Annotated in this window: 131 protein-coding genes and 2 pseudogenes (1 of these 133 only partly in view); 105 read left to right on the top strand and 28 right to left on the bottom strand. The window is 39.9% G+C overall.

Translation table 11 applies throughout. The features are described 5' to 3' along the window. The 3 genes from M1F37_RS04210 to M1F37_RS04200 form a co-directional block, all read left to right on the top strand. Positions 1–308: the 3' portion of a bifunctional riboflavin kinase/FAD synthetase gene (locus tag M1F37_RS04210; RefSeq protein ID WP_247934843.1), read on the top strand. It extends 613 nt beyond the left edge of the window; only the last 308 of its 921 coding nucleotides appear in the window; the start codon falls outside the window, past its left edge; its stop codon occupies positions 306–308. 422 nt (positions 309–730) lie between these two features. Further along, positions 731–967 (top strand): AbrB family transcriptional regulator, encoded by a 237-nt coding sequence (locus tag M1F37_RS04205; RefSeq protein WP_247934842.1) that lies wholly within the window; start codon positions 731–733, stop codon positions 965–967. Next, the gene (locus M1F37_RS04200; protein WP_247934841.1) at positions 964–1377 is read left to right on the top strand and encodes a type II toxin-antitoxin system death-on-curing family toxin; all 414 of its coding nucleotides are present in this window, start codon (positions 964–966) and stop codon (positions 1375–1377) included. Before M1F37_RS04205 ends, M1F37_RS04200 begins: the two co-directional genes overlap by 4 nt. Before the next feature lie 94 nt (positions 1378–1471). Here the strand turns inward: M1F37_RS04200 and M1F37_RS04195 are convergent, their stop codons facing one another. From M1F37_RS04195 to M1F37_RS09975, 3 genes are read right to left on the bottom strand one after another with little or no spacing between them, the layout of a single operon-like run. Next, positions 1472–2287, bottom strand: coding sequence for a TIGR03943 family putative permease subunit (locus tag M1F37_RS04195; protein WP_247934840.1), 816 nt, complete (start codon positions 2285–2287; stop codon positions 1472–1474). After that, positions 2284–3189 carry a permease gene (locus tag M1F37_RS04190; protein WP_247934839.1) on the bottom strand — a complete coding sequence of 302 codons (906 nt, stop codon included), beginning with the start codon at positions 3187–3189 and terminating at the stop codon, positions 2284–2286. Before M1F37_RS04190 ends, M1F37_RS04195 begins: the two co-directional genes overlap by 4 nt. After that, positions 3190–3321 (bottom strand): SPJ_0845 family protein, encoded by a 132-nt coding sequence (locus tag M1F37_RS09975; protein WP_004234728.1) that lies wholly within the window; start codon positions 3319–3321, stop codon positions 3190–3192. 286 nt (positions 3322–3607) lie between these two features. On the opposite strand from M1F37_RS09975, the gene M1F37_RS04185 reads away from it, so the two are divergent. From M1F37_RS04185 to M1F37_RS04175, 3 genes are read left to right on the top strand one after another with little or no spacing between them, the layout of a single operon-like run. Further along, complete coding sequence (locus M1F37_RS04185) at positions 3608–5737, top strand: Tex family protein (RefSeq protein ID WP_247934838.1); 2130 nt, start codon at positions 3608–3610, stop codon at positions 5735–5737. Next, a complete protein-coding gene (locus tag M1F37_RS04180; RefSeq protein ID WP_247934837.1) occupies positions 5724–6173 on the top strand; it encodes a SprT family protein in 450 nt (149 codons plus the stop codon). The genes M1F37_RS04185 and M1F37_RS04180 overlap by 14 nt, the downstream gene beginning before the upstream one ends. Positions 6174–6231: 58 nt before the next feature. Beyond that, the gene (locus tag M1F37_RS04175; protein WP_033685104.1) at positions 6232–6504 is read left to right on the top strand and encodes a PspC domain-containing protein; all 273 of its coding nucleotides are present in this window, start codon (positions 6232–6234) and stop codon (positions 6502–6504) included. A gap of 315 nt (positions 6505–6819) precedes the next feature. On the opposite strand, the gene M1F37_RS04170 is transcribed toward M1F37_RS04175, so the two are convergent. Beyond that, positions 6820–7017, bottom strand: coding sequence for a hypothetical protein (locus M1F37_RS04170; RefSeq protein WP_247934836.1), 198 nt, complete (start codon positions 7015–7017; stop codon positions 6820–6822). A 428-nt stretch (positions 7018–7445) separates the two neighbouring features. Between M1F37_RS04170 and M1F37_RS04165 the strand changes: the two genes are divergently transcribed. Together M1F37_RS04165 and M1F37_RS04160 are read left to right on the top strand one after the other, a co-directional pair. Further along, positions 7446–8204: an ABC transporter ATP-binding protein gene (locus M1F37_RS04165; RefSeq protein WP_247934835.1), complete on the top strand. Its 759-nt coding sequence runs from the start codon at positions 7446–7448 to the stop codon at positions 8202–8204. Between the two features lies 1 nt (position 8205). Then, the gene (locus M1F37_RS04160; RefSeq protein ID WP_247934834.1) at positions 8206–10194 is read left to right on the top strand and encodes an ABC transporter permease; all 1989 of its coding nucleotides are present in this window, start codon (positions 8206–8208) and stop codon (positions 10192–10194) included. A 41-nt stretch (positions 10195–10235) separates the two neighbouring features. Here M1F37_RS04160 and M1F37_RS04155 read toward each other — a convergent pair whose 3' ends face one another. Beyond that, positions 10236–10931: a VIT1/CCC1 transporter family protein gene (locus tag M1F37_RS04155; protein ID WP_247934833.1), complete on the bottom strand. Its 696-nt coding sequence runs from the start codon at positions 10929–10931 to the stop codon at positions 10236–10238. 230 nt (positions 10932–11161) lie between these two features. Here M1F37_RS04155 and M1F37_RS04150 point away from each other — a divergent pair, with 230 nt between their 5' ends. The 3 genes from M1F37_RS04150 to ftsY are packed head-to-tail and all read left to right on the top strand — an operon-like array spanning position 11162 to position 14064. Next, positions 11162–11953 carry a Cof-type HAD-IIB family hydrolase gene (locus M1F37_RS04150; RefSeq protein ID WP_124787702.1) on the top strand — a complete coding sequence of 264 codons (792 nt, stop codon included), beginning with the start codon at positions 11162–11164 and terminating at the stop codon, positions 11951–11953. Next, positions 11953–12771 carry a Cof-type HAD-IIB family hydrolase gene (locus M1F37_RS04145; RefSeq protein ID WP_247934832.1) on the top strand — a complete coding sequence of 273 codons (819 nt, stop codon included), beginning with the start codon at positions 11953–11955 and terminating at the stop codon, positions 12769–12771. Before M1F37_RS04150 ends, M1F37_RS04145 begins: the two co-directional genes overlap by 1 nt. A gap of 3 nt (positions 12772–12774) precedes the next feature. Then, positions 12775–14064 carry a signal recognition particle-docking protein FtsY gene (ftsY, locus tag M1F37_RS04140; RefSeq protein WP_247934831.1) on the top strand — a complete coding sequence of 430 codons (1290 nt, stop codon included), beginning with the start codon at positions 12775–12777 and terminating at the stop codon, positions 14062–14064. A 45-nt stretch (positions 14065–14109) separates the two neighbouring features. On the opposite strand, the gene zwf is transcribed toward ftsY, so the two are convergent. From zwf to M1F37_RS04125, 3 genes are all read right to left on the bottom strand, one after another. Further along, the gene (zwf, locus tag M1F37_RS04135; protein WP_247934830.1) at positions 14110–15597 is read right to left on the bottom strand and encodes a glucose-6-phosphate dehydrogenase; all 1488 of its coding nucleotides are present in this window, start codon (positions 15595–15597) and stop codon (positions 14110–14112) included. 151 nt (positions 15598–15748) lie between these two features. After that, complete coding sequence (locus tag M1F37_RS04130) at positions 15749–16489, bottom strand: amino acid ABC transporter ATP-binding protein (RefSeq protein WP_049487244.1); 741 nt, start codon at positions 16487–16489, stop codon at positions 15749–15751. After that, positions 16489–18654 carry an ABC transporter substrate-binding protein/permease gene (locus tag M1F37_RS04125; protein ID WP_247934829.1) on the bottom strand — a complete coding sequence of 722 codons (2166 nt, stop codon included), beginning with the start codon at positions 18652–18654 and terminating at the stop codon, positions 16489–16491. Before M1F37_RS04125 ends, M1F37_RS04130 begins: the two co-directional genes overlap by 1 nt. 173 nt (positions 18655–18827) lie before the next feature. On the opposite strand from M1F37_RS04125, the gene M1F37_RS04120 reads away from it, so the two are divergent. From M1F37_RS04120 to M1F37_RS04110, 3 genes are all read left to right on the top strand, one after another. After that, positions 18828–19781, top strand: coding sequence for a CPBP family intramembrane glutamic endopeptidase (locus M1F37_RS04120; protein ID WP_247934828.1), 954 nt, complete (start codon positions 18828–18830; stop codon positions 19779–19781). Positions 19782–19857: 76 nt separating this feature from the next. Further along, on the top strand, positions 19858–21846 hold the full coding sequence (gene uvrB, locus M1F37_RS04115) for an excinuclease ABC subunit UvrB (RefSeq protein WP_023933623.1): 1989 nt from the start codon (positions 19858–19860) through the stop codon (positions 21844–21846). Positions 21847–21868: 22 nt separating this feature from the next. Further along, positions 21869–22336 carry an 8-oxo-dGTP diphosphatase gene (locus M1F37_RS04110; RefSeq protein WP_247934827.1) on the top strand — a complete coding sequence of 156 codons (468 nt, stop codon included), beginning with the start codon at positions 21869–21871 and terminating at the stop codon, positions 22334–22336. On the opposite strand, the pseudogene M1F37_RS04105 reads toward M1F37_RS04110, so the two are convergent. After that, positions 22333–22410: pseudogene (locus tag M1F37_RS04105) on the bottom strand (DNA-binding transcriptional regulator); the annotation flags it as partial. The gene M1F37_RS04110 and the pseudogene M1F37_RS04105 sit on opposite strands and share 4 nt — an antisense overlap. Positions 22411–22543: 133 nt before the next feature. On the opposite strand from M1F37_RS04105, the gene M1F37_RS04100 reads away from it, so the two are divergent. From M1F37_RS04100 to M1F37_RS04070, 7 genes and pseudogenes are all read left to right on the top strand, one after another. Next, on the top strand, positions 22544–23521 hold the full coding sequence (locus M1F37_RS04100) for a LacI family DNA-binding transcriptional regulator (RefSeq protein ID WP_000207598.1): 978 nt from the start codon (positions 22544–22546) through the stop codon (positions 23519–23521). Continuing rightward, positions 23518–24429 (top strand): ribokinase, encoded by a 912-nt coding sequence (gene rbsK, locus M1F37_RS04095; RefSeq protein ID WP_203212747.1) that lies wholly within the window; start codon positions 23518–23520, stop codon positions 24427–24429. Before M1F37_RS04100 ends, rbsK begins: the two co-directional genes overlap by 4 nt. After that, positions 24404–24802, top strand: coding sequence for a D-ribose pyranase (gene rbsD / locus M1F37_RS04090; protein ID WP_247934826.1), 399 nt, complete (start codon positions 24404–24406; stop codon positions 24800–24802). The genes rbsK and rbsD overlap by 26 nt, the downstream gene beginning before the upstream one ends. Before the next feature lie 13 nt (positions 24803–24815). Beyond that, on the top strand, positions 24816–26294 hold the full coding sequence (locus M1F37_RS04085; protein WP_247934825.1) for a sugar ABC transporter ATP-binding protein: 1479 nt from the start codon (positions 24816–24818) through the stop codon (positions 26292–26294). A 1-nt stretch (position 26295) separates the two neighbouring features. After that, positions 26296–27240: an ABC transporter permease subunit gene (locus tag M1F37_RS04080; protein ID WP_004248623.1), complete on the top strand. Its 945-nt coding sequence runs from the start codon at positions 26296–26298 to the stop codon at positions 27238–27240. 103 nt (positions 27241–27343) lie between these two features. Beyond that, entirely contained in the window at positions 27344–28309 is a 966-nt protein-coding gene (locus tag M1F37_RS04075; RefSeq protein WP_000789622.1) for a substrate-binding domain-containing protein, read from the top strand. A 77-nt stretch (positions 28310–28386) separates the two neighbouring features. After that, positions 28387–28527, top strand: a pseudogene (locus M1F37_RS04070) (NUDIX hydrolase); the annotation flags it as partial. Here M1F37_RS04070 and M1F37_RS04065 read toward each other — a convergent pair. The 5 genes from M1F37_RS04065 to coaB form a co-directional block, all read right to left on the bottom strand. After that, positions 28524–29039: a transcription repressor NadR gene (locus M1F37_RS04065; RefSeq protein ID WP_247934824.1), complete on the bottom strand. Its 516-nt coding sequence runs from the start codon at positions 29037–29039 to the stop codon at positions 28524–28526. The pseudogene M1F37_RS04070 and the gene M1F37_RS04065 sit on opposite strands and share 4 nt — an antisense overlap. Before the next feature lie 11 nt (positions 29040–29050). Beyond that, entirely contained in the window at positions 29051–29578 is a 528-nt protein-coding gene (locus tag M1F37_RS04060) for an ECF transporter S component (RefSeq protein WP_247934823.1), read from the bottom strand. A 176-nt stretch (positions 29579–29754) separates the two neighbouring features. Next, positions 29755–30318 carry an ECF transporter S component gene (locus M1F37_RS04055; RefSeq protein WP_247934822.1) on the bottom strand — a complete coding sequence of 188 codons (564 nt, stop codon included), beginning with the start codon at positions 30316–30318 and terminating at the stop codon, positions 29755–29757. Continuing rightward, positions 30302–30853, bottom strand: coding sequence for a phosphopantothenoylcysteine decarboxylase (coaC, locus tag M1F37_RS04050; RefSeq protein WP_247934821.1), 552 nt, complete (start codon positions 30851–30853; stop codon positions 30302–30304). The genes M1F37_RS04055 and coaC overlap by 17 nt, the downstream gene beginning before the upstream one ends. 11 nt (positions 30854–30864) lie before the next feature. Then, on the bottom strand, positions 30865–31554 hold the full coding sequence (coaB, locus tag M1F37_RS04045; RefSeq protein ID WP_124787693.1) for a phosphopantothenate--cysteine ligase: 690 nt from the start codon (positions 31552–31554) through the stop codon (positions 30865–30867). Between the two features lie 225 nt (positions 31555–31779). On the opposite strand from coaB, the gene M1F37_RS04040 reads away from it, so the two are divergent. The 3 genes from M1F37_RS04040 (at position 31780) to radC (ending at position 36731) form a co-directional block, all read left to right on the top strand. After that, on the top strand, positions 31780–33450 hold the full coding sequence (locus tag M1F37_RS04040; RefSeq protein WP_125411410.1) for a formate--tetrahydrofolate ligase: 1671 nt from the start codon (positions 31780–31782) through the stop codon (positions 33448–33450). A 266-nt stretch (positions 33451–33716) separates the two neighbouring features. Then, the gene (pcrA, locus tag M1F37_RS04035; RefSeq protein WP_247934820.1) at positions 33717–36008 is read left to right on the top strand and encodes a DNA helicase PcrA; all 2292 of its coding nucleotides are present in this window, start codon (positions 33717–33719) and stop codon (positions 36006–36008) included. Between the two features lie 42 nt (positions 36009–36050). After that, on the top strand, positions 36051–36731 hold the full coding sequence (gene radC, locus M1F37_RS04030) for a RadC family protein (protein WP_070482651.1): 681 nt from the start codon (positions 36051–36053) through the stop codon (positions 36729–36731). On the opposite strand, the gene M1F37_RS04025 is transcribed toward radC, so the two are convergent. The 10 genes from M1F37_RS04025 to M1F37_RS03980 all read right to left on the bottom strand — a co-directional run bounded on the left by M1F37_RS04025 (position 36728) and on the right by M1F37_RS03980 (position 44578). Then, entirely contained in the window at positions 36728–37417 is a 690-nt protein-coding gene (locus M1F37_RS04025) for a gamma-glutamyl-gamma-aminobutyrate hydrolase family protein (RefSeq protein ID WP_247934819.1), read from the bottom strand. The two genes, radC and M1F37_RS04025, sit on opposite strands and share 4 nt — an antisense overlap. 17 nt (positions 37418–37434) lie before the next feature. Continuing rightward, on the bottom strand, positions 37435–38076 hold the full coding sequence (locus M1F37_RS04020) for a redox-sensing transcriptional repressor Rex (RefSeq protein WP_000653417.1): 642 nt from the start codon (positions 38074–38076) through the stop codon (positions 37435–37437). Between the two features lie 82 nt (positions 38077–38158). Continuing rightward, the gene (locus tag M1F37_RS04015; RefSeq protein WP_000462491.1) at positions 38159–38374 is read right to left on the bottom strand and encodes a DUF4649 family protein; all 216 of its coding nucleotides are present in this window, start codon (positions 38372–38374) and stop codon (positions 38159–38161) included. A gap of 7 nt (positions 38375–38381) precedes the next feature. Then, on the bottom strand, positions 38382–38729 hold the full coding sequence (locus M1F37_RS04010) for a DUF1831 domain-containing protein (protein WP_247934818.1): 348 nt from the start codon (positions 38727–38729) through the stop codon (positions 38382–38384). Between the two features lie 4 nt (positions 38730–38733). Continuing rightward, entirely contained in the window at positions 38734–39849 is a 1116-nt protein-coding gene (locus tag M1F37_RS04005; RefSeq protein ID WP_247934817.1) for a cysteine desulfurase family protein, read from the bottom strand. A 9-nt stretch (positions 39850–39858) separates the two neighbouring features. Next, entirely contained in the window at positions 39859–40818 is a 960-nt protein-coding gene (locus M1F37_RS04000) for a ribose-phosphate diphosphokinase (protein WP_247934816.1), read from the bottom strand. A 112-nt stretch (positions 40819–40930) separates the two neighbouring features. Further along, positions 40931–41500, bottom strand: coding sequence for a CYTH domain-containing protein (locus M1F37_RS03995; protein WP_247934815.1), 570 nt, complete (start codon positions 41498–41500; stop codon positions 40931–40933). A gap of 132 nt (positions 41501–41632) precedes the next feature. Next, positions 41633–42778 (bottom strand): site-specific integrase, encoded by a 1146-nt coding sequence (locus M1F37_RS03990; RefSeq protein ID WP_247934814.1) that lies wholly within the window; start codon positions 42776–42778, stop codon positions 41633–41635. Between the two features lie 161 nt (positions 42779–42939). Next, on the bottom strand, positions 42940–43830 hold the full coding sequence (locus M1F37_RS03985) for an HIRAN domain-containing protein (protein WP_247934813.1): 891 nt from the start codon (positions 43828–43830) through the stop codon (positions 42940–42942). Between the two features lie 13 nt (positions 43831–43843). Further along, complete coding sequence (locus tag M1F37_RS03980; RefSeq protein WP_001100508.1) at positions 43844–44578, bottom strand: helix-turn-helix domain-containing protein; 735 nt, start codon at positions 44576–44578, stop codon at positions 43844–43846. A 165-nt stretch (positions 44579–44743) separates the two neighbouring features. On the opposite strand from M1F37_RS03980, the gene M1F37_RS03975 reads away from it, so the two are divergent. After that, positions 44744–44959, top strand: a complete 216-nt coding sequence (locus M1F37_RS03975; RefSeq protein ID WP_247934812.1) for a DUF739 family protein — start codon at positions 44744–44746, stop codon at positions 44957–44959. 132 nt (positions 44960–45091) lie between these two features. Here M1F37_RS03975 and M1F37_RS03970 read toward each other — a convergent pair whose 3' ends face one another. After that, a complete protein-coding gene (locus M1F37_RS03970; protein WP_247934811.1) occupies positions 45092–45751 on the bottom strand; it encodes a hypothetical protein in 660 nt (219 codons plus the stop codon). A gap of 53 nt (positions 45752–45804) precedes the next feature. Here M1F37_RS03970 and M1F37_RS03965 point away from each other — a divergent pair, with 53 nt between their 5' ends. The 68 genes from M1F37_RS03965 (at position 45805) to M1F37_RS03630 (ending at position 91936) form a co-directional block, all read left to right on the top strand. Continuing rightward, positions 45805–46515: an ORF6C domain-containing protein gene (locus M1F37_RS03965; RefSeq protein ID WP_247934810.1), complete on the top strand. Its 711-nt coding sequence runs from the start codon at positions 45805–45807 to the stop codon at positions 46513–46515. A gap of 8 nt (positions 46516–46523) precedes the next feature. Next, positions 46524–46667 (top strand): hypothetical protein, encoded by a 144-nt coding sequence (locus M1F37_RS03960; RefSeq protein ID WP_167747524.1) that lies wholly within the window; start codon positions 46524–46526, stop codon positions 46665–46667. 103 nt (positions 46668–46770) lie between these two features. Further along, complete coding sequence (locus M1F37_RS03955) at positions 46771–47061, top strand: hypothetical protein (protein WP_247934809.1); 291 nt, start codon at positions 46771–46773, stop codon at positions 47059–47061. A 10-nt stretch (positions 47062–47071) separates the two neighbouring features. Then, complete coding sequence (locus tag M1F37_RS03950) at positions 47072–47386, top strand: hypothetical protein (protein WP_247934808.1); 315 nt, start codon at positions 47072–47074, stop codon at positions 47384–47386. 12 nt (positions 47387–47398) lie between these two features. Continuing rightward, positions 47399–47695, top strand: a complete 297-nt coding sequence (locus M1F37_RS03945; protein ID WP_419991948.1) for a hypothetical protein — start codon at positions 47399–47401, stop codon at positions 47693–47695. Further along, the gene (locus tag M1F37_RS03940) at positions 47688–48491 is read left to right on the top strand and encodes a phage replisome organizer N-terminal domain-containing protein (protein ID WP_247934807.1); all 804 of its coding nucleotides are present in this window, start codon (positions 47688–47690) and stop codon (positions 48489–48491) included. Before M1F37_RS03945 ends, M1F37_RS03940 begins: the two co-directional genes overlap by 8 nt. After that, positions 48479–48637, top strand: coding sequence for a hypothetical protein (locus tag M1F37_RS03935; protein ID WP_247934806.1), 159 nt, complete (start codon positions 48479–48481; stop codon positions 48635–48637). Before M1F37_RS03940 ends, M1F37_RS03935 begins: the two co-directional genes overlap by 13 nt. Beyond that, complete coding sequence (locus M1F37_RS03930) at positions 48631–49401, top strand: ATP-binding protein (protein WP_247934805.1); 771 nt, start codon at positions 48631–48633, stop codon at positions 49399–49401. Before M1F37_RS03935 ends, M1F37_RS03930 begins: the two co-directional genes overlap by 7 nt. A 14-nt stretch (positions 49402–49415) precedes the next feature. After that, positions 49416–49610, top strand: coding sequence for a hypothetical protein (locus M1F37_RS10070; protein ID WP_261443442.1), 195 nt, complete (start codon positions 49416–49418; stop codon positions 49608–49610). Then, positions 49610–49837, top strand: coding sequence for a hypothetical protein (locus M1F37_RS03925; RefSeq protein WP_050231352.1), 228 nt, complete (start codon positions 49610–49612; stop codon positions 49835–49837). Before M1F37_RS10070 ends, M1F37_RS03925 begins: the two co-directional genes overlap by 1 nt. A gap of 86 nt (positions 49838–49923) precedes the next feature. Continuing rightward, the gene (gene ssb / locus M1F37_RS03920) at positions 49924–50319 is read left to right on the top strand and encodes a single-stranded DNA-binding protein (RefSeq protein WP_247934804.1); all 396 of its coding nucleotides are present in this window, start codon (positions 49924–49926) and stop codon (positions 50317–50319) included. A 24-nt stretch (positions 50320–50343) separates the two neighbouring features. After that, a complete protein-coding gene (locus M1F37_RS03915) occupies positions 50344–50499 on the top strand; it encodes a hypothetical protein (protein WP_247934848.1) in 156 nt (51 codons plus the stop codon). Then, positions 50489–50677, top strand: coding sequence for a hypothetical protein (locus M1F37_RS03910; RefSeq protein WP_247934803.1), 189 nt, complete (start codon positions 50489–50491; stop codon positions 50675–50677). Before M1F37_RS03915 ends, M1F37_RS03910 begins: the two co-directional genes overlap by 11 nt. Then, positions 50670–51395, top strand: coding sequence for a DUF1642 domain-containing protein (locus tag M1F37_RS03905; RefSeq protein ID WP_247934802.1), 726 nt, complete (start codon positions 50670–50672; stop codon positions 51393–51395). The genes M1F37_RS03910 and M1F37_RS03905 overlap by 8 nt, the downstream gene beginning before the upstream one ends. Beyond that, positions 51395–51871, top strand: a complete 477-nt coding sequence (locus tag M1F37_RS03900; RefSeq protein WP_247934801.1) for a class I SAM-dependent methyltransferase — start codon at positions 51395–51397, stop codon at positions 51869–51871. Before M1F37_RS03905 ends, M1F37_RS03900 begins: the two co-directional genes overlap by 1 nt. Continuing rightward, complete coding sequence (locus tag M1F37_RS03895; RefSeq protein ID WP_247934800.1) at positions 51868–52128, top strand: DUF1372 family protein; 261 nt, start codon at positions 51868–51870, stop codon at positions 52126–52128. Before M1F37_RS03900 ends, M1F37_RS03895 begins: the two co-directional genes overlap by 4 nt. Beyond that, positions 52125–53042 (top strand): N-6 DNA methylase, encoded by a 918-nt coding sequence (locus tag M1F37_RS03890; protein WP_247934799.1) that lies wholly within the window; start codon positions 52125–52127, stop codon positions 53040–53042. Before M1F37_RS03895 ends, M1F37_RS03890 begins: the two co-directional genes overlap by 4 nt. After that, positions 53039–53575, top strand: a complete 537-nt coding sequence (locus tag M1F37_RS03885) for a restriction endonuclease subunit S (RefSeq protein WP_247934798.1) — start codon at positions 53039–53041, stop codon at positions 53573–53575. The genes M1F37_RS03890 and M1F37_RS03885 overlap by 4 nt, the downstream gene beginning before the upstream one ends. Positions 53576–53586: 11 nt before the next feature. Next, a complete protein-coding gene (locus M1F37_RS03880) occupies positions 53587–54093 on the top strand; it encodes a MazG-like family protein (protein WP_247934797.1) in 507 nt (168 codons plus the stop codon). Continuing rightward, the gene (locus M1F37_RS03875) at positions 54077–54493 is read left to right on the top strand and encodes a YopX family protein (protein WP_247934796.1); all 417 of its coding nucleotides are present in this window, start codon (positions 54077–54079) and stop codon (positions 54491–54493) included. Before M1F37_RS03880 ends, M1F37_RS03875 begins: the two co-directional genes overlap by 17 nt. Beyond that, positions 54465–55013, top strand: coding sequence for a hypothetical protein (locus M1F37_RS03870; RefSeq protein ID WP_247934795.1), 549 nt, complete (start codon positions 54465–54467; stop codon positions 55011–55013). Before M1F37_RS03875 ends, M1F37_RS03870 begins: the two co-directional genes overlap by 29 nt. Then, positions 55010–55366, top strand: a complete 357-nt coding sequence (locus M1F37_RS03865) for a hypothetical protein (RefSeq protein WP_247934794.1) — start codon at positions 55010–55012, stop codon at positions 55364–55366. The genes M1F37_RS03870 and M1F37_RS03865 overlap by 4 nt, the downstream gene beginning before the upstream one ends. Beyond that, entirely contained in the window at positions 55351–55587 is a 237-nt protein-coding gene (locus M1F37_RS03860) for a DUF3310 domain-containing protein (protein WP_173234105.1), read from the top strand. The genes M1F37_RS03865 and M1F37_RS03860 overlap by 16 nt, the downstream gene beginning before the upstream one ends. Next, positions 55580–55756, top strand: coding sequence for a hypothetical protein (locus tag M1F37_RS03855; RefSeq protein WP_247934793.1), 177 nt, complete (start codon positions 55580–55582; stop codon positions 55754–55756). The genes M1F37_RS03860 and M1F37_RS03855 overlap by 8 nt, the downstream gene beginning before the upstream one ends. Further along, a complete protein-coding gene (locus M1F37_RS03850) occupies positions 55749–56129 on the top strand; it encodes a helix-turn-helix domain-containing protein (RefSeq protein WP_247934792.1) in 381 nt (126 codons plus the stop codon). The genes M1F37_RS03855 and M1F37_RS03850 overlap by 8 nt, the downstream gene beginning before the upstream one ends. Positions 56130–56203: 74 nt before the next feature. After that, entirely contained in the window at positions 56204–56632 is a 429-nt protein-coding gene (locus M1F37_RS03845) for an ArpU family phage packaging/lysis transcriptional regulator (RefSeq protein ID WP_247934791.1), read from the top strand. Positions 56633–56919: 287 nt separating this feature from the next. Next, positions 56920–57486 (top strand): site-specific integrase, encoded by a 567-nt coding sequence (locus M1F37_RS03840; RefSeq protein ID WP_138700361.1) that lies wholly within the window; start codon positions 56920–56922, stop codon positions 57484–57486. A gap of 233 nt (positions 57487–57719) precedes the next feature. After that, positions 57720–58064 carry an HNH endonuclease gene (locus M1F37_RS03835; protein ID WP_247934790.1) on the top strand — a complete coding sequence of 115 codons (345 nt, stop codon included), beginning with the start codon at positions 57720–57722 and terminating at the stop codon, positions 58062–58064. Positions 58065–58198: 134 nt separating this feature from the next. Next, positions 58199–59503, top strand: coding sequence for a hypothetical protein (locus M1F37_RS03830; RefSeq protein ID WP_247934789.1), 1305 nt, complete (start codon positions 58199–58201; stop codon positions 59501–59503). Continuing rightward, complete coding sequence (locus M1F37_RS03825) at positions 59457–60158, top strand: hypothetical protein (RefSeq protein ID WP_247934788.1); 702 nt, start codon at positions 59457–59459, stop codon at positions 60156–60158. Before M1F37_RS03830 ends, M1F37_RS03825 begins: the two co-directional genes overlap by 47 nt. A gap of 55 nt (positions 60159–60213) precedes the next feature. After that, positions 60214–61626: a terminase gene (locus M1F37_RS03820; RefSeq protein WP_247934787.1), complete on the top strand. Its 1413-nt coding sequence runs from the start codon at positions 60214–60216 to the stop codon at positions 61624–61626. 82 nt (positions 61627–61708) lie between these two features. Continuing rightward, a complete protein-coding gene (locus M1F37_RS03815; RefSeq protein ID WP_247934786.1) occupies positions 61709–62173 on the top strand; it encodes a capsid assembly scaffolding protein Gp46 family protein in 465 nt (154 codons plus the stop codon). A 12-nt stretch (positions 62174–62185) separates the two neighbouring features. Continuing rightward, positions 62186–63079, top strand: coding sequence for a phage major capsid protein (locus M1F37_RS03810; protein WP_247934785.1), 894 nt, complete (start codon positions 62186–62188; stop codon positions 63077–63079). A gap of 5 nt (positions 63080–63084) precedes the next feature. Next, on the top strand, positions 63085–63297 hold the full coding sequence (locus tag M1F37_RS03805) for a HeH/LEM domain-containing protein (protein WP_247934784.1): 213 nt from the start codon (positions 63085–63087) through the stop codon (positions 63295–63297). A 3-nt stretch (positions 63298–63300) separates the two neighbouring features. Further along, a complete protein-coding gene (locus M1F37_RS03800; protein ID WP_000536419.1) occupies positions 63301–63741 on the top strand; it encodes a phage Gp19/Gp15/Gp42 family protein in 441 nt (146 codons plus the stop codon). Beyond that, positions 63686–64024, top strand: a complete 339-nt coding sequence (locus M1F37_RS03795; protein WP_247934783.1) for a hypothetical protein — start codon at positions 63686–63688, stop codon at positions 64022–64024. Before M1F37_RS03800 ends, M1F37_RS03795 begins: the two co-directional genes overlap by 56 nt. Then, on the top strand, positions 64017–64253 hold the full coding sequence (locus M1F37_RS03790) for a hypothetical protein (protein WP_247934782.1): 237 nt from the start codon (positions 64017–64019) through the stop codon (positions 64251–64253). The genes M1F37_RS03795 and M1F37_RS03790 overlap by 8 nt, the downstream gene beginning before the upstream one ends. Next, a complete protein-coding gene (locus M1F37_RS03785; RefSeq protein ID WP_247934781.1) occupies positions 64250–64585 on the top strand; it encodes a hypothetical protein in 336 nt (111 codons plus the stop codon). Before M1F37_RS03790 ends, M1F37_RS03785 begins: the two co-directional genes overlap by 4 nt. Positions 64586–64665: 80 nt before the next feature. Beyond that, positions 64666–65223, top strand: a complete 558-nt coding sequence (locus M1F37_RS03780; protein WP_084928678.1) for a phage tail protein — start codon at positions 64666–64668, stop codon at positions 65221–65223. A 5-nt stretch (positions 65224–65228) separates the two neighbouring features. Continuing rightward, positions 65229–65504, top strand: a complete 276-nt coding sequence (locus M1F37_RS03775) for a hypothetical protein (protein WP_050243014.1) — start codon at positions 65229–65231, stop codon at positions 65502–65504. Positions 65505–65515: 11 nt separating this feature from the next. Next, a complete protein-coding gene (locus tag M1F37_RS03770; RefSeq protein ID WP_247934780.1) occupies positions 65516–65902 on the top strand; it encodes a DUF5361 domain-containing protein in 387 nt (128 codons plus the stop codon). Continuing rightward, a complete protein-coding gene (locus M1F37_RS03765) occupies positions 65902–68313 on the top strand; it encodes a phage tail protein (protein WP_247934779.1) in 2412 nt (803 codons plus the stop codon). Before M1F37_RS03770 ends, M1F37_RS03765 begins: the two co-directional genes overlap by 1 nt. Beyond that, on the top strand, positions 68313–69011 hold the full coding sequence (locus tag M1F37_RS03760) for a phage tail protein (RefSeq protein ID WP_247934778.1): 699 nt from the start codon (positions 68313–68315) through the stop codon (positions 69009–69011). The genes M1F37_RS03765 and M1F37_RS03760 overlap by 1 nt, the downstream gene beginning before the upstream one ends. Next, on the top strand, positions 69008–70813 hold the full coding sequence (locus tag M1F37_RS03755; protein WP_247934777.1) for a phage tail spike protein: 1806 nt from the start codon (positions 69008–69010) through the stop codon (positions 70811–70813). The genes M1F37_RS03760 and M1F37_RS03755 overlap by 4 nt, the downstream gene beginning before the upstream one ends. Next, positions 70810–71613 (top strand): collagen-like protein, encoded by an 804-nt coding sequence (locus M1F37_RS09970; RefSeq protein WP_282184467.1) that lies wholly within the window; start codon positions 70810–70812, stop codon positions 71611–71613. The genes M1F37_RS03755 and M1F37_RS09970 overlap by 4 nt, the downstream gene beginning before the upstream one ends. An 8-nt stretch (positions 71614–71621) precedes the next feature. Continuing rightward, positions 71622–72047, top strand: coding sequence for a hypothetical protein (locus tag M1F37_RS03745; RefSeq protein WP_247934776.1), 426 nt, complete (start codon positions 71622–71624; stop codon positions 72045–72047). A gap of 3 nt (positions 72048–72050) precedes the next feature. Continuing rightward, positions 72051–73520 (top strand): gp58-like family protein, encoded by a 1470-nt coding sequence (locus M1F37_RS10115; RefSeq protein WP_419991947.1) that lies wholly within the window; start codon positions 72051–72053, stop codon positions 73518–73520. Continuing rightward, entirely contained in the window at positions 73513–73716 is a 204-nt protein-coding gene (locus M1F37_RS03730) for a hypothetical protein (RefSeq protein WP_247934775.1), read from the top strand. The genes M1F37_RS10115 and M1F37_RS03730 overlap by 8 nt, the downstream gene beginning before the upstream one ends. Beyond that, the gene (locus tag M1F37_RS03725; RefSeq protein ID WP_247934774.1) at positions 73716–74429 is read left to right on the top strand and encodes a hypothetical protein; all 714 of its coding nucleotides are present in this window, start codon (positions 73716–73718) and stop codon (positions 74427–74429) included. The genes M1F37_RS03730 and M1F37_RS03725 overlap by 1 nt, the downstream gene beginning before the upstream one ends. Positions 74430–74440: 11 nt before the next feature. Further along, the gene (locus M1F37_RS03720) at positions 74441–74878 is read left to right on the top strand and encodes a hypothetical protein (RefSeq protein WP_247934773.1); all 438 of its coding nucleotides are present in this window, start codon (positions 74441–74443) and stop codon (positions 74876–74878) included. Between the two features lie 14 nt (positions 74879–74892). Next, on the top strand, positions 74893–75378 hold the full coding sequence (locus tag M1F37_RS03715; protein ID WP_247934772.1) for a hypothetical protein: 486 nt from the start codon (positions 74893–74895) through the stop codon (positions 75376–75378). 6 nt (positions 75379–75384) lie between these two features. Then, positions 75385–75705 (top strand): hypothetical protein, encoded by a 321-nt coding sequence (locus M1F37_RS03710; protein WP_153210343.1) that lies wholly within the window; start codon positions 75385–75387, stop codon positions 75703–75705. Continuing rightward, positions 75705–76427 (top strand): hypothetical protein, encoded by a 723-nt coding sequence (locus tag M1F37_RS03705; protein ID WP_247934771.1) that lies wholly within the window; start codon positions 75705–75707, stop codon positions 76425–76427. The genes M1F37_RS03710 and M1F37_RS03705 overlap by 1 nt, the downstream gene beginning before the upstream one ends. Positions 76428–76443: 16 nt before the next feature. Next, positions 76444–76776, top strand: coding sequence for a phage holin (locus M1F37_RS03700; RefSeq protein WP_247934770.1), 333 nt, complete (start codon positions 76444–76446; stop codon positions 76774–76776). 2 nt (positions 76777–76778) lie between these two features. Then, positions 76779–77765, top strand: coding sequence for an N-acetylmuramoyl-L-alanine amidase (locus M1F37_RS03695; protein WP_247934769.1), 987 nt, complete (start codon positions 76779–76781; stop codon positions 77763–77765). A 489-nt stretch (positions 77766–78254) separates the two neighbouring features. Continuing rightward, entirely contained in the window at positions 78255–78926 is a 672-nt protein-coding gene (locus M1F37_RS03690; RefSeq protein ID WP_247934768.1) for a GTP pyrophosphokinase, read from the top strand. Then, the gene (locus M1F37_RS03685; RefSeq protein ID WP_247934767.1) at positions 78910–79728 is read left to right on the top strand and encodes an NAD kinase; all 819 of its coding nucleotides are present in this window, start codon (positions 78910–78912) and stop codon (positions 79726–79728) included. Before M1F37_RS03690 ends, M1F37_RS03685 begins: the two co-directional genes overlap by 17 nt. Further along, complete coding sequence (locus M1F37_RS03680; RefSeq protein ID WP_247934766.1) at positions 79725–80621, top strand: RluA family pseudouridine synthase; 897 nt, start codon at positions 79725–79727, stop codon at positions 80619–80621. Before M1F37_RS03685 ends, M1F37_RS03680 begins: the two co-directional genes overlap by 4 nt. A 43-nt stretch (positions 80622–80664) precedes the next feature. Beyond that, positions 80665–81639: a phosphate acetyltransferase gene (gene pta / locus M1F37_RS03675; RefSeq protein WP_140834410.1), complete on the top strand. Its 975-nt coding sequence runs from the start codon at positions 80665–80667 to the stop codon at positions 81637–81639. Between the two features lie 42 nt (positions 81640–81681). Then, positions 81682–81975, top strand: coding sequence for a hypothetical protein (locus M1F37_RS03670; RefSeq protein WP_247934765.1), 294 nt, complete (start codon positions 81682–81684; stop codon positions 81973–81975). Positions 81976–82052: 77 nt separating this feature from the next. Then, complete coding sequence (mutY, locus tag M1F37_RS03665; RefSeq protein WP_247934764.1) at positions 82053–83228, top strand: A/G-specific adenine glycosylase; 1176 nt, start codon at positions 82053–82055, stop codon at positions 83226–83228. Between the two features lie 54 nt (positions 83229–83282). Next, a complete protein-coding gene (gene yycF / locus M1F37_RS03660) occupies positions 83283–83990 on the top strand; it encodes a response regulator YycF (RefSeq protein ID WP_033681745.1) in 708 nt (235 codons plus the stop codon). Then, positions 83983–85332: a cell wall metabolism sensor histidine kinase VicK gene (vicK, locus tag M1F37_RS03655; RefSeq protein WP_247934763.1), complete on the top strand. Its 1350-nt coding sequence runs from the start codon at positions 83983–83985 to the stop codon at positions 85330–85332. Before yycF ends, vicK begins: the two co-directional genes overlap by 8 nt. 1 nt (position 85333) lies before the next feature. Further along, positions 85334–86143, top strand: a complete 810-nt coding sequence (locus M1F37_RS03650) for an MBL fold metallo-hydrolase (RefSeq protein WP_000004961.1) — start codon at positions 85334–85336, stop codon at positions 86141–86143. 90 nt (positions 86144–86233) lie between these two features. After that, positions 86234–86476 carry a type II toxin-antitoxin system RelB family antitoxin gene (relB, locus tag M1F37_RS03645; RefSeq protein WP_185776089.1) on the top strand — a complete coding sequence of 81 codons (243 nt, stop codon included), beginning with the start codon at positions 86234–86236 and terminating at the stop codon, positions 86474–86476. Position 86477: 1 nt separating this feature from the next. Then, positions 86478–86732 carry a type II toxin-antitoxin system RelE family toxin gene (locus M1F37_RS03640; RefSeq protein WP_001809704.1) on the top strand — a complete coding sequence of 85 codons (255 nt, stop codon included), beginning with the start codon at positions 86478–86480 and terminating at the stop codon, positions 86730–86732. Positions 86733–86807: 75 nt separating this feature from the next. Then, a complete protein-coding gene (locus M1F37_RS03635) occupies positions 86808–88685 on the top strand; it encodes an Eco57I restriction-modification methylase domain-containing protein (protein WP_247934762.1) in 1878 nt (625 codons plus the stop codon). Then, on the top strand, positions 88682–91936 hold the full coding sequence (locus tag M1F37_RS03630; protein WP_247934761.1) for a DEAD/DEAH box helicase family protein: 3255 nt from the start codon (positions 88682–88684) through the stop codon (positions 91934–91936). The genes M1F37_RS03635 and M1F37_RS03630 overlap by 4 nt, the downstream gene beginning before the upstream one ends. 31 nt (positions 91937–91967) lie before the next feature. Here M1F37_RS03630 and M1F37_RS03625 read toward each other — a convergent pair whose 3' ends face one another. After that, positions 91968–92315, bottom strand: coding sequence for a thioredoxin (locus M1F37_RS03625; RefSeq protein ID WP_247934760.1), 348 nt, complete (start codon positions 92313–92315; stop codon positions 91968–91970). Between the two features lie 110 nt (positions 92316–92425). After that, positions 92426–94144: a phospho-sugar mutase gene (locus M1F37_RS03620; protein WP_247934759.1), complete on the bottom strand. Its 1719-nt coding sequence runs from the start codon at positions 94142–94144 to the stop codon at positions 92426–92428. A gap of 153 nt (positions 94145–94297) precedes the next feature. Here M1F37_RS03620 and M1F37_RS03615 point away from each other — a divergent pair, with 153 nt between their 5' ends. The 11 genes from M1F37_RS03615 (at position 94298) to M1F37_RS03565 (ending at position 110530) form a co-directional block, all read left to right on the top strand. Then, on the top strand, positions 94298–96199 hold the full coding sequence (locus tag M1F37_RS03615) for an ABC-F family ATP-binding cassette domain-containing protein (protein WP_247934758.1): 1902 nt from the start codon (positions 94298–94300) through the stop codon (positions 96197–96199). A 2-nt stretch (positions 96200–96201) separates the two neighbouring features. After that, complete coding sequence (locus M1F37_RS03610; RefSeq protein ID WP_247934846.1) at positions 96202–97065, top strand: MutR family transcriptional regulator; 864 nt, start codon at positions 96202–96204, stop codon at positions 97063–97065. A 79-nt stretch (positions 97066–97144) separates the two neighbouring features. Then, positions 97145–98323 (top strand): MFS transporter, encoded by a 1179-nt coding sequence (locus M1F37_RS03605; protein ID WP_247934757.1) that lies wholly within the window; start codon positions 97145–97147, stop codon positions 98321–98323. A gap of 92 nt (positions 98324–98415) precedes the next feature. Continuing rightward, entirely contained in the window at positions 98416–100374 is a 1959-nt protein-coding gene (ligA, locus tag M1F37_RS03600) for an NAD-dependent DNA ligase LigA (RefSeq protein WP_247934756.1), read from the top strand. A gap of 111 nt (positions 100375–100485) precedes the next feature. After that, entirely contained in the window at positions 100486–102765 is a 2280-nt protein-coding gene (pulA, locus tag M1F37_RS03595) for a type I pullulanase (RefSeq protein ID WP_247934755.1), read from the top strand. Positions 102766–103083: 318 nt separating this feature from the next. After that, positions 103084–105012, top strand: coding sequence for a 1,4-alpha-glucan branching protein GlgB (gene glgB, locus M1F37_RS03590; RefSeq protein WP_247934754.1), 1929 nt, complete (start codon positions 103084–103086; stop codon positions 105010–105012). After that, positions 105002–106144, top strand: coding sequence for a glucose-1-phosphate adenylyltransferase (locus M1F37_RS03585; protein ID WP_247934753.1), 1143 nt, complete (start codon positions 105002–105004; stop codon positions 106142–106144). The genes glgB and M1F37_RS03585 overlap by 11 nt, the downstream gene beginning before the upstream one ends. After that, a complete protein-coding gene (glgD, locus tag M1F37_RS03580) occupies positions 106134–107273 on the top strand; it encodes a glucose-1-phosphate adenylyltransferase subunit GlgD (RefSeq protein ID WP_247934752.1) in 1140 nt (379 codons plus the stop codon). Before M1F37_RS03585 ends, glgD begins: the two co-directional genes overlap by 11 nt. Beyond that, on the top strand, positions 107270–108703 hold the full coding sequence (gene glgA, locus M1F37_RS03575; protein WP_247934751.1) for a glycogen synthase GlgA: 1434 nt from the start codon (positions 107270–107272) through the stop codon (positions 108701–108703). Before glgD ends, glgA begins: the two co-directional genes overlap by 4 nt. 58 nt (positions 108704–108761) lie before the next feature. Next, entirely contained in the window at positions 108762–109406 is a 645-nt protein-coding gene (gene serB, locus M1F37_RS03570) for a phosphoserine phosphatase SerB (protein WP_247934750.1), read from the top strand. A gap of 8 nt (positions 109407–109414) precedes the next feature. Next, positions 109415–110530 (top strand): glycerate kinase, encoded by a 1116-nt coding sequence (locus M1F37_RS03565; RefSeq protein WP_247934749.1) that lies wholly within the window; start codon positions 109415–109417, stop codon positions 110528–110530. Here the strand turns inward: M1F37_RS03565 and M1F37_RS03560 are convergent. After that, a complete protein-coding gene (locus tag M1F37_RS03560) occupies positions 110527–110973 on the bottom strand; it encodes a DUF1694 domain-containing protein (protein WP_247934748.1) in 447 nt (148 codons plus the stop codon). The two genes, M1F37_RS03565 and M1F37_RS03560, sit on opposite strands and share 4 nt — an antisense overlap. Before the next feature lie 163 nt (positions 110974–111136). Here M1F37_RS03560 and eno point away from each other — a divergent pair, with 163 nt between their 5' ends. Then, positions 111137–112441, top strand: a complete 1305-nt coding sequence (gene eno / locus M1F37_RS03555) for a surface-displayed alpha-enolase (protein ID WP_000022813.1) — start codon at positions 111137–111139, stop codon at positions 112439–112441. Positions 112442–112611: the final 170 nt, after the last annotated feature.

Genomic DNA, 112611 nt, shown 5'->3' with positions numbered 1-112611 from the left:
ACCCAACAGCAAACTTAGTTTTAAGAGATCGAACCTATATGCCAGCAGATGGTGTCTACGTAGTCGATGTCGAAGTGCAGCGTAAAAGATATCGTGGAATGGCGAGTGTTGGGAAAAATGTTACTTTCGATGGAGAAGAGCCACGTTTTGAAGTCAATATTTTTGATTTCTCAGATGACATTTATGGTGAAACAGTCATTGTCTACTGGTTAGACCGTGTACGAGAAATGGTCAAATTTAACTCCGTTGAAGAACTGGTAGACCAACTCCAGAAAGATGAAGAAATTGCTCGGAATTGGAAGGATTGAGAGTAGGATGTTTAAAAAGTGAACCATATTTTGTGTTTGCTTTTTTATTTTTGAAAAGAAATTCTTACAGATATAAACCCGATTGAAGCTTTGTTCGAAATCTGTTAAAATAAGGATATTAATAATTTTAAAAACCAAAGAAAAGAGATTATATGATTACAGGTGAATTAAAAAATAAAATTGATTAGTTGTGGGAGATTCTTTGGACTGAAGGTAACGCAAATCCTCTAACAAATATTGAATATATGATAGAAAGAGCAAAATCATAGTTGACAATTCAAAAATCTTTGGAAGAATTAAAAACCTTAAAAAATCACTTATGCAGGAGTATTTTGGATAAGATTTGAAATGAGATAGCAGTTTTACACTATCGTTGTAATTACCGTAATTATTTGTTATAATACTTCAAAGGAGGAAATCAGATGGTCGTAAAAACAAGAAAACAAGGAAATTCAATCACCATTACCATTCCCAGTGAATTCAATATTCCAAGTGGTGTTAAATACGAAGCAAAATTGTTACCAAGTGGTGAAATTATCTTTACTCCTGAAGAATTGGATCATCAGGTTTCTTATGTATCTGATGATGACTTTAACTTGAAATTGGATACAATTTTTGATGAATTCGACGATGTTTTCAAAGCTTTGGTGGAAAAATGACAATCTATCTAACAGAAAAGCAAATTGAAAAAATTAATGCTTTAGCAATTCAACGATATTCTCCAAATGAGAAAATTCAAACAGTTAGTCCTTCGGCTTTAAATATGATTGTCAATTTACCAGAACAATTTGTCTTTGGGAAGCATCTTTATCCAACAATTTTTGATAAGGCAACGATACTATTTGTTCAATTGATAAAGAAACATGTTTTTGCTAATGCAAATAAACGAACAGCCTTTTATGTTTTAGTGAAATTTTTACAATTAAATGGTTATCACTTTTCTGTTTCTGTGGAAGAAGCGGTTGATATGTGTGTGACTATAGCGGTAGAAACTTTAACTGATGAAAAAATGATAAGATATTCTAAATGGGTTTCTGAACATTCTGTCAGAGAAAAGAACAAAAAGTAAGCTAGTTTGTTAAATTGAAATGAGCATAAGAAAAAAATGAAGAGACAATATTAGAATTCTGTAATACAGAAACTCTGATATTGTCTCTTTTTTATTAAAACACACGATACACATAGGGATTTTCTGGTTTATCGACTTTAGTAAAACTATCAATTTCCAAGGTTGGGAGGTTTTGTTTGAGTTCTTTATGGTAGTGATTGACCAGTTTTCCTTTGGCTGTTATCCAGGTGTTATTCTCATACTGACGGGTATTTCCCTTGGTCAGCAATCCATAGACACCCGAATCTGCGATACAGTGGATAATGCCGAAGCGGAACAAAAATTGGCTATTGGCATGGCTGGGGTCATTATAGACAAAGCCTGTAAACTGGACTGTCTTGCCTTCAAATTCATCTGGATAGTCGTAGATGGCTTCCATGACTTCCATATAGTTTTCATTAGTAATTCGAATGCTATCTTGGGACAAGTATTTATCCGCCGCCGTTCGCATTTCCTTGTCATAGGCTGTTTTTGAAAAATAAGAACTGGTATCTGGTTTCAAATATTGGCTTGTCGTCCCTTCACTTGTCTGAATGGCTTGATCCGTCCCTTCCGATAGGGGGAAATGATAGCCTTTAGCCGAAACGGTTTGAGAATCCAAGCTAACAGTTGGGAAAGTTAAGCCAACGATAAGTGGAATGGCCAGAAGAGCAATACTCGTCACCTTCGCCAATCGGTTGTTCAGATGACTGTGAATTTTAACTTGCTTCATCCAGATATATAATTGAACAATTGCTAAGATAAAGGAAAGCACCATGGAAATATAGGCCAGATAGGAATAGTGCATGTTGATGTACTGGTTTAATTTGCCTGACAGATGAAGATACACGGTCAGTTCAAAATATCCAGCTAAAACTAAAAATCGAATCATAGGATGACTCCAATCAAGAGAGAATACACTAAAACGACAAGAGTCACAATAGTTATGAAGTGACTGATAAATCGTGCTTTCAAGTAATTTTTCATCATGAGAATATTTTTGATATCCAGCATTGGGCCAATGACGAGAAAGGCCAGAACTGGTGCCAAGCCGAAACTCGATAGAAGAGAGGCTCCGATAAAGGCATCCGCCTCACTACAGAGCGAAAGAAGAAAGGCTAAAAGCATCAAGAGCAGAATGGCAAAAATAGGGGTCGCACTAATAGAGGTCAGAATCCGAGTCGGAACGTAAACCTGTATAACAGAGGCAAAGAGACAGCCAAATACCAAATAACGCCCCGTATCAAAAAATTCATCAATTGCTTGCACAAAGACCTGAAAAATTTTTTTTGCAGGGCTCAAGTGAGAAAAATCATGTTCATGACAGGCCAAACGATTTTCTTTTTGAATCGGTTCTTTCCAGAAAAAACCTAGAAAAATCCCAAGTATCACAGCTACAAGAATGGAACCCAGAGCTCGTAACAGAGCAACATGGAAGGAGTTGCCAAAGGCAGAATAGGTCGCAAAGAGAACAATGGGATTGATGACAGGTGCTGTCACAAGAAAAGGAACGGCCGTGTAACTGGGAACCTTCTTTTCCAGAAAACGATTGATAATGGGGACAATTCCACATTCACAAGAGGGAAAAAGTATTCCGACAAAGGTGCCAAAAAAGATTCTCCCCCAACGATTTCGAGGGAGAAAATGATAAACCTTTTCAGGTGTGATATAAACCTCAATCAGCCCTGAGACAATACTTCCTATCAGAACGAAGGGTAGGGCTTCAATGATAATGGAGAGAAAAATCGCCCCGGTTTGAAGCACACTAGATGGGAGTTGTTGGAAAGCAGTCATCTAGTTTTTCTTTTCTGCTTTGGCTTTTTTCTCTTTGTCATCAGGGAAAGTAACTTGTTTCAAATCTGGAAGTTTCGCAAACTCTTCAAACATCTTGTCCAAGTCGTCTGTTTTTGTAAATTTTACAGCCATAGGTGTACCTCGATTCTAAATTCTACCTCTATTATACTATTATTTTGAGGAAAAGGGAGTTTTTTAATTTGTTTTCGATAGTTGATACTCTTCGAAAATCTCTTCAAACCATGTCAGCTTCGCCTTGGATTATAGATTATATATGTGACTGACTCCGTCAGTCTTATCTACAACCTCAAAGCAGTGTTTTGAGCAACCTGTGGCTAGCTTCCTAGTTTGCTTTTTGATTTTCATTGAGTATGAAAAGGATTGGAGAAAGCCTTCCACCTTGTGGTATAATAGTTTTATGGATAAAAAATATGAAAAAATCTCCCAGGATTTGGGAGTGACTTTAAAGCAAATTGATACCGTTCTGAGTCTGACAGCTGAAGGGGCGACGATTCCCTTTATCGCGCGTTATCGCAAGGACATGACTGGTAGTCTGGATGAGGTGGCGATTAAGGCCATTATTGACTTGGATAAAAGTCTGACCAACCTCAACGACCGTAAGGAAGCTGTCTTAGCTAAGATTCAAGAACAAGGCAAGTTAACCAAGGAGTTGGAAGAGGCTATCTTAGCTGCCGAAAAACTAGCAGACGTAGAAGAACTTTATCTTCCTTACAAGGAAAAACGTCGGACTAAGGCAACTATTGCCCGTGAAGCCGGACTTTTCCCACTTGCTCGCTTGATTTTGCAGAATGTAGCTGGCTTAGAAAACGAAGCTGAAAAGTTTGTCTGTGAAGGATTTGCGACTGGTAAGGAAGCCTTATCTGGTGCAGTTGATATCTTGGTTGAAGCCTTATCGGAAGATGTGACCTTGCGTTCCATGACCTATCAGGAAGTGCTGAGACACTCTAAACTCACTTCTCAAGTCAAGGATGAAAGTCTTGATGAAAAGCATGTTTTTCAGATTTATTATGATTTTTCAGAGACAGTTGGCAACATGCAGGGTTATCGTACCTTAGCCCTCAATCGTGGGGAGAAGCTCGGTGTCTTGAAGGTCGGTTTTGAACATGCGACAGACCGCATTCTTGCTTTCTTTGCTGCTCGTTTCAAGGTGAAAAACGCTTATATAGATGAAGTAGTTCAACAATCTGTTAAGAAAAAAGTCTTGCCTGCTATCGAGCGACGCATTCGGACAGAATTAACTGAGAAAGCGGAAGAAGGAGCTATCCAGCTCTTTTCTGACAACCTGCGCAATCTCCTCTTGGTTGCTCCTCTAAAAGGGCGCGTGGTTCTAGGATTTGACCCTGCCTTTCGTACAGGTGCCAAGCTAGCTGTCGTTGATGCAACAGGAAAAATGCTGACAACACAGGTCATTTATCCTGTCAAACCAGCATCAGCTCGTCAAATCGAAGAAGCCAAGAAAGATCTGGCAGACTTGATTGGTCAATACGGTGTAGAAATCATTGCTATCGGAAATGGAAGTGCCAGTCGTGAAAGTGAAGCCTTTGTGGCGGAAGTTCTGAAAGATTTTCCTGAAGTCAGCTATGTTATCGTCAATGAAAGTGGTGCTTCGGTATACTCTGCCAGCGAACTTGCTCGTCAGGAGTTCCCAGACTTGACTGTTGAAAAACGCTCTGCTATTTCTATCGCCCGTCGTTTACAAGATCCTCTTGCGGAATTGGTCAAAATTGATCCTAAGTCAATCGGTGTCGGTCAGTACCAACACGATGTCAGTCAAAAGAAACTGTCTGAGAGCCTGGACTTTGTCGTCGATACGGTGGTCAACCAAGTCGGTGTCAATGTTAACACAGCCAGCCCAGCTCTTCTTTCCCACGTAGCTGGACTCAATAAGATCATTTCTGAAAATATCGTCAAATATCGTGAGGAAGAAGGGAAAATCACTTCACGCGCTCAAATCAAGAAGGTTCCTCGTCTGGGAGCCAAGGCCTTTGAACAGGCAGCTGGTTTCCTTCGCATCCCTGAAAGTAGCAATATCCTTGATAATACAGGAGTTCACCCAGAAAATTACACTGCCGTTAAAGAACTCTTCAAACGTTTAGATATTAAAGACATAAACGAAGAAGCCCAAAGTAAACTCAAGTCACTTTCAGTCAAGGAAATGGCGCAAGAGCTAGACCTTGGTCCAGAAACTCTTAAAGATATCATTGCAGACCTTCTCAAACCAGGTCGAGATTTCCGTGACTCTTTTGATGCACCTGTGCTTCGCCAAGATGTTCTAGACATCAAGGATTTAGAGGTTGGACAAAAACTAGAAGGAGTAGTGCGTAATGTCGTTGACTTCGGTGCCTTCGTTGATATCGGGATTCACGAGGACGGCTTGATTCACATTTCTCATATGAGTCGTAAATTTATCAAACATCCTAGCCAGGTGGTGTCTGTCGGAGATTTGGTGACCGTTTGGGTTAAGAAAATTGATACTGAACGCGAAAAAGTCAATCTGTCGCTCCTAGCACCAAATGAAACTGACTGATTACGTCAAGCAGGTTTCACTAGAAGACTTCGGCAGACCTTTTATCCATCATGCACAGTGGAATTCTCGTCTACGTTCGACAGGTGGGCGATTTTTCCCAAAAGATGGGCATCTGGATTTCAACCCCAAGATTTATCAGGAACTGGGTTTGGATGTTTTTAGGAAAATTGTCCGACATGAACTCTGTCATTATCACCTCTATTTTCAAGGGAAGGGTTATCAACACAAGGATCGGGATTTTAAGGAACTTTTGAAAACGGTGGATGGATTACGCTTTGTGCCAACCTTGCCAAATAATCACTATAAACCACTCAAGCTTTATCGTTGTCAATCCTGCCAGCAAACTTATCAGCGCAAACGAAGGATTGATACCAAACGCTATCGCTGTGGGGTTTGTCGAGGTAAATTGCTACTAATAAATCAGCCTGAGGACTGATGAAAGCCGAGCCTACCCGTGATATACTATGTCTAACCTAGCAGAAAGAGGTAATACCATGAACAGTAAATTTTATAAAATGAGACGAAATCGCATGATTTCAGGAGTTCTGGCAGGTCTGTCAGACAAATGGAACTTTGACGTTACCCTTGTTCGTTTTCTGTTTGCCATTTTTACAGTCGCAAACTTTGGACTTGGCGTGATTATTTATATCATCCTAGCTTCTATCATGCCAACCAAGGAAGAAATTGAAGCAGAAATGTACGGAACAGGCCCACGAAAACGCAAAGAAGCTCAAGCCATTGAAGAAAATGATGGATGGTTTTGGTGAGGTACTTAGCTAATAAGGCAATAGTTGCTTACACATTTAAGGAAATAGGATTTTTCTATACATTGCTAATAGCCTTCTACAAAAGATTAGGAATAAGCAAAAAGCTTTAAATCAATAGTCTAAACTGCTTGATTTAAAGCTTTTTTACTTTTAATAATTTTTTTCCAGCTTCATCTACAAACTAATACTCTTCGAAAATCAAATTCAAACCACGTCAGCTTCGCCTTGCCGTACTCAAGTACTGTCTGTGGCTAGCTTCCTAGTTTGCTTTTTGATTTTCATTGAGTATAAAAGCATTCTTTTGAATTCATGTTTCTAATCTATTTTTTGCTGCTGGGAGAAAACTGTTTTTGAAAAATGGTGGATGCTGATAACAACTGATAACCAGCAAATAACATATGCAGTACCTGTAAATTCTGTACCGATAAAGTATGTTTTTTCAACTAAGAGCTGACCGATAAATGGAGAGAGCAGATAGAGAAGTCCGAAGACTATATGTTCTTTGTGTTTCATTAAAGTGCACCTTCTTTCCTTATGGGGATGACGGACTTGTAAGTGTTCAATTTAATGGCGTTTCATCTAGATAAGCTTACTCAAATGATAGTTACGATTTCTCCTCTCCAAAGTAAGCCTTTTCACACTTATATTTTACAACTTTAAAAATAGGAAATCAAATCATTTTCTAAGTAATTTTGCTTACAGTTCTCTAATCTTACAAAAATGTAAGATTAAAGTCTCTTTTGTAAGGTTAGGTTATGGCAAGCCGTCTTTTTTTGATGTAAACTAGACTCATAAAGAAAAAGGAGTAAGAACATGAAAAAATTATTTCAAGAAAAATTTTCAAAAAAACCAAGTCACAAAGATATCGAGCGCGTTCAACTGGGATGCGCTATGATGCAAGCAACATTTCATTTGATGGGATATTAAGAAAGGAGATTCTCATGACACTTTTAGATGTAAAACACGTTCAAAAAATTTATAAAACTCGTTTTCAGGGCAATCAAGTAGAAGCCCTCAAGGATATTCACTTTACGGTCGAAAAGGGTGACTACGTTGCTATCATGGGTGAATCTGGTTCTGGTAAATCAACTCTTCTCAATATCCTAGCTATGCTGGATAAACCAACTCGTGGTCAGGTTTACCTGAATGGAACTGATACAGCAACCATTAAAAATTCACAGGCTTCTAGTTTCCGTCGTGAAAAGCTGGGCTTTGTCTTCCAAGACTTTAACTTGCTAGATACGCTGTCTGTTAAGGACAATATCTTGCTTCCGCTTGTCTTGTCAAGAAGACCCATTACAGAGATGATGAAGAAATTAGTGGTAACAGCTGAGAATTTGGGTATCAACCAATTACAAGAGAAGTACCCTTACGAGATTTCAGGTGGGCAGAAACAGCGTGTAGCAGTAGCCCGCGCCATCATCACAGAGCCTGAAATTCTCCTTGCGGATGAGCCAACAGGAGCGCTTGATTCCAAGTCCTCTGCAGCACTTCTTGATGTGTTTGATGAAATCAATGAACGTGGTCAAACCATTCTCATGGTAACCCACTCAACGGCGGCAGCTAGCAGGGCTAAGCGCGTTCTCTTTATCAAGGACGGCATTCTTTACAACCAAATCTACCGTGGAGAAAAAACAGACCGTCAGATGTTCCAAGAAATTTCTGATACCTTGACTGTCATGGCAAGCGAGGTGAATTAGTATGTTTCGATTAACCAATAAGTTAGCGGTATCGAACTTGATTAAAAACCGTAAACTCTACTATCCTTTTGCGCTGGCTGTTCTCTTGGCAGTCACTGTCACCTATCTCTTTTACTCTCTAACTTTCAATCCCAAGATTGCAGAAATTCGTGGAGGGGAAACCATTCAAGCTACTCTAGGATTTGGTATGTTTGTCGTCACCCTTGCGTCAGCCATTATCGTCCTCTATGCCAATAGTTTTGTCATGAAAAACCGTTCCAAGGAACTGGGGATTTATGGCATGTTGGGATTGGAGAAACGTCACCTGATCAGTATGACCTTTAAGGAGTTAGTGGTATTTGGGATTCTAACTGTTGGAGCAGGTATCGGTATTGGAGCCTTGTTTGACAAGTTGATTTTCGCTTTCCTACTCAAACTGATGAAATTAAAGGTAGAACTAGTCGCTACTTTCCAGATGAAAGTTGTCATTATAGTACTTCTTGTCTTCGGTTTGATTTTCCTAGGTCTCATGTTCCTGAATGCTCTTCGAATCGCCCGTATGAATGCCCTTCAGCTCTCTCGTGAGAAAGCAAGTGGTGAGAAAAAAGGTCGTTTCCTATCTCTCCAAACTATTCTTGGTGCGATTAGTTTAGGTGGTGGATATTATCTTGCGGTTACTGTAAAAGATCCCCTTACAGCTCTAACAACTTTTTTCCTAGCTGTTTTGCTGGTTATTTTTGGGACCTATCTCTTGTTCAATGCAGGGATTACAGTTTTCCTCCAAATCTTAAAGAAAAATAAGAAATACTATTACCAGCCCAATAACCTTATCTCAGTGTCCAACTTGATTTTCCGTATGAAGAAAAATGCGGTTGGACTAGCAACTATCGCGATTTTGTCAACAATGGTTTTGGTAACCATGTCAGCAGCGACTAGTATTTTCAATGCCTCAGAAAGTTTTAAAAAAGTTCTAAATCCTCATGACTTTGGCATTACTGGACAAAATGTTGAAAAAGAAGACTTGGACAAACTCTTGAGCCAGTTTGCAAGTGATAAAGGTTATAAGATTAAAGAGAAAGAAGTTCTTCGTTACGCTTACTTTGGTGTTGCAAACCAAGAAGGTAGCAAGTTAACCATTTTTGAAAAAGGACAAAACCGTGTCCAAGTCAAAACAGTTTTTATGGTATTTGACCAAAAAGATTATGAAACTATGACTGGTCAAAAACTTTCTCTATCAGGCAATGAGGTCGGACTCTTTGCAAAGAATGAGGGAGTTAAAGAACAAAAAGCTCTAACTCTAAATGATCATCAATTTTCTGTAAAAGAAGAATTTACTAAAGATTTCATTGTAAACCATGTTCCAAACCAGTTTAATATTTTGACTTCTGATTACAATTACCTTGTTGTACCTAATTTACAAGCCTTTTTGGACCAATTCCCAGATTCTGATATCTATAATCAGTTTTACGGTGGTATGAATGTAAGTATCAGTGAAGAAGAGCAACTCAAAGTCGCTGAAGAATATGAAAAATACTTACAAAAGTTTAATGCTCAATTAAACACTGAAGGTAACTATGTGTATGGTAGCACTCTAGCAGATGCTGGTGCTCAAATGAGTGTCCTCTTTGGCGGTGTCTTCTTTATTGGTATTTTCCTATCCATTATCTTTATGGTCGGAACCGTTCTGGTCATCTACTACAAACAAATTTCTGAAGGATATGAAGACCGTGAGCGCTTTATTATCTTGCAGAAAGTTGGTTTAGATCAAAAGCAAATCAAGCAAACCATTAACAAACAGGTTTTAACTGTTTTCTTCCTTCCTTTGCTTTTTGCCTTCATACATTTAGCCTTTGCCTACCATATGCTTAGTCTGATTCTAAAAGTGATTGGTGTACTGGATACGACTATGATGTTGATTGTGACCTTGTCTATCTGCGCTATCTTCCTCATCGCCTATGTGCTGATTTTCATGATTACCTCTAGAAGTTATCGTAAAATTGTCCAAATGTAAAAAAGATACCTCGACTTCAAAATCGAGGTATTTCTTGTATTCTAAATGCTGAAAAGTTGTCCTAGCAGAAAGGTAACTCCCATGGTTAAAAGACCAATAGCAAGGTTCCGAGTCATAGCTGTTTTAGTTGGGGCTTTTCCAAGTTTGGCGCTTGTGTAGCCAGTCATCAAGAGTGAAACTCCTACAATCAGAACAGTAGCAGGGATGCGGTATTCACTTGGGAAAATGGTTACTGAGAGCATTGGAGGCAAACTTCCAAGGAAAAAGGCAACGAAGCTAGAAATGGCAGCGTGCCAAGGATTGGTAAATTCTTCATACTCAATTCCATATTTTTCCTCTACCAAAGCCTTGAGTGGATTTTTAAGAAAGGCCTTATTTGTCAAGAGCTGGGCAGAGGTTTCGCATTCTCCATTTTGGATATAGGCAGCATAGAGGGACTTTTTGGCTAGCTCCAAATCTTGGTCTAGCAAGAGTTTTTCTCGCGCAACAGCTGCTTCCTCAGTATCTTTTTGAGTTGAAACGGATACATATTCTCCGCCAGCCATTGAAAAGGCACCTGCTAAGATAGCCGCAAATCCTGATAAAAAGATAATCCAGATATTGCTCGTAGCACTGGCAACCCCGATAACCACACCAGCAATGGAAATAATTCCATCATTAGCACCAAGAACACCCGCACGCAGGATATTTAAACGACCTGCAAAATTTGAATCAATTTCGTGATTTGTTTCTGACATACTAATCTCCTTTTTATCCAGTATAAAGGAAACAGATAATGAAATCAATCTTTTAAAAGTATCTGAAAAAAGTTGCACGATTTTAATTTTACGAGCTTTTTTAAAAGTTAGAAACACGACTAGCTAGTAGAGAAGGATAAAAGAGAAGCAAAGCTGATAGACTAGTCCTTTTTCTAGTTATCTATGGTATAATAGGAGGTAGATTTACTAATCGGAGTAAGAAAGATTTTATGATTAAACTAGTAGCAACGGATATGGACGGAACCTTCCTAGATGGGAATGGACGCTTTGATATGGACCGCCTCAAGTCTCTCTTAGCTTCCTACAAGGAAAAAGGGATTTACTTTGCAGTGGCTTCGGGTCGAGGATTTCTATCCTTAGAAAAATTATTTGCTGATGTTCGTGATGACATTATTTTCATCGCTGAAAATGGCAGTTTAGTAGAGTATCAAGGTCAAGACTTGTATGAAGCGACTATGTCTCGTGAGTTTTATTTGACGACTTTTGAAAAGCTACAAACGTCACCTTATGTAGATGTCAATAAATTACTTTTGACAGGTAAGAAGGGTTCTTATGTACTAGATACGGTTGATGAAACCTATTTGAAAGAGAGTCAGCATTATAATGAAAATATCCAAAAAGTAGCCGGTCTGGAAGATATCACAGATGACATTTTCAAATTTACAACCAACTTCACAGAAGAAACTCTGGAAGCTGGAGAGGCTTGGGTCAATGAACATGTACCTGGTGTTAAGGCTATGACAACTGGTTTTGAATCCATTGATATTGTTCTGGACTATGTCGATAAGGGAGTGGCTATTGTTGAATTAGCTAAAAAACTTGGTATCACAATGGATCAGGTTATGGCTTTTGGAGACAATCTAAATGACTTGCATATGATGCAGGTTGTAGGACATCCTGTAGCTCCTGAAAATGCACGACCTGAAATTTTAGAATTAGCAGAGACAGTGATTGGTCACCATAAGGACCAGTCGGTTATAGCTTATATGGAGGGCTTATAATGGCAGATATAAAATTGATTGCATTGGACTTGGACGGTACCTTGCTGACTACTGATAAAAGGCTGACGGATCGCACCAAGGCAACCTTGAAAGCTGCGCGTGATCGTGGTATCAAGATCGTATTGACAACTGGTCGCCCTTTAAAAGCTATGGATTTCTTTCTCCATGAGCTAGGGACTGACGGCCATGAAGATGAGTATACGATTACCTTTAATGGAGGTTTAGTTCAGAAAAATACAGGTGAAATCCTTGATAAAACAGTCTTTTCATATGATGATGTGGCACGCTTGTATGAAGAAACAGAGAAATTATCACTGCCTCTTGATGCAATCTCAGAAGGAACTGTTTATCAAATCCAATCGGACCAAGAAAGTCTTTATGCCAAATTCAATCCAGCATTGACTTTTGTTCCAGTGGACTTTGAAGACTTATCTAGTCAGATGACCTACAATAAGTGCGTGACTGCCTTTGCTCAAGAACCCTTGGATGCAGCCATTCAGAAGATTTCTCCAGAATTGTTCGACCAATATGAAATCTTTAAATCACGTGAAATGTTGCTAGAGTGGTCTCCAAAGAATGTTCATAAAGCAACAGGTTTGGCAAAACTAATCAGCCATCTAGGAATCGACCAAAGCCAAGTCATGGCATGTGGTGACGAGTCCAATGACCTCTCTATGATTGAGTGGGCAGGGCTCGGTGTTGCCATGCAAAACGCTGTTCCTGAAGTCAAGGCAGTCGCAAATGTAGTGACGCCAATGACCAATGATGAAGAGGCTGTCGCTTGGGCTATCGAAGAATATGTACTAAAGGAGAACTAAGATATGGGATTATTTGACCGTCTATTCGGAAAAAAAGAAGAACCTAAAATCGAAGAAGTTGTAAAAGAAGCTCTAGAAAATCTTGATTTGTCTGAAGATACGGAGCCTTCCTTCACAGAAGTTGAGGAAGTTTCTCAAGAAGAAGCAGTGGTTGAAAGTTCTGAAGAAGCTGTTCTCGAAGAAGAGGAAAATCAAGACACAGTTGAAGAAAATCAGGATTCAGAGTCAGTTGTAGAAGTTTCTCAAGAAGAAATAGAAGAATTTCCAAACTCACAAGAAGTCTCAGAGGAAGAGACTTCTGAGCTCCTAGAGACTGTAGAGGAAAATAGTTCTGAAGTGCTTGAACAAGAAACGCCTCAAGCAGAAGAAACTGTTCAGGAAAAATATGATCGTAGTCTTAAAAAAACTCGCACAGGTTTCGGTGCCCGTTTGAACGCCTTCTTTGCCAACTTCCGCTCTGTTGACGAAGAATTTTTTGAGGAACTGGAAGAACTGCTGATCATGAGCGACGTTGGTGTGCAGGTAGCTTCAAACTTAACGGAGGAACTACGCTATGAAGCCAAGCTCGAAAATGCCAAGAAACCTGATGTACTTCGCCGTGTCATTATTGAGAAATTGGTTGAGCTTTATGAAAAGGATGGCAACTATGATGAAAGTATCCACTTCCAAGATGGCTTGACAGTCATGCTCTTTGTTGGTGTGAATGGTGTTGGGAAAACAACTTCTATCGGGAAACTAGCCCACCGCTACAAACAAGCTGGTAAGAAGGTCATGTTGGTTGCGGCAGATACCTTCCGTGCGGGTGCAGTAGCCCAGCTAGCTGAATGGGGCCGTCGTGTGGACGTTCCTGTTGTGACGGGCCCTGAAAAAGCTGATCCAGCCAGCGTGGTCTTTGATGGTATGGAACGTGCTGTAGCTGAAGGTATCGATATTCTCATGATTGATACTGCTGGTCGTCTGCAAAATAAGGATAATCTCATGGCTGAGCTGGAAAAGATTGGTCGTATCATCAAACGTGTTGTGCCAGAAGCTCCGCATGAAACCTTCTTGGCTCTTGATGCATCAACAGGTCAGAATGCCTTGGTACAGGCCAAAGAATTTTCAAAAATTACCCCTTTGACAGGAATTGTCTTGACTAAGATTGATGGAACTGCCCGAGGTGGTGTTGTTCTTGCAATCCGTGAGGAACTCAATATCCCTGTTAAGCTGATTGGTTTTGGTGAAAAGATTGATGATATTGGAGAATTTAACTCAGAAAACTTTATGAAGGGTCTCTTGGAAGGCTTAATCTAATCAGAAGCAAAAATCCTGCAAGGTACAAACTTGCAGGAAATTTTTTTATTCTAAGCGACCATCTTGACGATAGGCGATATCTGGTTGCCAAGTCCATTTGGCACCGAATTTTTCAAGTAAGTCAAAGCTGGCTTGAGGGCCCATGCTTCCAGCTTTATAGTCATGAAGTGGGGCACCATTTTCAGCCCAGAGTTCTTCGATACGGTCAATCAATTTCCATGACGCACCAACTTCATCCCAGTGGCTAAAGTTAGTTGAGTTGTTGTTTAGGACATCATAAATCAATTTCTCGTATGGTTCTGGAGAAGCACCAGTTGCGGTCGCATCTGTACGGTAATCCAGTGAGTTAGGAGCCAAATTGAATTCTTCTCCTACTTGCTTCCCATTTAGGCTAAGAGAGAAACCTTCTGTTGGTTGGATATAGATAGTCAAAATATTTGGAGCAAGAGGTTCTCCAAATATAGAATCCATTTGTTTAAAGACGATGTTGACATGAGTTCCTTTTTCAGTCAGTCGTTTACCTGTACGGAAGAAGAAAGGAACACCACGGAATCGATCACTGTCTACAAAGAAGGCACCAGATGCAAAGGTTTCGGTTGTAGATTCTGGATTTACATTTGGCTCGCTACGATAAGAGATGTATTTCATGCCATCAATCTTACCAGAGCGGTATTGACCACGGATAAAGTGTTCTTTAAGTTCTTCATCAGTTGGATGATAGAGGTTTTTAAAGACCTTAATCTTTTCAGCGCGAATCTCGTCTTTTGTGAAGCTTGCTGGCTTGTCCATGGCAAGAAGAGAAAGAAGTTGCAAAGTGTGGTTCTGTACCATGTCACGGAGGGCACCAGATTCATCATAGTAGCCACCACGTTCTTCTACACCTAAGCGCTCTGCAAAGGTAATTTGAACATTGTCGATAAAGTCCTTGTTCCAAACGTTTTCAAAAATCAAGTTTGCAAAGCGAACTGCAAAGATGCTTTGGATCATTTCCTTACCAAGATAATGGTCGATACGGAAAATTTGTCCTTCGTCAAATGTTGCTAGGAGCTCGTCATTTAACTTGCTTGCAGTTATGTAATCTGTACCAAATGGTTTTTCAACGATTAAACGCTCAAAACCTTTACCATCTACAATGTTTTCAGACTTGAGGTGTTTGGCAATAGTTCCAAAGAACTGAGGCGCCATAGACAAAAAGAAGAGCTTGTTGTGTTCCGCTTGATACTTGTCATTTAGTTCAGCCTGCAATTGACGTAAAGCAATGTAGTGCTCTGTATCATTAACATCATGACTTTGATAGTAGAAGTGGCTAGCGAACTCTTGAGCCTGTTCGGTACTATCTGCCAAATCAAGGATTGATTCGACTACAACAGATTCAAAATATTCCTTGCTCCAAGGACGACGGGCAGTTCCAATGACTGCAAAGTGCTCGGAAAGATTGCCGGATTTATAAAGTCTAAAAAGGGAAGGGTAGAGCTTGCGTTTAGCCAGGTCTCCACTCGCACCGAAAATTGTAACAATAACCTTAGATGACATCTAGCTACCTAATTTCTATTTTTATTCCTAGTCTTACTAGGTATGAGGAAATCTCATTTCATAAACTTAATTCTAACATAATTTTCCGAAAAATCAAAAAATCCAATACGAGATAGAAAAAAACTGCAAGGAAATCCTTACAGTTTGAGTATTAGACGTTTAAGACCTTGTCCAAGAACTCTTTCAGACGTGGGTGTTGTGGGTTGTCAAAGATTTGGTCAGGTGTTCCATCTTCAAGGAATTCACCATCTGCAGTAAAGATAACGCGGTTAGCAACCTGACGGGCAAATCCCATCTCATGGGTTACGATAATCATGGTCATACCTTGCTCAGCCAGTTCCTTCATAACGTTTAGTACGTCTCCAACCATCTCAGGGTCAAGGGCTGAAGTTGGTTCATCAAAGAGCATGATGTCTGGATTCATTGCTAGTCCACGAGCGATGGCCACACGTTGTTTTTGACCACCTGATAGGCTATCTGGGTTGGCATTAGCTTTATCTGCTAGGCCAACCTTATCAAGCAACTCCATTCCCAATTTCTCAGCTTCTTCCTTAGTCATCAACTTGTGCTCAATAGGAGCAAAGGTAATGTTGTCCAATACAGACATATGAGGGAAGAGGTTGAAGTGTTGGAACACCATCCCGATATTTTCACGGACGTGGTCAACGTTGGTAGTTTTTTCAGTTAAGTCATAGCCGTTCACAGTGATATGTCCGCTAGTAACTTCTTCTAGAAGATTAAGGCTACGGAGGAAGGTCGATTTACCAGAACCTGAAGGACCAATGATACAAACAACATCTCCTTCATAGAATTTAGTCGTGATTCCTTTTAAAACCTCATTTTTTCCATAATACTTATGTAAATCATTTACATCAATTTTTAATTTTGCCATTAACGAATCCTCTTTTCTAAGCGTTTCGCTAGTCTAGTCAAAAGTGTGATAATTACAAGATAGAAGATAGCAAGGATTGCATACATCTTGAAACTTTGGTAGTTACGGGCAATGATGATCTTACCAGTTTGGAAGAGTTCAACCAAACCGATAGCAGATACGATCGTTGTATCTTTCAAAGCAATAACAAATTGGTTGACAAAGTTTGGAAGCATGAGCTTAGTTGCTTGTGGCAAGACAATCTTACGCATGGTTTTTCCATATGAAATACCTAGGCTTCGGCTGGCTTCCATTTGACCAACTGGAACAGCCTGAATACCACCACGAACGATTTCAGCGATATAAGCTGCTGCATTGAGTGAGAGGGCAATAGTCCCAGCTACAAAGTCGTTAATTGGACTTTGTTGACCTGTGATAGATTCGATGAAGTTTGGAATTCCCCAGAAGATGAAGGCTGCAAGAATCATCAATGGAATACCACGGATAATGTCAACGAAAATCTCAGAGATCACACGAAGAGATTTGTAGGGGCTAACGCTAAACATACCGAAGATAATCCCGATAACAATGGCAATAGCAAATGAGATAAGAGCTAGAGCAAGAGTGATACCAAGCCCGCTAAGGAGTTGTTTGTAGTTGTTTTGGAGCAAGCCCCAGATAGTTGTCTCATCAACGGTGCTTGTTGAAGCAGATGAAGATTCGCTAGCTAGGTATTTATCAAGAATCTTTTGGAATTCACCGTTTGCTTTAAGGTTTGCAAGTCCGTTATTGAACATTTCAATCAATTCTGGATTTGCTCCTTTTTTAACGGCAAAGGCTGTTTCACCGATTGGAGTTCCAGCGATTGGAGTTTTCAATTTTTGCCCTTGGCTGATAGAATATTTGAGAACAGGTTCATCATCCATAACGGCATCAATGGCACCAGTATTTAAACTGTCATACATTGAAGAACCATCAGCGAAGGTTTTGATTTTGTAACCGTATTTGCTTTGATTTTCTGTTAGGAAGGTTTGAGAAGCAGTTCCGTTTTTAACACCGACCGTCTTTCCTTTTAAATCTTCATAAGAAGCAATATTGCTTGATTCTTTGACACCAAGGATAGTATTGGCAGTGTAGTAGGATTCTGAGAAGTCAAAAGTTGCCTTACGAGCATCTGTGACAGACATACCAGCAATGATACCATCAGCTTGTCCAGCTTGAACAGCACTGATAGCGGCATCAAAACCAGGGTTGGTGATTTCAATTTCGAAACCTTGGTCTTTAGCGATTGCCTTAATCAATTCCATATCAATACCAGTAAATTGGTTGCTTGAATTTTGGAAAACAAAAGGTGCAAAAGAAGAATCACTGGCAATGATGTATTTAGCTTTAACAGGAATGGCTTTTAATCCTGCTAGAGTAGTTGTAGTTGGCACTGCTGAAGATGATGAAGCAGTCCATTTCTTGATGATTTTATCAAGACTACCATCTTTTTTCATTTCAGCCAAGGCTTGGTTAAATTCAGTAACTAGGTGCTCGTATTTGCTACCTTTTTTCACACCGAAAGCAAAGCTACCTACAGCTTCACCATCCATTTCAATATGAAGGTCTTGCCCTTGGTTAATGGCATACTCGATAACAGGTTTGTCATCCATCATGGCATCGATGGCACCAGCACTCAAGCTGTTGTTCATCAAATCACTAGTGTCAAATGTTTTAATAGTAAAGCCGTATTTATCTTTGATTGTTTCAAGAAAACGTTGAGCAGCAGTTCCGTTTTTAACACCAACAGTTTTACCTTTTAATTGGTCATACTGACTAATCTTGTGTGACTTTGTAGTTGCAATGACAACTTTTGTATCATAGTAAGTATCAGACATAGTGAAAACTTTTTCACGTTCTGTAGTTTTTGTCATTCCAGCCATGATTGCATCAGCTTGACCAGCTTGAACCGCATTTACCGCTGCATCAAATCCAGGATAGGACATCTGAATGTTCCATCCTTTAATCTCAGCGACTTTGTTGATAATGTCAACATCAATTCCTTTATAAGTTTGATCTGAATCTTTAAACTCAAAAGGTGCATAGGCGGTATCAGACACAATCTTAATCGTCTCTGCTTTCGCAATACCTAATGAGAAAATTGGGAATAAAATTAGCAAAAATGCTAGAAATCTTTTCTTCATTTTTAGTCTCCTTTTCCGAATATTTTACCATTATAGCAAAAAAAATAAAAAAAGGCAAATTTTTACAAAAACTATGTAAGAAGATATAACATATATAATTCTGATTTTGTCTTGAATCACACAACAGAAGTGCTATAATAAAGGTATATCATATAGTAAAAGAGGATAAAGTTATGAAAGACAAAAGAATATTTAAAGACTTCCAAGCTTCTCAAATGCAGCTAAACATTTACACAAGCCCCTTGTTAGCCTTTGTTTTTGTCTTTATAGGAGAGTTTGTGGCTTTTACTTTATATGGTATTAGTTTGTTAGCTCTCATCGGACTTGCTAGAAATTTTGGAGAGGCTGGTCAAGATTTTGCTACCTACTTGCAGACCTTGCAGCAGAGCTTGACGGATAAAACAAGTGATTTTCGTTTAATTTTAGAATTGCTGGCCTTTGGGTTCGTTCTCAACACTGTGTTCAGATGGACTAGAAAAGTTGAGAAAAGACCTATAAGAACTTTAGGATTTTATAAAGAAAATTTCCTCAGCAATCTTGTTAAAGGATTTGGCCTAGGCCTGGCACTTTTTTTTCTGACCTTGTTAGGTTTAGTGGCCGTGGGGCAATATCGTTTGGAGTCCATTCACTTGAATCCTTATTCGTTTATCTTTGTCATTTTTACCATTCCATTTTGGATTTTACAGGGGACAACAGAAGAAGTGGTGGCCCGTGCTTGGCTCCTTCCTCAATTGGCTTCAAGAACCAATCTCAAACTTGCTGTTCTTATATCTAGCCTATTCTTTACCCTGCTTCATATGGGCAATTCTGGTCTAACACCACTATCTCTAGTAAATCTCTTCTTATTCGGAGTTGCCATGGCTCTTTACCTTCTAAAAACCGATACAGTTTGGGGTGTTGCAGGTATTCATGGGGCTTGGAATTTTGCTCAGGGAAATCTCTTTGGGATTTTAGTTAGTGGTCAGCAGTCAGGAACGTCTTTGATGACCTTTTTACCACAAGGCGATCAGAGCTGGCTATCAGGTGGCTCTTTTGGGCTCGAAGGATCTATCATGACAAGTTTAGTCTTGTTACTACTGATTGTCTATCTCGTCTATCAATTAAAGAAAGAAAATGAAAGGATGTGACTTCGGTCCGTCCTTTTCTTCGTGAAAATGCTATAAGTATGCTAAAATAGGAATAGCACATCGAGAGAGGATTATTATGATCAATCGCATTACAGATAATCAATTTAAACTAGTATCAAAATATCAACCATCAGGAGATCAACCACAAGCTATCGAGCAGTTGGTTGATAATATCGAGGGTGGAGAAAAAGCTCAGATTCTGATGGGGGCGACTGGAACAGGGAAGACCTATACCATGAGTCAGGTCATTTCCAAAGTTAATAAACCAACACTGGTCATCGCCCACAATAAGACTCTGGCAGGACAGCTCTATGGAGAATTTAAGGAATTTTTCCCTGAAAATGCTGTTGAGTACTTCGTATCTTACTATGATTATTACCAACCTGAGGCCTATGTCCCTTCTAGTGATACCTATATTGAAAAGGATAGCTCTGTCAATGACGAGATTGACAAGCTTCGTCACTCAGCGACTTCGGCTCTTTTGGAGCGTAATGATGTTATTGTCGTGGCCTCAGTCTCTTGTATCTATGGTTTGGGTTCGCCCAAGGAATACGCTGATAGTGTCGTTAGTCTCCGTCCTGGTCTAGAGATTTCTCGTGATAAACTCTTGAATGACTTGGTCGATATTCAGTTTGAACGTAATGATATTGATTTCCAACGGGGAAGATTTCGCGTTCGTGGGGATGTGGTAGAGATTTTCCCAGCTTCCCGTGATGAACACGCTTTTCGAGTAGAATTTTTTGGAGACGAAATTGACCGTATTCGTGAGGTTGAGGCCCTGACTGGTCAGGTATTGGGAGAAGTGGATCATTTAGCGATTTTCCCTGCGACTCACTTTGTGACCAATGATGACCACATGGAAGTTGCCATTGCCAAGATTCAGGCCGAGTTGGAGGAGCAGTTAGCTATCTTTGAGAAGGAAGGCAAACTGCTTGAAGCTCAACGTTTGAAACAGAGGACAGAGTATGATATCGAAATGCTCCGTGAGATGGGCTATACCAATGGGGTTGAGAACTATTCACGTCACATGGATGGACGGAGTGAGGGTGAGCCTCCTTACACGCTTCTCGATTTCTTCCCAGATGATTTCTTGATTATGATTGACGAGAGTCACATGACTATGGGACAAATAAAAGGTATGTATAATGGAGACCGTTCGCGTAAAGAAATGCTGGTTAATTATGGTTTCCGTTTGCCGTCAGCCTTGGACAATCGTCCTCTCCGTCGTGAGGAGTTTGAAAGTCATGTACATCAGATTGTTTACGTTTCAGCGACACCTGGTGACTATGAAAATGAACAGACTGAGACAGTGATTGAGCAAATCATTCGTCCAACAGGACTATTGGATCCAGAGGTAGAAGTCCGTCCGACTATGGGACAGATTGATGATCTCTTAGGTGAAATCAATGCCCGTGTTGAAAAGAACGAGCGAACCTTTATCACTACCTTGACCAAGAAAATGGCAGAAGACTTGACCGACTACTTCAAGGAAATGGGCATCAAGGTCAAGTACATGCACTCGGATATCAAGACCTTGGAGAGGACGGAGATCATTCGTGACCTACGCTTGGGTGTCTTTGACGTCTTGGTTGGAATCAACCTCCTTCGTGAAGGGATTGACGTTCCTGAAGTGAGCCTTGTAGCTATTCTCGATGCTGACAAGGAAGGTTTCCTTCGTAACGAACGTGGACTTATCCAGACCATTGGACGTGCCGCCCGTAATAGCGAAGGCCATGTCATCATGTATGCGGACACGGTTACCCAGTCTATGCAACGTGCCATCGATGAAACTGCTCGCCGTCGGAAAATCCAGATGGCCTATAATGAAGAACATGGTATCGTTCCACAAACCATCAAGAAAGAAATCCGTGACCTGATTGCTGTGACCAAGGCAGTTGCTAAGGAAGAAGACAAGGAAGTTGACATCAATAGCCTCAACAAACAAGAGCGCAAAGAACTAGTCAAGAAACTCGAAAAACAAATGCAAGAAGCCGTTGAAGTGCTTGATTTTGAACTTGCAGCCCAGATTCGGGATATGATGTTGGAAGTCAAGGCGTTGGATTAGAATAGTACTTAAAGGAGAAAATATGTCCCGTTCCCAATTAACGATTTTAACAAATATTTGTTTGATTGAAGATCTCGAAACCCAGCGCGTGGTTATGCAGTATCGCTCTCCTGAAACCAATCGCTGGTCTGGTTATGCCTTTCCAGGAGGCCATGTAGAAAATGGCGAATCTTTCGCAGAGTCTGTCATTCGTGAAATCTATGAAGAAACAGGGTTGACTATCCAAAATCCTCAACTTGTCGGCATTAAAAATTGGCCACTAGATACAGGTGGGCGCTATATTGTCTTTTGTTATAAGGCAACTGAGTTCTCTGGTACCCTTCGCTCTTCAGATGAAGGAGAAGTTTCTTGGATTCAAAAAGACCAGATTCCAAACTTGGATCTGGCCTATGATATGTTACCATTGATGGAGATGATGGAAGCTCCTGACAAATCTGAATTTTTCTACCGCCACCGTACAGAAGATGGCTGGGCGAAGAAAATCTTCTAGTCTTTTACTAAATAACCTAGCTGATCTAAGGCCTCCTCGATATAGTGGAGGTCTTGTTGTGTTTCGTATCTAATAGTAATAGGAGATTAGTAAAAACATGTGTACTCTGAAATAAATTTAAAATATTTCTAAAAAAGTATTGACAAAACAAAAGAAAACGCTTACTATATAAATAAGGGAACGGTTCCACAATAAAAAGGAGGAGTGATGACTACAATAAAACAGGTTGCTGAAGAAGCTGGAGTATCAAAGTCAACAGTTTCAAGATATATTTCGAAAAAAGGCTATGTCGGAGATGATGCGAGAGAAAAGATAAAAAATGCTATCAAGAAATTAAATTACACACCAAATGTATTAGCACAATCTTTAAAAACTAAAAAAAATCAAATGGTAGGACTCTTATTGCCAGATATTTCTAATCCGTTCTTCCCAAGATTGGTTCGAGGAGCCGAATCATATTTGAAAGATAAAGGTTATAGGATTATGGTTGGTACTATTTCAGATCATGATTCGTTAGAAGAATATATAAACCTTTTGTTAAAAACAAATGCAGCTGGTATTATAACAACCCTTGACTTTACAAAGGAATTTCCAAATCTAACATTACCTGTTGTTGTGGTTGACCGGATTAGTAAAGATACAGGCTATGGTGTTTTTTCTGATAATCAGTTGGGTGGACGTTTGGCTGCTAAAGCAATTTGGAATGCTGGCGCTGAGCAGGTTATGATCATCAAAGTTTTAGATGATAAAGCTGAGAATATTGTGGAACGATTTGAAGCAAGTTTAAACTATTTGAGGAATAAAAATTTAGAAATTTGTATTGAAGAAAGTGAAACTTTTGACTTTGAAAAAATTCAAAAAGAAGCTAAAGAGAATCTAAAAAGAAATCCAAATATTGATAGTATTATAGCACCTTCTGATATTCATGCGATAGCTTATATTCATGAAATTTTAGCAATTGGGAAAAAAATTCCAGATGATATTCAAATCATTGGTTATGATGATATTGTACTTAGTCAATTTATTTATCCTTCTTTATCAACTATCCACCAATCATCATATAAAATGGGAGAACAGGCTGCAAAGCTAATCTATAATATGGCAAATAAGTTCTCTATAGATGAAGCTAAAATTAAACTCCCTGTTAGGTACATAGAAAGAAATACATTAAGGAGAAAGAAATGAGTAAAATTGTTGTTGTTGGAAGCATTTCAATGGACTTAGTTATGAGAACAAAAAGGATTCCAGAAGGAGGTGAAACGATTTTTGGCGATTCATTTAATATAGTTCCAGGTGGAAAAGGTGCAAATCAAGCTGTAGCTATTGGTAGATTATCCAGTGTTGAAGATAATATTTACATATTTGGGAACGTAGGAGAAGATATTTTTTCAGCTGATTTATTAAGTAATCTGCAAAATAATGATATTTCTACAGCATATGTGGGAACGGTACCACAGTCTTCAGGAGTTGCACAAATTACTTTATATGGAGGTGATAATAGGATTATTTATTATCCCGGAGCTAATAATTTAGTTAAAACAAATGATTGGAAAAATGAGTGGAAATTACTTAGTGATGCAAGTATTGTTGTATTACAGAATGAAATACCACATGAAGCCAACTTATCTATAGCTAAATTTTGCCAAGAAAATCAAGTTAAGGTTCTTTACAATCCTGCACCAGCTAGAGAAACAGACAAAGAGATGATTCCTTTTTGTGATTTTATTACTCCTAACGAGCACGAATGTTCAGAGCTTTTTCCAGATAAGAAATTAGAAGAAATTATTAAAATTTATCCTAATAAAATGATTGTGACATTAGGAGTTGAAGGTTCTATTTATTATGATGGGACAGCAGTTAAGAAAATTCCTGCTATAAAAGCAGAAGTAGTTGATACTACAGGAGCAGGAGATACGTTTAATGGTGCTTTTGCTTATGCTATCTCAAAAGGAAAAGAGATGGATGTTGCATTGTCCTTTGCAACGATTGCTTCACATCTTTCTGTTCAAAGATTTGGAGCGCAAGGAGGTATGCCGAGTTTGAAAGAAATAAAGGAGCATTCAGGATATGAAGAAATATGGGATTTTAAATAGTAATATAGCGAAACTAGCTGATGATTTAGGTCATATGGATTTGGTTTGTATCGGAGATTTAGGATTGCCAGTTCCAAATGGTGTTGATAAAATTGATTTAGCATTAAGAAAAGGTAGTCCAAGTTTTTTAGAAGTTTTAAAAGAATATTCAGATCATGTACTTATCGAAAAAATTTTCTTAGCAGAAGAAATTAAGGAAAAAAACAAAGAACAGTGGCAAGCAGTTCTAGATCTTTTAGGATCGAATATAATTATTGAATATATTAGTCATGAAGAATTGAAAGCTATGAATACTAAAGTTAAGGCAGTTATTCGCACTGGGGAAGATACACCATATTCGAATATAATCTTGCAATCAGGAGTTATTATTTAGAAGGGGGTTGCCTATGAAAATTGAAATGAAGAACATTTCAAAATCTTTTGGGAATAATCGTGTTTTAGAAAGTATTGATTTGGTTCTTAATTCAGGAGAAGTTCATGCTTTAATGGGGGAGAATGGCGCAGGCAAATCAACCTTAATGAATATTTTAACTGGACTTTTTCCAGCTACTTCAGGAACTATTTTTATTGATGGAAAAGAAAAAACATTTTCTAATCCTCAAGAGGCAGAACGGTTTGGAGTGAGTTTTATCCATCAAGAAATGAATACTTGGCCAGATATGACTGTACTTGATAATCTTTTTTTAGGAAGAGAAATTAAAAATTCGATTGGCTTTCTAGATAAAGCTAGTATGGAAAAGAAAGCTAAAGAAGCATTTAAACGTCTTAATATCTCTATTCCTCTCGATGCGATTATTGGTCAATTATCAGTCGGACAACAACAAATGATAGAAATAGCAAAATGTTTATTATCAGAAGTTTCGTTGTTAATTATGGATGAACCTACAGCAGCTTTAACTGACCGTGAAACTGAAACACTTTTCAAAGTGATAGAAGGATTAAAATCTGATGGTGTAGGTATTGTGTATATTTCACATCGCATGGAAGAAATCTTTAAGATCACAGATCTTATAACTGTTATGAGAGATGGGTTTGTAATTGATACCAAGAAAACGAAGTTAACTAATGCAGATGAATTAGTTCAAAAGATGGTAGGTCGTGAATTAGAAGATTATTATCCAGAAAAAAAGGCTGAGATTGGGAATATTGTTTTTCAAGCTAAGAATCTTTCTGGTGACTCTTTTACGGATGTTTCTTTCTATGTACGTCAAGGGGAAATTCTTGGTTTTTCAGGTTTGATGGGTGCTGGTCGTACTGAAATAATGCGAGCAATTTTTGGAATTGATTCTTTAAAATCTGGTCAAATTATAATAAACGGAGAACAACTGATAATTAAAAATCCTTTTGAAGCAATTAAGCATGGAATTGGTTTCTTAACAGAAGATCGTAAAGATGAGGGATTGATTTTAGATTTTTCTATTAAAGATAATATGACTTTACCTAGTACTCGTGATTTTGTTAAAAATGGCATTTTCGATAATAAAACAAGTGGTATATTTGTACAACGCTTAATTGATAGGTTACAAATTAAATCAGGTTATCCAGATAAGGAAGTTGGGACACTTTCTGGTGGTAATCAACAGAAAGTAGTTTTAGCAAAATGGATAGGTATTGCACCAAAAGTACTGATTTTAGATGAGCCAACTCGTGGGGTAGATGTTGGAGCTAAGCGTGAAATTTACCAATTAATGAATGAATTAGCTGAACGAGGTGTACCGATTATTATGGTCTCTTCAGATTTACCAGAAGTGATTGGAGTCAGTGATCGCATTATGGTCATGCATGAAGGTAGAATTAGTGGGGAATTAACACGTCGAGAAGCTACACAAGAAAAAGTTATGCAACTAGCTACAGGAGGACAATAGTGTGAAAAATACTATGAAGTACATGTCAGAATTGACAACGGTAATAGCATTGATAATTTTAATGGCTGTCATCACTATTATCAATTCAAATTTTTTAACAGCAAATAATCTGTTAAATTTACTATTGCAAGTAACATCAAATGCACTGATTGCTTTTGGAATGACTTTTGTTATTCTAACAGGTGGAATCGATTTATCAGTAGGATCAATTTTAGCCTTATCCAGTGCGCTAACAGCAGGTTTATTAGGATCTGGAATGCCTGTTACGTTAGCAATTCTCATCTCTTTAATTTTGGGTTGCATTTTAGGTATGATGAATGGGTTATTGATTTCCTACGGGAAATTAGCTCCATTTATCGTCACTTTAGCGACTATGACTATTTTTAGGGGAGCAACACTTGTTTATACAAATGGGAATCCTATTACAAAAGGATTAAGTGATACATTCTTATTTCAATTTTTGGGGCAAGGTTACATAGTAGGAATTCCATTTCCTGTAATTATTATGTTTATTGTATTTATTGTTTTATATGTTTTACTTCATAAAACAGCATTTGGTAAATCTGTATATGCTATAGGGGGGAATGAAAAAGCAGCATATATATCAGGTGTGAAATTAAATAAAGTGAAAATTATCATTTATTCAATATCAGGTATTATGGCTTCAATTTCTGGATTAATTATAACATCACGCTTAAGTTCTGCTCAACCAACAGCAGGTGCTAGTTATGAAATGGATGCTATTGCAGCTGTTGTTCTTGGAGGAACCTCTTTATCTGGAGGTAAAGGTCGTATACTTGGGACTCTAATAGGTGCTTTAATTATTGGAGTTTTGAATAATGGACTTAATATTATTGGTGTTTCAGCATTTTGGCAACAAGTAGTAAAAGGAGTTGTAATCTTAATTGCTGTTCTGATTGATCGTTTTAAAGTTGTAAAACAGTAGAATAATTTTCAATTTTTTTGGAAATAGTAACAATTTATTAGATGACGTACAATAATCGGGATTGAAACTATCCCTATAGATATATATTACGAGGAGTAATAACATGAAAAATATTAAAAAAATTAGCATTTTTGCTTTGTTTGTAACATTTATTTTTGCTTTAGTAGCTTGTGGAAAAACTGGTTTAGGAAATTCATCAAATGATAATAAATCTACGACTCAAAAGTCGGCAAAAGAATTAAAATTAGGAGTTTCTATTTCTACTACTAACAATCCTTATTTTGTGGCTATGAAAGATGGCCTTGAAAAAGCTGCAGGGGAAAAAGAAGTAACTTTGAAGATAGCAGATGCACAAGATGATGCTGCTAGACAAGCAGATGATATTCAAAATTTTATTAGTCAAAATGTAGATGCTTTACTAATTAATCCAGTTGATTCTGATGCAATTGTTACATCTATTAAAGCTGCTAATAATGCAAACATTCCGGTAATCTTAATTGACCGCGGTAGTAATGGTGGTGAAGTCTTGACAACTGTTGCTTCTGATAACGTAGAAGCAGGTAAAATGGCTGCAGAATTTATTACCAAGCAATTGGGAGAAAAAGCAAAAACTTTTGAATTATCAGGAGTCCCTGGCGCTTCTGCAACTGTAGATAGAGGTAAAGGATTTGAACAAATTTCAAAGACAAATTTAGATGTTCTTTCTAGTCAATCCGCTAATTTTGATCGCGCAAAAGCTTTGAATACAGCGCAAAATATGATTCAAGGAAACAAAGAAGTACAAGCAATCTTTGCACAGAATGATGAGATGGCGTTAGGAGCTGCACAAGCAGTAAAAGCAGCTGGTCTTAGCAATGTATTAATTGTTGGTATTGATGGTCAACCAGATGCACATGATGCTATTGCAAAAGGTGATATTACTGCCACTATTGCTCAGCAACCAGCTAAGATGGGTGAAATTGCTATTCAATCAGCAATAGATCATTATCAAGGGAAAAAACTGGAAAAAGAAACAGTTTCTCCAATTTATCTTGTGACTAAGGATAATGTTGATCAACATAACTGGTGATATATTTTTAGTAAGCAAGTAGTTGTTAATTTTCATTCAATGTGGTTTTTAAATATCATTGTTACTATTTGAGCTATTGGATTCAAAAAGACCAGATTCCGAACTTGGATCTGGCCTATGATATGTTACCATTGATGGAGATGATGGAAGCTCCTGACAAATCTGAATTTTTCTACCCTCGCTGTACAGAAGACGATTGGGAAAAGAAAATTTTCTAGTCTTTTACTAAATAACCGAGCTGATCCAAGGCCTCCTCGATATAGTGGAGGTCTTGTTGTGTTTCGGCTTCGACTAGGTGATAATGGATGCCATCTGTCAATTCAGATAAAGGTTTAAAATCAGAATGCTCGACTTGTTCTAGAAAATGTTGCACATCTCTGCGACAAGACAGTTTCAGCAAGGTTTCAATTTCTCCATAGACGGGATGGTCAATCAAGGTATTTTGAACACGTCCACCATTATCAACGATAGCAAGGAGTTCTTGACCGATTTCTTCAACTTCATGTTTCACTTTGAAAAGTTTGTGAACATAAGGATTGGTTTCAATTTGTTTATAGATGTAGCCACGATTGGTGGATAGGATAGGAGCGCCATCGGCTCTCAAAATTGCAATGTCCTGTACAATGACCTGGCGTGTAACATGAAAATGTTCAGCTAAACTTTGGCCATTGAGGGCTTTAGGAGCTTCTTTCAAGAGTTGGAGCAGAGCTTGTTTGCGATCTTTTGTCATAGCTTTTCCTTTTAACGGCGTTTTCGAAGCACTTTATAGACAGCTAGTGCTAATGTATAGTCTACCATACTATGGATAATTGTGCCAAATCCAACTAGTACAAATAGAACATAAAACATATTTTCTACATTGGTACCAGAAGTTGCGTAAAAAACGACACAGGCCAATACTTCAGCAAGGGCATGGATAAGCGCTAAAACAAAGTTGAAAATCCAGGAAGATTTTGGTTTATCTAGGGTATCGGGGAACTTTTGTAGGTAAAGAGCTCCCAAAGTCCCAAAAAAGATATGGGAAAAAGCTCTAAAAACGATCACCATGGGATAGCCAGCCATCAAGAATCCAAAACTAGAGGCTAGGATGACAAAAACTGCCATCAAGGGCGACAAGAACATGGCAATAAAAATAGCGATGTGACTTCCCAAAGTGTAAGAAGCAGGGGGAATGACAATCTTAAAAGGCATCACAATCGGAATCAAAATTGCAATAGCTGTTAAGAGGGCTGTCATTGTCATAAATTGTGTCTTTTGCCGTGTATTCATAAGAATCTCCTTTTTAACTGTATATACACTAGTATAGTACAATAAAACGAACAATAAAGCAAGGATTTACTTGGGTTTATAGGTCGTTTTTTAGTTAAAAGTTGGTAAAGATTTCACTAAAAAGAAACTACTTCAAACAAAATCTCCACCTTCAGGATTGAAAGCGGAGTTTGTTTTTATTTCTTCAAAGTTTGTAATCTTGGAACAATGGCTAGGGTTAAAACTGCGGAAATGACTAATTCGGCAATCGAATTTGTTGAGATAACGGTGGCTAGGAGTTTTTGGATATTCCCATCAAAAACATTTCCAAAAAGGTAGAAAATTCCACCAAGTACAAAGACTGTGTTAGTAAGTGAACCAAGAGCACCAGCTAGAATCAGACCAGTCTTGTTTTTCATTAGTTTATAGACTAGGTACGGAGTTAAACCAATCAAAATACGTGGAACGATGGCAATGATAGCTGAGTAAATGTTTCCGTTTGGTACGAATGGTGAGAAGAGGTAGCTTGTCGGTAGAATTGTAATCGTGTTAACTGTCAAGCTAAGTAGCCCCATCAAAAATCCAAGTGTAACTCCAACTCGTGGACCGTAAATAATGCTAGCAATAATGACGGGAATATGAACGATGGTCGGTTTGATTGGAAATGGAAAAAGGTTAAAGAGAAGCGAGCTCAGAAAGTGTATCACGAGCATGGTTGCAAAAAAGATAGCAATGGGCGCAATATTAGATCGTTTTTTCATCGAGAGTTTCCTTTATTCTTTCTAAAATAATTGTGAGATCGGCTAAGGCTCCTCGTCCGTTGTCTCCACAAGCTAGTAGGGATTCTTTTGGAGCAATCAGCTGATAGCCGTAGCTTTCTAATGTTTTCAGATTAGCCTGAGTTGCTGGATGGTCATACATTTTTGTATTCATTGCTGGTGCAATGAGTTTGGGAACATGACTTGGCAGGGCTAGAGCCGTACTGGTCACCATGTTGTCCGCAAAGCCGTGGGCTAGTTTTGCAATAGTGTTAGCAGTTGCAGGGGCCACGATGAATAAATCTGCTTTTTTTCCAAGTTCGATATGATTGACCTGATCAGGATAGGGTTCCTTCATGACATCCAAGTGGACAGGATTCTGTGATAAGATCTGTAGAGTCAAAGGTTGGATAAACTCTGTAGCAGCCTGAGTCATTAAGACAGTGACTTGATGGCCTTGTTTTTTTAGAGAACTGACTAAATCTGCCGACTTGTAAGAGGCAATTGACCCCGTTACAGCCAAGAGAATGTTTGCCATAGCTTTCCTTTCTATGAATGATAGGCTTGAATTTTTTCAAGGAGGAGTTTTGCAATTTCTTCTTTAGTCTGGACTGTTTGAAGCTGATCTTTCTCAACAAAGATAGCACGATGCTGGTTCGCTGAGATTTGAGTGAGGTCATTTGCAATGATTAAGTCTGCTTGGTTCTTGATAAGACTTTTTCGGGCAATCTCGATGAGATAATCCTCAGAGACATCAACCAGCAGTTTGAAACCAATCAGATGAATAGCAGGATTCCATTCCTTGACTAGAGAGATGATTTTGGGTGTCTTTTTAAGGAACAAAACCTGAACCTCATCAGTTGAAGAAATCTTAGCCTGATGATTCTGCTTGCTTAAAAATTCTTCTAGATTGGAACTAGCTTGGACTTCCTCCAGCCCTGTCATATAGACAGGAGTGTAATCAGATACGGCCATTGAGTGAATCAAAACCTGATAGTCCTTAACACGTTCTTGCATTTCAAGAAGAAGGTCGTTTGTATTGTTAACTTCTCGAATAGTTAGGTTGGGATGGGATTCTGGCTTCACAGCTCGTTTTGTCGTCATTAAACAAACTTCATGCCCTGCAGCAAGCAAGGTTTCAGTGATGATTTTGCCCAAGCGACCTGTAGAATGGTTAGTGATAGAGCGGACGCTATCGATAGCTTCACTGGTACCGCCCGATGTAACTAAAATTTTCATAGCACTATTGTACACAAAAATAAACGGTAAGTAAAATGAAAGTGATAAAATTTTGGTAAAAGGAAAGAATATAGTTTCAAACTATAAAGCCATATAAAATTTAAGAAAGGACTCTAAGAACCTTAAAAACAGGGATATTTACGAACGTTTAGAGAGTTTTAGGATGTTAAAAATCTTGTTTTGTGTTATAATGAATTATCATATAAGAGGTTAGAGGAGTTTTGAATGAAAACAGATATTGAAATTGCACAGAGTATTGAGTTGGAACCAATCGTTGATGTTGTAGAGAAACTTGGAATTTCTTACGACGATTTGGAGTTGTATGGAAAGTACAAGGCTAAGCTCAGCTTTGATAAAATTCGTGCAGTTGAGAGCAATCCAGTTGGGAAATTGATTTTGGTTACTGCTATCAATCCAACACCTGCAGGTGAAGGAAAATCAACCATTACCATTGGTCTTGCGGATGCCTTAAACAAAATCGGTAAGAAAACCATGATTGCTATTCGCGAACCATCTCTTGGTCCAGTAATGGGTATTAAGGGTGGTGCGGCTGGTGGTGGTTATGCCCAAGTTCTACCAATGGAAGACATCAACCTTCACTTTACTGGAGACATGCATGCCATTACAACTGCCAACAATGCGCTTTCTGCCTTGATTGACAACCACTTGCACCAAGGGAATGAGCTGGGAATTGACCAACGTCGTATCCTCTGGAAACGTGTTGTGGACTTGAATGACCGTGCTCTTCGCCATGTGACCGTTGGACTTGGTGGTCCTCTAAATGGTATTCCACGTGAGGATGGCTTTGACATTACCGTCGCTTCCGAAATCATGGCAATTCTTTGCTTGGCAACAGACATCGAGGACTTGAAACGCCGTCTGGCTAATATCGTTATCGGTTATCGCTATGACCGTACACCTGTTTCTGTTGGTGATTTGCAGGTTGAAGGTGCCTTGGCTTTGATTTTGAAGGATGCTATTAAGCCGAACCTAGTTCAGACAATTTACGGTACACCTGCCTTTGTACATGGTGGTCCATTTGCCAATATCGCTCATGGATGTAACTCTGTCTTGGCAACGACAACAGCCCTTCACTTGGCTGATTACACAGTTACTGAAGCTGGTTTTGGTGCGGATCTTGGTGCTGAGAAATTCCTTGATATTAAGACACCAAACTTGCCAACATTTCCAGATGCAGTAGTTATTGTTGCAACCCTTCGTGCTCTTAAGATGAATGGCGGTGTGGCTAAAGACGCTTTGACAGAAGAAAATGTAGAAGCAGTGCGTACCGGTTTTGCTAACTTGAAACGCCACGTTGAAAATATCCGTAAATTTGGAGTACCTGCAGTCGTAGCTATTAACGAATTTGTATCTGATACAGAAGCCGAAATTGCAGCCTTGAAAGAACTTTGTGACTCAATCGATGTACCAGTTGAATTGGCTAGTGTCTGGGCTGATGGTGCAGAAGGTGGAGTAGCACTTGCCGAAACAGTTGTCAAAACCATCGCTGAAACCCCAGCTAACTATAAACGTTTGTATGACAATGACCTTTCTGTCCAAGAAAAGATTGAAAAGATTGTCACTGAAATCTACCGTGGTAGCAAAGTGAACTTTGAGAAGAAAGCTCAAACACAAATCGCTCAAATCGTTCAAAACGGTTGGGACAAATTGCCAATCTGTATGGCTAAAACTCAATACAGTTTCTCAGATAATCCAAATGCACTTGGAGCACCTGAAAACTTTGAAATTACCATTCGTGAATTGGTACCAAAATTAGGTGCAGGCTTTATCGTTGCCTTAACTGGCGATGTCATGACCATGCCAGGCCTACCAAAACGTCCAGCAGCTCTCAACATGGATGTTGAAAGTGATGGAACTGTCCTAGGTTTGTTCTAGTATATTGTAATTGACTTTATACTCTTCGAAAATCTCTTCAAACCACGTCAGCTTCACCTTGCCGTACTCAAGTACAGCCTGCGGCTAGCTTCCTAGTTTGCACTTCGATTTTCATTGAGTAAAAAATGAGTTTGGAAATAATATCCAAGCTCATTTTTTATCTAGATATAAGGAGTCGTCTTCTACACGCAACCAGTCTAGGTAAAGATATTTTCCCTGAATTCTGATATAATAGAAATATTGACTTCAAGAGTAAGGAAGAGAAGATGAACGCATTATTAAATGGAATGAACGACCGTCAGGCTGAGGCGGTGCAAACGACAGAAGGTCCCTTGTTGATCATGGCGGGGGCTGGTTCTGGAAAGACCCGAGTTTTGACCCACCGTATCGCTTATTTGATTGATGAAAAGCTAGTCAATCCTTGGAATATCTTGGCCATTACCTTTACCAACAAGGCTGCGCGTGAGATGAAGGAGCGTGCTTATAGCCTCAATCCAGCGACTCAGGACTGTCTGATTGCGACCTTCCACTCCATGTGTGTTCGTATTTTGCGTCGCGATGCGGACCATATTGGCTACAATCGTAATTTTACAATTGTCGATCCAGGAGAGCAGCGAACGCTCATGAAACGCATTCTCAAGCAGTTGAACTTGGATCCGAAAAAATGGAATGAACGAAGCATCTTAGGGACTATTTCCAATGCCAAGAATGACTTGATTGATGATGTGGCCTATGCAGCTCAAGCAGGTGATATGTACACTCAAATCGTGGCTCAGTGTTACACTGCTTACCAAAAAGAATTGCGTCAGTCTGAGTCGGTTGACTTTGATGATTTGATTATGTTGACCCTGCGTCTCTTTGATCAAAATCCTGATGTTTTGACCTACTATCAACAGAAATTCCAGTACATTCACGTGGATGAATATCAAGATACCAACCATGCCCAGTACCAATTGGTCAAACTTTTGACTTCCCGCTTTAAAAATATTTGTGTGGTTGGGGATGCGGACCAGTCTATCTACGGTTGGCGTGGTGCTGATATGCAGAATATTTTGGATTTTGAGAAAGATTATCCCCAAGCTAAGGTTGTTTTGTTGGAGGAGAATTACCGTTCCACTAAAACCATTCTCCAAGCGGCCAACGAGGTCATTAAAAACAATAAAAACCGCCGTCCTAAGAATCTCTGGACTCAAAATGCTGATGGAGAGCAAATCGTTTACTATCGTGCCAACGATGAACTGGACGAGGCTGTATTTGTAGCCAAAACCATCGATGAACTTGGTCGCAGTCAAAACTTCCTTCACAAGGATTTTGCAGTTCTCTATCGGACTAATGCGCAATCTCGTACTATTGAGGAAGCCTTGCTCAAGTCCAATATTCCTTACACTATGGTTGGTGGGACTAAGTTCTACAGCCGTAAGGAAATTCGGGATATTATTGCTTACCTCAACCTCATTGCTAATTTGAGTGACAATATCAGTTTTGAGCGTATTATCAACGAACCGAAACGTGGAATTGGGCCAGGCACCGTTGAGAAAATTCGTGATTTTGCGAATATGCAGGACATGTCCATGCTAGATGCTTCAGCCAATATCATGTTGTCTGGTATCAAGGGTAAAGCAGCCCAATCTATCTGGGATTTTGCCAATATGATTCTGGATTTGCGGGAGCAACTGGACCAGTTAAGCATTACTGAGTTGGTTGAGTCCATCCTAGAAAAAACAGGTTACGTCGATATTCTTAATGCCCAAGCGACTCTAGAAAGTAAGGCTCGGGTTGAAAATATCGAAGAGTTCCTCTCTGTGACGAAAAACTTTGACGACACCTCTGATATGTCAGAAGAAGAAACTGGTCTGGATAAATTGAGTCGTTTCTTAAATGACTTGGCCTTGATTGCCGATACAGATTCAGGTAGTCAGGAGACATCAGAAGTGACCCTGATGACCCTGCATGCTGCCAAAGGTCTCGAGTTTCCAGTTGTCTTTTTGATTGGGATGGAAGAAAATGTCTTCCCGCTTAGTCGTGCGGCTGAAGATCCAGATGAATTAGAAGAAGAACGCCGTCTGGCCTATGTGGGAATTACGCGTGCAGAGAAAATTCTCTATCTGACCAATGCCAACTCACGCCTGCTTTTTGGTCGTACCAACTACAACCGTCCGACTCGCTTTATTAACGAAATCAGTTCAGACTTACTTGAGTATCAAGGTCTGGCCCGTCCAGCAAATACAAGCTTTAAGGCATCTTATAGCAGTGGAGGCCTTGCCTTCGGTCAAGGAATGAGTTTGGCTCAGGCTCTTCAAGACCGTAAACGCAGTGCTGCCCCAAAAACTATTCAGTCAAGCGGTCTTCCATTTGGTCAATTTACAGCTGGCGCAAAATCAGCGTCTAGTGAGACAAATTGGTCCATTGGTGATATTGCCATCCACAAAAAATGGGGAGAGGGTACAGTTCTTGAAGTTTCAGGTAACGGAGCTACGCAGGAATTGAAAATCAATTTCCCAGAAGTAGGCCTGAAAAAACTTTTAGCCAGTGTGGCTCCAATTGAGAAAAAAATCTAATTTTTTATCCTTCTCACGAATAATAGAGTGAGGAGGATTTTTATGTACAGTATTTCATTTCAAGAAGATTCACTATTACCAAGAGAAAGACTGGCCAAGGAAGGAGTTGAAGCACTCAGTAATCAAGAGTTGCTAGCTATTTTACTCAGGACAGGAACACGTCAAGCTAGCGTTTTTGAAATTGCCCAGAAAGTCTTGAGCAATCTTTCAAGCCTAACGGATTTGAAAAAAATGACCCTGCAGGAATTGCAGAGTCTGTCTGGTATCGGGCGTGTTAAGGCCATAGAATTACAAGCCATGATTGAACTGGGGCATCGTATCCACAAACACGAGACCCTTGAGATGGAAAGTATTCTCAGCAGTCAAAAGTTAGCCAAGAAGATGCAGCAGGAATTGGGACATAAAAAACAAGAGCACCTAGTGGCGCTCTATCTCAATACCCAAAATCAAATCATCCATCAACAGACCATTTTTATCGGTTCTGCTACTCGTAGTATCGCTGAACCGCGAGAGATTCTTCACTATGCCATCAAGCATATGGCGACCTCTCTCATCTTAGTTCACAATCATCCTTCAGGAGCGGTAGCCCCTAGCCGAAATGATGATCATGTCACTAAACTTGTTAAAGAAGCCTGTGACTTGATGGGCATTGTTCTCTTAGACCATTTGATTGTCTCTCATTCTAGTTACTTTAGTTACCGTGAAAAAACAGATTTAATCTAAAGTTCATTTACGACATAGTCAAAGAGGTTTTTATCTTTGGGACGATTTTCAAATAGAAATTCTGGGTGCCATTGGACACCGAGAAAGGCAATATCATCCGTACTCATGACAGCCTCAATGATACTGTCTTTAGGATCATGAGCCACAACTTTTAAATTTGGAGCTAAATCCTTGATGCTCTGGTGGTGGAAGGAGTTGATATGGGAAATTTCTCCATAGATTTCTCGGAGAACAGTATCTGGTTCTGTCAGCAAGCGTTGAGTTGTGTACTCAGCAGAACAATCCTGCCAGTGGTCTTCGATATCTTGGTACAAAGTTCCACCCATGGCAACGTTAAAGAGTTGAGTACCACGACAGACGGAGAAAATAGGCTTTTTCTGGTTAATAGCTTCCTTGATAAGGGCCAGTTCGAAGATATCTCTTTGAAGGTGGTAGTCATCGCTATCAATGATTTTCGGTTCACCATAGAATTTTGGATCGACATTTTGCCCACCTGTCAAGATGAGCTTGTCAACCAAACTGATATAGTGGCTAGCCATTTCTTGATCACCAATCGGCAGGATGATGGGAATTCCTCCAGCGTCTTTAACTCCTTCAACAAAGCCTTTTGCTGAGTAGCTCATAATGATGTCATCATCTGGATGAGTTTTTTCGTTTCCTGTAATCCCAATAACTGGTTTTTTCATAAAATGATTTTCGCTTTCTAATCCTCTTTTCGCATGAAGTAGAGGAGAGTTTGGAGTTCACTTGTCAAATCGACATATTGAACAACCACGTCTTTTGGTAAATGCAGATGGACTGGTGAAAAACTGAGAATTCCTTTCACGCCAGCATCCACCAAGAGATTGGCAACCTCTTGTGACTTAACGCTGGGAACGGTCAGGATAGCAGTCTTCACATCAGCATCCTTGATTTTATCCTTGATTTGAGAAATTCCGTAAATGGGAATTCCATCAGGAGTTTGGGTACCAACTTCGGGATGGTCATCTAGATCAAAGGCCATGATAATCTTCATCTTGTTACGTTCGTGGAAGCGGTAGTGGAGAAGAGCATGGCCCATATTTCCAATACCTACCAGCATGACATTGGTAATGGAGTTATCATTGAGTAAATCGGCAAAAAACGTCATCAGTTTTTTGACATCATAGCCAAAACCACGACGACCTAGTTCACCAAAATAGGAAAAATCACGACGTACGGTTGCTGAATCAATACCGATAGCCTCTGCAATTTGCTTAGAGTTGGCACGTTCAATCTTTTCTGCATGAAATCTCTTAAAAATTCGATAGTAGAGAGAGAGTCTTTTTGCTGTAGCTTTTGGAATAGCGGACTGTTTATCTTTCACAAAATCACAACCTTTCTATTCTTCTATTTTATAGAAACATTGTGAAAAAATCAACAAAAATAAGGAAAAACTAAGAAAAATCTTAGTTTTGATGTAAAAAATCTGCATGTGATAGAAAACGGTAGAGGTCTCCGACCAGTCCTTGGTAAACTTCCTGCCCCTTAAAAGTCAGAGAGGTTACATAAAGTGTATCTGGTAGGGTTACACATCCTGACAGAGCCAGCATGAGAGCTTCATAATCCTCATACTTGAGAGTCCGCTCTACATGATAGCTGTCCTTATAGGTTAGTTCAAACATTTTGGTTCTATCTTTCCGTTTTTGTAAAGACACCACGTTCTACCAAGCTATCCATGAGGAAATAGAATTTTTCCTGATGAATGTGGTGGTCTTCTGATTTGAAAATATCAACCAGACGAAGCCCAAACTTGTCAGTGATATTGATTTTAGCCCCTGTAAGTTCCTTGTTAATGATGATTTTGAGTTGGAAGCCTTCACCACTATTTGGCACTTTTTCCAAAAGGCGAGTCAGTTCATAGTTACCAACATTTGTCTCAAAAAAAGTATTGTCCTTTAGAGTGAATTTTTTAACAGAAGGGCTAAGAGTGTAGTCGTAACGACAATTTTTTAACTGAATGGTTTTTTCAAATGCCATATGGCTAACCTCCGATAATTTCTTTTAAGGTTTTTGCGAGGGTCTGTAGGTCTTCAATAGTATTTTGTGGCGAGAGACTGATGCGAACGGATTCCTTCAGTCGTTCTGAATTTGCCCCGTACATGGCTTCAAGAACATGGCTGGATTGGACAATACCTGCCGTACAGGCTGAGCCAGTAGAGATAGAAATTCCAGCTAAATCTAGACGAAGGAGTAAGAGGTCATTTTTCTGGCCAGGAAATCCAATATTGAGAACATAAGGGAGATGATGTTGTCCCCTATTCAAGTAATATTGAATGCCCTCTAGCTCTGTCAGAAAGGCAGTTTCTAGATTTTGTATATGTTGAAAATTGTCTTCGTGCTTTTCTAGGTCTTCTTTTAGGGCTGCAACCATGCCTACGATTGCAGCTAAATTTTCAGTCCCTGCACGTTTTTTCTGTTCTTGGTCTCCGCCATGTAGATAGGAGTCAAAGTCCATGCTAGAAGCGTAGAGGAAACCGATTCCCTTAGGACCATGGAATTTATGGGCAGAAGCAGTGAGAAAATCGATACCCAATTCTTCTGGATGAATTGGGATTTTACCAATAGCTTGAACTGCATCGACATGATAGGCAGCAGGGTGTTGCTTGAGTATTTGGCCAATTTCAGCAATGGGCAGTAGGTTACCTGTCTCATTATTGGCAAACATGGTAGAAACCAAGATTGTATCGTCACGTAAGGCCTTTTGAATTTGCTGGGCTGTGATTTCCTGATTCTCTGGTTGAATAATGGTTGCTTCAAAACCATAGTGTTGAACCAAGTAATCAATGGTTTCAAGGACAGCATGGTGCTCAATAGCAGTTGTGATGATATGTTTTCCTTGTTCTTGGTGACGAAGGCAGTAGCCAATGATGGCAGTATTGTTGCCTTCTGTCCCACCAGAAGTGAAAAAGATATGTTGAGGTTTTGTCCCCAGTAACTGAGCTAGTTCCTGACGGGCTTCTCGCAAGAGCTTGCCAGCTTGACGACCATGCCCATGAATACTAGAAGGATTTCCATAGGTTTCTTGCATAACCTTGGTCATAGCTGAAATTGAAACTGCTGACATGGGAGTCGTTGCAGCATTGTCCAAATAAATCAAAGAATCACCTTATTTCTTTTTGTTGTAGGCAAAGAGTGGGCTGACTGGTTTTCTTTCGTGGATACGGACGATGGCATCACCAATTAACTCACTAGCAGTGATGTAGCATACGTTTTTAGGAGTTTTTTCTTTTGTTGCTACTGAATCAGTCACAAGAATTTCTTTAATCTTAGTATTGTCAAGAAGTTCGGCTGCACCTTCAACGAAGAGACCGTGACTAGAAACAGCATAAATTTCTGTAGCTCCTTCACGTTCAACGATTTTAGCAGCTTCAGAGAAGGTACGTCCTGTATTTAAAATATCGTCAATCAAGATGGCTTTCTTACCTTCAACATCACCGATGATATAGCCTTCGTTGCGAGTTGCATCGTCTTGAGGGTAGTCGATAATGGCGATAGGAGCATCAAGATATTCAGCCAGGCTACGAGCACGTTTCACCCCTGAATTTTTAGGGCTAACGACAACAACATCTGAACCGAGTAGGCCCTTATCGCAGTAATGTTTTGCAAATAGGGGTACTGTGTAGAGGTTGTCAACAGGGATATCAAAGAAGCCTTGAACCTGAACAGCATGCAAATCAAGCGTAAGGATACGGTCAACACCTGCCTTAACCAGCATATTAGCGACTAGTTTAGCTGTAAGTGGCTCACGAGGTGAAGCAATGCGGTCTTGACGTGCATAGCCAAAATACGGAAGGACAACGTTGATACTGTGGGCACTTGCACGAACACAAGCATCAACCATGATTAGCAATTCCATTAGGTGGTTGTTAACAGGGAAACTTGTTGATTGGATGATGTACACATCATAACCACGGACACTTTCTTCGATATTTACTTGGATTTCTCCGTCTGAAAATTGACGTGATGATAGTTTGCCAAGTGGGACACCAACAGCTTGGGCAATTTTCTGTGCAATCTCTTGGTTAGAGTTGAGTGCGAAAAGCTTCATATTTTTTCTATCTGACATTATAGACCGTCCTCTGTAAACTTTATAAATCCTAGTTATATTTGCCTTACATATATGAACTGGAATTTGTGTATTTTTATCTTTTCTATTTTACCAAAAAATGGAGATTATTTCAGCTATTTTTCATGCTTTTGACAAATCGAACCAATTTTGAAGGAGCTTTTTGATAAGAAATTTGATTATCCTCTAAAAATTGCTGGAAATCTTGTTTGCCTTGCTCATGATTTTCCACTTCAAGCTCTAATTCGTAATCTGTTATATCAAAGTACTGACTCTCATCAAGTGCCATAAGGCCAATAGCTGTTTGCATTTCATAGCGAAGCGTTGTTAGACAACCAAGAACCTGCCAGTTCTTGCTTTGGATGCCATGTTTGGCTAATTCATTTAGCACCAGTCCCTGAGGAAGTTTTTGCTTAGCCAGATAGTTTTCAACATCTTTTAGTTGCAATTTTTGATTGTATTCCATGTTTCCAACACTTTGTGGGACTTTGAGTGTTAATTCTGCCCAGTCTTCAAAGGTTCGAATGCGCATAGCAACTTTTTTTTCTCGAAGTTCAAAATCAGGCGTGTCCATGTAGTAATTTTTTTGAAGAACAGGTGTGACACCTGTGAACTGGTCTTTTAGACGATTGTATTCATCTTTTTTCAATAGTGTTTTCAATTCAATTTCTAAATGTTTCATTTTTCTTACCTTTTCTTTATCGTTGAAAGCGGATTTATGGTATAAACTGCTCACGGTTTCCTAGTCCCTTGAAATCATTGGTTTTATAGTATATATCTAAAAGTGAATACGAGATTGAATACGACTTTACTTTTAGCTTGAACGGATAAAAGTCATGAGCTGATCCACGATTTCAACACGTTGATTGTCGTTGATGTGGGTATACATATCAAGAGTGGTTTGGACATTGTTGTGACCTAATCTGTCCGAAATGATTTTGGCTGTAACACCAGCTTCAAAGAGGAGAGAAGCGTGTGTGTGCCTGAAACCGTGAGGCGTAATTTTTTTGATATCATTGTGTTCACAAAAGAATCTTCTAAGTCTCTCTTTTACAGCTGAAGGAGAAATCCAACCTCCGAAACTATTCGTAAAGATATAATTTGAATCATGTTTGTAAGGCACGCTAGCCCGAAAATACTCTTTTATTTGCTGTCGTTTCCAGAGTTTCAAAACATTCAGAGTTTCATCATCTAAGGTGATAACCCTCTTACTCCTTTTGGTTTTAGGATCCTGGACAGTTTGTTTTTTGCCAATCACGACAGCCGTGCGAGAAATGCTTAACCGTTTATTTTCAAAGTCAACATCTGACCACATGAGACCGATAGCTTCTCCAGTTCTCAATCCAGAAAAAGCGAGTAAGTGAAAAAAGGTATAGTCTACAGGCTTACAATTTGCTTTGTAAACTTTAAGGAATTCGGTTAGTTCCTGCTTTGTATAGTAGTTTTCTTTGCCCTTTAAGGGTTTATTTTTAGGCTTGATAATCTTGTCTAAGGGATTTGACTTAATAATGTCAATAGAAGTGTCATACTTGAAAATACGGCTGATGACAGAGTAGTAATTGGCATAGAGGATATAGAGATTACTTAACTTGATAGCAACCTTTTGACAATAAGCTACACTGATCTGCTGGATTTTCATATCTGTAAAATACAAGTCAATCATAACGTCAAGTTTTTTCTTAACGTTATGATATGTTGTTGGTTTTACAGTGTTTTTATAGCTATCTAGCCATAACTCAGCAACTTCAGCGAATGTAGGGTTCTGGAAATCTTCATTGTTTGAAAAACCATTCTCTTCAACATCTAAGAGAAGATCACGTTCGGCAGCCTTTGCCTCTCTTATGGTTTTGAAACCACGGCGTGTTGTACGTTTTTCTTTTCCAGTAGCAGGGTCTATGCCCAGGTATGTTTGAAAGAGATATCTAGTCTCTCCTTTTTTAGTAACGTATTTTTTTATCATAAAAAGTCCTTTCTTTTCGATTGCTTGCCCGCATAGTTGAAAAGGTGTAGAACTTATGATAAACTATAGTTGTATTTTTTTATCATATTTTCCATTGCTTGCTATATGGAAGGTTGAAACCTCACACTCAAAGATTGCCTTCGGAGAGTGTGGGGCTTTTTTTATTTTTCAGCTAGATGCCATACTGTTAAATCTAAGTAATAAGTTAGGTCACTTTCTCGAGAAATGACTCGCTCAGTTTCAATATTAAGTGTTTTATAAGGTCCACCTCTACCTGTAAGAATTGCATCATATCTGTAGTTCGGATTAGCTATGTAAGTTGAAATTTGTGCCGCAATTGAAGCTGGTATATATCCAACAAAAATATTATTTACTAAAACTTGAATAGCGTTTTGGTCGTGAGGATTTGATGGTTCGGGCAATAGATGAACATCTACTGTTTTTAATTTATTGTATTTGTAAACTGGTTTATATGTTTCAAGCATATAAGATTTCAAACTCTTGTTATCTTTTCCGAAATAATGAACACCTTCAGAAAGAAAATCAGCAGCAATCTCAGCTTCTTCTTTATGATAATTTGTTCCCATCAACAAGAAATCTTCATGGAAAATAATTTTATCTACAGATGGATTGCTAGAAGTGACTTTTCGTTTCTTACTTGAAAAATATTTAATTATAAAAACGAAAAAGTTAACAAGTAGAAGAAGCACACCCAAAGGAGGAACTATGAACAGTAAAATTAAAGAGACAATTAGAAAAATAAGTGAACCTCGATTATTCTTATTAGATGTGTGTTGTCTTGAAGAATCATATTGTAAAGGTTGTTTGTTATTTTTCGCCCTTTTTTTAGATGGTTTAAACAAATCCGATAGTCCAAATGTTGTCTTGTGGTAGACTTTGTTATACATAGCTTTCTTTGGATTTTTAACCCATCCCATCCCTTTCTTACCATAGCCAGGAATAATAGCTTTTTTAGCCTGTCTTTTCCATTTACTAGTAGTTCTAGCTTTTAAACTTCTGGTCAGACTTGGTTTTCTCATTCCTATTTTCATAAATTTTCTCCTTTTAATTTTCAATTGGCATGAAGTTTCCGACTATTTTTCCAATGATTCTTGGATCTTCTTCAAATGGTGCGAATTTATCTTTATATTTGTTATTGATGGAGACGAGTCTAAGACCGTCTTTTTCTTTATAGACTTTCTTGATATAAGTTTGACCGTCCCAATCAACTGCATAAATGGCACCATCGTAGTCAAAACCTGTTTCTTTGATGAGAACGACCTCTCCATTCATGTACTTAGGCTCCATGGAATCTCCAAAAACCCAAGAAGCAAAATCGTGGTCTAGGTCTTTGTCGTAAAAAACAGTGTCATAGTTCCCATCGTTGAAGTATGAGAATCCAGTACCAGCTGAAAGTTTTTCAAAAACACGGTATTCAAAAAGCTTTTCCTCAATTGTGATTACTTTATTATTTTGCTCTTTCAATTGTTCGTTAGCGTAGTTAAGAACCTTTTGTTTTCTCGGAGTTGATAGCTTGACAACCTTTTCAGTAATTTTGTGAACCAACGGGGAGGTTGGGATTTTCAATTCTTGTTGATTGTCTTCCCATCCCATCAAATCTCCAGGTGATACATTTAATTTGTCAGCGATTTTTTTTAATACTTCAGGTCCAACCTTCTCAATATCTCCTTTTTCGTACCTAAAAATAGTAGAGCGAGAGACACCTACACTTTCTGCAAGCTCGTCCGCAGACATTTTCAACGCTTTTCGACGTTGTTTTATTCTTTCTCCGACATTCATTTTTTTACCCCTTATTATATATTACACAATAATTTTACAACATTAGTCGCAAAAATGCAATATAAAAAGTTTCAAAAACGCGATTTTCTTGTTGACATTTCCTTTTTTATCAGTTATACTTAAAACAACAAGTCGCACAAATGCGACAAACAGAAAGGAGCAGATATGGTAAATGTATCGAAATTAAAAGGAAAAATTATCGAACGCAATACTACTCAAGAGGCTTTAGCAAAAGATATTGGGATTGATAAGAGTACGTTCTATAGAAAAATGAAACAAAATGGTAGTTTCTCTATACAAGAAGTAAACTTGATTGTTTCTTCCCTCAATCTTTCAAAAGACGAAGCTTTATCTATTTTTTTTAGCGAAACAGTCGCATAAGTGCGACAATCGAAGAAAGGAACACTATGAACGAACTAGAAAGAAAAGCCCTCAATGAAGTGTTGAGGACCGTTAGACTTATAAATGAAAAACTCGCTGAGATTGGGGAACTGCAAAGTCAACAAGAGCTAGCTATTTCTTATCTTCGGGGAATAATGGATTCCTCTGAAATTGGTTAGTTTTACCTTGGATTTGCTGAATAATTGACTGATAGTCAATTTTTGATGGTTTAAAATCAAAATCATGCGTGTGTACGAGAGAAGAATAAGACTGTTGGTTTTCTAACAGATTTAGTATCTTGTTTAGCTTTTTAGTTAGCTTGTCATCAAGCTCTTCTAATGTAACGCTTTTATCAATGCGACTTTCAGGCATTTCAAAGTTTTCAAAGCTTTTCATTTTAGCTTTTAAATCCTTTTTGGATTGCTCGATTTTTCCAACAGAAAGGTTATAAAAAACAGTTCTTTGGGATATAACATCAAAAGGAAGTCTATTACCTGCTTGTATGATAGGAACTAAGGGGAGTTCTAATGCTTGTCGAAATCCTAGTTCATAAAATGCATTCGGATTGTGGCCTGTCATATCCGCTACAACCATTGGAGCGGTCTTGAGATAGTTAATGATAGTTTCATTGATATTATCAACTGCATCTACTTGGTCAACTCGTACTGGTTTATATCCTAATTCTTCACAGACTGGGGATATCAGGTAAGAAAAAACCTCATCTGCTCTATCTCTAGTTTCTGTTCCAGATTCGCCAATAGCAGTTACAATAAAACAAATTTTTTCAGTCATATTTTCTCTCCAATCGTTTTTATTTCATTATACCAAATTTAGAAAGGAACTTTATGAACGAAATTTTTAATTTTCACGGGCAGGAAGTCCGTACTTTGACAATTGATGACGAGCCGTGGTTCGTTGGGAAAGATGTTGCAGATATCTTAGGATATAGCAAGGCTAGAAATGCGATTGCTCTTCACGTTGATGAAGAGGACGCCCTAAAACAGGGCATCCCTACTAGTGGTGGAATACAGGATATGTTGATTATCAACGAATCTGGTCTCTACTCTCTTATCTTATCCAGTAAATTACCTCAAGCGAAAGAGTTCAAGCGCTGGGTGACATCAGAGGTCTTGCCAGCTATTCGCAAGCAGGGCGGTTTCATTCGCGAGGATTTGGACGAGGATGCCTTCATTGCTCTGTTTACTGGCCAGAAGAAATTGCGTGAGCAACAGGCGACCATGCTAGAAGACATCGACTACCTCAAGAGCGAGCAACCGATTCATCCAAGCTATGCTCAGTCGCTACTGAAGAAGAGAAAGGCTAGGGTTGTGGCATGTCTGGGTGGTATTGATAGCCCAGCTTATGCGGATAAGATTTTTGCTCAGTCGGTATTTAGACAAGCTGAGATTGATTTCAAGGATCATTTTAATATTAGTCGCTATGACCTGCTACCGAAAAAGTTTGCAGAAGCCGCATTGGCCTACTGGATGACGTGGGAGCCAAGCACCAATACTAAGATGAAAATCATGGAACTGAACGCTTTTAGCCAAGCGTAGGGGTAGGCATGGAAGATAAAATCATTGAACTTGCTGATTACTTCATCAGCGAATCTACAACGTACAGAGAAGCTAAAATAGCGTGTGAGAAGCTATTTAGACAAGTCAGCCATGAGATAGAACTCAGGGCTATGGAAAGTAAAACAGTTTGACAACAACACAAAAAAGCACCTAACGAAGTCAGGCGCACACTTAAATTATTAAAACCATTATATCACAAAAATGCTTGCCCGCATAGTTGAGAGGATGTAAAAAATGGAAGGTATAACGCTACAATTACGATTGGACGGCGAAAGTGCTGAATTGTTCACGAAACAATTGTTAGCCTTTGCTGAGAAGCAAGTCAGGGAGCAGTTAGAGAATGATCGCATGCCAATCAATCAACAGGCTTTGATGAAGAAGTTTGGCTTTAATCATGCCTATGTTAAGAAGTTAGAACGTAAAGGCTTAAGATTTCGTAAGCAAGGGAAAGATATTATGTACGATATCAATGATGTTTATGAGATTTTAGAGTTAGAAAAAGAAGTACGAAAATTAAGAGCATAAGGAGAGAATAATGTACGAACCACCATTAATTAACCAACTTTTAGGAACTGGCGCAGTGATTTTAGGTTTTATCAGCGCAGGGATTCTAGTTCATCAGTTAGAAAAACAAAAAGAGGAAGAAAGACGATTGCAAGAAGAACGGGACACGCAAGTGATTAGAGATTGCAATGAAATCCTTGAGATGGGGCGTGAGATTGAGCGCCAAGAAATTCGTAAGAATATCCGTCGGGAGTTCAAAGGATTTACGTTTGACAATGAACGTCCTGAAGGCTTACGTCCTGAACCTCTAGCTTTGCCAGAACCTAAAATGCACATCTTGAATTGAGGAGGTCAGGAAATGGAAGAATTGATTGAATGGCTGTTGTGGCATGAGAGAGTGAATATTGAAATGATGTCGTCTGATGAAGAGAAGTCTGATTTTGAAATATATTTAGAGGACGAGAATAGGAAAATATCACTTATCAAAGAATATCTGGCTGACTATGAAAAACTAGCTAAGGACTATCGTGATGTGGTCTCTGAAAATAAGCTGTTAAAGGTTGAGAAGATGGCGCTAGAGGGTATGCACATCTATGAAGATATGCGGATGAAGTACCGTGCGAACCGTAGGAAGTGGGGTGCTAGGTATGTCTGAAATCAAGTGGATAAAAATCACAACAGATATTTTTGACGATGAAAAGATTTGTCTGATTGATGCCTTGCCTGATCCTGACGCCATTCTAGTGATATGGTTCAAAATTTTGACACTTGCTGGGAAACATAACAGTAGTGGATTGTTGATGATGACTGATAAGGTTCATTATACAGATGAAATGTTAGCTACTATTTTTCGTAGACCATTGAATACTGTCAGAATGGCTTTGGGAGTATTTGAACAGTTCGGGATGATTGAGATTATTGACGGTGTCATCACTTTGCCTAATTGGGAAAAGCATCAAAATATTGACGGAATGGAGAAAATCAAGGAACAGACACGTAACCGTGTAGCAAAATACCGTAAAAAACAGAAAAATCTTGCTCTTGGTAACGTTACAGGTAACGCTACAGTAACGGACGGTAACGCACTAGAAGAAGATAAGAATAAGAATAGATTAGATAAAGATAAGAGTAAGAAAAGAATAACTACTACTAATAGTAGTGGTAGTGAAGAAAATATCTTAGAACTTTTTCAATCTGAATTTCGCAGACTCTTATCTGGATTTGAGATTGAAGAAATCAACCATCTACTAAATGAGAATGATGTGGATTTGGTAAAGGAAGCACTGAAGACTGCAATCAACTCAGGAAAACCTAATATCAAATACATAGGTGGTATTTTAAGAAATTGGCAGATGAACAATGTCACGACTGTGGAGCAGGTTCGCCAATCCGAAAAGAAAAACAAGGATAAGAAAGAAGAACAGGAGGCCAAGGACGAATGGGGGTATTAGAACTGATTGAGCAATTCGAGATAGACTACTATCCATTGAGCTACGAGAAGAAGACTCTTTTAGCGAACCAGCCAATTCATCAAGTGGTTGCCTGCTTGTCCGAAATGGCCAGCTGGCAGGAATGCGGAGGTCGGCTAGTATGGTAGAAAATGTATTTGAGGAAATCGCCTTATCTTATCGCAGGAATACAGAACAACAGGAAGAGCTTTGCGAAAAGCACAACATTCCTTTGATAAAGATATTGAGAACTGAGAGTGTTGTGTGTCGTATGTGTGAATCTGAGCGGATCCATGAAGAGAATCAGGCAAGGGTTAATGAACTGGCCAACGCTGAGAATGAGCGAGAGAGGAAATACTATCTTGAGAAGTTCTCTCTTTACGATGAGGTTTTAAAAAATGCGACTTTGGACAATTTTGAGACCCCAACCGAAAAAGAAGCGGAGAAGCTAGCTTTTGCAAAGAGAATTTGTCGTGAATGGTCCGAGGGAGCTAGAAACAACATTGTACTTCAGGGAGAAGCTGGAACTGGCAAGAGCCATTTGGCCTTTGCTATGGTTAAGGCTCTATCTGAGTACACGAAAGAGATTGCTATTTTTATCAACGTGACTGACCTGCTGATGAAGATTAAAGCTGATTTTAGTCAGGAAGAGTTCCTGGTCAACAAAATTGCTAGCGCTAAGTTTTTGGTTTTGGATGATTTGGGTATGGAGAAGGATAGTGAGTGGTCGTTTACTATTCTCTACAATATCCTGAATAAGCGTTCAAATACAATCATTACCACGAATTTGATTTCTGCTGATATTCAAAAAAGATATGGCAGACCCTTTATGTCCAGACTGATGAAGGGGGTAGATAAAGATCATTTGATGGTTTTTAATGATTTGACAAACAAGCGGAAGCAATATTTTTAGAACAGAGGTGATTGATGTTTATTTTAAAACATGGGACAAGAGAGGATAAGCCATTCTTGAGGTCCGCAATTATCGGTGTGACTGGCTTGGACATTTCATGTTCAGAAGAGAAGAAAGCCTTGCGGTTTGTTTCTCGGGCGGCAGCCTTACAGGTTGGCAAGGCATTGAGGGGTTCCTTTGGGAACTTCTACCCGGTCGAGGTGGAGTGATGTTAGAGCTCTACTTCGTCTACAACGGGCACTGCAAGTTTTACCTTGGGACGTTTGACAATGTCGATGATCTCATTGAGCAGATGGAAGACCATCAATGGGCTTTCTCGGCTATCACTCATCCAAGGTTTCAGAAGCACATTGGTCAGCGGACGACACGGTTTGACTACGGTGCTAAGGATTGTTACTATTTAGCAACTTTTTCAGGAGGAGAAGAAAATGATTGAACTTTTTAAAGAATTTGGAATGGCTATTCTGTGGCTATTTCTCGGCTATTTAGTCGGGGAACGTGCAGCAAGAAAGGACAAGAAAGATGATCAATAATGTTACGTTAGTAGGTCGCTTGACGAAAGACCCTGAATTGAAATATACGCCGTCGAATGTGGCGGTTGCAACCTTTACTCTGGCGGTCAATCGGAACTTCAAGGGAGCCAATGGCGAGCGAGAGGCGGACTTCATCAACTGTATGATGTGGCGCAAGCAGGCGGAGCTGTTTGCGGAATGGTGCAAGAAGGGCAATCTGGTCGGTGTGACTGGTCGCATCCAGACAAGGAACTACGAGAATCAGGAAGGGCGCAGGGTCTATCTGACTGAGGTTATCGCAGAGAATTTCGAGCGACTTGAAAAGCGTGATGATACAGCTAACCGTTCGAACATTGAGGAACAAATGCCAGGATATGCCCTTGAAGAAGATGATTTACCGTTTTAGTGAGAGGTAAGAAATATGTTTGGAATGTCCTATCAAGAAATTCATCTCTTTGTTGAATTTTTGAAAGAGCAGTACGGGCAAGGTCGCCCAGACTATATTGAAGCACTGAACGACTTAGACGGTCTGGTGGAAGTCTCCTATAGAGAAGCTATTGAAAGATTTTTAGAAGATGAAGTATGATAAACAAACAGTCATTGACGGATTGAAACGGACAATAGAACAAAACGAAGAGAAGATAATCGAGTATTCGAAACCGTGCGATTCACGCAAGAGACGGAGTAGAGCTCTGGAGCGCGATTTGTTGAAGAAAAAGAACAAAGAATTGAGGAAGAAAATAAAGGAGTTGGAAGATGAATAAGCAGGAATTAAGAACGAATAAACAAGAATTAATTTCGAAATATGAGTTGCTTAAAAATAGCTATAATTTTAAAGTTGTAGCAACAGACGGTATAATAAGCGATTTGAAGCGTTTAGACGAACCAGAAACAGGTCATGCAGACGAAGCTCCACGCTATCTCAAGAACATATTAGCACGATTACGAGAACTGCCAGACCATGATCGTGAAGTTTGGCTAAAGGCTATCATGAGTGAATTTAAACAGGATTTTAGTCATGCAAAATGGCGTGAAGGTTATGAGCAAGGCAAACTTGAAGGTATGGTTGAACGTGAAAAAGTCAAAGTTAAGAAGTTTGTGGCGGATTGGTATGAGGAACACAAAGACGAATTTGAGTACAATGTGTGGGATTGGTTATCTTCAAAAAGCGAGTCGGGAAAGATTGATAGTAAGTTCGCTTTTTGGTTAAACGACGTAGATAATAAACCTATTCAAACCCTTGTCAACATGCACCAATTCGGCTACGAGGTCGAGGAAGAGAAAAAGTATTATGTAAGGTTTAAATGGATTGAAGACTCATATAGTTACTTAACCTTGATTAAGCACCTTCACGCTTGGACGTTAAAAAATATAACACTAGATAAAAAATTTCGTTCAGAACACACTCGCAAACAACTAGAAGACGCAGACTTCGGCTGGGTGTTCGATTGCCCAGGCGTGGAAGTCGAGGAGGTGGAGTGATGGGAGATATACGAATACTAGATGCGTGCTGTGGGTCTAGGATGTTCTGGTTTGATAAACAAGAGCCACACACAACATACATGGATAGACGTGAAGAAGAATTTGAAATTCACAAAAAGAAAATCAATGTTAAGCCAGACATTGTTGCAGATTTTCGAGATATGCCATTTGATGATGAAACATTTAACCTTGTTGTATTTGATCCGCCACACCTTTTATGGGCTGGCCAGAAATCGTTTATGCGTGCGCAATATGGTCAGCTAGACTTGTTGACTTGGAGATTAGACTTGCAACAAGGTTTTGAAGAATGTTTTAGGGTCTTGAAAATAGGTGGAACACTTATTTTTAAATGGTCCGATGCCCAGGTAAACGTTAAGGAAATTTTGGAATTAGTTCCGCATCAACCACTTTTCGGCCAACAACGTGGGACGACGCATTGGATGACGTTTATGAAATTTGAGGAGGTCACAGAATGAAACGATTCATAGCTATCTGGATTCTTGTCTCTGCTGGATTGAACATCTGGCAGATGGACAGGATTCGAGATTTGGAAGAGAAGAAGCCAATGGTCGTCTACAAGGCGGATAACGCAGGTGCTGAGATATTTGGTAGAGTCCTTGAGAAAGGACGGCATGGGAAGCTGTATACAGTGACTATCAGAGATTACGGGGTGTTCGTAGTTACTAGAGAGCAATTTGAGAAAATCAGAGTAGGGGATGAGGTAATGTTATGACGTTTGTTGAACACAATAACCGTGAGAAAGCCAATAAATTTGCCGAGTATGTGACGGGTAAGCCTTTACGTCAATACTTAGCTCAAAAAGTCAAACAATATTGTGGTGAGAATGTATCTGTTTTTGATGGTGCAGCAGGATCTGGACAGCTAGAGCAGTTTATCAGTATGACTGATTTTCATGCGGTAGAAATTCAGGAGGAAAGTTGTGAAGCGTTGAAAAGCAATTTTCCTCATGCAGTCGTGAGTAATCAGAGTTTTTTCACTTATCAATCAGATATACAAGTGGATGCAATTGCAATGAATCCACCTTATTCTCTGAAATTGAAAGATTTACCAGAAGAAGACCAACAGGCTATTAAAGAATTGTTCCCGTGGAAAAAGTCAGGTGTTGTTGATGATATTTTTCTGTTGAAGTCGATGACCTACACGAAACGATACGGATTCTATATCATGTTTCCTGGTATTGCTTACCGTCAATCTGAAAGGAAATTGAGAGAGCTGGTAGGGAATAACCTTGTTGAATTGAATGAGATTCAAAATGGATTTGAAGACACATCTATCAACGTGATTTTCTTAGTCATTGACAAAGAAAAAAATAGTCCTGAGATTTCAAAAGAGATATATGACTGTAAGACCCAAAAGATTGAATACCAAGAATCTGATACATTGGATTCGGATTTTAGATGGGTTGCGCCAAGCAAGCCTGTAGAGAAGGAAGAAATAGACATTGACCAAGTAAATGCGGAACTAGACCAAATGGCAATCGACCACCTTGAAAAACATTTAGCTAGTCAATTGATGTTGATTCAGTTTTTTAATGCAGATATTGATTTAAAAGCTTTCATAACGAAATGCCACAAGGTCTTAGATGATTATTTATTGGCTTATAATTTTGCAGTAGGATTAGAATGAAACCAGACAATATAAAAAAGTATGGATTACTAGACGTTTGTGGCTTAATTCCAGGTAAGCGTGGTAAAGTTAGCGAAGGTGCATATTATATTTATGGCGCTGGTATGAAAGCAAAGGGAACTACAGATAAATTCAATTGTGAGAGCGACACAATCCGCTTGACTCGCAAGGGTACGGTTGGTGCTGTTTATTTTCATCGAGATCCATTTTGGATGGACGATGATAGCTTCAGAATTGAGCCAAAAGAAATGATAGATAAGCGATATTTATTTCACTGGCTGTTGATGAAACGGGAAGAGATAGAACGTTGTGCAGACGGCGACAATCAACCAGGGTTGTCACTAGCTAGATTGTCAAAGATAAAGATTGACGTCCCTGATATGGGATATCAGTTGAAAGTTGTTAAGTTGTTGGATGAAATGAGTGCAGATTTGGAATTTTTTATAGACAACATCACACAAACAAAGATGAACCAAAGCAAGGTTTTGAGTTACTATAACGAGAAAATCGGAATGGCTTTAGAAAGAGAATAAGAGGTATTACTATGAACACACTAGAAAATGTAAAACAATGGTTTATTGACCGTGATTTAGAAAACGGTGGACGGCTAGACAAGCAGTCTTTGAAATTAAGCGAGGAGTTCGGTGAGTTATGCGCAGGCTATCTCAAGAAGAATGAGCAGTTAACCAAGGACAGTATCGGAGATTGTGCAGTCGTAATTGTCGGGCTGGCCTTGTTGAGCAAAATAGATGTGCAGGAGATTTTTGATGCTTCTAAAGTATCTTTTGAAATAGATGTGCTTAGTTACTTCAAATTTTTAAACTCAGACATCAGTAACTTTCAACTGAGTTGTAACTGGGAAAACAAACTGATATGCAAGGATTTTCTATCATCTTCTATCAATTGGTTAAAATTAATCAGTACATCGCTAGGTTATAGTTTCGAAGAATGCTTTAAATTAGCTTACCAAGAAATCAAAGACCGCAAGGGTCGTTGGATTGACGGTACGTTTGTCAAAGAGGAGGATTTGCCGAATGAAACCAAGATTTAGAGCGTGGGATGTGTTAGCAGAAAAAATGATTGATGAAATACTGATGATTTCATTTGTCAGAAAGGAAATCATAGGGAAGTTTAGCGATGGCTCTACATCGGTTCCGTTAAAATTTGAAGATAAGCGAAATGGAGAAGATGTTGTCCTCATGCAATCAACAGGGCTCAAAGATAAGAACGGTAAGGAGGTCTTTGTCGGAGATATTATCAAATGTACAAGAGGATGCCTGCACGAAGTCTATATAGAAAAAGAATATGGCGGTACGTATTGGGGAGGAATGCCAGCTGTATACCTAAAAGACTTAAGAGAAGGATATGCGTGGACTGAGCATGAAGAAATCATCGGCAATATTTGGGAGGATGGTGATTTAATTGACGGTAAAAAGACAAGCGAAAATTGATTTTAGCAATGAGTGTGAATGTCTTGTTGATTATTCTGAATTAGAGAAGGCAATCTTGTGGTATCAGCAAAAACCTACTTTGGGAAGAAAAAAGATATATTTACACGGTCTCTATCCTGCTGTTTCAATTCATAACGAAAAGATTCATATACACAGACTTTTAATGCAATACTGGTTGAAAACAAGAATTCCATTTGAGTATAGTGTGCATCATTTGAATGAGAACAAGTTAGACTCAAGAAAAGAAAACCTTTCTCTTATTCTAAATAAAGCTCATAACAGTAAACATAATAAGGGGAGGGTTTTTTCAGAAGCTCATAGACAAAAAATTGGCAAGGCTAATCATAACAGGAAAGGTATGAAGATGAAAAAACGAGTCCTCATACCAAAAGAGGAATTAAAGGTGTTTGTTAAAGAAGGTAAGTCAATAAATTGGATCGCATCATATTATGGGTGTGATTGGTCTACTGTTAGAGCGAGAATCTACGAAAACCCAGAGCTTTTGGAGGATAAGGAATGAGACCAAAAAGATACCCGTTCAGTGGTGCTAAAAAAGAGAGTGAAGCTAAGAAGATATCGTTAATGCTTAAGAAAGTCGATGAATCAGACTTGAAAGGAAGTGTTTGGGCGGAGCCTCTACCTCTCTATAGAAAAACAAGAGTCCATGTAGAGATAGAGGGTTATGGAAAGAAAATCATAACCGAATTTAAAACAGATGACATGAATTTTTTCAGAAAAACTTTATTCTTTAAGAGGGCATTATTCAAAAGAGCTGAAATGATGTCTCAGTTTGATTTTAGAGAAACAACAATCGAAGAATGGAACCGAATAATCTTAGAACTTTTGGAGGCTATCAAATGGACCCAGAAATAATTGACAGCATAAACAAACCAAATCATTACATCGGGACTCATGGTCTCGAAGTAAAGGATGTTACAGCTAATTTCATCAAAGGCAAGACTGAAATGGAAGCGCACCGCTGGTGCAGTGCAGTTGAGTATTTACTTCGCTACAAAGAGAAGAACGGTCTTGAAGACCTGAAGAAAGCCCGTAAGAACCTTGACTGGTTGATTGAGGAGATGGAACATGAGTGAATACGCTTTGTATCAAGGTGATACGTTCATTACCATGGGGACTCTCGCTGAAATCAGCAAAGAAACAGGTATTGCTGAAAGGATGTTGAAGTATTATACTTTTGCATCCACGCAAAGAAGAAATCCAAATGGTAGAGCTGTCGTAAAGATTGAGGTGGATGATGAGTGATAATAAATTTAGCAATCAAATTAGATTGTGGCGAAAAGCCAAAGGTCTAAAGAAAGTTGAAGCTGCTAAAATCTTTGGGGTTACCCCAGAAACTATTTGTCATTGGGAAAGCGGAAAAGCACAACCGCAAGATGGGGATATGTTTGTTATTTGCGAAAAATTGAATCTTGACCCTCGTATATTTTTGAGAAAAAAGACAAATCCTTTTGCCGAAATGCTAAAAAGAAAGCGATGCGAGTTGGGATTGACTCAAAGTGAATTGGCTATTAAATTAGGGTATTGCAGAGATACGATAGCCAAGTGGGAAGCAGGCCGTAGCATTTCTAAATGCGCATTGGAAGATATCTGTACTTTCTTTGGAATTGAGATATAAAAAAAGAACCAGCACACGGCTGACCCTCAAACAACAAAATCATTAAGACTATTATATCATGAGGAGGAGTTCGTGTGCAAATAGAATTATTGGATATCATCGATGAAAAGAAAACCAGAAAGGAAGCTATCAAAGTCCTTAAAAAATACAGTCGTCTGAGACGGATTGCTGGAGAAGAATACGCTCCAACAATAACAATATCCTACTCGCTTGAACCAAGATCATCAAGTGGCAAGACAAGCAAGCAGGTAGAAAGTATGGTTGTGCGTAGAGTGTCAGCTCAGCAGGATTTAGAGTTAATTGCCAAGGCAATTAATAATCTTTCAGATTTGGAATATACACGTATTCTTGTTGAACGATACTGCAGGAATAAAAAGAGGGAAGACTATAGCATTTATTCAGAACTAGGCTACTCATCTAGTGAGTATTATCGGATATTGAACAAAGCTCTGTTAGAGTTTGCGGAGTCCTATCAAGCAAGCAACCTTCTAGTTTACAAGTGATTTCTGGGAAAATCTTGGGAAAAATCTGGGAAAATCTTGGGAGAATTGGAACAGAAAAAGGTGCTAAAATAGTATTATCCAATGATTGGCAACGAACAGTCATGAGGACTCCTAAAAATACAGAGGCTTCGGCCTCTTAGACAGTAAGGACAGGTTAGCAGGTTGTTTGGGTCTCCTTGAAACTTTTACCAAGCGTACGTTTTACTGCTAGACCAGCTGGTTCAATTCCAGCTACTGTCATATTCAATGCCACGACCAGTGGCTTTTTATGTAGGAAGGAGAGGTACATGAAGAAAGTAGAACCAATTCGTGATCTAGATGATATCGAACGAATGAAAAATTATTTAAAATCAAAAAGTGAACGAAACTATATTCTCTTTTTATTTGGAATATACTCAGGTTTACGAGTAAGCGATATTGTTCCTCTTCAAGTAAAACATGTTACCCAAGACAGAATAGAGATCAAAGAGAAAAAGACAGGGAAAGTAAGAAGGTTCGCAGTTAACCCAGAGTTAAGAAAAGCCTTGAACCGCTACATAAAAGAAAACAATCTTGAAAGTTACGACTACCTCTTTCCGAGCAGGAAGAAAGTGAGGGGTGATGGACTTAGAATCAAGCATATAGGAAGAGTAGCTGTGTATCAATTTCTAAATGATGCAGCAAATCATTCTGGACTTGAACACATTGGTACTCACTCGATGAGAAAAACATTTGGGTACCATCACTATAAACAGAATGGTAATATAGCTATCTTAATGCAGATACTTAATCACTCTGCACCAGATATAACATTGGACTATATAGGCTATAATCAAGATGAAATAGATGAAAGTATGCTTACTTTTACGTATTAAAAGCATGTCTATTTATCATATTGAGAAACGGTAAATTCAATAAATCAGAAATGTAGTTGAAGCATTGCCTAGACTGGGTTAAAGCAGGTTCTCTCGAAAGTCACAAAATATAAGATATGTTAAATACAAGAGGGGGTGGGTGCACTAAAAACACCCCTGCTTTGAAAGATACCGAGGGGGTACATTTGAGAATACCAACCCCCTCCCTTAAAAAGAAAGGACCCCCTCCCCAGATGAATACCAACCCCCTCCGAGCGGACCGTAGTGGACCACATAGAGTGGCCTTTGAGAAGAACAAGAAGATTATCTTAAAGACAAGAAATACTTGTGGGATATGTGGTCAGCCTGTAGATAAAGACCTGAGATATCCTCATCCATTAAGTCCAGTCATTGACCACATCGTTCCAGTAAATAAGAACGGACATCCATCTGACATTGCTAATTTGCAGTTGGCGCATTGGCAATGTAATAGACAGAAGTCTGACAAGTTGTACGCTGATGAAAAAACAAATGGAACTAAAATAATTGGCAATAGGAACTTGCCACAGAGTACAGATTGGTTTAAGTATAAGGGTTAAAAACAAAACGTGATTAAAAAAGGACGAGCGGTCCTGCCAAGGTGGGGGGATGCCCCCCTCCCCCTCAGTGCTTCAGGACTTCACACCGTCACTGTACATTTTTTCTCGCGGGAAATGAAAGGTAGTTGTATAAAATGACATTGAAAGGTATGGGCTATCTCAGGAAGAAGCTAGCCAATTACAAAATGGGTGTAGATACTAGATATAATCAGTATGCTATGCAACACAACGATATAGATGTTGGTATTACGATACCCCCTCAAATCAGGCAACAATATCGGGCAGTCTTAGGTTGGGCTGCTAAGGGTGTTGATAGCCTAGCAGACCGTTTGGTCTTTCGTGAGTTTGCTAACGACGAATTTGAGGCAAATGAAATCTTTGCTCAGAACAATCCAGATGTATTCTTTGATAGCGCGATCCTTTCAGCTTTGATTGGGTCGTGTTGTTTTGTCTACATCTCGCAAGGAGATGACGATGATGCTCCTAGGTTGCAGGTTATCGAAGCAAGCAATGCGACTGGTGTTTTAGATCCTATCACTGGCTTGCTGACTGAGGGATATGCAGTCTTGAAGCGAGACGACAATGGTTATGCCGTGCTTGAGGCTTACTTCACTGGTGATGTGACTTGGTTCTATCCGAAAGATGGTAAGCCGTTTGCAATCGGAAATCCAACGGGTGTTCCTTTGCTGGTGCCAGTCATTCATAGACCTGATGCGGTTCGGCCGTTTGGTCGGTCACGAATTACTCGGGCTGGGATGTACTATCAGAGATATGCTAAACGAACGCTTGAGCGGTCAGATGTGACTGCTGAGTTCTATTCATTCCCTCAGAAGTATGTGTTGGGATTGAGTCAAGATGCTGAGGCGATTGATACGTGGAAAGCAACTGTATCTAGCTTGCTGACCTTTACCAAAGATGATGAAGGGGACAAGCCGAATGTGGGACAATTCACCACATCCAGCATGTCTCCTTTTACTGAGCAGTTACGGACTGCAGCTGCTGGCTTTGCTGGGGAGATGGGTTTGACCTTGGATGACCTTGGATTTGTTTCGGATAATCCGTCATCTGTTGAAGCTATCAAGGCTAGTCATGAGAACTTGCGGTTAGCTGGTCGGAAGGCTCAGCGCTCTCTGGGCTCTGGTTTGCTGAATGTGGCTTATGTGGCTACTTGTTTACGAGATGAGTTTCCGTATTTGAGGAAACAGTTCAATAAAACGGTCGTGAAGTGGGAGCCTTTGTTTGAGGCGGACGCTAACATGCTGACTTTGATTGGTGATGGTGTTATCAAACTGAATCAAGCGGTGCCTGGTTATATGGATGCTGAAACCATCCGTGACTTGACTGGAATTAAAGGTTCAGACAAGCCTACTCCAGTAGTGAAGGAGGGTGCAGATGGTGGAGGATATCGTTCCGAGCCTGCTCAAGAAAATCAAGTCTGAGTTTGAAGGTGCTAGGCTAGACAGCGAGGTATTGAAAGACTTGCTGTCTAAACTGCATCATAGCAAAGCAAGTTATTTGGACGCTAATCAATATGCTATTGAAATTGGGGAGATACTTTCTAAGGCTCTGGGAGCTTCTCTGACGAACGAAACGCTACCAGACGGTAAAATGTATTACAATATTGCTCAACGCTTGTTAGAAGACGTTTTGGGACGAAATTACGACATTGTAAGTGATTATACCAGCAAGGTTCAAAAGGATTTGAACAAGAAAGCAAAAATAGGGATTGCAGTTCAAACTCCAAATTTCAATAAGGATAAAATGAACGGTTTTGTTAACCGTTTAGCAAGCGAAGGAGATTTTGAGGATATCAATTGGATTTTGAAAGAGCCTATTGTGAATTTCACTCAAAGTATTGTCGATGATTTTATCCAAAAAAACGCTGAAGCACATCATAAAGCAGGGTTGAAGCCCGAAATTACTCGTCGTGCTGTAAGTGATTGTTGTGATTGGTGTCAAAGTTTAGAAGGAACCTACATTTATCCAAAAGTTCCAAAAGCAATTTATGCTAGGCACAATCGTTGTAGATGTACGGTTGATTATGACCCTAAATCCGGAAAAAAACAAAATGTTTGGAATAAAACGTGGAGGTGATCTGATATCTCCCAGCGATAGGGTTATCATGCGGTACGATTGAAAGGAGCAGTGGATGGCTAGAAAGAAACTTGGCAATCAGAATCCTACTCAATCGGTAATTTTAAAGTACGTCAAGAAAAATTCTAAGGCAAAAGAAGCGGTAGAAATCTACGAACGGACGGGCCTTTCTTGTTACGCTTGGCAAGTCAACTTGTTGACATCCATCATGGCTGTCGATAAGGATGGTTTGTGGGTTCATCAAAAATTTGGCTACTCTATCCCTCGTCGTAATGGAAAGTCTGAACTCTTATACCTTTTTGAACTTTGGGGCCTGCATAATGGACTAAACATCCTACACACGGCTCATAGAATATCCACCTCTCATTCCTCTTTTGAAAAGGTAAAACGTTATCTTGAAAAAATGGGGTATGTGGACGGTGAGCACTTTAGCTCTATACGAGCCAAGGGACAAGAGCGGATTGAACTATTTGACGGCGGTGGGATTGTACAATTCCGTACCAGAACCTCAAACGGTGGTTTAGGGGAAGGTTTTGACCTTCTTGTAATCGATGAGGCTCAGGAATATACGACTGAGCAGGAATCGGCCTTGAAATATACGGTAACGGATAGTAGCAATCCAATCACAATCATGTGTGGGACACCTCCTACACCTGTTTCAAATGGGACGGTATTCACAAATTACCGTAAGACTTGCCTTTTCGGGAAAGGAAAATACTCTGGTTGGGCGGAGTGGTCGGTTTCTGAAGAAAAAGAAATCGATGATGTCGATGCCTGGTATAACTCCAATCCCTCAATGGGTTACCATTTGAACGAGCGGAAGATAGAAGCAGAGCTTGGTGATGATAAGCTAGACCATAATGTTCAGCGTTTGGGTTATTGGCCTGAATACAACCAGAAATCTGCTATTTCGGAAACGGAATGGAATGAGTTATGTGTTGACTCTATGCCTGATTTGTCAGGTAAGTTGTTTGTCGGAGTCAAATATGGTCAAGATGGCGCAAACGTGGCATTAAGCATTGCTGTTCGTACTGTAGATGAGCGGATTTTCGTTGAGACGATTGATTGTCAGTCAGTTCGTAATGGAAATGACTGGATTTTGGATTTTGTCAAGCGTGCCGATGTGGCTACTATCGTAGTCGATGGGGCAAGCGGTCAAAAAATCCTTGATGAAGAGTTGAAAAAGGAACGCATGAAGAGCGTGATATTGCCTACGGTTAAGGAAATCATCGTGGCTAACTCTATGTGGGAGCAGGGGATTTATCAAAAGACCTTGTGCCATGCTGGTCAACCGTCTTTAAAGAAAATCACAACCAACTGTGAGAAGCGGAACATCGGTTCAAACGGTGGGTTTGGCTATCGCTCGCATTTTGCGGATATGGATATTTCTTTGATGGATAGCGCCTTGCTTGCGCATTGGGCTTGTGTGACAACTAAGCCTAAGAAAAAGCAAAAAATCAGTTATTAAGAAGAGCAGTTGAGAGCCTGCTTTTTTTGATGCCTAAAAAATTACCGAACTGCCGGGGAAGCAGGAGAAAGGAGACATGAAGATGTCTGAATTTAAAACGATTGAAACACAGGAAGAGCTAGATAACATCGTGAAGGAACGTATCAGACGTGAGCGTGAAAAATTCGGTGATTATGATGATCTTAAAAAACGTGTTTCAGAACTGGAATCTGAAAACAGTGCTTTGAAGTCTACTGTTGAAGATGACAAGCAAACCAGAGCGGGATTAGACGCTCAAATCACTGAATTGCAGGGGCAAGTGAGCAATTATGAAACTGCTAGCTTGCGAACTCGTATCGCTTTACAAAATGGCTTGCCTTATGACTTAGCTGACCGTCTTCAAGGTGCTGACGAAGAGGCATTGAGGGCTGATGCTGAGCGTCTAGCTGGTTTTATGCGTCCAGCACCAGTACCTCAAGCACCGTTGAAAGACATTGAGCCAGAGGTAGGCAGTGGAAAAGAGCTAGAAATGCGACAAATGTTAAAAGAAATGAATTTTCATAAGTAGAGGAGAAGTAAAATGACAGACAATTCATTAAAAACAGCAACACTTTTTAAACCAGAACTTGTTAAAGAAATGATCAGCAAGGTTCAAGGACGTTCCGTACTTGCTAAACTTTCAAATCAAACGCCTATCCCATTCAATGGTGTAGAGCAATTCATCTTCAACCTTGAAGGAAATGCACAAATCGTTGGAGAAGGCGAACAAAAACAAGCAGGGAAAGCAACAATCACTTCAAAAATTATTAAACCATTGAAGTTTGTTTACCAAGCACGTATCACAGAAGAATTCAAGTATATGTCTGAAGCTAAACAGCTTGAATACTTGTCACAATTCGCAGACGGATTTTCTAAGAAAATTGCAGAAGCTTTTGACATTGCAGCACTTCACGGGCTTGAGCCAAAAGGTATGACGCCAGCTTCATTTAAAGATACTAACTCTTTTGACGGAGTGGTAACAGGTACTACAGTAACTTATGATGAAGCTAAAGTTGATGAAAATATCGACACAGCAGTTCAAGCTATCGTAGCAAAAGGTGGAGAAGTAACAGGTATCGCCATTTCACCAGCGGCAGGACAAGCGCTTGCTAAAGTGAAGGTAAATGGCGTTGTTCAATATCCAGAGTTCCGCTTTGGTCAAAATCCAGACTCATTCTTCGGCATGAAGTCTGATGTAAACAAAAACCTTACAATCTCAGGAAGCGCAGACCAAGACCATGCAATCGTGGGAGACTTTGAGAACCGCTTCAAATGGGGTTACTCAGAAAATATCCCTCTTGAAATCATCGAATACGGTGACCCAGACGGAGCAGGTCGTGACCTTAAAGCCTACAATGAAATCTGTTTGCGTGCAGAAGCCTTTATCGGTTGGGGCATTCTTGACGCAGACGCTTTTGCTCGTGTTAAGGCTTAAGACCTATGGCTTTATACCGTGATACAAAAACGGGCGCTGTAATCTCTTCCGATTCTCTAATCGGGGGAGATTGGGTGCCTGTGGAAGATACGGCACCAAGCGGAGGAGATATGACCGTAGCGGAATTGAAGTCTAGTTTGGATGAATTAGGCATTGATTACGATAAGAGTTCAAAAAAATCCGATTTGGTAGCCTTGTACGAGGAAAACAAGGGTTAAGCTATGGGAACTTTTGCAAAGATTGAAGACTTGGAATTGTTATGGCGCTCGTTGAAATTTGATGAGCGTGCAAGGGCTGAGGCTTTGTTGGAAGTTGTATCTAATTCTTTGCGAGTGGAAGCTGAAAAAGTCGGTAAAGACCTTGACGATATGGTGGCAGAAAGCGTGTCATTCGCTAGTGTTGCCAAGTCTGTCACGGTCGATATCGTGGCACGAACCCTCATGACCTCAACAGACCATGAGCCAATGACTCAAGTTTCTGAAAGTGCCTTGGGTTATTCTTTTAGTGGTTCTTACCTTGTCCCTGGAGGCGGTCTCTTTATTAAAGACACCGAACTCAAAAGGCTTGGTTTGAAGAAAAAACAACGATATGGAGCGATTGAAATTTATGACCTACCTAAAAGGAATCCCTGTCATTTTAATAGACAAGGTGGAAATTGGTAACGACGATTTCGGTCATCCAATCCATCGTGATGTTGAGATTGAGGTTAAAAACGTATTGGTTGTCCCAACTTCATCAGAGGACGTCATCAATCAAATGAATCTGACTGGGAAAAAGGCGGAGTATACACTTGGTATTCCTAAAGGAGACACTAACAAGTGGGAGAACCGTGAGGTCAAGTTTTTTGGTCGTAAATGGCGGACGATTGGCATCCCTCAAGAGGGGATTGAGTCAATGATTCCATTATCTTGGAATAGAAAGGTTATGGTTGAAGTGTATGAGTGATATGAAATTTCAATTGAACTCAGCTGGTGTGTCTGCCTTGCTACGTTCTTCCGAAATGCAGGGCATTTTGAGGGAGAAAGGGCAAGGAATTGCAAACCGAGCTGGTGAGGGATTTGAATTGACCGTATCGTCAGGGCAAAAGCGTGCCAATGCAAAGATTAGTACGACTGATATCAAGAGCATGGCTAGAAATAAAAAACATAATATTTTACTGAAGGCTATGAGATGATCGAATTAGTTATAAAGAAATTTTTGGACGGACAGTTAGATGTTCCGTCTTTTTTTGAGCATAAGCCAAATATGCCTGAAAGTTATGTAATTTTAGAAAAGACTGGAAGCGGTGGAAGCGACTACGTTCATTCCGCTACATTCGCTTTTCAAAGTTATGCACCATCACTTCAAAAGGCTGCTGAGTTAAATGAGAAAGTCAAGAGAGTAGTTGAGGATCTCATCACGGTCAACGAAGTCAGCGGTGTGCATCACAATAGTGACTACAACTTTACAGACACGGAAACGAAGCAATATCGCTATCAAGCGGTATATGACATCAATTATTTTTAAAAGGAGGTGTGGTTTTGGCGCCAGAATTAGAAGCGACAGAAGTAAGAACACCAAATGCAGAATCAATAGGAGGAAAGAATATGACGACTGCATCAGCATCAAATGTAACGGCTGCTAAGCCTAAAATTGGAGGAGCAGTATCTACTGCACCAACTGGAACAAATCTACCACTAAATGCCAAAACAGTATTGGATGCTGCATTTAAAACGCTAGGTTACATTTCAGAAGATGGGGTGACCAATGAGAACTCGCCAGAAAGCGAAGTAGTTAAAGCGTGGGGCGGACAAACAGTCTTGTCTTCCCAAACTGAAAAAAAAGACACCTTCAAATACAAATTAATTGAAGGTCTGAACGTTGAAGTCTTGAAAGAAGTGTATGGGCCAGATAACGTTTCAGGAACGCTTGAAACAGGTATCACTGTCAAAGCTAACGGTAAAGAATTGCCAGAACATAGCTTGGTTATTGATACATTGTTGAAAAACGGCTATGCAAAACGTGTTGTGATTCCTCGTGGTAAGGTGAGTGAAATTGGCGAAATCAGCTATAAAGACGGCGAACCTATCGGCTATGAATTGACGATCACTGCATTACCAGACAATAGTGAGAACACTCACTACGAATACATTCAAGGAGCGTAAAATAGATGAGTAAAACATTCAAAGGGGAAACGAAGTCAGGTTTTAAATTCGAAATTTCTGAGCGTCGTTTAAATAACTATGAATTGTTAGAATTGATTGGTGAAGTTGACGAAGGACAAGGCCAAGTCTTTCCTAAAGTTGTAAAACTTTTATTTGGAGATGAGCAAGCCAAGGCTTTTAAAGACCATCTAAGAGAAGAAGATGGCATCGTGCCAAATGATAAAATGGCAGATGAAATCAAGAGTGTTTTTGAATCCGTTAACGGCTTAAAAAAATCCTAGTCCTTGCTCAGATGATCAATTTGGACGAAGATGCCCTTGTCTGTGACTTGGCGGAAACCTACCAGATATACGACTACAAACAGCTACCTTTAAATCAGGTGGCTGTTTTTGCGTATGGGTTGCGTGATGATTCGCGGATAAAGCAGATGATATCTGACCAAATCGTCCCTCTTGAAACGACGTTACTTGCAAATATCGTAGACAGACTGTCTCTTTCTTTGTGGTTGCAAACCAAGGATGGCCAAAAGGGTGTTAATCGCCCAACATCAATCGCTGAATTGCTTAAAAAAAATCACAAAGAAGAGAGTGACGAAAGGGATTATCTCGTTTTTGAATCTGGTGAGGACTTTGAAAATTATCGCAAGGCTTTACTTGCGAAAACAGGAGGTGAGGAATAGTGGCGACCGAATTAGGAAAAGCCTATGTACAAATCATTCCATCCGCTAAAGGCATTAGTGGCATGATTCAAAAGGAAATGGGTGGTGAAGTTGCCTCTGCTGGCGTTAGCGCAGGCGAATCCCTCGGATCCAAAATGATGGGCGCTGTTTCAAAGGTTATTACTGCTGCAGGAATTGGTAAAGCAATCGGAGCATCCATAACTGAAGGGGCAGCACTCCAACAATCGCTTGGTGGTATCGAAACCCTATTTAAAGATTCAGCTGATAAGGTCAAAGGTTTTGCAAACGAGGCCTATAAGACAACAGGTCTGTCAGCCAATGCCTATATGGAAAATGTTACAGGTTTCTCAGCAAGCTTATTGCAATCTCTTGGTGGAGATACAGATAAAGCAGCAGAAACAGCTAACATGGCCATGATTGATATGTCGGATAATGCGAATAAGATGGGGACATCTATGGAAAGCATTCAACTGGCGTATCAAGGTTTCGCCAAACAAAACTACACCATGCTCGACAACTTAAAATTGGGTTATGGTGGTACCAAACAAGAAATGCAACGGCTTTTGTCCGATGCAGAAAAGTTGACAGGCGTTAAGTATGACATGAATAACTTGTCAGATGTTTATAGCGCGATTCACGCTATCCAAGAGAATTTGGACATCACTGGCACAACAGCAAGAGAAGCAGCAACAACTTTCACCGGATCATTTGAGTCGATGAAAGCAGCTGCTCAGAACGTTCTTGGAAAGTTGTCTTTGGGTGAAGATATTCAACCCGCACTACAGGCTTTGATGGAAACGACATCCACATTTCTTTTCGGAAACCTAATTCCGATGATTGGAAATATTTTGAAGCAAATTCCTAACCTTATTTTGGGAGGAATCAAGGGTGTTTTCAGTGGAATTTTCGGTGAAGGTCTAGGAAGTATCATGGGTGGTATCGTTACCGCTCTTGGTTCTGCATTTTTAGCTTTTAAAGCATTTTCGGCAGTCTCGGGATTGTTATCTGGAATACCTGCTGTCTTAACGACAATTAAAACAGCAGTCACGGGTCTATTTACTGCTATGAGCGCCAATCCTATTGGAATTGCCATCGCAGCGATTGCTGCATTAACTGCAGGCTTGGTTTATTTCTTCACTCAAACTGAGATGGGGAGACAAATCTGGCAAGGCTTCATGGATTGGTTCTCTGGTGTGTGGCAGTCTGTCGCACCAGTCTTGACCGAAGTTTGGAATGGTATTGTTGAAACAGCAACAACCGTCTGGAACAATATGATGGCTGTTGTTGCTCCGATTATCCAAGCAGTTGTTGATTTTATTAGGTCTGTTTGGGACGGTATTTCCCTATGGTGGACTGAAAATCAAGGTTTGATTCAACAAACGTTCACAACGGTTTGGAACGCCATCCAGACAGTTATTCAGACGGTTATGCCGATTATTCAATCTATTATTGAAACCGCAATGAATATCCTTGCTCCTTTCATTGAAGCTACGTGGAACAATATCTGCACGGTAGTAACAACAGTTTGGGAATTGATTAAGATTGCTATTCAGACGGCTATGGATGTTATAAGTGGCATTATAAAAGCAGTCATGGCTATCATCAATGGTGACTGGGGCACCGCTTGGAATGCTATAAAGGGTGTTGGTGAGGCCATCTGGAAAGGGTTGTCTGCTGCAGGTAAGGCTATTTTTGATGGTTTTGCTCAAATATTATCTAACATCTGGAACACGATCAAATCTGTCGCAAGCAGTGCTTGGGAAGGATTGAAATCAACCGTCTTAGGCTTGATTGATGGACTTGTACAAGGCGCTCAAAATGCTTGGAATAGCATGAAGCAAGCGGTAAGCGACCTTGTAAGTAATGTTACAAGCATATTTGATGGAATCAAAAACATCAACCTTTGGGAGGCTGGTAAAGCTATCCTAGATGGATTCCTTGGCGGTTTGAAGTCTGCTTGGAGTGCAGTTACTGATTTTGTTGGTGGTATTGCTGGTTGGATTGCTGATCACAAAGGTCCGATTGAGTACGACCGCAAGCTCTTGATACCAGCTGGTAATGCGATTATGCAAGGTTTGGATAGAGGATTGCAAGACCGTTTCAAAGGTGTTAAAAAATCTGTCAGCGGAATGGCTGGCGAAATCTCAAACGCATTTTCAAACGATGATTTTGGATTGAGTGGAACACCTACCATTGCCAAGAATATTGAAGCAAGTTTGGCTATGCCAAGCGCTCAAATTGAGGCAAAAGACAGTCAAACCGTGTCTGAGATAGAGATTCTGAGAGCAAGTATGGAGAAGATCCTTACTGCTATCCTTGAAAAGCCGTCAGATACTTATCTGGACGCTGATAAAATTTCAATGAGTGTCTACCACCGTCAAGGTGCAATTTATGCTAGGGAGGGAATTTAATGGAATACATGATTATCAATGGTTTCGATACTTCAACCATTCCTAAATGTGTTGTGACTGATTTTGGCGAGGTAGAGGCTGCTAAACCGAAAGTTTCAGAAACAGCTACCCTTTTTGGGGTCAACGGGAATTACCGTGTCTTGGACGGTGCTTACGAAAGTTACGAAAGGACTTTTGTCTTTTACCTTCCAAGGACAGTAGACCCGTCTAAAATCGTTGAGAAATTCCAACCAAATGATAATACGCTAGAGTTTAGCTACCAACTAGGCTCTATTTTTTATGCTGACTTCGTCAGTGCCAAATACAAACCTCAAGGTATGCACGGCTGGAAGCTTGAAATTAAGTTGAGTATGCAACCGTTCCGCTATCAGAAAAATGTTGCTCCTCTTATCTTTACCGCAAGCGGTAATGTCAACAATCCAGGCTCTGTCTATAGTGAACCTGTAATTGAGATTGAAGGAGACGGTGATATTTCTTTGACTATCGGACGGACAACTATGCACTTGACTATTAGACGAAAAGTGACCATTGATTGTAGACATAAGAAACAGAATATCTACAACGCAGATGGTGCGGTTCAAAATACGCTACGTAAACGTGGAGGCTTCTTTGAGTTAGCAGTCGGTAATAACGGTCTAGTCTTTACTGGTGCGGTTCGTAAGGTCACGGTTCGGCCGAATTGGAGGTATATCTTATGATTTATCTTACTGAAGGCAATACGCCTTTAAATGAGGCCTACAATGACGAAATTGTCCAGGAGCGGAACAATACCTATCAGCTGACCTTTCGCTTTCCTACGTCAGATCCCAAGTGGGAATTGCTGAAAGAGGAAACCTTTTTGACAGCTGATGACCTGCATGGTGAGCAGGATTTTTATATTTTTGAGGTTGAAAAACAACAAGGATATATCCAAGTCTATGCCAATCAGGTTATCAGTCTGTTAAATAACTACATCGTCAGCTCTATCGATGTGGATCGTGTCAGTGGGACGAGGGTATTGAGTGCTTTTGCTGGTAGTATTACCAGAACCAATCCCTTTTCTTTCTTTTCGGACATTGATGATAGACATACGCTCAACATCAAGGATAAGAATGCTATGGAGGTCTTGGCCAAAGACAAGCACTCTATCCTTGGTCAATGGGGCGGAGATATGGTGCGAAATGGCTATAACTTACGTTTGTTGAAAAATGGCGGTTCAGAGAATGAATCGCTTTTTATGTACAAGAAAAACCTGTCTAGCTACCAGCATAAGACCTCAACGAAATCGCTGAAAACTCGGATAACCTTTAAAACGACAGTTAAAGGTGAGGGAGAGAAGGCGCCTGACGTTGATTACGTAGTGGTGATTGATAGTCCCTTGCTTGGGAAATATAGCCAAATCTATGAAGCAGTTGTTGAGGTCAATGATCAGAATGTCAAAGACCAAGCTAGTTTGATTGAATACGGTAAGCAGTATTTTCGGACAAGTATGTGCGACATGCTGGAAGATAACCTTGAAATCTCGGTTGTCGGCCAGAGTGATGTTGCAGTTCGGATGTTCGATGTGGTCAGTATCTACCACGAGTGGTATGGTCTTGATGTTCGTAAGAAGATTACGAAATACACCTATTCACCAATGGCGAAACGTCTAAAATCAATTGGTTTTGGGACGTTCCAGTCAAGTCTTGCGAATGCAATCGGTGGGATTGTAAATGATGCCGTTTTGAATGAAAGTCGAAATCTACATAAGATTTTTGAAGAACGTTTGAAAAAGGAAATCGCAAACGCTGATCGTGCATTTGATGCTGAATTTGCCAAGCGTGAGAAAGCTATCACGGATGCCATCGAGCAGTACAAGGCTAAGGCCGAAGAATTTGGCGCTAAAATCCACGAAGAAATGGAAAAAGAGCGTCCTGAGTTCGTGAAGCGTATCCGTGATGAACTGATGAGTGGTGCGGACTCAATCGCTGAATTAAGCAAGAAACTTGAGCAAGTCAGCGAGACTGCAAGGGTCAATGCTAGTTTGATTGGCGGTGACGGGAATACTCAATACAATAAGAACCGCTTGAATGGTGGCACGGCTAAAAAAATCAGTTATGGAACGGATTTCGTAGAAGTCGGTCACAATGGAGAGGGTTTTGAAATTGGTAAGAAATACGTTATAAGCTGGTCAGCTACCTGTACACCTTACGGCAAAACAGATGTGACTGTGGTAGTGAATAAGCCTACATTTTATGGTGGCCACGTTCATCTTGCGCCTGCTAATTCGGTCATGCCAGCGATTGACAAAGACCTTGTCCAAAAAGAGGAGCAGGTCTTAGCAGTCTACTACGGTGCCTATCGTCTTACCTTCTCAGGGGACTGGTATCAGAACGTAGAGCAGTCTGTGATGATTGACAATCAGACAAGACGGATTGAACTAGCGCCAGTCTACAAGACGGTAGCTGACGGACAAAATTCAAGATATGACGGAAGTTGGAACGAGAATCCAACTTTTATTTTTGACGGAGGAAAAACATGACGGAAACAATCCCAGTAAGGGTACAGCACAAGCGCATGTCAGCACGAGACTGGGCAAGTAGCACTCTGGTCTTACTTGATGGGGAGTTAGGCGTTGAGAGCGACACAGGCAAGGTCAAGGTCGGAAATGGCCGTGACCGATTCTCAGCTCTTCAATATCTGACTGGTCCCAAAGGAGACCGTGGAGAGACGGGGCCAGCAGGACCAAGAGGTGCTGATGGTGTTGTGCGTTTTGAAGGTTCAGCCGCAGAGCGTGCTTTGGCGGAATACGCCAAGAAGTCTGAAACGCCAGTTTATCGCATTGCTAAAGGAGATATCTATGGTGCAAATATCGGCTCAGTAGCAACAATAAAAACAACCGATATCATGAACCCTGACGGTATCAAGGTAGGGGATATTGTTGAAGACCTTTGGACGGATAGCAGTACTGTAGATTACGAATTTTGGAAGGTGACGACTGTCAACGGCACTAATATTAATGTTCAAAAAATTGGTAAGAGAACGTTCGTAATTTCTTATAACGATACAGAATTAAAACGCAGGGTTACAGCCCTTGAAAATCGGCCAACTTTTGACAGCTTGACTCAGACACAACGAAATAGCTTGCGAGGACCAGAAGGTGCTAGAGGTCCAGCAGGTCCCAGAGGTGCGGACGGAGCTAGAGGTGCCGATGGTGTGCCTGGCCAAAATATCATCAACCAGAATGGTGGACAACCAATGAAATATTGGGCTGGAACGAGGTCCCAATATGACGCAATTTCTAACAAAGATGCTAATACCATCTACGATATCTACAGGTAGGAGTAACTATGGCTAGAGAAGGAATTTACGTGGGGTCCAGGGAAATTGTTCAGCGCTATGTTGGGACAAGGCTGGTTTGGGAGAAAGTCATAATCCAGTTTGACGAAGTGCTAAGATTCACTTCAAACCGCTACGGTTCATTTTGGCGCTTTGGCTCTACAGAACGAGCCTTTATTGATTTAGGTATATCCGAACGTCGTCCGTATGGTTTGGATGGAATAGAGGATTGTAATGTGTTGAAACTTCAAAATTCTAACAAGACATTTGAAGTCAGGGTAGTAGTAGGCCAGCAAGATACTGGTTATTCAGCTGGCTACCGAAGACATTACAATTACCAACTATTCGTTATTTTCAAAAATACGGATGAAGTGGAGGATTTCCTATCCAACAAATACAACGAAACCTATATTTTTGGTAGAAAAAGAGGAGGGTAACACATGGACATTACCATTCAAAACGTTCGTTCGCCTGCTCTTGAACATAACGGACGGTATTACAAGGTATTCCAGCCACGGACACGAGACGAACTGCTGAAATTGCACCACATGGGATGTGTGGGTGACACGGTGCTGACGGACATCCAGCTGGAGCAAGGAGATTTCCCTACTAGCTTCGTGGAACCAACTGTTACCCAACGTACTCTGTCGGGTCTTTTCAAGGATATGCGTTCTATCGAACTGGAATTAAGAGACCCAAATAGCACTCTCTGGGGTAAAATCCAGCAGAATAATCAAGGGGCGCTGACCCAGTTCTTTGATACGAATGTCAAGAGTGCCATCGCTCAGACTGCTAGAGAAATCAGGCAGGAAGTGCGAGACGCTGCAAATAGTGCAAGAGTACAAGTGACACCTGAAGGTGTTACTATTGGCTCTACTACTTTGACGGGCGAGCAGTTAGCCTCTACCATTTCGACCAGTCCGAAAGGCGTGGACATTATCGCTCCACGGGTTCGAGTGAAATCCGATATGATCGTTGACGGTGCGGTGACTGCTGGTAAGTTAGCGGCTGGCTCTGTCACTGCTGAACATATCCAAGCTGGTGCGATTACTGGCGATAAAATCAACGTAGACGATGCACTTATTCGGAACCTGACTGCTAGAGATGCCTTGATTGATAAGTTGACATCTAAGGAAGTCTTTGCGACTAAGATTGAATCTGTCGTGTCTAGTTCAACCTTCCTTGAAGCTTATCAAGGCAAAATTGGCGGATTCACACTTGGACAATTTGACCAAGGTGGCGGACGTTGGATTTCTGGCGTAAACCATTTCGCAGTTGGAATGGGAAATGGAGAAGGCCGAGGAACTAGAACCGCATTTTGGGCGAACTGGGGCGATAGCTGGAACACAATTGGAGATAGAGCTTGGTATGTGAATACCGACGGCAAAATGTACTGTAAGAATGATTCAATCTTCTATAGACAAGTCACATTTGACACTAATTGTTCTGTTGATTGCTACGGAACCCAAACGTTCTATAAATCGCCTATCTTTATCCACGGGATCGAAATGGGCGAGGCAGATATTTACGGTAATGGCTCAAATCCCAAAGGTGGAAAGAATACGGTCGTTTGGTGGAACCAGGTCGGAAGCGGAAGTGTTAAATACTGGGGCGATAAGTCCTCAGATAGACGTTTGAAAGAAAACATCACAGATACAGCCGTGAAAGCCTTGGACAAAATCAACCAACTAAATTTGGTCGCATTTGATTTCATTGAGAGCAAGAAACACGAAGAAATCGGTTTGATTGCTCAAGAGGCTGAGACCATCATTCCAGAAGTTATCTCACGAGATCCTGAGAATCCAGATGGCTATCTGCACATCGACTATACCGTTTTCGTACCCTACTTGCTGAAGGCTGTCCAAGAATTAGACCAGAAAATCAAAGAAATGGAGAAACTACATGGATAATCACATAATCGACAAGCTAGTCACTGAGTCGCTCGCCGACCGTTTGGCTGAGATCGAATTGAATTATGCGCATTTAGAAGCACGCTATACGCTGGCTTTAGCTGAATTGCAGGCCTTTAAGGCGGTACTGGAATATGACCCAGCGCTTAAAGAACTGTTCGAAGAAACACAAGCAAAGATGAAAGGAAATAACTAATGAATTACGAAGTAGCAATTAAACCATATCTTAAAGGTGCAGAAAATGTGACAGTTGTCGCAATCAAGATGGAAAACAACGGACGCTATTCTTACGAGCAAGTAGAATTGCACGGTGACCATACGCAAGACAATGAAGCAACCTTGGTTCAAGCAGTGCTGGACCATATCCGCACAGAACTTGACCCAACAAATGCGATTGTGCTTGCTCAAGCGAAATTGCAAGAAGCTGAACAAAAATTGGCTCAAACTGAAGCCAAACAGACTGCTACGGACCAAGCAGTTAAGCACAATCAAGCAGAAACAGACCGTTATGGAAAGATTATCCATGCGGTCGTTTTAAATGCTGTAGCAGGCAAGACAATCGCTTATGGAACCAACTACAAGGAATTGGTAGAGTTGATTCCACTTGCTGAAGTTGGTAAACATTACATGGCACATGACTTGATTACAATCGAAGACCCAACGCACGTTGAGGTCGATGGCGAAGGTAAGCGTATCTTGGTTCAGTTTAATAAGGAATTTACTTACAACGGTGAACCAGTCAGCGACTTTGCTCGTAACGGTCGTCTTGAAATGGACGGAACAGGCGCAGCATGGAAGTACGAACCTCAAGAAACAACTATTGCACCAGCAGCCGCAGTTTCTACAACAGCTACCGTGACTCCTGCAGTTTCAGAATCTTCTGCTACAACAGTTGCGCCTAACCAATAACGGGGGTAACTATGGACGTCTTACAACAGATAGAACATTTCTTCATGAACGTGCTACCATCGGCTTCACCGATTATCATCGCTTGGCTTAGCTACAAATTGCCGAAAAAAGCCAAAGAAGAGACGGATAAAATTGTCTCGGAACTAACCGATGTCAAGAAACAAATCAAAGATGTCCAGACTACCGCTAAAGATAGCAATTCAAAAATTGACGAAGTGCAAGAAAAATTAAAAATTCACGATAAGGCGCATCTGAACACTATGAAGTTGCGCCTAGACCGTGATATGCGACGGGCTATTAACAGAGGATATACCTCCCGAGATGAATTCTCCCTAGTGGAAAGTATGCATAAAATCTACAAAACTCTAGGAGGCAATGGATACATAGACCGTTTATTCAGCGATTTTGAGAAATTGGATATCAAAGAAGGCATCTTAATAGATGATTAGAAAAGGGGCGCAGAATGGGTTGTAACAAACATAGAGTTAATACAACCAATTTGGCTCGGATTGATGGTGGCGACCTTGTTAAACAAGGGGATTTGTCTTCTACTTTTGGGTTTGAGTTGTTAGACGAGAATTACCGTGTCATGACCTCGTTTGAAGGTCAAGATGCGGTTGTCACTCTGACAAAGGGACAACGAAGGTGGAAGACAACTGCTCCCGTCACTAGCCATTCTGTCAATTTTAATTTAGATAGTATTCTACCAAGCGGAAAATACCGAGTAGAAATCTCGGTTGGAGGGTATATCTTCCCAAGCGATAGAGATACTTATATTGAAATTGAAGACTCAGATAAGGAATTGGTTACGGAAGATATCTATAAATTAAAGGAATTAGATATCGCAAAGGAAATTGAGAAACAACTTGCGGAAAAAACAGTAACAGATGGTGGAGTATGTCAGGAGATCCCTGACTTACTCATGTACTATAATCTTGGAAAGGTATAGAAAATTATGGATACAAGTAAATTGATTGCATTTGCTCAAGCATTAGGAGCGGATAACAAGACAATGAAGCAGTTGGTCGATACGAAGATTGACAATGCTACTTTAATGCAAGCTATCGAACAAGCTAAAACAGCAGTTAAGAATGATCTCCTAGGTGATGGGGTACCTGAAAACCTCAACACGCTTAAAGAGCTCGCTGAGGAAATCGCTAAATTGAGCGGTAGCACTGAAGGCGCAGTTGTACAAAAACTGGCTGACCTAGGCCGTCGTATTGACGAGTTTGCAAATCTTGACCTGGTAGCAACATATAATGCAGCGAAAGCGTGATGGCTATGAGCAATTTTGAAGAATTTGCTCAAGTAGTTGGCCGTGATGTTAAAACCCTGAATCAAAAACCAAGTCCACAATTAACTCTAACTGGAAATACCCTCGGCATTGTCGGGGGGAATAATGTCACTCTACCGCTACCAGATAATGTAAGTCATGAAATCCGTGGTATAGGCTCACCAGAAGGGCGAATAACTGCCGAAGTCGGAACAACTTATGTAGATGTCAATGCCACTAACGGTGCTCTTGTTTGGATAAAAAAGCAAGGTAATGGAAGTACCGGCTGGCAGGTGTTCTGGGGAGATACAGGCTGGATAACACTTAACTCACTTTCCAAATTAGGGGGTTCATTCGTAAAAATAAGACGCGTTAATAATCTAGTAACTTATCAATTCGGAGGTCTGAGGTGGGGATGGTTTGGAGTGATTAGACGTGGTGGCGCTGGGTATTCAATTCAACCGTCTGACCGTGAACGTAATTGCTTTATATTGCCTCAAGGGGGAATACCGCTAGGATTTAGGTCAGAGTTTAGCTTGATTGGTAGTATCTACAATGATAAGGGTACTCCATACGGGACTTGGTATCTTAGCGGACCAAGCGACGGTAACATGCTACGCTTCCAATTTACTGATCCAGTCCCTACAGATAACGATATTGGAGATATTCGAGTGAGTTCTATCTCATATTTAACAAGTGAGCCTTGGCCAACTACATTGCCATAATAGAAAGGAAAAACATATGACACAATTTAATGAATTTATCATCGCTTTTGCGACAGGCTTTTTAGCAGTAGCCACAGGCAGTATTGTAAAAGCAGTAAAAGACTACCTTTTGCGAAAAGGAGGAGAAAAAGCGGTAAAAATCGCTGAAATCTTAGCTAAGAACGCAGTCAATGCTGTTGAGCAGGTTGCAGCTGCAACAGGCTACAAAGGTGATGAAAAGCTAGAGCAAGCTCGCACTAAAGTCCGCTCTGAGCTGACAAAATACAACATTAGCATGACTGACAAAGATCTAGACACTTTTGTAGAGTCAGCTGTCAAGCAGATGAATGATGCCTGGAGAGGGGAATAGCAATGGTCGAAATCATTAATAATACAATTTTCAACGGAATTGCAGGTTCTCGTCCAACTGAGCGACCAAAATATTATGTTTTACATAATGATGCCGGTTCAAAAAGTGCAAAGTCCTATATCGAATGGCTTCAAGAACGATATGATAATGGCCGGTCTGAACTTGGTTTTGCTCATTACTACATCACTCGTGATGCAATCGCTCGTGTAGAAGATACATATAATGGCGCTTGGTCTGCTGCTGACTATGATGCGAATATGAACTCTATCAGTTATGAAGTCTGTCAGCAACTCAGCGCATCAGATGCCGAATTCATTGAAAATGAAAACATGGTATTACGCCAAATGGCCGAAGATATGACTTATTATGGTGATACTCCAAATTATAGCAATATCAAGTTTCACAATGAATTTTCAAGCACATCATGTCCTGCCCGCTCCCTCGAATTGCACGGTGGATATAATGACAGCTTGCGTGACTATGTGATTGCTAAAATTAAGCATTATCAATCCCTCGGCTCGACTGTCCAAGAGATGCTTGATAATGAGGGTAATCAGGAAGGTTGGAAGAGAAATTCAACTGGCTGGTGGTATGTCAATGCAGATGGAAACTACCCAACGAATAAATGGCATAAGATCAACAATGTTTGGTATTACTTTGATAGCAACGGCTATATGAAAGCTAACACATGGCACAAGCATTCAGATGGGTACTGGTATTACTTGCTGCCAAATGGCGCAATGGCTACAGGATGGGTGCTTATCAGTAACAAGTGGTACTACTTCAAAGAAGATGGCAAGATGGCCACTGGTTGGGTCAAGTACAAGGAACATTGGTACTATCTAGATGCAAAGGATGGAGATATGAAATCCAAACAGTTTGTCAAGTCAGCCGATAAAAAAGGCTGGTACTACATCAAACCAGACGGAACGATGGCAGACAAGCCAGAGTTCACAGTAGAGCCAGAAGGCTTGATTACGACTAAATAATTTTAAAAAATAAAACGAAAGGAAACTTTCTAAAATGTTCTTTCACCGCAGGCTTAGGCTTGCGGTTTTTTTGTTTGCTCTGAAAAAGGTTGGATTTAAAATCCAAGAAATGTAAATCGAATAAACGCATTTCAAATGCGTAAAATCATCTGCTTGGGGGAGTAGTGGTTTTGTCAAAAATAAAAACAGTGAAATTATTCACTGATTCTTTTGTAAACTATTAGAAATAAACTGACACTTTCTCAACTATACGGGCAAATATGTGTATGAAAATGAATACGATGATGAATACGATTTAAAAAAATGATAGCAATTAACGAAAATGATTTTAATGGAAAATAAGTAAAAACTCAACTATTGAAAATCGATGATAACTATTTGTAAACGCTTTTCACTTATGGTATAATAAGCATTGTATTTATTGTATATGAATCTGGAGAAAAAATCAAAGATATTTTTGAAGGATAATATGAGAACAAGGGAGAATATATGACCATAGAATGGGAAGAATTTCTAGATCCTTACATTCAAGCTGTTGGTGAGTTAAAGATTAAACTTCGTGGTATTCGTAAGCAATATCGTAAGCAAAATAAGCATTCTCCGATTGAGTTTGTGACTGGTCGAGTCAAGCCGATTGAGAGTATCAAGGAAAAAATGACTCGGCGTGGCATTACTTATGCGACCTTGGAACACGATTTGCAGGATATTGCTGGTTTGCGTGTGATGGTCCAGTTTGTAGATGACGTCAAAGAAGTTGTGGCTATTCTGCGCAAACGTCAGGATATGCGGATTATACAGGAGCGAGATTACATCACTCATCGAAAGGCTTCAGGCTATCGTTCCTATCACGTGGTAGTAGAATATACTGTTGATACTATCAATGGTGCTAAGACTATCTTAGCGGAAATTCAAATTCGTACCTTGGCCATGAATTTCTGGGCAACGATAGAACATTCTCTCAACTACAAGTACCAAGGGGATTTCCCAGAGGAGATTAAGGAGCGACTGGAAATCACGGCCAAAATTGCCCATCAGTTGGATGAAGAAATGGGCAAAATTCGAGATGATATCCAAGAAGCTCAGGCACTTTTTGATCCTTTGAGTAGAAAATTAAATGATGGTGTAGGAAACAGTGACGATACAGATGAAGAATACAGGTAAACGAATTGACCTGATAGCTAATAGAAAACCACAGAGTCAAAGGGTTTTGTATGAATTGCGAGATCGTTTGAAGAGAAATCAGTTTATACTCAATGATACTAATCCAGATATCGTTATTTCCATTGGTGGGGATGGCATGCTCTTGTCGGCCTTTCATAAGTACGAAAACCAGCTTGACAAGGTACGCTTTATCGGTGTTCATACGGGACACTTGGGCTTCTATACGGACTATCGTGATTTTGAGTTGGACAAGCTAGTAACTAATTTGCAGCTAGATACCGGAGCAAGGGTCTCTTACCCTGTTCTAAATGTGAAGGTCTTTCTTGAAAATGGTGAAGTTAAGATTTTCAGAGCTCTCAACGAAGCTAGCATCCGCAGGTCTGATCGAACCATGGTGGCGGATGTTGTGATCAACGGTGTCCCCTTTGAACGTTTTCGTGGAGACGGACTAACAGTTTCAACTCCGACTGGTAGTACAGCTTATAACAAATCTCTTGGTGGAGCTGTTTTACACCCTACCATTGAAGCTCTGCAGTTGACAGAAATTGCCAGCCTTAACAATCGTGTTTATCGAACTCTGGGTTCATCTATTATTGTGCCTAAGAAGGATAAGATTGAACTCATTCCAACGAGAAACGATTACCATACTATTTCGGTTGACAATAGCGTTTATTCTTTCCGTAATATTGAGCGTATTGAGTATCAAATCGACCATCATAAGATTCACTTTGTCGCTACACCGAGTCACACCAGTTTCTGGAATCGTGTTAAGGATGCTTTTATTGGCGAGGTGGATGAATGAGGTTTGAATTTATCGCAGATGAGCATGTCAAGATTAAGACCTTCTTAAAAAAGCACGAGGTTTCTAAGGGACTGCTGGCCAAGATTAAGTTTCGAGGTGGAGCTATACTGGTCAATGACCAACCGCAAAATGCAACGTATCTATTGGATATTGGAGACCGAGTTATCATCGATATTCCCGCTGAGGAAGGCTTTGAAACTCTAGAAGCTATCGAGCGCCCACTGGATATTCTCTATGAGGATGACCATTTTCTAGTCTTGAACAAACCCTATGGAGTGGCTTCTATTCCTAGTGTTAATCACTCTAATACCATTGCCAATTTTATCAAGGGTTACTACGTCAAGCAAAATTATGAAAATCAGCAGGTTCACATTGTGACTAGGCTTGACCGAGATACTTCTGGCTTGATGCTCTTTGCAAAACACGGCTATGCCCATGCACGATTAGACAAGCAGTTGCAGAAAAAGTCTATCGAGAAACGCTATTTTGCTTTGGTTAAAGGTGATGGATACTTGGAGCCAGAGGGGGAAATTATTGCTCCGATTGCGCGTGATGAAGACTCCATTATCACCAGACGGGTGGCTAAAGGTGGAAAGTATGCCCATACATCATATAAGATTGTAGCTTCTTATGGGAATATTCACTTGGTAGATATTCGCCTGCATACTGGACGTACTCACCAAATCAGAGTCCATTTTTCTCATATTGGTTTTCCTTTGTTGGGAGACGATTTGTATGGCGGTAGTCTGGAAGATGGTATTCAACGTCAGGCTCTTCATTGCCATTACCTATCCTTTTATCATCCATTTTTAGAGCAAGACTTGCAGTTAGAAAGTCCCTTGCCGGATGATTTCAGCAACCTTATTACCCAGTTATCAACTAATACTCTATAAAAACTGTTTCAGAGTATAATTATTATCTTAAAGGAGAAAACTCATGGAAGTTTTTGAAAGTCTCAAAGCCAACCTAGTTGGTAAAAATGCTCGTATCGTTCTCCCTGAAGGGGAAGAGCCTCGTATCCTTCAAGCGACTAAACGCTTGGTAAAAGAAACAGAAGTAATTCCTGTTTTGCTGGGAAATCCTGAAAAAATTAAAATTTATCTTGAAATTGAAGGGATCATGGATGGTTATGAAGTCATTGACCCTCAACATTATCCTCAATTTGAAGAAATGGTTGCTGCCTTGGTAGAGCGTCGTAAAGGCAAAATGTCTGAAGAAGATGCACGCAAGATTTTGGTTGAAGATGTCAATTACTTTGGTGTTATGTTGGTTTACTTGGGCTTGGTTGATGGAATGGTATCTGGAGCTATTCACTCAACAGCTTCAACAGTTCGCCCAGCCCTACAAATCATCAAAACTCGCCCAAATGTAACTCGTACTTCAGGAGCCTTCCTCATGGTTCGTGGTACGGAACGTTACCTCTTTGGTGACTGTGCCATCAACATCAATCCAGATGCAGAAGCCTTGGCTGAAATTGCGATTAACTCAGCAATCACAGCTAAAATGTTTGGTATCGAGCCTAAAATTGCTATGCTAAGCTACTCTACTAAAGGTTCAGGTTTTGGTGAAAGTGTTGATAAGGTCGTAGAAGCAACGAAAATTGCTCACGACTTACGTCCTGACCTTGAAATTGATGGTGAGTTGCAATTTGATGCGGCCTTTGTTCCAGAAACTGCAGCACTGAAAGCTCCTGGAAGTACGGTAGCTGGTCAAGCAAATGTCTTCATCTTCCCAGGTATCGAGGCAGGAAATATCGGCTACAAGATGGCTGAACGTCTTGGTGGTTTTGCGGCTGTTGGACCTGTTCTACAAGGTTTGAACAAGCCAGTTAACGACCTTTCTCGTGGATGTAATGCTGATGATGTGTACAAGTTGACTCTTATCACAGCAGCTCAAGCAGTTCATCAATAAGATTTAGTCCTCTTTCCCTTGGGAAGAGGCTTTTTATATTCAATGAAAATCAAAGAGCAAACTAGGAAGCTAGTAGCAGGTTGCTCAAAGCACTGCTTTGAGGTTGCAGATAGAACTGACGAAGTCAGCTCAAAAAACTGTTTTGAGGTTGTAGATAAGACTAACGAAGTCAGCTCAAAGCACTGCTTTGAGGTTGTAGATAAGACTGACGAAGTCAGCTCAAAACACTGTTTTGAGGTTGCAGATAAGACTGACGAAGTCAGCTCAAAACACTGCTTTGAGGTTGTAGATAAGACTGACGAAGTCAGTCACATATATAATCCAAGGCGAAGCTGACGTGGTTTGAAGAGATTTTAGAAGAGTATTAATACTAGGAAAAGGACAGTTAGATTCTTCTGTGTTATACTAGAGATATGTTAGATTTGAAAGAATACGGTATCGTCATGTGGCCAGAGAAAAAGATCGTTTCTTTCCGTGAGAAACTTCTCAACTGGTATGATGAAAATAAACGAGATTTACCGTGGCGTAGAAGTAAAAATCCTTATCATATTTGGGTGTCTGAAATCATGCTTCAGCAGACCAGGGTGGATACGGTTATTCCTTACTACGAACGATTCTTGGATTTGTTTCCAACAGTGGAAAGTTTGGCAACTGCCCCTGAAGAAGGTTTGTTGAAGGCTTGGGAAGGTTTGGGTTATTATTCTCGAGTTCGTAATATGCAGGTTGCGGCTCAGCAGATTATGGCTGACTTTGGTGGTCAATTTCCAAACACCTATGAAGGAATTTCCATCTTGAAAGGGATTGGACCTTACACAGCAGGAGCCATTTCCAGTATTGCTTTTAACTTGCCTGAGCCAGCTGTAGATGGTAATGTCACGCGTGTTCTAGCTCGTCTGTTTGAAGTCAACCACGATATTGGCATTCCAAGTAATCGCAAAATTTTTCAGGCAATGATGGAAATCCTGATTGACCCAGAACGGCCTGGTGACTTTAATCAAGCCTTGATGGACTTGGGTTCGGATATTGAGGCGCCTGTAAATCCCAGACCAGAAGAAAGCCCAGTTAAGGACTTTAGTGCGGCATATCAGAATGGCACAATGGAACGTTATCCAATTAAAGCTCCTAAGAAAAAGCCAGTTCCTATTTATCTTAAAGCCTTGGTGGTTAAAAATACTCAGGGACAATTTTTACTTGAAAAGAATGAAAGTGAAAAGCTATTGGCAGGTTTTTGGCATTTCCCCTTGATAGAAGTTGATGACTTTTCGCAAGAAGAGCAGTTTGACCTCTTTCATCAGGTCGCGGAAGAAAGTGTGAACTTTGGTCCTAGTCCAGAAGAGAGTTTCCAGCAGGACTATGACTTAGAAGTTGATTGGGTTAATCTGAATTTTGAGACTGTCAAGCATGTCTTTAGCCATCGCAAGTGGCATGTACAGATTCTAGCAGGTCAGGTGACTGATTTCCATGATTTTTCAGATAGGGAAGTTCGCTGGCTTTCACCAGAAGAGTTCAAGGATGTTCCACTTGCTAAACCCCAACAAAAAATCTGGAAGGCTTATGCACAAGCCAACTTAGACAGTAGCAAAGACTAGCTATTGTGTCTTCTTTTTATTTTTTTGGTATAATAGTAGAGAAAAGGTGAACAAATGAAAAAAATATTAATTGTAGATGATGAAAAACCAATCTCGGATATTATCAAGTTTAATATGACCAAGGAAGGTTACGAAGTTGTAACTGCTTTTAATGGTCGTGAAGCGCTAGAACAATTTGAAGCAGAGCAACCAGATATTATTATTCTGGATTTGATGCTTCCAGAAATTGATGGTTTAGAAGTTGCGAAGACTATTCGCAAGACCAGTAGTGTGCCTATTATCATGCTGTCGGCTAAAGATAGCGAATTTGATAAGGTTATCGGTTTAGAGCTTGGAGCGGATGACTATGTGACAAAACCCTTCTCAAATCGTGAGTTGCAGGCGCGTGTCAAAGCTCTTCTTCGTCGCACGGACTTGGCTTCTGTAGATAATCAAGAATCTGATGAAAAGAAAACTCAGCCCTTGCAAATTGGGGACTTGGAGATTGTGCCAGATGCCTATGTTGCTAAGAAATACGGTGAAGAACTAGACTTAACCCACCGTGAATTTGAGCTCTTGTACCACTTGGCTTCTCATATTGGTCAAGTGATTACACGTGAACACTTGCTTGAAACGGTCTGGGGTTATGATTATTTCGGAGATGTTCGGACTGTTGACGTAACTATTAGACGTTTGCGTGAGAAGATTGAAGATACACCGAGTCGTCCTGAGTATATCCTAACACGTCGCGGTGTTGGTTATTATATGAGAAATAATGATTGAATTAATTAAAGACACAGTTTTAACCAGTGATTTTATCTTTATCCTCATTCTACTTGGTTTTATTTTAGTAGTGACCTTGCTCTTGTTAGAAAATCGTCGGGATAATATTCGGCTGAAGCAAATTAATCAAAAGGTTAAAGACCTAATTGCAGGAGATTATTCTCAGGTATTGGATATGCAGGGAAGCTCTGAAATTACTAATGTTACCAATAATCTCAATGATTTATCAGAAGTAATCCGTTTAACCCAAGAAAATCTGGAACAAGAGAGTAAACGGTTGAATAGTATCCTATCTTACATGACGGATGGAGTCCTTGCGACCAATCGTCGTGGTAAGATTACTATGATTAATGACACGGCTAAGAAACAGTTAGGTGTTCAGAAAGAAGATGTTCTCAATAAAAGCATCCTTGAATTGCTTAAGATTGAAGATGAGTATGAACTTCGTGATTTGATTACCCAAATTCCTGAGCTCATGATTGATTCTCAGGATTCCAATGGCGAGTATCTGAGCCTTCGTGTACGCTTTGCCTTGGTGCGTCGTGAGTCTGGCTTTATCTCAGGTTTGGTTGCAGTTTTGCATGATACGACGGAGCAGGAGAAGGAGGAGCGCGAACGGAGACTCTTTGTTTCCAACGTTAGTCATGAGCTACGGACGCCTCTGACTAGTGTAAAATCCTATCTTGAAGCCTTGGATGAGGGTGCCTTGTCAGAACCTGTCGCGCCAGACTTTATCAAGGTGTCTCTAGACGAAACCAACCGTATGATGCGGATGGTGACAGATCTTCTCCATCTTTCACGTATTGATAATGCAACTACTCATCTAGATGTGGAACTGATTAACTTTACTGCTTTTATTACCTTTATCCTCAACCGTTTTGATCAGATAAGAGGGCAGGATGAAGAGAAGAAATATGAACTGGTGAGAGATTACCCCATTACCTCAGTCTGGATTGAAATTGATACAGACAAGATGACACAGGTGATTGATAACATTCTCAACAATGCCATCAAGTATTCTCCAGACGGTGGGAAAATCACAGTGACCATGAAGACAACTGATGATCAGATGATTTTATCCATTTCAGACCAAGGATTGGGGATACCAAAGCAAGATTTACCACGAATCTTTGACCGTTTTTATCGTGTGGATCGCGCTAGAAGTCGTGCCCAAGGTGGAACAGGTCTGGGACTGTCTATTGCCAAAGAAATTATCAAACAACATAAGGGCTTTATTTGGGCCAAGAGTGAATACGGTAAGGGATCAACTTTCACAATTGTGCTCCCTTATGATAAGGATGCAGTGAAAGAAGAAGTTTGGGAGGATGAAGTAGAAGACTAGAATGAGTGAAACAGGCTTTAAATACAGTATTTTAGCGTCGGGTTCCAGTGGAAATTCCTTTTATCTGGAAACTCCAAAAAAGAAGCTTTTAGTGGATGCAGGTTTGTCTGGCAAGAAAATCACCAGTCTGCTAGCTGAAATTAACCGCAAACCAGAAGACTTGGATGCCATCTTGATTACCCATGAGCATTCAGATCATATCCATGGAGTAGGCGTTTTGGCTCGCAAGTATGGTATGGATTTGTATGCCAATGAAAAGACCTGGCAGGCTATGGAAAATAGCAAGTATCTCGGCAAGGTGGATTCTTCGCAAAAGCATATCTTTGAGATGGGCAAAACCAAAACCTTTGGAGATATTGACATCGAGAGTTTTGGTGTAAGCCATGATGCAGTCGCACCGCAGTTCTATCGTTTTATGAAGGATGATAAGAGTTTTGTCTTGCTGACTGATACAGGTTATGTTAGTGACCGTATGGCAGGAATTGTCGAAAATGCGGATGGCTATCTTATCGAGTCCAATCATGATGTAGAGATTTTACGAGCAGGTTCTTACGCTTGGCGACTCAAACAACGAATCCTATCGGATCTGGGTCACCTTTCTAACGAGGACGGTGCCGAAGCCATGATTCGGACGCTAGGAAATCGTACTAAGAAAATCTATCTTGGTCACTTGTCTAAGGAAAACAATATCAAGGAGCTGGCTCACATGACCATGGTCAACCAGCTAGCACAAGCTGATCTGGGAGTTGGAGTAGACTTTAAGGTTTATGATACCTCACCAGATACCGCAACACCATTGACAGATATATAGAAAGAACGCTGAGAAGGTGTTCTTTTTATATTGACGGAACACCTAAAAAGTAATACAATGGTGTTACCATTAAAAAAGGGAGTGCAAAAGATGACTACTATTACATTAAAAGTTTCTGAAGCTGATAAAACATTTATGAAAGCAATGGCTAAGTTTGAAGGAGTTTCCCTGTCGGAACTTATCCGCACCAAAACTCTTGAAGCTCTAGAAGACGAATACGACGCACGTGTGGCAGATTTAGCCTATCAAGAGTATTTAGACGACTTGGAAAAAGGAGTTGCCCCCATTACTTGGGAAGAAATGATGCATGATTTAGGCTTGGAGGATGAATAATTTGTATAAATTAGTTCCAACAAGACGTTTCATCAAGCAATTGAAAAAATTGGATCGTTATACGCAGAAGCTAATTACAAACTATTTACAAACCAATGTTTTGGAAGACCCAAGACGACACGGAAAGGCTTTGGTTGGTAATCGCGTTGGTCAATGGCGCTATAGAATTGGTAATTATCGAGTTATCGTACAAATTGTAGATGATGAATTAGTCGTTGCTACTCTAGAAGTTGGTCATCGGAGAGATATTTATTGAATTACTTTTTTCCAAGTAAATTTTCATTCTTTAAAATATGATATAATAGGGCTTACAATATAAGAGAGGTTGCTTATGACAATAGATATTAGTGAAGAAAGTTTATCTAAAGAATCGGCTGACTTATTAAAAATTCTTTTAAAAGATCGAACGACAAAGAAATCAATTGTTTGGGCGACGCATTCTTATGAATTGTTAGGGAAGGGATTTGCTCCAAGTGATCGTATCAATCCAAGTAAGGTGACGGGAACCTATGCAAACTTGATTCAACCCAGATCAGAAAAGTCTAAGTATGAGCAAAAAGACCGAACCAAGATTAGAGCCGAAGTTTTTACGCCAACTTGGTTAGTTGAAAAGCAAAATGGCTACGTGGAAGCTGAACTTGAAGCTATGGATCTTGAAGATTATATCCAAGTGCGCTGGCTAGAAATTACCTGTGGTGAAGCACCTTATATGGTTACTCGCTATGATACAGTGACTGGTGAGGAAATTCCATTATCTGAGCGAGTTGGTTTTGTTGATAGAAAATTGCAGCGCATTAGTCGTGAGGTCTCAGATGAAGTCACCTTTTATGAACTTGTAAAAAAAGCTTATCGAGCTTCTTATGGTTATGAGTATCAAGGAGATTCTCTCCTTTTGGCGCGTGAAAATCTTTTAGCGACCTTCGAGGATTACTATCTTGCAAAGACTGGAAATCAACCGACCTTAGAGCAAAAGAAAGAAATTGCGACTATTATATCCTACAATGTCTTTCAGATGGATGGATTGAAAAAAAACAGTCCCTACTCAGCTACACAAGGACAATCTCAACAGTTAAGCTTGTTTTCCGATGAGCTGGAAGTAGAACAAGCAGAAGAATCTAAAACCCAAATCAAAGACTGGAAAAAGAATAAAATGATAGGTTTTGAGCGCCTATCTAGTGAGGAAAGTGAAATGAAATTTGATGTAGTGATAGGAAATCCGCCTTACCAAGAGGAGGCGCAGGGAACAAGTACAAAGGATATGCCTATATATCATAAATTTATTTCAGAATCATACAAAATTTCTAAAAAAGCATCTTTAATAACTCCTGCTAGATTTTTATCAAATGCTGGAGGGACTCCAAAAACTTGGAATCAACAAATGTTGAATAATCAACATGTAAAGGTATCTTTTTTTGAACAAAAAAGTGGCAATGTTTTTCCTGGAACTGATATTAAAGGTGGGGTAGCAGTTACTTATTATGATACTGAACAAGAATTTGAACCAATTGAAGTTTTTGTTCCCTTTATAGAAATGAATTCAATTAGAAAAAAAGTTATTAAGAAAAATTTTGAATCTATTGATCAATTTGTTACTAATAGAGGATCATATCGCTATTCTGATTTGATTTATACAGATTTTCCTAATCTTATGAAGAGAGTTTCAGATAGGAGAGTTGCTTCTAATGCTTTTGAAAAATTGCCTGAATTATTTTTTGATGTTAAACCTGAAGATGGAAATGAGTATATTAAAATATATGGGCGTTTTAATAATGAACGTGTATATAAATGGTTTAGAAAAGATTATGTAACATGTCCATCAAATTTTGAAAAGTATAAAATAATTCTTCCAAAAGCAAATGGAAGTGGGGCGATTGGCGAAGTCCTATCGACCCCCGTCATCGGGTACCCCGTCATCGGGTATACAGAAACGTTTATTTCTGTTGGTGAATTTAATTCTTTAGAAGAAGCAGAGGCTTGTTTAAAATACATTAAATCTAAGTTTTTGCGCACAATGCTTGGAGTTTTGAAAATTACTCAAGATAATACGAAAGCAGTATGGCATTATATCCCACTCCAAGACTTTACGGTCAATTCGGACATTGATTGGACACAATCAGTGGCTGATATTGACCGCCAGCTATATAAAAAATATGACCTGTCTCCTGAAGAAATTGCCTTTATTGAGACTCATGTACGGGAGATGGATTGATGGTAGAAATTAAAACATCAAAAGAGATTCATCCTAAAATCTATGCCTACACCACACCGACGGTAACTAGCAATGAGGGATGGATTAAGATTGGTTATACAGAACGGGATGTCACGCAACGAATTAAAGAACAAACGCATACTGCTCATATAGATACAGATGTCTTATGGACTGGGGATGCCGCCTATACGGAAGAACCTGATAAGGGAAAGACTTTTAAGGACCATGATTTCCACCATTTCCTTTCTTTCCATGATGTGGAACGTCGTCCTAAGACGGAATGGTTCTATTTTAATGGAACTCCTGAAAAATCTAAAAATCTCTTCGATAAGTTTGTTCAGCATGATTTGTCTGGTTATCAGCCTGGAAAAGGACAGGACTATACTCTGCGCCAAGAGCAAGAAGAAGCAGTTGCTAAGACCTTAGCTTATTTCCAAGAACACGCTGGAGGCAAATTTCTTTGGAATGCCAAGCCACGCTTTGGTAAAACCTTGTCTACCTATGACCTAGCTCGTCGAATGGAAGCTGTTAATGTCCTAATTGTAACCAACAGGCCCGCCATTGCTAATTCATGGTATGATGATTTTGAAACATTCATAGCAGGTCAAACGACTTATAAGTTTGTTTCTGAATCAGATAGCCTTAAGAGTCGTCCAACCTTGTCACGTAAAGAATTTGTTGGTATTTTAGATGACGATGTAAGACAACTTGCTTTTATCAGTCTTCAAGACTTGAAAGGCTCTGCTTATCTAGGTGGAGAGCATAACAAACTTAAATGGGTTACAGATCTCCACTGGGATTTATTGGTTATCGATGAGGCTCACGAAGGAGTTGATACCTTTAAGACAGACCAAGCTTTTAATAAGATCCGTCGAAACTTTACATTACACCTTTCTGGAACTCCATTTAAAGCATTGGCAAAGGGAGAGTTTACCGAGGAGCAGATCTACAACTGGTCTTATGCTGATGAGCAGGCAGCTAAAACTACTTGGTCGCCTGAGCAAGAAGAGGAAAATCCATATGAAACCTTACCTCAGTTAAATCTCTTTACCTATCAAATGTCTCAGATGATTGGTGAAGAGTTAGAAAAAGGCGCTCAACTTGATGGTGAAAATATTGACTATGCTTTTGACTTAAGTGAATTTTTCGCTACAAATGATAAAGGGAAATTTATCCATGAACAAGATGTCAGAAATTGGTTAGATACTCTGTCAAGCAATGAAAAGTATCCATTTTCAACCAAAGAACTTCGGAACGAACTCAAGCATACTTTTTGGTTGTTGGAGCGTGTAGCCTCAGCTAAGGCTCTAAAAGCACTACTAGAAGAACACCCCATCTATGAAAACTATGAGATTGTTCTAGCTGCTGGTGACGGACGTATGTCCGAAGAAGACGATAAAGTCAAACTCAAATCCTTAGACTTGGTTAGAAAAGCGATAGCAGAGAATGACAAAACTATCACTCTATCCGTCGGTCAATTGACGACAGGTGTCACTATCCCTGAGTGGACAGGTGTATTGATGTTATCGAACATGAAATCACCTGCACTTTATATGCAGGCTGCTTTCCGTGCTCAAAATCCATACTCATGGAGTGATAAGAAAGGAAATCACTTCCGCAAAGAAAGAGCCTATGTATTTGACTTTGCTCCAGAAAGGACCTTAATTCTCTTTGATGAGTTTGCCAACAACTTATCACTAGCAACTGCAGGAGGTGGTGGAACTTCTGCAACTCGTGAAGAAAATATCAGAGAATTACTAAATTTCTTCCCTGTCATAGCTGAAGATCGTGCTGGTAAGATGGTTGAAATTGATGCCAAGTCAGTTCTGACTATACCGCGTCAGATAAAAGCTAGGGAAGTCCTCAAACGTGGCTTCATGTCCAATCTCTTATTTGATAATATCAGCGGTATTTTCCAAGCTAGTCAAACAGTTCTAGACATTTTAAATGAACTCCCAGTTGAAAAGGAAGGGAAGTTACAAACATCTTCTGAACTATTAGACTTTTCAGATGTTACAGTAGATGATGAGGGGAATGCAGTAGTAGACCATGAAATCGTAGTTAATCAGCAGATGCGACTTTTTGGTGAAAAAGTCTATGGACTTAGTCAATCCGTTTCAGATTTGTTCACTAAGGATGATGACAAAACTCAAAAACAATTGGCCAATGATTTGATTAAAACAGTTTCTTCAGTGATTGTAGAAGATTTAAAAGCTGAATACAACCTTAAAACTCGGGAAACAGACCAAATCAAGAAGCAAATTACAGCAACATTTGAGAATGAAATTCGAAAAAATGACATTGAAAGAAAAATTTCTGAAGCTAATATCAAGCAAGAATTGCAACAACAAATCAAGGAAGCAGATGATAAGGAGCAAAAGGATAAGATTCAAGAAGATTTGGATAAACGTTTAGAAGAAAATAAGCTCATTCACAAAGAAAAACTAGAACAAACACTCAAAAAAGAAGTGGAAAAAATGCCTGAGAAGTTTATCGAACAGGTTGAGATAAAACGTGTTGAACAGTTGAAACAATCAGCTCAAGATGAAATTCGGGACCATCTTCGAGGATTTGCAAGAACCATCCCAAGTTTTATTATGGCCTATGGTGATCAAACTTTAACACTTGATAATTTTGACACCTTTGTTCCTGAACATGTTTTTTATGAAGTAACGGGGATAACGATTGATAAATTTTGTTATTTGAGAGATGGTGGACAAGATTTTGCAGGACATCTCTTTGATCGAGCAACATTCGATGAAGCAATCCAAGAATTTCTTCGTAAGAAAGAGGAATTGGCAGATTATTTTAAAGATCAGAAAGAAGATATTTTTGATTATATTCCACCGCAGAAAACTAACCAGATTTTCACTCCTAAACGAGTGGTGAAGAGAATGGTGGATGACCTTGAAAAAGAAAATCCAGGTATCTTTGATGATCCATCTAAGACATTTATTGATTTGTACATGAAATCAGGCCTCTATATCGCTGAACTTGTTAAGCGTCTATATAATAGCGAAGGTTTGAAAGATGCTTTTCCAAATTCTGAGGAACGCTTAAAACATATCTTGGAAAATCAAGTTTATGGATTTGCACCTTCAGAGATTATCTATAATATCTCGACTAATTTTATCTTTGGAAATCTCTCTCAAGATATCAGTAGAAAGAACTTTGTTCTAGAAGATACTATTCCTGCGGCTAAAGAAGGTAGGATTCAGGAGTTGGTTGATTCCTATTTTGAAAATAATTAAAAAGAAGGCGAATGCCTTCTTTTTACATTTTTTACAATCCTGCAAATTCTTTGATTTCTTGTGCTGACATTGAAGAGTCGCAACGGACATTGATTTGTCCATCCGCAATGTGAACAAATCCTGGTACAGTTGGGATTCCGTAGCGTGAGCGGAATGCTTGCAACTCATTGAGTTGGCTTGGTTCTTCACTGTTGATGAAGTAGATGTGAGCTTTAGTTTCAGCTACGACACCTGCCAAGGTACCAGCAAATTTACGGCAGTAAGGGCAAGTTTTACGACCAATAAAGAAGGTTGCAGTTTCTTTATTATCAAGAGCTTCTTGCGCACGCGTAACTGTAGTGACTTCAAGGTCTTTAATGTTATCTAAAAATTGTTCCATGAGATTACCTCGCTTTCGTTGATAAGTCTAGTATGCCATAAAGTTTCTAAAATTGCTTAGATTTGATACGAAAAAAGATGAGATTGGTTTGTCTCATCTTTTATAGGACTTTATTTTACAAAAGCATTGATTTCTGCTTCGATATTAGCAATCTTAGCTTGTGATTCATCGTTGGTTTCCCCTACAACTGCAATGTAGAACTTGATTTTTGGTTCTGTCCCTGAAGGGCGAACGGCAATCCATGAACCGTCAGCAAGTGTGTATTTCAACACATCACTTGGAGGAGTTATCAAGTTTGTAACAGTACCGTCAGCAGCAGTAGAAGTTTGTGCCTTGAAGTCTTCTACGACAGTGATAGCTGTTGCATTCCATTCTTTTGGAGCATTGTTACGGAATTTAGCCATAATCTCTTTGATTTGTTCAGCACCATCAACACCAGAAAGAGTAACAGAGATAGTCTTTTCAGCGTAATAGCCGTACTCTTTGTAGATTTCTTCGATACCGTCTGCAAGTGTCAAACCACGTGAACGATAGTAGGCAGCAAGTTCAGCAACGACTAGAACAGCTTGGATAGCGTCTTTATCACGTACGAATGGTTTAATCAAGTAACCGAAGCTTTCTTCAAATCCCATCATGTAAGTGTGATTATGTTTTTCTTCGAATTCTTGGATTTTTTCAGCGATAAATTTGAAACCTGTCAAGACGTTAAACATTGTTGCGCCGTAGCTTTCAGCAATCTTTGTTACCAAGTCGGTTGATACGATAGATTTGCAAAGGGCTGCATTTTCAGGAAGAGTTCCAGCATTTTTGTGGGCTTCTAAGATGTATTTAGCCATGATAGCACCGATTTGGTTACCTGAAAGGTTGAGGTAGCTACCATCTTTTTGAAGAACTTCCACACCAACACGGTCAGCGTCTGGGTCAGTTGCCACAAGAACATCTGCACCAACTTGACGACCAAGTTCTTCAGCAAGTGCAAAGGCTGCTTGGCTTTCTGGGTTTGGAGATTTTACAGTTGAAAAGTCTGGGTCAGCAGTTGCTTGCGCTTCAACGACTTGAACAGAGTCAAATCCTGCTTGGGCAAGAGCACGACGGGCCAACATTTCACCAGTACCATGAAGTGGTGTGTAGACAATCTTCATGTCTTTACCGAATTCTTCAATCAAAGCTGGGTTGATGTTAACGTCCTTAACTTCTTTGAGGTATTCCACATCGACAGCTTCACCGATAACTTCAATCAAGCCAGAAGCTTTTTCAGCTTCCACATCAGCAACTTCAACAGCAAATGGGTTTTCGATTGCACGGATATAAGTAGTCAAAGCGTCCGCGTCGTGTGGAGGCATTTGTCCACCGTCTTCACCATAAACCTTGTAACCGTTAAATGGAGCAGGGTTATGGCTAGCAGTAATCATGATACCTGCAAAACAGTTGAGGTGACGAACTGCAAATGACAGTTCTGGAGTTGGACGAAGGCTTTCAAATACGTAAGATTTTATACCGTGTTTAGCAAGAACTGCCGCAGATTCAAAGGCAAATTCTGGAGAGAAGTGACGGCTATCATAAGCGATGGCCACACCGCGTTCTTTTTCATTTCCACCTTTTGACTCAATCAAACGAGCCAAACCTTCAGTTGCTTGACGAACAACGTAGATATTAATGCGGTTAGTACCAGCACCAATCAGTCCACGCATACCTGCAGTACCAAACTCAAGATTGGTATAGAAGGCATCTTCCTTTGTTTTTTCGTCCATATTTTCTAAATCTTGACGAAGGTAGTCAGGAAGCTCCGCAAAATCAACCCATTTCTGGTAATTTTCTTGGTAAGACATTGAAATTCTCCTTTTTGTAAATTGTTTTAACCGTTCACATTATAGCACTTTTTAGCACTTTAGTAAAACGGTAGCATAATTTTCAGAAAAGTAGTGATATATGCCTCTTTATCAAGTCTTGAATGCCTTAGGGAAACATGCTATACTACTTGTATGATTATTTTACAAGCTAATAAAATTGAACGTTCTTTTGCAGGAGAGGTTCTTTTTGATAATATCAATCTGCAGGTTGATGAACGAGACAGGATAGCCCTTGTTGGGAAAAATGGTGCAGGTAAGTCTACTCTTTTAAAGATCTTGGTTGGAGAAGAGGAGCCAACTAGTGGAGAAATCAATAAGAAAAAAGATATTTCTCTGTCTTACCTAGCCCAAGATAGCCGTTTTGAATCTGAAAATACCATCTACGATGAGATGCTTCATGTCTTTGATGACTTACGTCGGACTGAGAAACAACTTCGTCAGATGGAGCTAGAGATGGGAGAAAAGTCAGGTGAGGATTTGGATAAGCTGATGTCAGATTACGACCGCATATCTGAGAATTTTCGCCAAGCAGGTGGCTTTACCTATGAAGCTGATATTCGAGCGATTTTGAATGGTTTCAAGTTTGATGAGTCTATGTGGCAGATGAAAATTGTCGAGCTTTCTGGTGGTCAAAATACTCGTTTGGCACTTGCCAAAATGCTACTTGAAAAGCCCAATCTCTTGGTCTTGGACGAGCCAACCAACCACTTGGATATTGAAACTATTGCCTGGCTAGAGAATTACTTGGTAAACTATAGCGGTGCCCTCATTATTGTCAGCCATGACCGTTATTTCTTGGACAAGGTTGCAACGATTACGCTGGATTTGACCAAGCATTCCTTGGATCGCTATGTGGGCAATTATTCTCGTTTTGTAGAGTTGAAGGAGCAAAAACTAGCTACTGAGGCAAAAAACTATGAAAAGCAACAGAAGGAAATCGCAGCTCTGGAAGACTTTGTCAATCGCAATCTAGTCCGAGCTTCAACGACCAAACGTGCCCAATCTCGTCGCAAACAACTGGAAAAAATGGAGCGTTTAGACAAGCCTGAAGCTGGGAAAAAGTCAGCTAATATGACCTTTCATTCTGATAAAGTATCTGGAAATGTCGTTTTGACGGTGGAGAATGCTGCTATTGGCTATGATGGTGAAATCTTATCAGAACCAATCAACCTTGATCTTCGTAAGATGAACGCTATTGCCATCGTTGGTCCAAATGGTATTGGCAAGTCAACCTTTATCAAGTCTATTGTGGACCAGATTCCTTTTATCAAGGGAGAAAAGCGCTTTGGCGCCAATGTTGAGGTTGGTTACTATGACCAAACCCAAAGTAAGCTGACACCAAGTAATACGGTGCTGGATGAACTCTGGAATGATTTTAAACTGACACCAGAAGTTGAAATTCGTAACCGTCTAGGTGCCTTCCTTTTCTCAGGAGATGATGTTAAAAAATCAGTCGGCATGCTGTCTGGTGGTGAGAAAGCACGTTTACTTCTTGCTAAATTGTCTATGGAAAACAACAACTTCTTGATTCTGGATGAGCCGACCAACCACCTGGATATTGATAGCAAGGAAGTGCTAGAAAATGCCTTGATTGACTTTGATGGCACCCTTCTATTCGTCAGCCATGACCGTTACTTTATCAATCGTGTAGCAACTCATGTACTGGAATTGTCTGAGAATGGTTCGACTCTTTACTTGGGAGATTACGACTACTATGTTGATAAAAAGTCTGAAATGGAAATTAATCAGACTGAGGAAGCTTCAACTAGCAATCAAGTAAAAGAAGCAAGCCCAGTCAATGATTATCAAGCTCAGAAAGAGAGTCAAAAAGAAGTCCGCAAACTCATGCGACAAATCGAAAGTCTAGAAGCTGAAATCGAAGAGCTAGAAAGTCAAAGTCAAGTCATTTCTGAACAAATGTTGGAAACCAACGATGCAGGTAAACTCATGGAATTACAGGCTGAACTGGACAAAATCAGCCATCGTCAGGAAGAAGCTATGCTTGAATGGGAAGAATTATCAGAGCAGGTGTAAATATGGAACATCTTGGAAAAGTATTTCGTGAATTTCGGACAAGTGGAAATTATTCTTTAAAGGAGGCGGCAGGCGAGTCCTGTTCAACCTCCCAGTTATCTCGCTTTGAGCTTGGGGAGTCTGACCTAGCAGTTTCTCGTTTCTTTGAGATTTTGGATAATATTCATGTCACAATCGAAAATTTCATGGATAAGGCTAGGGATTTCCATAATCATGAACATGTTGCCATGATGGGACAAATTGTGCCCCTTTACTATTCAAATGATATTGCAGGTTTTCAAAAGCTTCAAAGAGAACAACTTGAAAAGGGTGAGAGTTCGACAAATCCTCTCTATTTTGAACTGAACTGGATTTTGTTACAAGGTCTGATTTGTCAAAGAGATTCGAGTTATGAGATGAAGCAGGATGATTTGGATAAGGTAGCAGATTATCTCTTTAAAACAGAAGAATGGACTATGTATGAGTTGATTCTTTTCGGGAACCTCTATAGTTTCTACAATGTGGATTATGTCACTCGAATTGGTAGAGAAGTTATGGAGAGGGAGGAATTTTATCAAGAGATTGGTCGCCATAAGAGATTAGTCTTGATTTTGGCCCTCAATTGTTACCAGCATTGTTTAGAGCATCTTTCTTTTGACAATGCAAGCTATTTTGAGACTTATACAGAGAAGATTATTGGTAAAAACATTAGTCTTTATGAACGAAATATTTTACATTACCTCAAAGGTTTTGCCTTATATCAAAAAGGAAAGTGTAAAGAAGGTTGTAGCCAGATGCAAGAGGCCATGCATATTTTTGACCTGCTAGGTCTTCCAGAGCAAGTAGCCTATTATCAGGAACACTACGAAAAATTTGTCAAAGATTGATTTTCCCAAATAAGGGAAAAAATAAAAAGCTCCTTTCAGTTTTGATACAATAGTTTCAAAATTTGAGAGGAGTTTTTATATGAATCGCTATGCAGTGCAGTTAATTAGTCGTGGTGCTATAAACAAGATAGGGAATATGCTCTATGATTATGGAAACAGTGTTTGGTTGGCATCAATGGGAACTATCGGACAGACAGTTTTAGGAATGTATCAGATTTCTGAACTCGTCACATCCATTCTAGTTAATCCTTTTGGTGGTGTTATTTCAGATCGTTTTTCACGTCGCAAGATTTTGATGACAACAGATTTGGTTTGTGGGATTCTTTGTCTGGCTATTTCTTTCATAAGGAATAACAGCTGGATGATTGCCGCCTTGATTTTTGCCAATATTGTTCAGGCGGTTGCCTTTGCATTTTCTCGTACAGCCAATAAAGCTATTATAACGGAGGTTGTAGAGAAAGACGAGATAGTGACCTACAATGCTCGCTTAGAGTTAATCTTGCAGGTTGTAGCTGTAAGTTCTCCTGTACTTTCCTTTCTTGTTTTACAATTTGCAAGTCTCCATACGACGCTCTTGCTAGATGCTTTGACTTTTTTTATAGCATTTGTTCTAGTGGCCTTACTACCAAAAGAAGAAGCAAAGGCTCAAGAGAAGAAACCTTTTACTGCAAAAGATATTTTTGCAGATATCAAAGATGGCTTGCACTATATTTTGCATCAAAAAGAGATTTTCTTTCTCTTGTTCGTAGCTTCCAGCGTTAATTTCTTTTTTGCAGCTTTTGAATTTCTCCTCCCCTTTTCAAATAGGCTTTACGGAGTAGAAGGAGCTTACGCAAGCATTTTAACTATGGGAGCAATTGGTTCCATTGTGGGAGCTATTCTAGCTAGCAAAGTAAAGGCAAGTGTTTATAACCTTTTGATTTTACTGGCTTTGACTGGAGTAGGAGTTTTCATGATGGGATTACCACTGCCAACTTTCCTTTCTTTTGCTGGAAATTTAATTTGTGAATTGTTTATGACAATTTTTAATATTCACTTTTTCACTCAGGTACAGACCAAGGTTGACGGAGAATATCTGGGAAGGGTATTGAGTACCATTTTTACACTGGCCATTCTCTTTATGCCGATTGCGAAAGGCTTTATGACAGTGCTATCAAGTGTACATCTCTCTTCTTTCTTGATAATTGGAAGCGGGGTTATCATCCTGTCTTGTCTATCCCTCGTGTATGTTCGAACTTATTTTGAAAAAGAGACATAAGTTTGCTTGGACTTCAAAAATAATTACAATCTAAGTGTTTTTTCCGCCCTTCTCGTTTGTGAGGAGGGCTTACTTTATGGTAAAATGGTTTTATGAATAAAAGAATGAATGAGTTAGTCGCCTTGCTCAATCGCTATGCGACTGAATATTATACCAGCGATAATCCGTCGGTTTCAGACAGTGAGTATGATCGCCTTTACCGAGAGTTGGTTGAGTTAGAAACTGCCTATCCAGATCAAGTGTTAGCAGACAGTCCGACCCATCGTGTTGGTGGCAAGGTTTTAGATGGTTTTGAAAAATATAGTCATCAGTATCCTCTTTATAGTTTGCAGGATGCTTTTTCACGTGAGGAGCTTGAAGCTTTTGATGCGCGTGTTCGTAAGGAAGTAGCTCATCCAACCTATATTTGTGAACTGAAAATCGATGGCTTATCTATCTCGCTGACGTATGAAAAGGGGATTTTAGTTGCTGGAGCAACGCGTGGAGATGGTTCTATTGGAGAAAATATCACAGAAAATCTCAAGCGTGTCAAGGACATTCCCTTAACTTTGCCAGAAGAACTAGATATCACAGTTCGTGGGGAATGTTATATGCCACGCGCTTCTTTTGACCAGGTCAACCAAGCTCGCCAAGAAAATGGAGAGCCTGAATTTGCCAATCCTCGTAATGCGGCGGCAGGAACTCTGCGACAGTTGGATACAGCAGTAGTAGCCAAGCGCAATCTTGCAACGTTTCTCTATCAAGAAGCCAGTCCTTCAACCCGTGATAGCCAAGAAAAGGTTTTGAAGCACCTTGAACAACTTGGTTTTGTAGTTAATCCAAAGCGAATCTTGGCTGAGAATATAGATGAAATATGGGATTTTATCCAAGAAGTAGGACAAGAACGGGAATATCTGCCTTATGATATTGATGGGGTGGTAATCAAGGTCAACGACTTAGCAAGCCAAGGAGAACTTGGATTTACTGTTAAGGCTCCAAAGTGGGCAGTAGCCTACAAGTTCCCTGCTGAAGAAAAAGAAGCCCAACTTTTATCAGTTGACTGGACAGTTGGCCGTACCGGTGTTGTGACTCCGACTGCAAATCTGACTCCAGTACAACTAGCGGGAACAACTGTTAGCCGTGCGACTCTACATAATGTGGATTATATTGCTGAAAAAGATATCCGCAAAGACGATACGGTCATTGTCTATAAGGCTGGGGACATCATCCCTGCCGTTTTATGTGTGGTAGAGTCCAAACGGATTTCTGAAGAGAAACTAGATATTCCTACAAACTGCCCAAGTTGTGACTCTGACTTATTGCATTTTGAAGATGAGGTGGCCCTGCGTTGTATCAATCCGCGTTGCCCTGCCCAAATTATGGAAGGGTTGATTCACTTTGCTTCTCGAGATGCCATGAATATTACAGGCCTTGGTCCATCTATTGTTGAGAAGCTTTTCGCTGCTAATTTAGTCAAGGATGTGGCGGATATTTACCGTTTGAAAGAAGAAGATTTCCTCCTTTTAGAGGGGGTCAAGGAAAAGTCCGCTACTAAACTGTATCAGGCCATCCAAGCTTCTAAGGAAAATTCTGCCGAGAAGCTCTTGTTTGGTTTGGGAATTCGTCATGTCGGAAGCAAGGCCAGTCAGCTCTTACTCCAACATTTCCACTCGATTGAAAATCTGGCTCAGGCAGCTCCAGAGGAAGTGGCTAGTATTGAAAGTCTAGGTGGTGTGATTGCCAAGAGTCTTCAGACTTATTTTGCGACAGAAGGCTCTGAAATTCTCCTCAGAGAATTGAAAGAAGCTGGGGTCAATCTGGACTATAAAGGACAGATGGTAGTGGCAGATGCGGCCTTGTCAGGCTTGACCGTTGTATTGACTGGAAAATTGGAACGGCTCAAGCGCTCAGAAGCTAAAAGTAAACTCGAAAGTCTGGGTGCTAAGGTGACAGGCAGTGTTTCTAAAAAGACCGACCTCGTCGTGGCAGGTGCAGATGCTGGAAGTAAACTTCAAAAGGCACAAGAACTTGGTATTGAGGTTCGAGACGAAGCTTGGCTCGAAAGTCTGTAATGATCGTTTAAAAGCAGAGTTTAGACAGTATGACAATACTTGTTAATTGGAACAAAACCTGTTAAGCATTTATTAGTGAAATAGAAACAAATTAAGAAGGAAGAATAAAAAATGTTTAATTACCCTATGCGTATTCATTACCATCGCAAGAATGGAGAATATGACACTTGCTCTTTTGTAAAAAGTCAGGACCAGCGAATTGATTTACTGACCTACAAAGAAGATTATTTTGGTGCTTCATTTAGTTTTGAACATCCAAGTGCCCACGCTTTGGAAAGCTTGAATTTTGTGGTTCATACAGGTCAAAACAGTAAAGAATATGCTATCCGTTTTAATCACTATCCTCTTTTGACAGAGGTATGGATTTTGGAAGGGGATGATAGAATTTATTATTCTGAAAATCCTGCTATTGCCAGTCCTTTCTATAAAAATCAAAATCCTTTTGCCTTTGATAAGGCTATTAACAGTGCTAGTTTTGACCATCATTGGGGTTACCAAGGGGAATTGGGTTGCCGTGTAGAGGACAATCAGGCTCATTTTGCCCTTTGGGCTCCAACAGCGACAGAAGTGCAGGTTGTGGTTTATGAATCAGCTGCTAACGATGCTCCAGTTTGGAAAATATTTGATATGGAGAGAGGAAATAGCTACTCTTATAACCATAAAGACAATACAATCGGTGTCTGGAGTTTGGATGTTGAGGAAGATTTGACTGGTAAGGCTTATCAGTATCAAGTCCAATTCCCCCATCACCAAACACTGACACGCGACCCTTACACCATCGCAACCAGTCCTGATGGCAAACGTTCAGCTATCCTGAATCATGCAGAAAAGCAAGTTGCAAACTTCGAGGTCAAGCATGGATCTGAGGCTACTTGGCGTTTGACTAATCCATGTAAGGCAGTTATTTGTGAAATGCACATTCGTGATTTGACCAAATCACCGACCTCAGGTGTAGACGAACATCTTCGAGGAACTTTCTTGGGTGCTGCTCAGTCTGGAACAGTTAACCAGTACGGTCAGTCAACTGCTTTTGATTACATCAAGAATATAGGCTACAATTATGTTCAGTTGCAACCAATTGCAGACCGTCATAAAGAATATGATGCGGATGGGAATGTAACCTACAACTGGGGTTATGATCCACAAAACTATAACGCACCAGAAACCAGCCTTTCAACTAATCCAGATGATCCAGCTCAGGTTATTCGTGATTTGAAAACGATGGTTCAAGCCTATCACGATGCGGGCATTGGTGTTATTATGGATGTAGTCTATAACCACACCTTCTCAGTTGTTGATGCGCCATTCCAAACAACTGTTCCTGATTACTATTATCGTATGAATCCAGACGGGACCTTCCAGAATGGAACGGGTGTTGGAAATGAAACAGCCAGTGAACACGAAATGTTCCGCAAGTATATGATTGATTCTCTTCTGTACTGGGTACAGGAATACAATATTGACGGCTTCCGTTTTGACTTGATGGGAATTCATGATGTCAAGACTATGCAGATGATTCGTCAGAGCTTGGATGAAATAGATCCTAACATTATCCTTTATGGAGAAGGATGGGATATGGGAACAGGTCTTGCGCCTTATGATAAGGCCAAGAAGGACAATGCCTACCAGATGCCAAACATTGGTTTCTTTAATGACAATCAGCGTGATGCTGTCAAAGGTGGAGAAGTCTACGGTGCTATCAAGTCAGGTTTTGTTAGTGGTGCTGCGACAGAGCCTATTCTAGCCAAAGCAATTCTAGGCAGTCGTGAATTAGGAACCTATACACATCCAAATCAAGTGCTTAACTATGTGGAAGCCCATGACAATTACAATCTTCATGATTTGTTGGCAACCCTACATCCAGACCAAAGTTCAGAGCAAATTATGCGCAAGGTCGAAACTGCCACAGCCATGAATCTACTCATGCAGGGGATGGCCTTTATGGAAATTGGTCAAGAATTTGGTCGTACCAAACTAGTTGCGACTGGCGAAAATGGTGAGTTGACCCATGATGATAGAGAGCGTGCTATGAATAGCTATAATGCTCCAGACAGTGTGAATCAAGTCAACTGGGACTTGCTTAATGAGCGTCAAGACAGCATTGACTTTATCCGTCAGATGATTCGATTGAAGACAGAAACCAGTGCCTTTTCTTACCCTACTTATGATGACATTTACCATCATGTCTTTGTTCATTCAGCCCACGAACATAGCGGTTGGATTATCTATGAGATTCATGGTGAAGAACATCTATTGGTTGTCTTTAATGCTAAAGGGCAAGATTTCCAGTTTGAAAATGCAGGAAATCTCGAACTCTTGGTGACGAATAGCCATTTAGCTGATAAAGACATGGTTGGTGGTGTTAGTGCCAGCGTCTTTAAAGTCTTGTAGAGTAGATTTACAATTTAAATTCATTTGCAGTACCGTTTCTCTTAAAACAATAAAATCAGGAAATTCGTTTCCTGGTTTATTTTTTTACTTAAAATCACATTTTTGTTAGGAAAATAACGAACTTTATGATAGTATTATAAAAAAACAATTCGTTTTCAAAGCGTTTCTGAAAATTTCTTGATTTACAAGTGAACACATCAGTGAATTTGTTGAAGACTTTCAAAAGATTTTTTTGTAAATTCCGTAATTTACTTGAATCTTCCCTAAAAAGGTAGTATAATAAATCTATAGAAAACGCTTACAGAATTAGGAGGGTGTATGGATAAGAAACAAGCTTTAGAAACCTTTGTGACAGGTGAAAATTTTCACCTCCAGCACTATCTGGGAGCTCATAGGGAAGAAAAAAATGGAGAGTATGGCTATACTTTTCGTGTGTGGGCGCCTAATGCTCAGGCTGTTCACTTGGTAGGGGATTTCACCAATTGGGTTGAAAATCAAATTCCGATGGAACGGAATGAATTTGGAGTCTGGGAAGTCTTTACTAGTCTTGCTCAAGAAGGCCAAATTTATAAGTACCATATCACGCGTGCAAATGGTCATCAGCTGATGAAGATTGACCCTTTGGCTGTTCGATATGAGGCACGACCTGGTACTGGGGCTATTTTAACAGATATTCCAGAAAAGAAATGGAAGGATGGCCTCTGGCTAGCCCGTAGAAAACGCTTGAGCTTTGAAGAGCGTCCTGTCAATATTTATGAGGCTCATGCTGGCTCTTGGAAGAGAAATCCGGATGGCAGCCCCTATAGTTTTGCTCAATTGAAAGATGAACTCATTCCTTACTTGGTTGAGATGAATTATACTCACATTGAGTTTATGCCCCTGATGTCTCACCCACTAGGTTTGAGTTGGGGCTATCAGCTTATGGGTTACTTTGCTCTTGAGCATGCCTATGGTCGTCCTGAAGAGTTTCAAGATTTTGTTGAAGAATGTCACTTAAATAACATTGGCGTTATTGTAGATTGGGTACCTGGTCACTTTACTATCAATGATGATGCCTTGGCCTATTATGATGGAACACCGACTTTTGAATACCAAGACCATAATAAGGCTCATAACTACGGTTGGGGAGCACTTAATTTTGATCTTGGAAAGAATGAAGTCCAGTCTTTCTTGATCTCTAGTATTAAGTTCTGGATTGATTTTTATCATTTAGATGGTATTCGCGTGGATGCGGTTAGCAACATGCTTTATCTTGACTACGATGATGCTCCATGGACTCCTAATAAAGATGGTGGCAATCTCAACTATGAGGGTTATTATTTCCTTCAACGCTTGAATGATGTGATTAAACTAGTTCATCCAGACGTTATGATGATAGCTGAGGAAAGTTCATCTGCTACTCAGATTACTGACACTAAGGATTCAGATGGTCTTGGGTTTGACTATAAATGGAATATGGGTTGGATGAATGACATTCTCCGTTTCTATGAAGAAGATCCGATTTATCGTAAATATGACTTTAACCTGGTGACTTTCAGCTTTATGTATGTCTTCAAGGAGAATTATCTCCTACCATTCTCGCACGATGAAGTGGTTCATGGCAAAAAGAGTATGATGCACAAGATGTGGGGAGATCGCTACAATCAATTCGCAGGCTTGCGCAATCTCTACACTTACCAAATTTGTCACCCAGGTAAAAAATTGCTCTTCATGGGTAGTGAATATGGGCAATTTCTAGAATGGAAATCTGAAGAACAGTTGGAATGGTCTAACCTAGAAGATCCAATGAATGCTAAGATGAAGTATTTCACTTCTCAGCTAAATCAGTTTTACAAAGACCACCGCTGTCTGTGGGAAATTGATACCAGCTATGATGGTATTGAAATCATCGATGCGGATAATCGAGACCAGAGTGTTCTTTCCTTCATCCGTAAGGGTAAGAAGGATGATATGTTAGTCTGTGTCTTTAATATGGCACCTGTTGAACGAAAAGATTTTACAATCGGACTACCTGTTGCAGGGATCTACGAAGAAGTCTGGAATACTGAATTAGAAGAGTGGGGCGGTGTCTGGAAAGAACATAACCAAACTGTTCAAACGCAAGAAGGACTATGGAAAGATTATGAGCAAACCTTGACCTTTACCCTACCGGCTATGGGAGCAAGTATATGGAAAATCAAGCGTCGCTTGAAACCTACTAAAACTGTCACAAGTAAAAACCAAAAAGGAGTAGAAAATGAAGAATGAAATGTTAGCTTTGATTCTTGCTGGTGGGCAAGGAACTCGTCTCGGTAAACTCACTCAAAGCATCGCAAAACCAGCTGTGCAATTTGGTGGGCGCTACCGTATCATTGACTTTGCTCTTTCAAACTGTGCCAACTCAGGCATCAACAATGTTGGAGTCATTACACAGTACCAACCACTTGCTCTCAATAACCATATTGGGAACGGTTCAAGCTGGGGACTAGACGGTATCAATTCTGGTGTCTCTATTCTTCAACCTTATTCTGCAAGTGAAGGAAATCGTTGGTTTGAGGGGACTAGCCACGCAATCTACCAAAATATCGACTATATCGACAGTGTTAATCCTGAGTATGTTTTGATTCTATCTGGGGACCACATCTACAAAATGGATTATGATGATATGCTTCAGTCTCATAAGGATAATAATGCCAGCTTGACAGTAGCAGTTCTTGATGTTCCTCTTAAAGAAGCAAGTCGTTTTGGTATCATGAATACAGATGCAAACAATCGCATTGTTGAATTTGAAGAAAAACCAGCTCAACCTAAATCTACCAAAGCTTCTATGGGGATTTATATCTTTGATTGGCAACGTCTTCGCAATATGCTTGTTGCTGCTGAAAAGAGCAATGTCGATATGTCAGACTTCGGTAAAAATGTCATTCCAAATTACCTTGAGTCAGGTGAAAGTGTCTATGCTTATGAATTTAGTGGTTACTGGAAAGATGTTGGTACTATTGAGTCGCTTTGGGAAGCCAACATGGAGTACATTTCTCCAGAAAATGCCTTGGACAGTCGTAACCGTCAATGGAAGATTTACTCAAGAAACTTAATTTCACCACCCAACTTCCTTGGGGCAAATGCTCATGTGGAAGATTCTTTGGTTGTTGATGGCTGTTTCGTAGATGGAACTGTTAAACATTCTATCCTTTCAACAGGAGCGCAAGTTCGCGAAGGGGCAGAAGTAGTAGATTCAGTTATCATGAGTGGAGCGATTGTTGGTCAGGGAGCTAAAATCAAACGTGCTATTATTGGTGAAGGTGCAGTTATTTCCGATGGTGTCGAAATTGATGGAACAGAAGAAGTACAAGTTGTAGGATATGATGAAGTAGTGGGGGTAGCAACAGATGAAGATTGATAAATATTCTGCCATTTTAGGAAACACAGTTGGTTTTCATGATATGTCAACATTGACAGATCACCGTCCAGTAGCTAGTTTGCCATTTGGTGGGAAATATCGCTTGATTGACTTCCCGCTTTCAAGTCTTGCTAATGCTGGTGTCCGTAGTATCTTTGGTATTTTCCAACAAGACAATATCAGTTCAGTCTTTGACCATATCCGTTCTGGGCGTGAGTGGGGCTTATCAACTCTTCTTAGCCACTACTATCTAGGTATTTACAATACCCGTGTGGAAAGTAGCACAGTTGGAAAAGAATACTACCAACAGCTTCTTACTTATTTGAAACGTTCTGGGTCAAACCAAACGGTTGCCCTAAACTGCGATGTTCTGATTAATATTGATTTGAATCAAGTATTCCACCTACATAATGCAGCAAAAGGGCCTATCACTGTAGTTTATAAAAAACTAGCTAAAAAAGATATTTCAGAAGTAAATGCAATCTTAGAAGTGGATGAAACAGACCATGTCCGTTCTCATAAACTTTTTGATAGCAAGTCAACAGATGAAGTTTACAACATGTCTACAGATATCTTCGTAGTTGATACACCGTGGTTGATTGAACGCTTGGAAGAAGAAGCTAAGAAAGAACATCCAGAGAAATTGCGCTATGTATTACGTGATTTAGCTGCTAAAGAAGGAGCTTTTGCCTACGAGTACACAGGTTATCTGGCAAATATTCATTCTGTAGAGTCTTATTACCAAGCTAACAAAGATATGCTTGAATCTCAAAAATTCTACTCACTCTTCTCACCAAACCAAAAGATTTATACAAAGGTTAAGAATGAAGAACCAACTTACTACGCTAACACATCTAAGGTAAGCACTTCTCAGTTTGCTTCTGGTAGTATCATTGAGGGTCAAGTGGATAATTCTGTTTTATCACGTAATATTCATGTACATAAGGATAGCTTGGTTAAAGATAGCCTACTCTTCCCTCGTGTCGTTATTGGAGAAGGTGCTCAAGTCGAATATGCTATCTTGGATAAGGGTGTTGAAGTTGCGGATGGCGTTGTGATTCGAGGAACTGCAGAACATCCAGTTGTCGTTAAGAAAGGTGCTAAAGTAACAGAGGATATTCATTCATGAAAATTTTATTTGTAGCAGCTGAGGGTGCACCCTTTTCAAAAACAGGTGGTTTGGGAGACGTCATTGGCGCTCTTCCTAAATCACTGGTAAAAGCTGGACATGAAGTTGCAGTGATTTTACCCTACTATGACATGGTAGAGGCTAAATTTGGAGATCAGATTGAAGATGTTCTTCATTTTGAAGTGAGTGTTGGTTGGCGCAGACAGTATTGTGGAATTAAGAAAACCGTCTTAAACGGTGTAACCTTCTACTTTATTGACAACCAATATTATTTCTTCCGTGGTCATGTTTACGGTGATTTTGATGACGGAGAACGCTTTGCTTTCTTCCAACTTGCTGCCATTGAGGCTATGGAAAGAATTGACTTTATCCCTGACCTTCTCCATGTTCATGACTACCATACAGCTATGATTCCGTTCTTGTTAAAGGAAAAATACCGTTGGATTCAAGCCTATCATGGAATTAAAACTGTTTTAACCATTCATAATTTGGAATTCCAAGGACAATTCTCAGAAGGAATGTTATGGGATTTGTTTGGAGTTGGCTTTGAACGTTATGCTGATGGCACCCTTCGCTGGAACAACTGTCTGAACTGGATGAAGGCTGGAATTCTTTACGCAGACCGTGTGTCAACCGTTTCGCCTAGCTATGCTCATGAAATTATGACTAGTCAGTTCGGATGTAACTTGGATCAGATTCTTCGAATGGAGTCTGGTAAAGTTTCTGGTATCGTGAATGGGATTGATGCTGACCTGTATAATCCTCAGACGGATGCTCTATTAGATTATCATTTTAATCAGGAAGATTTGTCTGGTAAAGCTCAGAACAAGGCGAAATTACAAGAGAGAGTTGGATTGCCAGTTAGATCTGACGTTTCTCTGGTGGGAATTGTTTCTCGTTTGACACGTCAAAAAGGTTTTGATGTGGTGGTGGAAAGTCTGCACCATCTCTTGCAAAATGATGTTCAGATTGTTCTTTTGGGAACTGGTGATCCAGCATTTGCAGGAGCTTTCTCATGGTTTGCTCAGATCTATCCAGACAAGCTATCAGCAAATATCACTTTTGATGTCAAACTAGCTCAAGAAATCTACGCCGCTTGTGACCTCTTCCTCATGCCAAGTCGTTTTGAACCATGTGGCTTGTCTCAAATGATGGCGATGCGTTACGGAACCTTGCCATTGGTCCATGAAGTTGGTGGCTTGCGAGATACCGTTAAAGCCTTCAATCCAATCGAAGGAAGCGGTACTGGCTTTAGCTTTGACAATCTATCTCCTTACTGGTTGAATTGGACTTTCCAAACAGCTTTGGATTTGTATAGAAACCATCCTGACGTTTGGAGAAACTTACAAAAACAAGCTATGGAGTGTGATTTCTCATGGGATACAGCCTGCAAGTCATACCTAGACTTGTACCAAAGCTTAGTTAACTAATAGATAAAATCGTATGATGACTTCATACGATTTTTAGGCTATTTAGAGAGGAGAACTGATGTCTCAAGTAAAAGGTTTGTGTGTTGTGGATGTTGATGGAACCTTAATCCTAGAAGAAGTGATTAATCTTTTGGGTAGAGAGGCAGGTTGTGAGGAGGAAATTTCGCAGATTACAAGTCGGGCAATGCGAGGAGAGTTAGACTTTGAAAGCAGTTTAAGAAAAAGAGTGTCCTTGCTGGAAGGTCTTCCTGTTTCGGTCTTTGATAAAGTTTTCAACTCCATTCATCTATCGCCAAATGCACAGAAATTTATCTCTATTCTCCAAAAGAATGGAATCCTAGTCGGTCTGGTGTCAGGTGGTTTTACACCAATAGTTGCGAGATTAGCAAAATCACTTGGTATTACCTATTTCTCTGCCAACCAACTGGAAGTCAAAGGTGGCTTTCTAACAGGGAAATTAGTTGGACAAATTATCAGTCCTCAGGTCAAAAAAGAGACTCTGGAAAAATGGAGAGAGAAACTAAAACTTCCTAAAGAAAGAACGATTGCAATCGGTGACGGGGCTAATGATTTATTGATGTTGAAGTCAGCGGGATTGGGAATTGCCTTTTGTGCCAAAGAAGTGCTCAAAAAAGAAATACCGAATCATGTTGACAAGAGGGATTTTTTAGAAGTTCTTCCTTTGATTGACTGTTTAGAATGAGGGAAAATATGAAGATTGTAATTGCACCAGATTCATTTAAGGAAAGCTTGTCCGCTCAACAGGTAGCTGAAGCAATAAAAAGAGGCTTCCAACAATCGATAGCAGATGTAGACTGTCTCCTCTGCCCTGTTGGTGATGGGGGAGAAGGTACAGTAGATGCTATTCGACATTCTCTCGATCTTGAAGAAAAATGGTTCCAAGTGACAGGACCTTTTGGACAAAAAGAAGCCATGCGCTATTTTCAAAAAGGGGAACTGGTGCTATTTGAAGTTGCTGATTTAGTTGGCCTTGAAAAGATTCCGCTAGAGAAACGAAATCCACTTAAAATCCAAACTCGTGGTATTGGAGAGTTGATTCGTCATCTCATTGCTCAAGGGATTAAAGAAATCTATATCGGCGTTGGTGGCACTGCCAGTAATGACGGAGGAATTGGGATCGCTGCTGGATTGGGTTATCAATTTTATGATAAGGATGGAAATGTATTGCCTGCTTACGGTCAGTCCTTATTAAACTTAGCTTCTGTTTCAACAGAAAATCGCTATGAAATTCCTGAAGATGTTCAAATTCGTATTTTAGCAGATGTCGTAAGTCCCTTATGCGGTCATCAAGGTGCGACTTACACTTTTGGCAAGCAAAAAGGCCTACATCCTACTATGTTTGCAGTCGTAGATCAGGCAATCCAAGATTTTTATGAAAAAGCCTCACCTGTAACATTGGAAATTAAAGGAGCAGGAGCTGGGGGAGGCCTTGCTGGCGGTTTGTGTGCCTTTGCTCAGGCAAATATCGTGTCTGGAATTGATACCTGCTTGAACTTAATCAACTTTGATAAGAAAGTTTTACATGCTGACTTGGTAGTTGTAGGAGAAGGAAGGCTAGATCGTCAAAGCCTAGCAGGTAAAGCGCCTATTGGTGTTGCAAAAAGAACCCCTGTCGGAGTTCCTGTCATTGCTATTTGTGGTAGTATTGCTGAGGATTTACCTTCCCTACCATTTGAGAATATCCAAGCGGCTTTTTCAATTTTGGAGAAAAGTGAACCTCTAGAAGATAGTTTGAAAAATGCCAGTCTTTATCTGGAGCGCACGGTTGCCAATATAGGGCATTTATTAAATATGCGCAATATTTAGCCAAACCATTTCTTCCAGATGGATGTTTTGGCTGGTTCTTCCTTTTTATCTTCCCAAAGTTTTGCAAAAGCAAGTCGAAGGTCCTTTTCTTCTACTTGTACTGGTGCATTGCTATGGATAATCAGGCCAAAAGGAGAAGAAGTATGCTCTTCGGATACGATGGTAGCTTGACTATCAGTTTCTTTAGATTCTTTTAAGTAGAAAACTTGCTTGTCAAATTCGATATTTGGTGAAATCTTCACAAATAGTGGTTCTGCTTTTTCCTGAAGATTTTCTAAAATAGATAAAAAGCCTTTTTCTAACTGAGGGCTATTTGCTGTGTCAATATCTGCATATCCAAGAACTCTTTCCTCAAAAGTGCCAAGATAGCGTCTTTGCTCATCTGGATTTAATTTTGCTCCACCATGAGCTTTTTCAAGTAATTGTTTTGATAAATCTGTCATGAAAACAGTATATCATAAAAGTTAGAATAAAACAGACAAAAGAAAGCGATTACTTTATAAAGTTAAGGAAAATTTGCACAAAGATAACGTTTTTTCTTGAAAAAGGAGGGGTTTTAAGGTATTATAGAGGTGTAAAAAATTTAACTCATAAGGAGAGTAAAAAATGTCAATTATTACTGATGTTTACGCTCGCGAAGTCCTAGACTCACGCGGTAACCCAACACTTGAAGTAGAAGTTTACACTGAATCAGGTGCTTTCGGACGTGGTATGGTTCCATCAGGAGCTTCTACTGGTGAACACGAAGCAGTTGAACTTCGCGACGGTGACAAATCTCGTTACGGTGGTCTTGGTACACAAAAAGCTGTTGACAACGTAAACAACATCATTGCTGAAGCAATCATCGGCTACGATGTACGTGACCAACAAGCTATCGACCGTGCTATGATCGCACTTGACGGTACTCCTAACAAAGGTAAATTGGGTGCTAACGCAATCCTTGGTGTGTCTATCGCTGTAGCTCGTGCTGCTGCTGACTACCTTGAAATCCCACTTTACAGCTACCTTGGTGGATTCAACACTAAAGTTCTTCCAACTCCAATGATGAACATCATCAACGGTGGTTCTCACTCAGATGCTCCTATCGCATTCCAAGAGTTCATGATCTTGCCAGTTGGTGCTCCAACATTTAAAGAAGCTCTTCGTTACGGTGCTGAAATCTTCCACGCTCTTAAGAAAATCCTTAAATCACGTGGTTTGGAAACTGCCGTAGGTGACGAAGGTGGATTCGCTCCTCGTTTCGAAGGAACTGAAGACGGTGTTGAAACTATCCTTGCTGCGATTGAAGCTGCTGGATACGTTCCAGGTAAAGACGTATTTATCGGATTTGACTGTGCTTCATCAGAATTCTACGATAAAGAACGTAAAGTATACGACTACACTAAATTTGAAGGTGAAGGCGCTGCTGTTCGTACATCTGCAGAACAAATCGACTACCTTGAAGAATTGGTTAACAAATACCCAATCATCACTATCGAAGATGGTATGGATGAAAACGACTGGGATGGTTGGAAAGCTCTTACTGAACGTCTTGGTAAGAAAGTACAACTTGTTGGTGATGACTTCTTCGTAACAAACACTGACTACCTTGCACGTGGTATCCAAGAAGGTGCTGCTAACTCAATCCTTATCAAAGTTAACCAAATCGGTACTCTTACTGAAACTTTTGAAGCTATCGAAATGGCTAAAGAAGCTGGTTACACTGCCGTTGTATCACACCGTTCAGGTGAAACTGAAGATTCAACAATCGCTGACATCGCAGTTGCAACTAACGCAGGACAAATCAAGACTGGTTCACTTTCACGTACAGACCGTATCGCTAAATACAACCAATTGCTTCGCATCGAAGATCAACTTGGTGAAGTAGCTGAATACCGTGGATTGAAATCATTCTACAACTTGAAAAAATAATCTAATTTCTAGATTAGATGGCGTAAAGCCTTTAAAATAAGCACTTTGGGGCGCTTTCCCTTAGTGCTTTTTCTTATTTTACTACCCTTTTAGGGCTCTTTGTCAACTGTAGTGGGTTGAAAAAAGCTAACATCTGGAGAGGACGATCGTCGTTCTCTCCATTTTTATAT

Origin of the sequence: Streptococcus mitis (genome assembly GCF_023109105.1) — a bacterium.
Lineage (GTDB): Bacteria > Bacillota > Bacilli > Lactobacillales > Streptococcaceae > Streptococcus > Streptococcus mitis_BW.
This window is presented reverse-complemented; position numbering and strand designations above follow the sequence as displayed.

Excerpts from the sequence above, each read along its gene's own strand:
- M1F37_RS03960 (WP_167747524.1), top strand. The coding sequence starts at position 46,524 with ATGGAAGATAAAATCATTGAACTTGCTGATTACTTCATCAGCGAATCT.
- M1F37_RS03635 (WP_247934762.1), top strand. The coding sequence starts at position 86,808 with ATGACAATAGATATTAGTGAAGAAAGTTTATCTAAAGAATCGGCTGAC.
- M1F37_RS04110 (WP_247934827.1), top strand. The coding sequence starts at position 21,869 with ATGTCCCGTTCCCAATTAACGATTTTAACAAATATTTGTTTGATTGAA.
- yycF (WP_033681745.1), top strand. The coding sequence starts at position 83,283 with ATGAAAAAAATATTAATTGTAGATGATGAAAAACCAATCTCGGATATT.
- M1F37_RS09975 (WP_004234728.1), bottom strand. The coding sequence starts at position 3,321 with ATGGCTGTAAAATTTACAAAAACAGACGACTTGGACAAGATGTTTGAA.
- M1F37_RS03705 (WP_247934771.1), top strand. The coding sequence starts at position 75,705 with ATGGCTATGAGCAATTTTGAAGAATTTGCTCAAGTAGTTGGCCGTGAT.
- ftsY (WP_247934831.1), top strand. The coding sequence starts at position 12,775 with ATGGGATTATTTGACCGTCTATTCGGAAAAAAAGAAGAACCTAAAATC.
- M1F37_RS04025 (WP_247934819.1), bottom strand. The coding sequence starts at position 37,417 with ATGAAAAAACCAGTTATTGGGATTACAGGAAACGAAAAAACTCATCCA.
- M1F37_RS03965 (WP_247934810.1), top strand. The coding sequence starts at position 45,805 with ATGAACGAAATTTTTAATTTTCACGGGCAGGAAGTCCGTACTTTGACA.
- glgA (WP_247934751.1), top strand. The coding sequence starts at position 107,270 with ATGAAAATTTTATTTGTAGCAGCTGAGGGTGCACCCTTTTCAAAAACA.
- M1F37_RS04000 (WP_247934816.1), bottom strand. The coding sequence starts at position 40,818 with ATGTCAGATAGAAAAAATATGAAGCTTTTCGCACTCAACTCTAACCAA.
- pulA (WP_247934755.1), top strand. The coding sequence starts at position 100,486 with ATGTTTAATTACCCTATGCGTATTCATTACCATCGCAAGAATGGAGAA.
- M1F37_RS03885 (WP_247934798.1), top strand. The coding sequence starts at position 53,039 with ATGAAACCAGACAATATAAAAAAGTATGGATTACTAGACGTTTGTGGC.
- M1F37_RS03795 (WP_247934783.1), top strand. The coding sequence starts at position 63,686 with ATGACCTACCTAAAAGGAATCCCTGTCATTTTAATAGACAAGGTGGAA.
- rbsD (WP_247934826.1), top strand. The coding sequence starts at position 24,404 with ATGAAGAAATATGGGATTTTAAATAGTAATATAGCGAAACTAGCTGAT.
- M1F37_RS04120 (WP_247934828.1), top strand. The coding sequence starts at position 18,828 with ATGAAAGACAAAAGAATATTTAAAGACTTCCAAGCTTCTCAAATGCAG.
- M1F37_RS03730 (WP_247934775.1), top strand. The coding sequence starts at position 73,513 with ATGGATAATCACATAATCGACAAGCTAGTCACTGAGTCGCTCGCCGAC.
- M1F37_RS03840 (WP_138700361.1), top strand. The coding sequence starts at position 56,920 with ATGAAGAAAGTAGAACCAATTCGTGATCTAGATGATATCGAACGAATG.
- M1F37_RS04150 (WP_124787702.1), top strand. The coding sequence starts at position 11,162 with ATGATTAAACTAGTAGCAACGGATATGGACGGAACCTTCCTAGATGGG.
- M1F37_RS03910 (WP_247934803.1), top strand. The coding sequence starts at position 50,489 with ATGAAGTATGATAAACAAACAGTCATTGACGGATTGAAACGGACAATA.
- M1F37_RS04015 (WP_000462491.1), bottom strand. The coding sequence starts at position 38,374 with ATGTTTGAACTAACCTATAAGGACAGCTATCATGTAGAGCGGACTCTC.
- glgD (WP_247934752.1), top strand. The coding sequence starts at position 106,134 with ATGAAGATTGATAAATATTCTGCCATTTTAGGAAACACAGTTGGTTTT.
- M1F37_RS04195 (WP_247934840.1), bottom strand. The coding sequence starts at position 2,287 with ATGATTCGATTTTTAGTTTTAGCTGGATATTTTGAACTGACCGTGTAT.
- relB (WP_185776089.1), top strand. The coding sequence starts at position 86,234 with ATGACTACTATTACATTAAAAGTTTCTGAAGCTGATAAAACATTTATG.
- M1F37_RS03560 (WP_247934748.1), bottom strand. The coding sequence starts at position 110,973 with ATGACAGATTTATCAAAACAATTACTTGAAAAAGCTCATGGTGGAGCA.
- M1F37_RS04130 (WP_049487244.1), bottom strand. The coding sequence starts at position 16,489 with ATGGCAAAATTAAAAATTGATGTAAATGATTTACATAAGTATTATGGA.
- M1F37_RS03950 (WP_247934808.1), top strand. The coding sequence starts at position 47,072 with ATGTACGAACCACCATTAATTAACCAACTTTTAGGAACTGGCGCAGTG.
- M1F37_RS03985 (WP_247934813.1), bottom strand. The coding sequence starts at position 43,830 with ATGAAAATAGGAATGAGAAAACCAAGTCTGACCAGAAGTTTAAAAGCT.
- M1F37_RS04185 (WP_247934838.1), top strand. The coding sequence starts at position 3,608 with ATGGATAAAAAATATGAAAAAATCTCCCAGGATTTGGGAGTGACTTTA.
- M1F37_RS03680 (WP_247934766.1), top strand. The coding sequence starts at position 79,725 with ATGAGGTTTGAATTTATCGCAGATGAGCATGTCAAGATTAAGACCTTC.
- serB (WP_247934750.1), top strand. The coding sequence starts at position 108,762 with ATGTCTCAAGTAAAAGGTTTGTGTGTTGTGGATGTTGATGGAACCTTA.
- pcrA (WP_247934820.1), top strand. The coding sequence starts at position 33,717 with ATGAACGCATTATTAAATGGAATGAACGACCGTCAGGCTGAGGCGGTG.
- M1F37_RS03620 (WP_247934759.1), bottom strand. The coding sequence starts at position 94,144 with ATGTCTTACCAAGAAAATTACCAGAAATGGGTTGATTTTGCGGAGCTT.
- M1F37_RS04055 (WP_247934822.1), bottom strand. The coding sequence starts at position 30,318 with ATGAAAAAACGATCTAATATTGCGCCCATTGCTATCTTTTTTGCAACC.
- M1F37_RS10070 (WP_261443442.1), top strand. The coding sequence starts at position 49,416 with ATGTTTATTTTAAAACATGGGACAAGAGAGGATAAGCCATTCTTGAGG.
- ssb (WP_247934804.1), top strand. The coding sequence starts at position 49,924 with ATGATCAATAATGTTACGTTAGTAGGTCGCTTGACGAAAGACCCTGAA.
- radC (WP_070482651.1), top strand. The coding sequence starts at position 36,051 with ATGTACAGTATTTCATTTCAAGAAGATTCACTATTACCAAGAGAAAGA.
- M1F37_RS03650 (WP_000004961.1), top strand. The coding sequence starts at position 85,334 with ATGAGTGAAACAGGCTTTAAATACAGTATTTTAGCGTCGGGTTCCAGT.
- M1F37_RS03825 (WP_247934788.1), top strand. The coding sequence starts at position 59,457 with ATGGTGGAGGATATCGTTCCGAGCCTGCTCAAGAAAATCAAGTCTGAG.
- M1F37_RS03945 (WP_419991948.1), top strand. The coding sequence starts at position 47,399 with ATGGAAGAATTGATTGAATGGCTGTTGTGGCATGAGAGAGTGAATATT.
- M1F37_RS03605 (WP_247934757.1), top strand. The coding sequence starts at position 97,145 with ATGAATCGCTATGCAGTGCAGTTAATTAGTCGTGGTGCTATAAACAAG.
- M1F37_RS03725 (WP_247934774.1), top strand. The coding sequence starts at position 73,716 with ATGAATTACGAAGTAGCAATTAAACCATATCTTAAAGGTGCAGAAAAT.
- M1F37_RS04010 (WP_247934818.1), bottom strand. The coding sequence starts at position 38,729 with ATGGCATTTGAAAAAACCATTCAGTTAAAAAATTGTCGTTACGACTAC.
- M1F37_RS03695 (WP_247934769.1), top strand. The coding sequence starts at position 76,779 with ATGGTCGAAATCATTAATAATACAATTTTCAACGGAATTGCAGGTTCT.
- M1F37_RS03775 (WP_050243014.1), top strand. The coding sequence starts at position 65,229 with ATGAGTAAAACATTCAAAGGGGAAACGAAGTCAGGTTTTAAATTCGAA.
- vicK (WP_247934763.1), top strand. The coding sequence starts at position 83,983 with ATGATTGAATTAATTAAAGACACAGTTTTAACCAGTGATTTTATCTTT.
- M1F37_RS04065 (WP_247934824.1), bottom strand. The coding sequence starts at position 29,039 with ATGACAAAAGATCGCAAACAAGCTCTGCTCCAACTCTTGAAAGAAGCT.
- M1F37_RS03855 (WP_247934793.1), top strand. The coding sequence starts at position 55,580 with ATGAGTGAATACGCTTTGTATCAAGGTGATACGTTCATTACCATGGGG.
- pta (WP_140834410.1), top strand. The coding sequence starts at position 80,665 with ATGGAAGTTTTTGAAAGTCTCAAAGCCAACCTAGTTGGTAAAAATGCT.
- M1F37_RS04200 (WP_247934841.1), top strand. The coding sequence starts at position 964 with ATGACAATCTATCTAACAGAAAAGCAAATTGAAAAAATTAATGCTTTA.
- M1F37_RS03690 (WP_247934768.1), top strand. The coding sequence starts at position 78,255 with ATGACCATAGAATGGGAAGAATTTCTAGATCCTTACATTCAAGCTGTT.
- M1F37_RS03830 (WP_247934789.1), top strand. The coding sequence starts at position 58,199 with ATGACATTGAAAGGTATGGGCTATCTCAGGAAGAAGCTAGCCAATTAC.
- M1F37_RS03925 (WP_050231352.1), top strand. The coding sequence starts at position 49,610 with ATGTTAGAGCTCTACTTCGTCTACAACGGGCACTGCAAGTTTTACCTT.
- M1F37_RS04205 (WP_247934842.1), top strand. The coding sequence starts at position 731 with ATGGTCGTAAAAACAAGAAAACAAGGAAATTCAATCACCATTACCATT.
- M1F37_RS03805 (WP_247934784.1), top strand. The coding sequence starts at position 63,085 with ATGGCTTTATACCGTGATACAAAAACGGGCGCTGTAATCTCTTCCGAT.
- rbsK (WP_203212747.1), top strand. The coding sequence starts at position 23,518 with ATGAGTAAAATTGTTGTTGTTGGAAGCATTTCAATGGACTTAGTTATG.
- M1F37_RS03685 (WP_247934767.1), top strand. The coding sequence starts at position 78,910 with ATGAAGAATACAGGTAAACGAATTGACCTGATAGCTAATAGAAAACCA.
- M1F37_RS03955 (WP_247934809.1), top strand. The coding sequence starts at position 46,771 with ATGGAAGGTATAACGCTACAATTACGATTGGACGGCGAAAGTGCTGAA.
- M1F37_RS03710 (WP_153210343.1), top strand. The coding sequence starts at position 75,385 with ATGGATACAAGTAAATTGATTGCATTTGCTCAAGCATTAGGAGCGGAT.
- M1F37_RS10115 (WP_419991947.1), top strand. The coding sequence starts at position 72,051 with ATGGACATTACCATTCAAAACGTTCGTTCGCCTGCTCTTGAACATAAC.
- M1F37_RS03890 (WP_247934799.1), top strand. The coding sequence starts at position 52,125 with ATGACGTTTGTTGAACACAATAACCGTGAGAAAGCCAATAAATTTGCC.
- M1F37_RS03770 (WP_247934780.1), top strand. The coding sequence starts at position 65,516 with ATGATCAATTTGGACGAAGATGCCCTTGTCTGTGACTTGGCGGAAACC.
- M1F37_RS03990 (WP_247934814.1), bottom strand. The coding sequence starts at position 42,778 with ATGATAAAAAAATACGTTACTAAAAAAGGAGAGACTAGATATCTCTTT.
- M1F37_RS04125 (WP_247934829.1), bottom strand. The coding sequence starts at position 18,654 with ATGAAGAAAAGATTTCTAGCATTTTTGCTAATTTTATTCCCAATTTTC.
- M1F37_RS09970 (WP_282184467.1), top strand. The coding sequence starts at position 70,810 with ATGACGGAAACAATCCCAGTAAGGGTACAGCACAAGCGCATGTCAGCA.
- eno (WP_000022813.1), top strand. The coding sequence starts at position 111,137 with ATGTCAATTATTACTGATGTTTACGCTCGCGAAGTCCTAGACTCACGC.
- M1F37_RS03800 (WP_000536419.1), top strand. The coding sequence starts at position 63,301 with ATGGGAACTTTTGCAAAGATTGAAGACTTGGAATTGTTATGGCGCTCG.
- M1F37_RS03970 (WP_247934811.1), bottom strand. The coding sequence starts at position 45,751 with ATGACTGAAAAAATTTGTTTTATTGTAACTGCTATTGGCGAATCTGGA.
- uvrB (WP_023933623.1), top strand. The coding sequence starts at position 19,858 with ATGATCAATCGCATTACAGATAATCAATTTAAACTAGTATCAAAATAT.
- M1F37_RS03905 (WP_247934802.1), top strand. The coding sequence starts at position 50,670 with ATGAATAAGCAGGAATTAAGAACGAATAAACAAGAATTAATTTCGAAA.
- M1F37_RS04145 (WP_247934832.1), top strand. The coding sequence starts at position 11,953 with ATGGCAGATATAAAATTGATTGCATTGGACTTGGACGGTACCTTGCTG.
- M1F37_RS03980 (WP_001100508.1), bottom strand. The coding sequence starts at position 44,578 with ATGAATGTCGGAGAAAGAATAAAACAACGTCGAAAAGCGTTGAAAATG.
- M1F37_RS03940 (WP_247934807.1), top strand. The coding sequence starts at position 47,688 with ATGTCTGAAATCAAGTGGATAAAAATCACAACAGATATTTTTGACGAT.
- M1F37_RS04160 (WP_247934834.1), top strand. The coding sequence starts at position 8,206 with ATGTTTCGATTAACCAATAAGTTAGCGGTATCGAACTTGATTAAAAAC.
- zwf (WP_247934830.1), bottom strand. The coding sequence starts at position 15,597 with ATGTCATCTAAGGTTATTGTTACAATTTTCGGTGCGAGTGGAGACCTG.
- M1F37_RS03900 (WP_247934801.1), top strand. The coding sequence starts at position 51,395 with ATGGGAGATATACGAATACTAGATGCGTGCTGTGGGTCTAGGATGTTC.
- M1F37_RS03975 (WP_247934812.1), top strand. The coding sequence starts at position 44,744 with ATGGTAAATGTATCGAAATTAAAAGGAAAAATTATCGAACGCAATACT.
- M1F37_RS03700 (WP_247934770.1), top strand. The coding sequence starts at position 76,444 with ATGACACAATTTAATGAATTTATCATCGCTTTTGCGACAGGCTTTTTA.
- M1F37_RS04040 (WP_125411410.1), top strand. The coding sequence starts at position 31,780 with ATGAAAACAGATATTGAAATTGCACAGAGTATTGAGTTGGAACCAATC.
- M1F37_RS04060 (WP_247934823.1), bottom strand. The coding sequence starts at position 29,578 with ATGAATACACGGCAAAAGACACAATTTATGACAATGACAGCCCTCTTA.
- M1F37_RS04085 (WP_247934825.1), top strand. The coding sequence starts at position 24,816 with ATGAAAATTGAAATGAAGAACATTTCAAAATCTTTTGGGAATAATCGT.
- M1F37_RS03875 (WP_247934796.1), top strand. The coding sequence starts at position 54,077 with ATGAAACCAAGATTTAGAGCGTGGGATGTGTTAGCAGAAAAAATGATT.
- M1F37_RS03625 (WP_247934760.1), bottom strand. The coding sequence starts at position 92,315 with ATGGAACAATTTTTAGATAACATTAAAGACCTTGAAGTCACTACAGTT.
- M1F37_RS03670 (WP_247934765.1), top strand. The coding sequence starts at position 81,682 with ATGAAAATCAAAGAGCAAACTAGGAAGCTAGTAGCAGGTTGCTCAAAG.
- M1F37_RS03755 (WP_247934777.1), top strand. The coding sequence starts at position 69,008 with ATGATTTATCTTACTGAAGGCAATACGCCTTTAAATGAGGCCTACAAT.
- M1F37_RS03995 (WP_247934815.1), bottom strand. The coding sequence starts at position 41,500 with ATGAAACATTTAGAAATTGAATTGAAAACACTATTGAAAAAAGATGAA.
- M1F37_RS04170 (WP_247934836.1), bottom strand. The coding sequence starts at position 7,017 with ATGAAACACAAAGAACATATAGTCTTCGGACTTCTCTATCTGCTCTCT.
- ligA (WP_247934756.1), top strand. The coding sequence starts at position 98,416 with ATGAATAAAAGAATGAATGAGTTAGTCGCCTTGCTCAATCGCTATGCG.
- M1F37_RS03585 (WP_247934753.1), top strand. The coding sequence starts at position 105,002 with ATGAAGAATGAAATGTTAGCTTTGATTCTTGCTGGTGGGCAAGGAACT.
- M1F37_RS03615 (WP_247934758.1), top strand. The coding sequence starts at position 94,298 with ATGATTATTTTACAAGCTAATAAAATTGAACGTTCTTTTGCAGGAGAG.
- M1F37_RS03895 (WP_247934800.1), top strand. The coding sequence starts at position 51,868 with ATGAAACGATTCATAGCTATCTGGATTCTTGTCTCTGCTGGATTGAAC.
- M1F37_RS03915 (WP_247934848.1), top strand. The coding sequence starts at position 50,344 with ATGTCCTATCAAGAAATTCATCTCTTTGTTGAATTTTTGAAAGAGCAG.
- M1F37_RS03880 (WP_247934797.1), top strand. The coding sequence starts at position 53,587 with ATGAACACACTAGAAAATGTAAAACAATGGTTTATTGACCGTGATTTA.
- M1F37_RS03835 (WP_247934790.1), top strand. The coding sequence starts at position 57,720 with ATGAATACCAACCCCCTCCGAGCGGACCGTAGTGGACCACATAGAGTG.
- M1F37_RS03935 (WP_247934806.1), top strand. The coding sequence starts at position 48,479 with ATGGGGGTATTAGAACTGATTGAGCAATTCGAGATAGACTACTATCCA.
- M1F37_RS03860 (WP_173234105.1), top strand. The coding sequence starts at position 55,351 with ATGGACCCAGAAATAATTGACAGCATAAACAAACCAAATCATTACATC.
- glgB (WP_247934754.1), top strand. The coding sequence starts at position 103,084 with ATGGATAAGAAACAAGCTTTAGAAACCTTTGTGACAGGTGAAAATTTT.
- M1F37_RS03715 (WP_247934772.1), top strand. The coding sequence starts at position 74,893 with ATGGGTTGTAACAAACATAGAGTTAATACAACCAATTTGGCTCGGATT.
- mutY (WP_247934764.1), top strand. The coding sequence starts at position 82,053 with ATGTTAGATTTGAAAGAATACGGTATCGTCATGTGGCCAGAGAAAAAG.
- M1F37_RS03790 (WP_247934782.1), top strand. The coding sequence starts at position 64,017 with ATGAGTGATATGAAATTTCAATTGAACTCAGCTGGTGTGTCTGCCTTG.
- coaC (WP_247934821.1), bottom strand. The coding sequence starts at position 30,853 with ATGGCAAACATTCTCTTGGCTGTAACGGGGTCAATTGCCTCTTACAAG.
- M1F37_RS03930 (WP_247934805.1), top strand. The coding sequence starts at position 48,631 with ATGGTAGAAAATGTATTTGAGGAAATCGCCTTATCTTATCGCAGGAAT.
- M1F37_RS03820 (WP_247934787.1), top strand. The coding sequence starts at position 60,214 with ATGGCTAGAAAGAAACTTGGCAATCAGAATCCTACTCAATCGGTAATT.
- M1F37_RS04175 (WP_033685104.1), top strand. The coding sequence starts at position 6,232 with ATGAACAGTAAATTTTATAAAATGAGACGAAATCGCATGATTTCAGGA.
- M1F37_RS03850 (WP_247934792.1), top strand. The coding sequence starts at position 55,749 with ATGAGTGATAATAAATTTAGCAATCAAATTAGATTGTGGCGAAAAGCC.
- M1F37_RS04075 (WP_000789622.1), top strand. The coding sequence starts at position 27,344 with ATGAAAAATATTAAAAAAATTAGCATTTTTGCTTTGTTTGTAACATTT.
- M1F37_RS03865 (WP_247934794.1), top strand. The coding sequence starts at position 55,010 with ATGAGACCAAAAAGATACCCGTTCAGTGGTGCTAAAAAAGAGAGTGAA.
- M1F37_RS03565 (WP_247934749.1), top strand. The coding sequence starts at position 109,415 with ATGAAGATTGTAATTGCACCAGATTCATTTAAGGAAAGCTTGTCCGCT.
- M1F37_RS03745 (WP_247934776.1), top strand. The coding sequence starts at position 71,622 with ATGGCTAGAGAAGGAATTTACGTGGGGTCCAGGGAAATTGTTCAGCGC.
- M1F37_RS04190 (WP_247934839.1), bottom strand. The coding sequence starts at position 3,189 with ATGACTGCTTTCCAACAACTCCCATCTAGTGTGCTTCAAACCGGGGCG.
- coaB (WP_124787693.1), bottom strand. The coding sequence starts at position 31,554 with ATGAAAATTTTAGTTACATCGGGCGGTACCAGTGAAGCTATCGATAGC.
- M1F37_RS04100 (WP_000207598.1), top strand. The coding sequence starts at position 22,544 with ATGACTACAATAAAACAGGTTGCTGAAGAAGCTGGAGTATCAAAGTCA.
- M1F37_RS03810 (WP_247934785.1), top strand. The coding sequence starts at position 62,186 with ATGACAGACAATTCATTAAAAACAGCAACACTTTTTAAACCAGAACTT.
- M1F37_RS04165 (WP_247934835.1), top strand. The coding sequence starts at position 7,446 with ATGACACTTTTAGATGTAAAACACGTTCAAAAAATTTATAAAACTCGT.
- M1F37_RS04155 (WP_247934833.1), bottom strand. The coding sequence starts at position 10,931 with ATGTCAGAAACAAATCACGAAATTGATTCAAATTTTGCAGGTCGTTTA.
- M1F37_RS03780 (WP_084928678.1), top strand. The coding sequence starts at position 64,666 with ATGACGACTGCATCAGCATCAAATGTAACGGCTGCTAAGCCTAAAATT.
- M1F37_RS03815 (WP_247934786.1), top strand. The coding sequence starts at position 61,709 with ATGTCTGAATTTAAAACGATTGAAACACAGGAAGAGCTAGATAACATC.
- M1F37_RS04180 (WP_247934837.1), top strand. The coding sequence starts at position 5,724 with ATGAAACTGACTGATTACGTCAAGCAGGTTTCACTAGAAGACTTCGGC.
- M1F37_RS03760 (WP_247934778.1), top strand. The coding sequence starts at position 68,313 with ATGGAATACATGATTATCAATGGTTTCGATACTTCAACCATTCCTAAA.
- M1F37_RS03720 (WP_247934773.1), top strand. The coding sequence starts at position 74,441 with ATGGACGTCTTACAACAGATAGAACATTTCTTCATGAACGTGCTACCA.
- M1F37_RS03785 (WP_247934781.1), top strand. The coding sequence starts at position 64,250 with ATGATCGAATTAGTTATAAAGAAATTTTTGGACGGACAGTTAGATGTT.
- M1F37_RS03610 (WP_247934846.1), top strand. The coding sequence starts at position 96,202 with ATGGAACATCTTGGAAAAGTATTTCGTGAATTTCGGACAAGTGGAAAT.